The following is a 115,343-nucleotide window of genomic DNA, read 5'->3' on the forward strand; positions in this document are numbered from 1 at the left end:
GTCTAGCCAGTTGTGCAATGTCGACTTTCCCCAAAGCCTCTGTCGCTTCACTCGTTCCCAATTGAGTTTTATCCAGCGCTACTTCTTTCAAAACGGATTCTGCAATTTTATAGCTTTCCGGGTGAATCCCTGTTGTATCAAAAGGTTCTTTGGATTCTGGTATGCGCAGGAAGCCGATTGCTTGCTCATATGTTTTGGCACCTAATCTTGGAATCTTCTTTAAGTCTGTTCGCTTTTTGAATTTACCTGCTTCTCCCCTTGCTTTGACGATGTTTTCAGCTACAGTTTTTGAAAGCCCTGAAACATATTGCAAAAGTGAAGAAGAGGCGGTGTTGACATTGACACCTACCTGGTTTACTGCCGTTTCTACGACAAAGGACAAGGACTCCGACAGATTCTTTTTTGCCACGTCATGCTGATATTGCCCCACACCTATTGACTCGGGATCAATTTTGACGAGTTCTGACAGCGGATCTTGCAAACGACGTGCAATCGATACAGCGCTACGCTGTTCGACTTGGAGATCAGGGAACTCTTCCCTTGCTTGCGGTGACGCCGAATAGACACTGGCACCTGCCTCGTTTACTATCACGTAGGAAACTGGCTCTTCAGCTTCTTTAATTAGTTCGACAATGAATTTCTCGGTTTCTCTTGAAGCGGTTCCATTGCCGATTGCAATGATCGAAATCGGATATTTCTTCAATAAATCCATTATTACTTTTTTCGATGCCTCTTTTTGCGGTTTGGGCGGATGTGGATATATCACGGAGATATCATGAAGCTTACCCGTCTCATCTACGACCGCCAACTTACACCCTGTACGGAAAGCAGGGTCCACACCGAGAACTGTTCTGCCTTTTAAGGGAGCTTGCAGTAAAAGGCTCCGAAGATTTTCGGAAAACACATGAATCGCCTGCGCTTCGGCTTTTTCAGTCAACGCTGTTCGTACTTCCCTTTCAATAGAAGGAGCGATTAACCGCTTGAATGAATCTTCCAATGCGTTCTTTATATAAGATGCAGATGGCGAACCTGTTTGTTTGAGGTACGCCCGCTCCAGATCTCCGACAATCCGATCAGCCGGAAAACCTACACCGACACGCAGTACATCTTCCTTTTCTCCACGATTGATGGCAAGCACTCTGTGAGGAACAATTTTATTCAACGGTTCTTCGTAATCATAATAATTTTCGAAAACTTTCCGCTCATCTTCCGCACCTTTTTTCAAAGCAGCCGTCAAGCGTCCTGCAGACCACGTAGTTTTACGGATACGTTCCCGCATTGTGGCGTCTTCAGAAACTCTTTCCGCAATAATGAATTTAGCACCTTCAAGAGCATCTTCGATTGTGTGAACCTCTTTTTCCGTGTTCACGTACACAGCAGCTGACTTTTCGATACTACTGTTTGTTTGTTGCATCATCTCATCAGCCAGCGGTTCTAAACCGCTTTCGATAGCGATCATCGCCTTCGTTCGACGTTTTTGCTTGTATGGACGATATAAGTCTTCAATCCGCTGCAATACAGTCGCCCGCTCAATATCGGCCTTTAATTGATCGTTCAGCTTTCCTTGCTCTTCAATTAAACGAAGTACTTCCTCTTTTCGTTGTTCCAATGATTTTACATAGTGATAAGAGTCTTCAATCTCTTTTATCTGCACTTCATCTAATGAACCCGTCGCTTCTTTACGGTAACGCGCAATAAAAGGTACTGTGTTGCCTTCTTCCAATAGCGCGATAACACTTGCAGTTTGACGTTTGCCAATGCCTGCTCGGCTCGCAGTTGCTTCCATAAGATCTATCGACAATTCAACCACCCCTTCTTCTTTCCATATAATAGCATAGGTCGAATTCAGATTCCTGCCTTACCTATCTGATAAGTACATACAAAAAAACCCACTTCAAATTAATGAAGCAGGCTTGCCGCAATGAATGTCGCGTCATCATTCGAATCGATTGTACTTTCAATTTTCCTGTACAATTGATAGGGTGTGGTGTTCTCTTGTAAATACTTTTTAGGGCTACGCAAGCTCACGCCATCTGAATGTAAGAAAAATCGATCATTCTTATGATATGGATAGCGTTGCGTACGAAGTGATTGCGGACGTCCTGATAGGTAGCCCATGACAGGCAACGGATAAATCATCTGACCATTTGACTGTAGGATATATAGACGGATATTACCAACACAACTGTATTCCAAAGTTTGCTGGGTAAAATAAACTTTTACAATACCGACCGCTGCGCCACGTTTGTGGAACATTAATTTATTGCAACGTAGCAACAAATCGTCAGGTGATTCATGATGGTACTCTTCCAATACGTTCGGTATCACTTCGGCGGATTCCTTAGCGTCTGTTCCGCTTCCTAAACCGTCTGCGATTGCACAAATGAAATAATCCTCTTCTGAATGAATGTAGTATGCATCCCCAGAATCCTTATTTCCCTTTTTCGACTGTTGGTATATATATGCCTCTACATATTCATTCTCGAAAGTTTTCACTACTTCGCACCACCACTTGTTAGTATTACTTCTTGCAGTTTCTTAATTGCTTTCCTTTGCAGTCTAGATACATGCATTTGAGAGATATTCAGTAATTCCCCAGCTTCTTTCTGACTCATCTGGTCAATATATGTATACTGGATAATTTGGCGCTCACGTTCGCTCAATACACTTAATGCATCTAAGACCAGCATTCGTTGGTCTGTCTTTTCAAATCCACCGTCTGTTTCACCTATAATATCAAGCAGCGTAATTGTGCCGCCTTCTGAATCCGCATCCAGCGTATGGTCAATGGATAACGCTTGATAACTTCTGCCCATCTCCATTGCTTCCAATACAAGTTCTTCGTCAGTGTCAAGATACTCTGCTATTTCGTATACCATAGGCGAGCGTTGAAACTCTGTTGTCAACGTCTCAACAGCCGCTTTAATTTTAGGGCCCAATTCTTTTATACGTCGCGGTACATGGACAGCCCATGTCTTATCGCGAAGGAAACGCTTGATTTCGCCTATAATTGTTGGTACGGCAAATGCTTCGAAACTTCTTCCTTGCTCAGGATCATAGCGACGAATCGCACCTAATAACCCGAGCATACCTGCTTGCACGATGTCTTCGTGATGTGATTGGCCACGGGAATATTTCCGGGCAATCGAATGAACCAAACGCTCGTAATGCAAGACTAACTGCGTCTGGGCGTCGTCATCTTGTGTCTCTTGATATTCATGTATCCACTGAATTACTTGTTCCTTTGTCTCATTGTCACGAGAAGACCGTTGGTTTGACATGTCCTTCTCCTCGCTCTCTGCCCAAGTATTTGGTCATGAAGACGATGACACCCTCCCCATGATCAATTTTCACTTCATCCATTAATGCTTCCATCAAGTAAAGGCCTAATCCTCCTTCCCTTAATGGTGATTCCTCGTTCCAGTCTTGGTATGGACCAATCTTCTTCTTCGTTTCTTCAAAATCGAAGCTTCTGCCATGATCTGTCACGACAATTTCCAATCGGTCCTCATAGAGGGCACAGCCTAAAATCACTTCACCTACTTTCTCGTCATTGTAGGCGTGCTGCACTGCGTTCGTCACAGCTTCACTTGCAGCGATTTTCAAATCCTCGATCTCATCGTATGTAAATCCTAGACGGCTCGCCAAGCCTGAAATCGCCAATCGAGCTACCCCAACATATTGTGGTTTCGCCGGAACTTTCACTTCAATATAATCAAACGCTTGCATCATCTTCGCCACCTTCTATCTGTTCTATCTCCATAATTTCATTCAACCCTGTGATTTCGAATAATCGATAGAGGCGCTGATTCAATCCTTTGATCACCAATTTAGCGTTATGTGCTTTAATCTCTTTATAGAAGCCGACGAAAACGCCTAATCCTGTACTATCCATGTAATTGACCTCAGATAAGTCCAGCTCAACTTCCATTCCTTCTGCCTGCTCCAACTTTGCCAAATGTTCCTTCAACTTTGGTGCCGTATATATATCAATCTCACCAATAATCTTAAATTTATGAACTAAATCCTTGTCTACTTGCTCAACTTGTAAATTCATTTCGCCACCCCGATCGGTTTCTCTATTTTTCCAATTTATGTGCGTTGTCTTTCGATCTTTGCACACATCTTGTTATATACCCGCTTTCCAAACTTCAAAACATTTATTTTGTTTTTTTCAAAATAACCAGTGTAAAGTCGTCATGCAACTGGTAGTCTTGCATTCTAGAAAGTTCATTAAATAAATAGTCGACCATCGCTTGTGCATTTTCGGACTTCACCTGACACAGTAAGTTTTCGATAAAATCCATTTCAATGAATCCATTTTCTGTTCGCGTTTCACTTACACCATCTGTCATTATAACGACGAAATCATCCACTTCGAGCTTAGCTGTACGTTCCTCGTATTTTGCTTCTTCCTGAACACCAAGCAGAAGACCTTTGCTCTCCAACAGCCTAAATTCTTTTTCGGCTGCACAATAAAAAAGGGCTGGTTCATGTCCCGCTGAAGCATAACGAAACGTAGCGGTATCCGTGTCATACTTTCCATAGAACATGGAAACGAACATCGAATCAGAAATGCTTTTTTCAATCATTTTATTAATAAAACTGAGTACTTCAGACGGACTTCTCTTTTCGTAGCGCAAACTATCCATACCGAATTTCACCATGGACATATGCATAGCAGCAGACATCCCTTTGCCGATAATATCCGCCACAGCTAAGCACACTTCACTTGTAGTTTCATTCAAAAAGTATACATAGTCACCATTCATCTGTTTAGCAGGCTTCGAGATCCAGCCGATGTCCAAACCTTTTACCTCAGGAGTCGCTGTCTGTAACAGCGTATTCTGCATCCTTACCGCAATATCCATCTCCATTTGAATGGCTTCTTGCTTACGGATTAGACTTTGGTGTTCTTTCAAAGCTAGTCCATAATGGATCATCATTTCAATTAAAAAATCAAAAGAAATACTTACTGCCGGGGGAAGGTCCTCAATCAACTCTTCAATAGAGGTTTTGTGAAGGCTGATTACATCTTCAGGCGCAATTTTCTTTTCTATAAAATTGCGACTGAATTGCTGACCCAAATAAAGATCCTCTTCCCCTTGGGTGCGCAGAAAACTCTTCAGCATTTGTTTATACTGTTTACCTGTTTCCTGTGGCAATGTTCTTCAACTCCTAGTGCAACCATTTCGTCGCAGTAATGGTAGTACCAATACCTACTTCCGTCTCCACGCGAAAATCATCCATCAATCGCTTGACTCCAGGCATACCGGCACCCAGCCCTCCAGAAGTAGTAAATCCATCCTCCATCACTTTTTGCAAGTCAGTAATACCCGGTCCTTCGTCTGAAGCCGTAATAATCAATCCTGTTCGCTGACCTGCCCGGACAGGCTCAATTTTAATTACACCCTTTCCTGCATACAGATATATATTTCTCGCCAATTCGCTGATGGCAGTTGTAATTCTTGCTTGGTCCACCGTTCCAAAGCCAGTTTCCTTCGCCTCATTACGGCCAAGCTGCCTTGCTGCAACAATGTCCCATTCCGTATTGATCTCTATAGAAGACCCGTGCTCCATGGTCAGGCCTCCAATTCTCTAGTCAATTTCTCAAGCCCGTTTTCTAGATCTAATGCAGTCTTCACATTCTCCAAGCGTATACCAAGTTCAATAAGCGTGATGGCTACTGATGGTTGAATACCTGTGATGACCACTTTCGCTCCCATCAGACTGGTCATGTGAATCACATCACCGAGTACTTTCGCTATAAATGAATCAATGAAGTCAATTGGCGTCAGATCGATTACCACACCGCGGGCTGATGTCTTATGCAATTGATCCAATAAATCTTCTTGGAATTGCAAAGCGGTCTGATCATCTAACTCTACCTGAATAGATACGATTAATGTATCTTTTAACTTTAGAATCGGGATTCGCATCTTCATACTATTCCTCCTCCACTATCGTACGTCCTGTCATCTGCAACGCCTCTTGCATCCCTCGTCTCAGTGTGCTGGTCGTTGAAAAGTCCGTTAAGTTAATACCCAATGTTACGATAGTCTGAGCAATTTCAGGCCGGATACCGACCAACATACATTTCGCGCCGACAAGACGCACTGCATCTGCAGCCTGAATTATATGATGAGCCACCATTGTATCCACGACTGGCACGCCTGTAATATCAAGCAACACCACTTCGGCACGTTGTTTTACGACACCTTCCAACAAATTTTCCATAATCAGTTTGGCGCGCTCTGTATCGATCGTCCCTACTAACGGCATAACGGAGATTTTTTCAAATACTGGAATCAAGGAGGCTGATAATTCCTGCAAAGCAATTTTTTGCAGGCTATCTGTTTGTTCCCACTTCGTAGCGTATTCTTCAATAATACTCTCGCGCAATGGGTTGATCCAGCTCGAGAAAATGACCATCCCTTGACGTAGATTTAAATTTGTCAGAATGCCTGTTTCGAAAAATAAATCGTACACAACTGCAGAAAATGTATCAATCGCACGGTTAACGAATTTGATGGACCAACCAAAATGAATGATCTTCTCAGTGAACTCGTCCAATCTTTCTTTGTCCACTTTCTCTCGATGGGATAAATTGGAAGTCATTAATTTAGTAAATTCCCTGCTCGTCGTTTCTACAACACTCGCCGGCATCAAATCTAAAAATCGCTCACTGGAGTTATCTTTCATTTGCTCCACCCAGCGTTTGGTGATGGTATCTATATTGTCGGATATGCTTTGTTTCATTACTTCATTCATCGCCATTTGTTCCTCCCTATACCTTCAGTTATCTCTATTGTAACGAAAATTTGTACAAACTACATGTATTTTGCTGTTTTTTATTAAAGAACTATACAAAAAAACACTATAGCCTATTGGCAGTAGTGTTTTAGGGTAGCAGCCATCTTGTACTGCTTCTTTTTTAAAACTGTAGTTAGAATATGTATGCTAAAATTTAATGAGCCCGAAACTTACTTGCAATGACTCATCGACTTGTTTCATTAACGCATCGTCTAAATGTGTTATCTTGTCTGTGAGCCTCGACTTGTCGATTGTGCGGACTTGCTCGAGCAGGATGACTGAATCCCGCTCGAATCCATGCCGTGCCGCCGTTATTTCGACATGTGTCGGCAATTTTGCTTTTTGTATTTGTGCAGTAATGGCTGCCACGATTACTGTGGGACTAAACCGATTTCCGATGTCATTTTGTATGACCAAAACCGGTCGGGTCCCTCCCTGTTCAGAACCGACTACAGGTGACAAATCTGCAAAAAAGACGTCTCCACGTTTAATTGCCAACTTTTCATCCTCCGCTGACGCAACGTTCCACGGTATGCTGAGCTTCAAATTCCGCATATAAACACTCTGCCGCTATGTTTAGGTTAATCTGCGACATTTCAACATAACCTCTGATCATAGCTTCCCGCAATAAGGAAGCTTCACCATACTCCATATGTCTCTCTGTCGTCATATAAACGAAATCATCTTGCATCTGCTCCCGCTGAAAGATTGCGTCTTCATTTTGCTGCAGCAATCTTGTTGGGGCTATACTAATTATTTCTTTTTCGTTTTTATTCGTACGCAACTTGAGCACCTCCGACAAACCCATCCCTTATTTCTATATCAAATCTATCTTACCATCGAAATACTAATAAGAAAAGACATGGTTTGAACTCTTATGACAAGAAATGCAAATTTATTCAGTAGTTTGTCGAAATAAATGGCCATTGCTGCGAAAGTTGCATCGAATTGTACGAGAAATATTTTACTTATAAACCCTAGGAATACGCGCTGAAAATGTTACGGCTATTTCATAAGGGATGGTACCTAGCCGTCCCGCCCATTCTTCTATGGTGATCTCCTCATCTCCTTGCCTGCCGATTAATATTACTTTTTCACCTTCTGGATATTCGCGCGGGAGTTTAATCATACATTGATCCATGCAGATCGTGCCGACAATCGGGACACGCCTGCCTCCTATCAATACTTCTTGCCCTTTTAATGAACGTTTTAAACCATCTGCATAGCCGATTGGCAACGTGCCGATCCATTCATCTTCTTCTGTTTCATAGGTCCCGCCATAACTGATTTGTTCGCCGGCAGGCAACTTCTTCACATAAGCCAACTCGGTTTCAATCGACATTGCTTTTTCAAGCACAAACGGTAACTTTCTCTCAACGGCTGCGGATGGTGCGATACCGTACAGACTCACACCAAAGCGAACCGCATCTAGTGCATATTCAGGGAACATCAGTGTCGCAGCACTATTAGAAGCATGAACCAGGCGCGGCTTTTTCGGAAAACAGTCGACCAGTTGTGTAAATCGTTTAAATTGCAATCGAGTCGGCTCTGCATCCTTTTCATCCGCCCGGGCAAAATGAGTAAACGTTCCATCAATCGACAGGTGATCGGACTGATTAATCAACTCGGTCAGATTAGTCAACTCCGATTCAGTCCGTACCCCGATTCTACCCATTCCGCTATCAATTTTTACATGTACTTTGCATTTTTTATCGAATTGCGGTTGATCGTTAACTTGTTTCACCCATGCAGCGCTTGTAATAGTCAGCATAATACCTTGTTCTGCCGCCACTTTCGCAAATGAAATAGGTGAAGGCCCCATCACGAGAATGTCGACTGCATGATAATGTTTCCTGAGCGTGATTGCTTCATCGGGCGTAGCCACAGCCAGCATCTCGGCTCCGGCCTCCAGCGCAGCATTTGAAATCTGCACTGCGCCGTGACCATAGCCGTCCGACTTCACAACCGCGATCAATTTCGTTTTGTTCGGAAGATAAGAAATAACACGCTGTACATTATGCTTAACTGCTGTTGTATCAATAATCGCTCTCGTTGGCCGATAATCGGTCTCGTTGAACATCTCGCTTCACCTCATTGGATAGACTGTGTCTTGTTTAATTAATTATCTATCCGAACGCAGGATCAAGTCAATTGATTCAACCGCTGATTATTTCGCTTCTGTAACGGTCATGGAGTTCGCAACAGTGATCAATTCTTCTTTGCTCAATGTTTCAGAAGCGACAAAGAAGGACACTCCATTTACTTCCCAATGGATGGATTGGTCCGTTAACGCTGCCACAGCAAATCCTAAATCCACTGGATCTCCCTCTACTGAGACAGGCAGTTGGTTCATCGGCTTTTCTGCAGGTTCCTGAATAACCACAAATTCTTTCTCTCCGCTGAACGTCATCAAGATACGTTGACCATTTTCAGTCGCCACGCTCTTTTCATCCGTCGATCCTTCCCAATTCACTGCTGGGTAATAAGTTTGAAAGCCTGTTGTTTTCTCATCAGCATCGGCTTTTTCATCAGCGCCAGCTTCCTCATCATCAGATCCCGCTTGATCACTTTCCGCTTTTGGTTGCTCCATTTCGACCGCATAATCCGCAACCTTATGCTCTACACCCAAAGAAATTTTAGAGAACTTGATCGAAATCTTTTCCTCGCCCGTTTCGTCATGGATTGTTACATGAGTCGGCAAGAGTGTTTTCTTATCGATATGAATCTTTTGCGTAGGCAATAATTTTTTATGATTATTGCGAGTTTCCGTTTCAAAGACATACTCTTTTTCCTTTTCTTCCATTGTCGCCGCTTTATCAACCTTAATGTCTTCCGCTAGCGTACCAATCAAATATCCTTGGCTGTTTTGAGCAGGCCAGTCACTTTGAAATTTATAGGTTTTGCCCAAGGACGGTGTAATGACAAAGACACCTTCTTCATTACGGACTATCATTTGTGAATCTTCATTCCCCGATTGCGTGACATTCACTTTGTAAAATTCGGGCTTTGTATGCCATACCTCCACATCGTATACCCGAGGTTCTGCGCCCGTTTTAATTTCCATTGAGGCATTCAATTCATAGCCTTTCGTTTCGTTCCATTTATTGCTGAGCTTTTTCATCACATCTTCTTTAGAAGGTTTACCGCATCCCCCTAAGACTAGCAAGACTGCTACGACAACTAACAACAGAAATCGTTTCCGCATTCAATTCATCCTTTCTCCAATCAATTCGGGTAGCTTATCTTATGAGAGTGATGAATCGAATATGCGAGCTTGTTTCAAAGTTTTGGATTGTCACTTCAGTCTTCCATTAAAATTACTTGTGCTGCCGCAACAGTTTGTGTATGTGTGATGCTGATGAACCCTTTGACAGGCTGTCGACGGAAGTACAATGCGGGTCGGCCGCTTGGTTCCGCAATCACTTCGATATCTAGAAAACCGCAATCTTGACCTATGCCTGTGCCCCGCGCTTTGGAAAACGCCTCCTTTGCCGCGAAGCGACCCGCCAAATACTCCGTTTTCCTATGACCGCTCATTTTTTCATAGATTTGCAATTCAGATGAAGACAAAATACGTTCACGGAATTTAGAGTTACGTTTGTCCAAGCGCGCAACACGCTCTAATTCCACTATATCCAGTCCAATTCCTTGTATCAAAACAGACATCTCCTTTCCCATCAGTGTGATTTACAGGTATAATCAGTACAGAAGATTGAGGTGAAACTATGTTTATACGTACAGAAAACTTTTCGCAATATGTTCGCGCTTATCCTATCGTGACATTCTTATTGGCATTGAATATCGGGATTTTTATACTGACGTGGATTCCCGGCATCGGGAACCAACTCCTTCTGTTCGGTATCGGCGATAACTTTTTAATCGCTAATGGAGAATATTGGCGCCTGGTCACCCCGATGTTTTTACATGGCGGGTTGACGCATTTACTGTTCAATATGTTTTCTTTATTCATTTTCGGTCCTGAACTAGAGAAGATCGCAGGGAAGGCTCGTTTTATTACGATCTATATGTTGGCAGGCTTGTTCGGCGATGTCGCCACGTACTTCTTGCAATCAGGAGACTATCGTCACTTGGGAGCAAGCGGTGCGATTTTCGGAGTGTTCGGCGCGTTCGGTGCGCTCGTTTATTATACGAAGCACGTCTTCCCGCAATTGAAGCAAGTGATTTTGCCGATCATCGTTATAAGCGTTGTCATGACATTTGTCGGGACGAATATTAATGTCACTGCACATATCGCAGGATTGATCACCGGTTTCCTCATCGGACTCAGTTATTTCAATCCAAAGAATATCGTCAGTTGGAGAAAGAAGCGATAGATGAACAGAAAGCCAGACAAGCGATCTTGTCTGGCTTTTTCATTCTTTACTTTCCGTGGGATATTCATACCATAAAAGGAATTGCTCTGCTTGTTCTTGCGGCATGTGTCGGACCGCAGGAGCATCGACAGTCATGCCCGATTTGACATTGGCCGTGACAGTGGCCACCTTTCTTCTGCGGTGGAAGTAGTTTTGATCTACCTCCATTGATTGGATACGGTTCTTTTCCATAAACACGGTGTGTCGGCTTATGGACCGGAAGCGCATGGTCAACTGTTTGGGTAAGATTGAATAAGCTGCTGTCTTATATTGCCAGAGTCCGAGCCCCCACACGAATGGGAGCAACAATAACGATAATAAACCGTATGGGAATAAAAAGTACGAAGCGGCCGCCACGAGTACAAGCGTCAGGAAGAGCTTAAAGCGATAATAAAAACGTTTCCCCCGCGCATCCAGCACTTCCGTCGGCTCACCGAAATCCAAATTGGGAAACAACTCTTGCAGCGGCTCAATTATCCGATCACGTTTAGCCAATGGAAAAAGCTTGATACGCGCACCTTCCCCTACTCCCCCTGCACTGCTCAGAACGACGCTCGCATAACCAAATAACTGACGAAATGGATTCTCCACAATCGAGACATTTTGAACCCGATTCAGCGGAACCGTCACACGTTTTTTTTCGAGCAGTCCTCGCGTGATAACGAGATCATCTTTTTCCAATTTCACTTTAAAATCGTAATTCGCCAAGAAGGTCATCGCAACGGATAATAACCAAACCAGTATGAAACCTAGCAAAATCAGAATGCCGATCACAAACACGCCAAAACGAACGAATGATTCCAATTCGCCAAATAGCCAATCAAATGGGATGATCTCCTCGATTTGCGACAAAAATACGACGGCCCCCGATAAAATGACCCCAATTCCTCCCGACGTAGTTGCCAACATAAGCAAATCACCTGTTGTCATCGAAAAAACAGCGCGTACTGATCGTTCTGTTTCTTGCATAATTTCACGGTCTCCGTGAAGCAACAATTCTTCATTTTCATAACGACGAGGAACCGGCCCTATTATTTGAACTCGTTTCGCTCGCTGAATTTCCTGTTCAATTTGCTCGGCTGCGTCCTTCGTGATGGCGGTCAATTCCGCTTCTGCATCCTTGCCCGAAGCAGAACCCGCAGTTTCTACTTTCACTTTCACCAAATTAAATGGACGATGAAAAATCCCTTCCGTATAATCAAGGCTTTGTATACGGTCAAATGGAATATAGCGTTTTTTTCGCACGAACAAACCCGAAACCATCCGCAATTCCTGATCCTCAAACCAATAGTCAAAACGACGCCATTTGACGATACCCGCTACTAGTGTAGACACAAGTAGAATACCGAATAAAATTAGGGACCAATACTGAACGAACCAAGGTTGTGTAGACTCCCCTTTAAATCCGTTGGCAACGACCAAGATAACGAAAGGTGCGATCATATCTTTCAATGTTTTGACCGTTTCCACTACTGCCGTGATCCAATGCAATTTATAGCGTTGTTCAGACATCATCTTTCGCCACCCTTGCAAACGTGGAAATCCGATTGCGCAATTCATCCGCTTCCTCCGTCACCAAAGCGGGAATAGAATGGTTCGTTGCCGCGGTGGAGATGGTAATCGAAGCCAACCCATATTTACGCAAAATCGGTCCTTCCGCTGTATCCACATGTTGCACGCGAACCATTGGAATCAACGTCCGATTGACAATAAAAAGGCCATGTTGCAGCTCGATCTCTGCTTCACGCACTTCATAACGCCACCGTTCCCATCTAATTTTCGGGAATAGATAAATAGAGAAAAATGCATACAGCATGACAACCACTGCCGCTACTATACCTATCCAAATAGGCCATTCAAAGTAATACACGAGAAAACCGATGCCGATCGCGACGGCCATTAAAATTAAAGTTTGTATAATTCCATACAATCTCCAGACGGTCAGTCCTTTTCTTGAGATTTGATTTGCAGGTTGCTGTCTCAATCACATCTACTCCTTTCCACAATACCTACTATGTATACGAAATAAACTTGAAAACGTTTCATTCTGATTGATCATATCATAACATCTAAAAAAAAATCCGAACTGCTGGAAGCAAGTTCGGATTTTGAATACTCTATTTTTATCGTTCTGTACGGTTGCTGCGTGAACGGCTGTCTCTTCTGCCGCCGTCGCGTCCACCGCCACTGCTGCGTCGTGAACCACCAGTACCGCCGCTGAAGCTTCTGCTGCGTCCGCCTTGAGAACGTCCGCCGCCGCTACGGTTGCCTTTATAGCCACCACGGTTGCCGGATGAAGTTCTACGTGAAGGCAATGGGCGTTCTTCCGTAATAGTGACCGGTGTCTCATCTACATCTTTAGTCAACGAGCGAAGAGCTGCTGCCACAATGTCTTTTGCATCATACTGATCAAGCAATTGTGCTGCAAGTCCTGCGTAGTCTTCTAAATTATTTTGCTTAATTGTTTCTGATAAAGATTCAACCGCTATCTTCTTCTGTTCGAACAATGCTTCGTCAGATGTTGGCGGACGTAAAGGAGTCATACGCTTCTTAGTTGTTTCTTCAACTATACGAAGGTAGCCCATTTCACGTGGTGTGACGAAAGTAATCGCCATCCCGCTTTTACCTGCACGGCCTGTACGTCCGATCCGGTGAACATAGCTTTCTGGATCTTGTGGAATATCAAAGTTGTATACATGTGTTACACCTGAAATATCCAATCCACGTGCCGCTACGTCTGTTGCCACTAGAACATCAATTTTGTTATCTTTAAATTGACGCAAAACTGACATACGCTTTGCTTGTGTCAAGTCACCGTGGATTCCTTCTGCCAAGTATCCGCGGATGCTCAATGCATGTGCTAACTCATCGACACGACGCTTTGTACGACCAAAGACGATTGCAAGTTCTGGTTGGTGAACGTTTAACAATCTGGAAAGAACATCGAACTTCTCACGCTCATGTGCTTTAACGAAAAACTGTTCAATATTTTCGACAGTCATCTCTTTGGATTTAATCTTCACGATCTCAGGGTTTTTCATAAATGTTTCTGCGATTTTACGAATCGGAGCTGGCATAGTTGCTGAGAATAACAGCGTCTGACGCTCAGCCGGAACGCTCGCAAGAATCGTATTGATATCTTCGATGAATCCCATGTTCAACATTTCATCTGCTTCGTCCAATACAAGCGTTTGGACATTGTCTAGCTTCAATGTTTTACGGTTAATATGGTCCAAAATTCGTCCCGGTGTTCCGACTACGATGTTTGGATTGTTGCGTAGTGCACGGATTTGACGACCGATTTCTTGTCCGCCATAAACGGAAAGAACTTTCGCACGGCTGCCGTAGCCCACTTTGTAGATTTCTTCGGATACTTGGATTGCCAACTCACGCGTAGGTGCAATGACTAATGCTTGGACTGCCGGATTTTTCGGATCAAGTTTCTCGATGATCGGAATACCAAAAGCCGCTGTTTTCCCTGTACCTGTCTGAGCTTGACCGATTACGTCTCGGCCTTCCATACCAAATGTAATCGTACCTTCTTGGATCGGTGTTGCTTCTTCAAACCCCATGCGTAGCAAAGCGTTTTGTGTTGTTTCACTAATATTCAATTCTGAAAACTTCGTCAAAATATTCAATCTCCTTTGTTTCTTCATTTGACAATTGGTTACATTTGCAAATGAAAGCGCGGCAATTCGAGCCATGTACTTTGAAAGTTGGGAGCCTTTCCGATATATCCATCTGGCGTTTGAAATCTCTAATGGAAGGATTCCTGCGGATGCAGAGGGGGCATATCAATTACATCTAGCGTAATTGTGTCCAGATTTATTATGCAGCACAATGCGAAACCTGTGACATACAAGGAAAGCTCAGTCCTTGCCGAGCGGTTGGATCGGCAACTCATTGCTAGTTTGCCTAAGTGTCCACCGTTTTATTCAAAAAAAAGTACTCTTCACAAAACGGAAGAGTGCTGTTGTAAATGTATCCAATTCCTTTCATTAGTCTAACACGCATCACCCCGGACTGCAACGAATCAGCTTATGTTCCATTAATCAGTCTTCTGTCAAGAAGTTCAGCACCTTAGAAAACCACAAATCTCGGTCATCGCTATAGCAAATATGATGCTTTCCGCGTTCCGAATAAATCAATTTCTTATGCTCTGATCCAAGCTGTCTGAATAACACAGTAGCTGTGGAAGCAGGTACGATTCCGTCTTGTTCACCTTGTACGATGCAGACCGGCGTCCGCACCTTATGGTAATACGGTTTCACCAAACGGACGACACGCAAAAATTCAAGCGTCGCCCGCATCGGTGTATGTGTGAGTTTGTAATTGTACAAGTGGTAGAAAGAATCTGCGGGATAGCGACGCTGAATGGAAGATATCATCATGACATGTGCATCTTCCATCAATATCCGCGGACTTATGTATTTCGCTGCAGCGCTTAGCAACACAAGCTTTGCTATTGGATAACGCAAAGCCAAGTACATGGCGATTAAACCACCCATCGAGAAACCGATGACAATCACATGATCCACTTCTTTCTGCAACTTCTGTAACTCAAGCTCTGCCGCCATCATCCACGAAGCGGCAGAACCTTCTTGTAAACCGATTTCCAATTCATGTCCCGGTAAAACGGGAGACCTCACAATCCAATCGGTACGAGCATTCAAAAACTGCTTCAAGGGAGCGATTTCAAAAGGGCCTCCTGTAAATCCGTGAACAAAGAGCACGCCAGTCGTCACGGCGTTTCCTCTGCCAGGGCCTGGATGATTCGCTCTAACTCCATTCCTCTTGAACCCTTAAACAGCACGACTGTCTGTTCCGTCAATTTTGGTCTAAGTGCATCCGTAATCAGTTCGACATCATTCGCAGTCCACATGATTTCACCCGGAAAGTCCGTCAGCTGATCCGCCAGCCATTTCATCCGTCTGCCGAATAGTGCGATGCCTTGCAGATCAAGCTCGTTCAAATCATTTGCAAGCCCTTCGTGGTAGTCTTGCTCTTCTTCCCCAAGTTCCAGCATATCTCCAAGAACAAGCCATTTATCTCGACGAACGGATGTATCCTTAATAAAACGGAACGCCGCCCGCATAGAAGTAGGTGCTGCATTATATGCATCGTTAATCAGCAAGGAACCATTAATTCCTTCTACGGGTTGCATGCGCATATCAGTCAGTTCAGTCTGCTCCAATGCGTTTTTAATTTGCTCATCCGTTAGCCCGAGTTCATCGGCAATGAGTATCGCCGCCAACGTATTTTTCACTTGATGGGCACCATAAACAGGAATCGTGAATTGTCCTTGCAATTTACCCCGAACAGCAAAAGAACTGCCTTTGTCGGTAGACTCAATTTGTTCCGCTGTCAAATCCGCTCGTTCGTATCCGAATGACATACTGCGCACTGCAGGCTGACTCGCAATAAGGTTCTGCAACAACGGTTCGTCGCCGTCATAAAGCAGCAATCCGTCTTTCTTCAGCCCATCGATTATTTCAAACTTCGCTTTCGCAATTCCTTCACGAGAGCCAAGGTCTTGCATATGCGCTTCCCCAATATTGGTGATCACCGCGAAGTGAGGAGCCGCAAGCGTTGATAAGAAAGAGATTTCCCCGAACCCACTCATGCCCATTTCAAGTATGGCAACTTCGGTTTCCTCTTCGACCGACAATAACGTCAGTGGAAGACCTAACTCATTGTTGAAATTACCTTCCGTCTTCTTCACTTTGAAATACGGAGACAACACACCAGCTAATAAATCTTTTGTCGACGTTTTACCATTGGAACCTGTTACGCCGATAATCGTACAGTTTAACTCTTGCCGATAGCTGCGTGCAATTTGCTGTAGTGCCAGTTCTGCATCCTCGACAAATAAAAGTGGCAGGTGAGCAGGCGGGTTGGGTTCGTCTTTCAGCCAGATTGCGGCGACGGCGCCTTGTTCGATCGCACCTTCCACAAATTTGTGGCCATTCACCTGTTCCCCACGAAATGGTATAAACAAATCCCCGGCCTGGACTTGGCGGGAATCGATACATACGCCTGTTACAAGTTGTTGTGCAATATGCTGGCCATCCGCCTTCAACCACCGCTGTATTGTTGATAGATTTCGTTTCACGTTATATCCTCCGCTCAATCCATTGTGTAATGCAATTTCTGCTTTTCAGCATGGCGTTCAAATGCCAGCTCGATCAGTCGGTCGATCAGATCCGGATATGCAAGCCCGGATTTTTGCCAAAGCAATGGGAACATACTTGTCGGAGTAAAGCCCGGCAGAGTATTTACTTCATTGATCAACACTTCATCGTCTTGTGTCACGAAAAAATCTGCACGAACAAGCCCAGAACAATCGAGCACTTTGAATGCACGGAACGCCATGTCTTTCATATGCCGTGCCGTTGGATCAGAAATTTCAGCCGGTATTGATAATTCGGTGCTTTGATCCTGATACTTTGCTTCATAATCGTAAAACTCTGCGACCGGACGGATTTCACCTGCAACTGATACTTCCGGGTGATCGTTACCAAGTACCGCCATCTCGATTTCACGCGCTTGGATGCCTTGTTCTATAATGATTTTACGATCGAATCTCAGTGCCAGTTCGATTGCCAGTTGAAGTTCGTTTCGATCATCCGCCTTGCTGATCCCCACACTCGAACCAAGATTTGCCGGTTTAACAAACATCGGATAGGACAATTTCTGTTCTGCCTGGTCTAATAAAGCTGAGGCGTCCTCCTGCCATGCATTGCGAATGAAATGAATATATTCTACTTGAGCCAATCCGGCTTGAGCGAATAATTGTTTCATGACAACTTTATCCATGCCCGCTGATGAAGCAAGCACACCATTTCCTGCATATGGAATATTCAGCACTTCAAACAATCCCTGGACTGTACCGTCTTCCCCATTCGTTCCATGCAGAAGTGGAAGGATCACATCCGGCATATCCCCTTTTAAAAATTCCTCAATATGATCCGGTTGCGACACCCCTTCTTTTTTCAGACGCAACGTGTCGATTTCCGTGACCGGTCCTTCGAGCGGCTGACCTTTCAGCCATTCTCCTTGCAGCGTAATGTAAATCGGCAGTACTTCATATTTATTCAAATCCAGCGCCTGTGTAACTGCACGCGCTGTGGAAAGTGAAACTTCATGCTCCGCGGATTTCCCGCCATATACTAGCCCTAATCGTTTTTTCATACAATCTCCTCGCAATCCGTAGATTTCATTCATATAGTTTACCATGAAACGAGACTGTTCATGAACGGAAAACTAACGTTGGACATTCTTTTTACAAGTTATAGAAACCATTCATTTCACAAAGCGTCAATTAATAGGTGTACTTCTTAAAAACATTTACGATATAATAAGTGATTGTAATGAATATTGATAAAAGCTAGCAAAATGATGGCTATAGAAAAGGTGAGTTCGTAATTGAAACAAACAAACAGGCTAGGTGAACGATTCGACTGGACACTTGCCTTTATCATTATGTTATTCGGGGTTATTAGTTTAGTTGTCATTGGTTCTGCTCAAACTTCTGAGCAATATACTCAAAACTTTGTTATCAAACAAGTTACATGGTACGTTCTTGGATCGTTCATTGTCGCGATGGTAATGTACTTTGAACCAGATCAATATAAGAAAATTGCTTGGTATGTATATGGCTTCGGGATTTTCTTATTGCTATTCCTTATGCTTGCACCGGGCGGACCGGGTCAAATCGCAGAGATGCGCTATAGTGCGAAGCGCTGGCTTCACCTACCGGTTATCGGAACGATCCAGCCTGCCGAGTTTATCAAAACATTTTTCATTCTCGGGCTTGCACGGATGGTCAGCTCACATAATGAAAAAGTGTTGCATCGGACCTATCAATCAGATCTCAAGTTACTTGGTAAGATTGCACTCATGCTGGTCGTGCCATTGTTCTTCATCATGAAGCAGCCCGACTTAGGAACTTCTCTCGTTTTCGTCTCGATTACAGCTGCGGTCGTCATTGTGTCGGGTATTTCCTGGAAGTTGCTCGCTCCATTGTTTTCAATCGGAGCGGCACTGGCAGCAAGCGTGCTCTGGATGGCTATCTATGCGCAGGATTTCTTGGATAAAATCGGATTTTCCCCTTATCAATTCAAACGAGTGTACTCATGGCTTGATCCGTATTCCTATCCAACAGATGAGGGGTATAACTTGATCACGGCGATGACTGCTATCGGCTCTGGAGAGTTAACAGGGAAAGGCTTTCTTGGTCGTATTGTCTACATCCCTGAAAATCACACCGACTTTATTTTCAGCGTTATCGGTGAAGAATATGGATTTATCGGTGCTTGTGTCGTCATCACTTTATATTTTATTTTGATTTATCACTTAACCAAAGTGGCGCTTTCACTTCACGATCCATTCAGTGTCTATGTGTGTACAGGTATTATCGCCATGATCGCCTTTCACGTGTTCGAGAACATCGGCATGAATATTCAGCTGTTACCGATTACCGGTATACCTTTGCCTTTCATAAGCTATGGCGGTAGTTCCTTGTTCAGTAATATGCTGGCGATCGGTTTGATTTTCAGTATGAAATTCCATCATAGAACGTATATGTTCGCTTCAGACGATGAAGACTGATTATGCGTAAAAAAGAGACCTCCTTTCCTGACAGGTAGAAGTTGTGTAAACTGTACAGGAAAGGGGGAGTTTTTTATGCCAACATTACCAAATTGTCCAAAGTGTCAATCTGAATATACATACGAGGATGGAAACCTTCTCGTGTGTCCTGAATGCGCGCATGAGTGGACAGAGGAATCCATGGAAGAGTCTGATCACGAGAGCCTAGTAGTGAAAGATGCCAACGGAAATCTCCTGCAGGACGGAGACACGGTTAGCGTTATCAAGGATTTGAAGGTAAAAGGAAGTTCCACTGCACTGAAGATGGGGACAAAAGTGAAAAGCATTCGCCTGGTCGACGGCGACCATAACATCGACTGTAAAATCGATGGATTCGGCGCCATGCAGTTGAAGTCTGAATTCGTCAAGAAAATTTGAAGAATCCCTAATAAAAAGATCACCTCCGAGGATTCAGAGGTGATCTTTTTATCTTATTGCAAATTTAATTGGGTTGTACGGGCGGTGCTTGTACAGCAGGCGTCAGAGATTGAAGCATATCACTTCTCGATTTCGTCAACGTTGCGGAAACTCCAAGCTTTGCCAAGTTGGATATAATTTTCTTTATGTCCATTTCTTTAGCCATTCATCCCACCTCAACCTTCCTAGTTAATTATATAGACGCATTACCAGCTTATGAAGTTCTATTTTGATGATTAATTCTTATTATCCCTATTATACCACTGTGAAAGCATTTTAAATCTTTCATTTTTGTTACAGTTTCATTTATTTTGCAAGTATTTTGCATTGGAATATAAAATCTGAAGCAATGGAAAAACAGAACTTCTTCATTACTGATTGGTTGTAGATGTCATTTTAGTTCTCTCGATACTTGAACGCTATCCGCATTCATCGTACGATGTGAGAGAAACTAATTACTCAGAAAGCGGGTTACCTATGAAGAAAACGATTCTTTTATTGATGTCCGTCCAATTCTTTGTCTATTTGGGATTTGGCATTATTATTCCTATCTTACCCGAAGTCATCCTGGCTGAAGGCTATTCAGAAGTACATGTCGGAGGATTGCTGACCATTTACGCCCTATCCTCTTTTTTCACGGCTCCATTATGGGGTTCACTATCTGACCGGACAGGCAGAAAGAAGCTGATCATGATTGGATTGCTTGGTTTTAGCGCAAGCTTCTTCTTGTTCGCAGTATTCATGCACCATTTACCGCTATTATACGTTTCACGGATTATCGGCGGCATCTTTTCTGGAGCTCTTTATACAGCGGTCACCGGCTTTGTAGCGGACTTAACTACAGAGGAGAACCGTAATAAATATATGGGGCTTCTCGGTATGTCAATCGGACTTGGTTTTATTTTCGGCCCTGCAATTGGTGGGATACTTGGTGATATACAGTTGCAAATTCCTTTTCTTGCATCGGGCACGCTGACACTTTTATTAACCGTTTATGCGTCCATCATTCTAAAGGAACCCGACAGACATAATTCTGCAAACAAACGGGCGATCATACCAAAAGGAGCCTCTACACTTTGGACGTATCGAATTCGCTATTTATTCATCACTTCTTTCATCATAACTTTCTTATTGGCAGGCGTGGAGTCGACATTCCAGTTGTTCCAAATCGATAAAATTCAAATTACGCCTTTGCAGCTCGGTTATTTGTTTATGGTCAGCGGTTTGGTGGATGCCGCAATTCAAGGCGGAGTCGTGCGCAGAGTAAAAAATGGAACAGAGACTTCCTGGATTATCGTTGCGCAAATTGTCACGGCTATTGGTTTGGCACTCATTCCGTTTTCAATGAACTTAATTTGGGCAGGTTTTGCGATGAGTGTCTTCACAGCAGGAAATGCGCTTGTGCGGACTGTTCTTGTCTCACTGACAACCAAGGAAGCAGGAGGTATGTATGGAACGGCTGCCGGTCTGTCCTATTCCATGGATAATATGGGACGGATCATCGGCCCATTGTTATTCACTTGGATTTTCACGATGGAGGCAGGGAATATGTACTTTATTTCCGCCATATTAGCGATCCTTTCGATTGGGCTCGTGTGGATTTTCCGAAAATCTACTCGTTCTTTGAAAAACGTAACGGAAACAGCCGTTTCTTGAAAGGCTAGGCAGGACGTACTCTCTAGTAATCCTTTCTTTTCCTACTAACTCCGTTATACTATAGAAATAGTATATAAATCTACGGGAGGAAGAATATGACGCAAGTGATTAGTTTGATTATCACAGGCACTTTGATCATTAACATATTTTTAGCAATTGCTTTGATCTTTTTAGAGCGCAGAGATCCAACCAGTACATGGGCTTGGCTTCTCGTCCTATTTTTCGTGCCTATCGTCGGATTCATCATTTATTTGCTACTCGGCCGCCAACTACGTGAAAAACATTTATTCCGCTGGGAAGGCAGGAGTAAGATTGGGATTGAAAGGCTCATCGATTATCAACTTGAAGCGATAGAGGATGAATCCTTTGAATTTTTGAAGGCAGACACTGAGCAATACCATGATATGATCTATCTCCATCTTCGTAATAATCATTCTGTTCTTACGCAAGATAACGATGTGCACATCTTTACGGATGGCAATGAAAAGTTTGAATCACTGCTGGATGACTTAGAACATGCTAAAGATCATATTCACATTCAATATTATATTTTCCGTTTAGATGGGATTGGACAAAGAATTGTCGATGTCTTAATACGTAAAGCTAAAGCAGGCGTGAAAGTTAGGATGCTGTTTGACGATATCGGTTCACGAGACTTACACGTGAATCATTTGCATGAGCTGACAGAGAGCGGCGGCGAAGTAGCTGCATTCTTTCCTGCCATTCTCCCGCTCATCAATCCCCGATTGAACTATCGGAATCACCGAAAGCTTGTCATCATTGACGGTCGTGTCGGCTATATTGGTGGATTTAACGTAGGTGATGAATATTTAGGACTGAGTAAAAAATTCGGTTACTGGCGTGACACACATCTGCGGATGGAAGGCAGTGCAGTTCATCCACTACAGACACGCTTCATCTTAGATTGGAATCAAGCATCTGCCAAAACTCATATTCAGTATGACGAGAGATTCTTCCCAGCAATACCACGCAAAGGTACAGTCGGCGTACAAATCGTTTCCAGCGGACCAGATTCGCAATGGGAAGATATTAAAGATGGCTACTTAAAAATGATATTCCTTGCTAAAGAGTATATTTACATCCAAACACCTTATTTCATTCCGGATACAAGTGTACTCGATGCATTGCGCATCGCTTGTTTATCTGGCGTGGACGTTCGAATTATGATCCCCAATAAACCGGATCACATGTTTGTTTACTGGGCAACATACTCAAATATCGGTATTTTACTCAAGGCAGGAGCAAAAGTCTATATTTACGAAAATGGCTTCATTCATTCCAAAATGATCGTCGTGGATGATCAAGTATCCACCGTCGGCACGGCAAATATTGATGTGCGCAGCTTCCGGCTGAATTTCGAAGTGAATGCTTTCATCTACGATCGCGAAAAATCACATGAACTGGCAGAAATCTTCGAGCAGGACATCCAACTCTGTACGGAGCTAACATTTGAGGATTACTATAACCGACCACGATTCATCAAAGTGAAGGAATCTGTTTCACGTTTGCTATCCCCTATATTATGAGAAAAATAGCCGGCAAAGGATATGTTCATCCTTTGCCGGCTATTTCATTAGTGAACTCCTAAATACTCTTCCAGTGTTATATTCCGCTTAAATATTTGCTCCGCTTTTTCCTTGCCAACATACCGATAATGCCAAGATTCATGCATATATCCAGTGATCTCTTCTTTTCCTTCAGGATAGCGAAGGATAAAGCCATACTGATTAGCATTTGCACCCAACCATTTCGCGGCTTCCGTATCGCCAAATGAAGTGGATGCCCAATGTTTTTCATGGTTGACTTCACCGATATCGAACGCCAACCCTGTCTGGTGCTCGGAATAACCCGGTCGTGCACTATAGCGGTCAGCTGCCTCCCGCCCATCCCTTTCTACGTACCGATTATACAAAGTAACTTGATAGTCATAAGAACGGTATGTACTGAATGCCTGTAAATTGATACCTGAGGTTGCGGCGGCGGCTGCCATTTCATCAAAAGCAGCTCTCGCTTCCTTACTTTCACCAGGTGCGAAATCCTTCGGTAACGGATATTGCTTACTGGCAATTAAAACTCCCTTAATATATTTAGGTTCAGCAGGCAATTCCTGTCCTTCTATATACCCTATTGGATTAGAAGGCTTCTTCTGTGCCTGTTCCGATTGATCCTTTGATTCTCCTTCTTTGGGGTCTTCTACTGCGTTAGGCGCCTCTTTGACCTCTCTAAGAGGCGTTTCCTCAAGTTCGTTAGCTTTTTCTATTTCACTTTCCGTTGTTGCATCGTTATCTAGTTTGGGCTCGATTTCCTCAAACTCACTAGGCTGTTCAGTATTCCCTTGCAAGCTCTTAACCGCCCGTTCTACATTCCATCCATTCGCTCCGATCCAAACAACACTCCCTATTAAGAGAATAAATATCAGCCCTACTATCATATTCGTCCATTTAGTTGTTCGTTTACGTTTTTGAGTGGAAAATCTTCCTCTTTTTTTCATCCTACTTTACCCTGCTTTCTTTCTCTGAGTCGCCTATCAAACAAATCAATTACTATTCATCCTATACTCTTTTTATATAGTGTATCATCATTTTTCTTTTTAGTCTGTCTATGCTACCATTTAAAGAAATCTATCATGAGACTAATTGCGAGGTAATAAAATTGAATAATCAGCGCTGGCTCTCGATGAGTTTCTTTGCTTTTTTCTTTACATGGGGTGTTTTCTTGCCCTATTGGACTGGCTGGCTAACATCTACGAAAGGGCTTTCCGTTACGCAAGCGAGTATTATTATGGGAGCAGGCATGATTGCACGCTCATTCTCGACCTTTTTTCTATTTCCATATGCCATGCGACACATGTCTCTTCTACGCGTAATACGTTGGACTACACTGCTTTCTTTTCTGATTGCACTAGCTTACTTACCTGAAAGTCCATTTTTCATTCTGTTTGGACTGACCGTCTTATTTAGTGCAGTTTATCCGGTCATTTTACCCGGCGTTGAAAGCGGAGCTTCTTTACTCATGCAATCAGAGCAAATCCATTATGGAAAAAGCCGCTCTTTCGGTTCGATTGGCTATACCGTCGCCCTTTTACTAATAGGTATTGTGACGGCTGTTTGGGGTGAACACACCATCTTATACATGATGATTATCGGATTAGGCGCAGCCCTATGGTTCTTCTATCAAAACGCACCAGATGTCTTGCAGGCGCCGCCAACTTCTGCTTCGAACGAACAGAAAGGCCAATTACAAATTCTTTTTGCAAACAAACCTTTTCTCATTGTTCTATTCATCGCAATCTTATTGCAGGGAGCACACGCATCCTACTATAATTACGGATTCATTTTTCTGAATGACTTAGGCATCAACGGATTTTATATTGGGGTGATCCTCAATATTGCTGTTCTGTTTGAAATTTTGTTTTTTAGCCAAGCAGATCGTCTGTTTTCGGAAACCAAAACCTCTACAATATTTTTGGTTGCAGCTATCGGCTCCACAGTGCGATGGTTCTTGATCTTCCTATTTCCTATGACAAGTGTATTCGTTGCTACACAAGTACTGCATTCTGTTTCATTCGGCTTGGCGCATTTTGGGTTCATTCAATATATATCAAAAAGCTTGCCTCACAATTTAATCGCCTCTGCACAAGGTGTTTATGCAGCAGTTGCCATGAGTCTCAGCGTTGCAATTTTGACATTTCCCGCAGGTTATCTGTATGATCATACGCCTCGACTGGCATTCTTAAGCATGGCGGTCTGCTCTGTTGCCGCTTTCTTCTTAACTCTACGTTTCAAAGGAAGATTTATAGTCGAAAACAGCTAAGAGGAAAGGTCACTTCTTGAGAGCGCCTTTCCTCTTATTTTTATTCAGCAGAAGACTTCCATCGCCTATAGGAATTGAGATGAATGCGGTTTTATTTCTTGTTTAGCAGCTGTCATAACATCCATATATAGATCAGAGTTCCTATTGAGGCAGCCGCAAAGAACATCGACATCCACAACATCCATTTGGACTCACGTGCTAATCCCTGGTTTTTATACATGACCGCGCGTGATGCATTGGTTAATGTAAACATGATCAGCATGGACAAGATAGCGTACTCTAAATTTAATCGGATAATAAAATAAAGTGAGACGGCAGCAGAAGCCGCAATCGCCAAACCCATGATCCATTTCGCTTTCATACGACTCTCCCTTTCCACTTTCGGCATCAAAAAAAGCTGGTATACGCCAGCTTTTCATGTACCTTATTTTTCTTCAGCGACTGGAGTATCGGTATGTTTATAATAAAACTTACGTCCTAGATACGTCTGGAATATTAGAAGCAATCCACCGACTGCCCAATATAACGGAAGTGCCGCCATGACAGTATAAGAAATGAACATAATCATGATGGGCGACATGTATATGAATAACTTCATTTGTTTCTGCTGCTGCTCCGGCATCGTCCATAACGATACGCGTGCTTGTACAAAATACACTGCACCTGCAACAAGCATCATAATGATATCCGGTTCTCCAAGTTTAAACCATAAGAACTCATGATTTTTCACTTCAGGTGGTGCATAAAGTATTGCAAAGTATAAACCCATGATGATCGGCATCTGAATAATAAGCGGCAGACAACCCATATTCAATGGGTTCACTCCGTGTTTAGAGTATAAGCCCATCATTTCCTGCTGCAACTTCATTTGCTCTTCTTTATCATTTTTCTCTTTGGACTCTTTCATGCGCTTCTGGATATCTTCCATTTCAGGTCGTAATGCATCCATTTTAACTTTCATATCTTGCTGAGATTTATAGTTCTTCAGCATTAACGGCATTAAAATCAAACGGATTGCTACGGTTATAATGATAATCGCAATACCGTAATTCCCATCAAACATTTCACCAAGATAATGAAGCAGCCACTCCATCGGCCGGACAAATGTGCTGTAGAAAAGACCTGTTTTATTTTCTACTCCAGAACAACCGCTCAAAAACACAGCAGTAATAGCCAGTAAACTTACGAGCCCTATTCTTTTTTTCAATGATTTCACCTACGCTATCTCAAACTATAGAAAATTATACAGCAAACAGCGTAAGATTTACAGCGAATCATCTTTTTTTATTGTAAATTGAAAGTAATTTCCGTCTAAATCTTTACGGAAACGCCGCGGCGTTACTCCCGTGTACTTTTTAAAAACACGGGTAAAATAACTTTGATTGCAAAAATGAAATCTTTCTGCGATTTCAGCAATCTTTTGGTCGGTAAAGCGTAAATAATACTGTACTTCTTCTATCTTACGAATCGTAATAAATTCCACTAATGTGACGGATGTGTACTCACGGAATATACGAGAAAGATGGCTCGTGCTTACACTAAATCGTTTGGCGATCTCTTCAACAACAAGTTGTTTCTCTACGTTTTCGTCGATGTACTGAATTACCTCATTTACTGTTTCATGTAAGAGCGAAGGTTTTTCTTTTTCTTTCAGCACATAGCAAAAGAATTCGATTAACTCGTCTCCAATTTCTTTCGCATTATCCACCGTCAGGTTTTGTTCTATTAATTCAATACAAGTGCCACTGAATGTAAAAGCATTTTCTTCATTTAAAATAGCCCTCACTTGCAATTGTCGAGTTACAATCGCTGAGAGTACGATGAAATGATATTGAATGACTTTAATTGAAAACCCAGGGGTGTACAACGCTAAGATTTGTTGGATCTCTTTGAGTGTATCGCGGGCCTTATCTCTTTCTAGAGCAAAAATCTGTTGTAGCAATTCCTCTTCTAGGCGAAAGAATGTTTTTGCTTCTTGGGTGCTGTTTTCTTTTTCCGCTGCATTGATTAATTCGAGACTTGAGGCTACTATTCTTTTGTTAGTCATGAGTATCACTCCACTCATTCTCTCTATCTCAGATAGTTCATGACGAGATATTATATGTAAATCATTTTACCTTATTCTCCAAATTTATCTACAGTTTCTAGATTTACTGATATATATAGATCAAAGCGCCCCTTCGAAAGGGACGCTTTTAGCATGAATATGATTAATTAGATTTGGTCTCTTTCGCTGCTTCATTCGTGGACTTGTCTTTGTTGTAGAGTGGCTCATTGTCTGAGGTGTTTTTATTCTTCTTGTAAAGGCCGTCTTTTTCCGAGGATTTCTTGTCTGGATCTTGAACTTCCTGGTTGTAATAGTGAACACTAGTTTGCGCACCTTCTGATACCATATTGTTGTCACCAAAGTCTTCTGGATCGGAATGTCCGACCTTTTCATCGGTCTGATCTACCAGCTTGTTGTTATTCATGAACGAATCCATTTTTTCCTTTAATGTACCAACAGTCTCCATTGCTTTGTCACGATTTTCTTTTTTACTGAAATATGCATATGCACCTGCTGCTAAGGTTGCTAATAATAATCCATTCGATTTTTTACCCGCCATGTATACCATCCTCCGTCTTAATTAATTGTAGTGCTTGTCTACTTAATCCTTAATATACCCGAGCAACATATTTTCAAACGTACCGCAGGACAGTTAGTTACTTAGCATTGAAATTTCTGCGACTGGTGGTTGCCAAGCTTTTCAATCGTGAATGCTAGACCCCGATGTCGACTGCACGATGTTTGGCTGCTACAATCTCATTATATTAAAACTTCTACTCGAAAGGAACTCATGTGCGCTAACTAAGTTGCCAGAATAGTATATTTCATTTTCATGACATCGTAGTTTTGAGACGACTAATTTGATATACTATATGGAAAGAATGACAGGAGTGAGACCACTATGATCAGACAAATGACATTAGAAGATATTCGAGATGTTCAATATATCGCCCTCACTTCGTGGCGACATACGTTCCAAGATGATATTCCCAGTGAAGTCCTTGAGGAATTTATTAACCGCTCCTATTCCGAGTTAATGTTACGAAAACAACTAGAAAAGACGACTATCTTAATCGCAACAGACCTGCAAGGGCTTCCTGTAGGATACTTAAGCCATACTCCGATCGATGAAGATGGAGAGTGTGAAGTGACAGCTCTTCATGTACTCCCATCACACCTCGAGAGTGGCTATGAAGAATTATTACTCAATGCTGCGTTAGATTTATTACATTCCGCACAGCGAATCGATGTATATGTGGATGAACGTGCAAATGAACTTCAACACTTCTACGTAGATAACGGGTTTCTTCACGTGGAGTCTTTTCCTGAGCTATTTGAAGGGATTCCTGTTGAGACTATCCACTATTCGTTGCCGGTTAGGCAGCCTGTCTATATGTAAAAACCCTTTTCTTTAAAGAAAAGGGTTTTTTTATAGGTTTCCTCAGCTCATCCAATTCGTCTGACTGGCTTCAGATGCATCGTGTGACAGCTCAGGTACCAGTGGATCCTTTTTCGTGAAACAAAGGATTCCAGCAATATAGAGTAGAATCGATGGCAGAGAAATGATACCGCCAAATAATCCCGCTATGATAAATAAAACTCCAGCCGCTTTCGGATTGGCATTGTTCCAAATCTTTACGATCCCTATAATGTTCAGCACGAGACTGATGAAAGCTGCAATGACCAGAATCCAAATGAATACAGAAAATGACTCAACGAACCCCATTAACATATCGACTTCAGAAGGTGTCAACGTTCCATCACTAGCCATACCTAGACGAATTTCCTCTTGTACTTCTGGTTGAGAAAACCCCATTTTGAAAAATACTCCCACTAACACAGATCCTGCCAACCCAATAGTTGTCAAAATAGCCGCTATAATAGAAAGCACTCTTTCAGCCGTTCTGTTAATCATCTCCACATCATCCTCTTCTTCAAGTTTACTCCCCTTCCATTTATACGCTAGGGAAATGAAAAAGTTTCAAAAAAGCGATGTGGGTCATCTACTGAAAAGTTAAATGACATAGCAACATTTTTTACGCACTGTTAATTTCATTCCAAGCGATTGCAAAACTTAAGCCTTCACGTCGTTGTAGTCCTCACTACGGTCAAATGCATTCACTACGTAAGAACAAACCGCTTTCATCTTCAATCCTTTGTCGCGTGCATTTACCGCTGCTTGGTCGAGTAGCTTTTTAGCGATACCTTGACCGCGTAATGAATCATCTACAAAGGTATGTGTCATTGTCATGATGCCGTTTTCTTCTGTCCATTCGATCTCAGCTGTCACTTTACCATTGTCTTTATGCTGATAAGCGTATTTATGTCCGCCTAATTCCACAAGATCCAAATCCAACTTTTCAGGCAAATTCATATCTTTATTTCCAGTCATGCAAATCTCTCCTTTGTAGTTTCATCTCATACTCTTTAACCTACCACTATTGTAACTTAACTAAACAATGATTTGAGCGAATCTGCCATATTTCTGAAGAACTCTTTTACTTTCTCCCAGAAACTCGGATCGATATCTCCCAGTTTGTCTTTGATTTTAGACGCCATGTCGGTCAGCTGTTCATTTAGCTTTGAAAAATCGATATCCAGCTTTGAAATTCGATCCATGAGATCAATCAATAACTGACGGTCAGCATCACTTAATTGGATATTAAGCTTCTTCAGCTGTTCATTGACAATTTTCTCGACATCTTCTTTCGTTGCAGGCTTTTGCTCGGCAATTTGCTTTTTAATATCGGTCAGCAATTGAGCCACTTCATCTTTATCAACGCCTGCTTTTTCAGACAGCTTTGTCGCAAGATTCAATTCATCATTTGCTGTATCCGTACGTTCCGTGTCCAATACTTCCCCGGTCACTTCGTACGCCTTATAAATACCGACAAGCGCGGAATGGCCTGACACTTTTTTCGGAGACGCCACTTCAACGACTGCGTCCTCAATACCTGCTGTTAGCATTGCGGTAGCATACATGTCGGCAGTCACTTGTGTGATGTTATCTGGCGTCACGATATTAATGACGAGACCTTCGCCTTCTTCCTGCCTAGTGATCTTCGCAGAAGAATACATACGCGCGTTGCGGTCGCCGCCTGGTATATATTTAATTAAGTCATTACCGTCTACCGTCAATTCCTCAACTTCAGCTTCCCCCGCCACATTCAAATCCTTTTTGACGCTAGCCTTTTCGCTTTCGGATAAATTTGCACCATAGACGACAATCGGCACACCTAATTTTTCATTGATCACGTCATCTGCAAAAACAGCTGACGGCATGATGACGCCAACCATTAATATGATTGATAATAACAATGACAATCCTTTTTTCATACAATTTCTCCTCCTTGTTCTATACATATAGATACGATGAGGCAATTCAAAAAGTTGCGTCTGTCTTAAGACTTCAATGTAGTCCAGCCGTCCTGTTGCACGACTCGTCCTTCTTTCATCAATTTTCCAAGCGCGCGTTTAAATGAACCTTTACTCATTTGGAACATCTCATCAATCTCATCAGGAGACGATTTATCGGTAAATGGCATCTTGCCGCCTGCCTCTTCCAAGTAGGACATAATTTGTTCGCTATCTGTTTGCAGGCGATCCTGCTTCCTCGGCAATAATGAACCATTCAAGGTCCCGTCATCGCGTACCCCGATGATTCGAAGGTCCACTTCTTCACCTAATCGAGGTTCTTGCTGACGCTCTGTTTCATGAACGAAAATGCGGTACAAATCTTCCGTTAAGAAGAAAGATCCCACAGGCAGTAGTCGATAGGCTCTCGCTTTTAAATTCTGATTGTATAAATCTTCATCAGCAATTGTAAAATGCTCCTGCACACGTTCCTCGGTAACTAAGCGACCAAATAAATTTCCACCCGGATCGGTACGTAATGTCATGTATAATTGATCGCCTGGTTGCGGCCATAGCTTCTTTAACTGCGGAAAATCAGCACGGTTAACTAGTACTTCAAAAGATGAACCGATGTCCACGTAGGCACCTTCTTCTCTTTCAAGTCGAATGACTTTCGCCCAGCCAAATGTATCGACTGTGACAGTCGGCAGCTGTGCAGTTGCCGTTAATTCACCTCTTCGGTTGATATAGAGAAAAACTTCTACTTGCATGCCTTCCTCTAAGTCCGGTGCTTCCGAAAGATTCAAATAAATTTCTTCCCCGTCTGCATCCAGCACCCATCGAGATCCTTCCTTTCGAAGGATCTCAAGTTTTGCAAGCGTGCCTGATTGTAATTGCGTCATGAATGACCGTCCTTTCTAAAGTGCTCTTCTTTTTAATTTTTTTATAAACTCAGGATCTTGTTCCAATGTCTCCACTAAATCCGTGATGCGATCCATTGCATTCCAGCTGAGATGATGTTCAATTCCTTCGACATCCCCGTAGATGTTCTCTTCTTCCACCCCGATGATTCGAAGGAACTGTTCGAGTAGTTCATGACGACGCACAAGCTTTTTCCCAAAACGCAATCCTCGCTCAGTCAGGGCAAGACCACGATACCGTTCATAATGCACATACCCTTCCCGATCTAGTCGCTGCGCCATTTTCGTCACAGACGATGGAAGCACGGAAAGCGCCTCTGCCACATCTGACACACGCGCTTCCCCCCTTGCCTCCAATTGTAAATAAATTTGTTCAATGTAATCTTCCATACTTGGTGTAGCCAAGACATCGCCTCCTAGTTTAAATGCAAAGACACTTTAACTTCATGCCTCCAGCGGATGTCACAGATTTTTAAGGGAGCTTTTCGAGTGAGCTCAATAAATTTCTGAACACAACTATGCCTCGGCGCAATTGATATTCGTCTTAGAAGTTTAGGAATTAGTGGGTTGGGTAAATTAACTACACAACAAAGAAAAGAGGTGATGTAAAATGGCTCGTTTACTATGGCTTGTTATTGTAGTCTTAATAGCATTATGGGTAATCGGATTAGTTGCAAAGATCGGCGGCGGATTTATTCACCTTCTTCTTGTAGTGGCAGGAATCATCTTCATTCTTCAGTTACTCACCGGAAGACGATCGGTATAGTGAATAGTAAATCTCAATTAATGCTCGCTCTGCGTTCAGGTAATTCTTGCGTACAAACATGTATTTTGCAAGTCTTTTCCATTCGCGGAGGGAGCATTTTTACGTAGAATTCCTTCCAGTTCGAAACCTGCACGCATTGCTACTGCGAGTCCCTTACTGTGCTTCTCATCACAATGAAATTCCACCCGCTCTGCTTGCAATTCATCAAAGGCAAAAGCAACAATTTCTTTGACCGCTTCCGTCATATAACCTTGCCCCTCAAATTTCGTATCCAGCCAGTACTCCAATTCAAACTTACGAATCCGCCAATCAATATGATGTAATCCTGCACAGCCGATAAATTCGCCTGTATCTTTTAAAAACAAGTTGAAACATAAGTTCTTTCTGCTAATAAATTCAGCAACCGTTTGACGAACATGCTCCTCTGTTCTCTCAATTGTAAGATCGTGTTGTGCCCATTTTGTCCAGCGCCGCAAAGTCGGTATTGAACGTGAAACAGCACCCCATACATCCATTGCGTCATTCAACTCTGGCGCCCGAATCAGTAAGCGTGATGACTCGAACTGTTCTTTGAAATCCGGAATGCTTTTTTCGTAAAAGTCACGATCTTCCCAATGCACAGGGGTCGTTGTGCCTGCTATATAATCTTCCCGGGTCATCCCATAAGACACTGCGTCATAATAGGTATTCTCTTTAGGAAAAAACCAAGCTTTCCGCAAATGAGCTTCTTTGACGAAACCCGCACGCTCAAAGGCCTTACGCATCGCCGCATTATCGTGGCGGGTATGCCCTACTATACGATTTTTCTGTTCAGGCAGCTCGAACACGTACTGCGTCAGCTTCTTCAGCGCACGCGAACCATATCCATAACCTCTGAAACGATCCGCAATTCGCAAGTCAAACAACGGAACATCTTCTTGTAAATCATAGACTTTGACAATACCCACTTTTTCATCTTCATTATTCTCTATCCAGAACGTCTTCACGTCATCGGATGCATAGCCGCCTTCTTCTATCGACTTTTCCAATAACTCACGCCCGGGCTCGCTAATATCATGATATGGCCAGGAGTTCGTTGTCATAAACTGAATTAGTAAATCTTGTTCCTCTATCGTCCATTCTTGTAAGCGCATCAAAATTCCTCCATCATGCTCGCTCTTTAGCAAGCATCTCACTGCACAGTTCAATTACATCGTGTGTTGTTCCTCAATTGCATGTTCATACGCAATCTTCACCAAGTCAGCAACATGCTTATCTGCTAAAGCATAGTATACCATTTTTCCGCGTCTTTCCGATTTCGCCAATGAATGTTCACGCAAATACCGCAAGTGATGGGAAGCTGTAGCCGACGAAGATTGAATAACAGCTGCTACATCACAAACACACATTTCAGATTCCAATGTCAGGGAATATGCAATCCTCAGCCGCGTTTCATCGGCTAACGCTTTGAATATTTGTACCATTTCCCCTACATCCGGAAGCTCGTTTTGAATTTTCCGCACAACGTCCTCGTGTACGATCGTCACGTCACATGAATCTGTATTCGCCACATTTCCACCCCATTCCATAGACTGTAGATTATGGTCATTATATAGAACATACTAAGTAAAATCAATTTACTCAGATAGGAGTTTGATCATCCTATCCATTGGTTTTATCCTCATTCACTCCATGGATCTTCTCATACAGTTCATCTTCAGTTGATATGTCTGCCAATTTAACTTTGGAACGATATGCCGCCCGAATGATCACATGTCCAGCGACTGGTGCTGTCAAAAAAACAAAAGCTATCCCCAGCAATAACCGCACACTAATGAAATTTTCAGCGGCAAGGAAGTATACAAAAGCACCCGACAGAGTCAAAAGCACTGCGAGTGTTGAGCTCTTGGTCGCGGCATGTGATCGGGTATAGACATCCGGCAGCCGGATCAAGCCAAAAACACTGAGGATACTCGCGACAGCTCCGGTCAAAATCAACAATGCACCTGCAAATTCACCCATCTCGCTTACGCTCAACGATTTTCCCCCTCTCAATGAATTTAGAAAATGCGATCGTCCCGATGAACGAAAGAATACCGAGAATCAAAATAGCTTCCAAGAATGCTTTCGTATTCATCATGACTGACACGACAGCAATCGTCGCAATCAAGTTCACGCCAATCACATCTAGTGCCACGACCCGGTCCGGCAACGACGGACCTAAAATAATCCGAATGACCGCCACTAAAATAGTCAGCGCGAATAAAGTGACAGATATTGTCAGCATGCCTGTAATCATCGTGTCACCTCCATAATCGCCTTCTCAAAGTTCTTCAATTGCTTGATGAGACCTTCTCGAGATTCTTCTACGTCCATCGCGTGAATGTACAATTCATTTCCAGAGTGTGAAACCTCCATTACGACGGAACCTGGCGTCAGCGTGAGCAACATCGACAGCATCGTTACTTCTACATTACTCGTCAAAATCGTTTCATACTTAAAAATCCCCGGTCTAATCCGCAATGTTGGTCGCAAAATCTGAGAAATGACAACCACACTGGACTGAGTCAATTCCCGAATGAAGATGAGCAGGAGCTTACAAGCTGCGTACACTCTGCGTAAATAAAAATGCATGCCGAAAAAACGGCTCATAAAAAAGATGATGCCGATTCCGACTAAAAACCCCATAAAAAACGTTGTGAATTTCAATTCATCTTCATCTATCAGAGTCATCCATAAAAATGCGATGAATAAATTCAGCAATAGCTGGACTGGCATGCCGCTCTCCCCCTCTCTACTTCAAATCATTATCGAGAACTGCCCGAATATATTGTTCTGGATTCGCCAATGTATTAGCTGCATCTTGAATATATGGTGAAAGCAATTCCGCTCCGATTCCCATACCAACCACTAACATTGCAAGCAACACAAGCGGCAGTCCGAGCGCCTTCTTAAACGACACTTGGTCATCTTCACTGATCGTCGTTTCTCCCCAAAAGCTATTTAGGAAAATGCGAAGCAAAGAATACAGAACTCCAATACCGGATATGAACGCGACTGCCAACAACAGATAGGAACCTGTTTCAATCGCCCCTAAACCGATATACACCTTTCCAATAAAACCACTTAACGGCGGAATTCCTGCAACTGCTAACATCGTCAGGAAAAATAGCCAGCCCACCAGCGGATAATTCCGGATCAACCCGCTAATTTCATCGAACTTTGAGCGACCGGTCAAATGTACCACGGTACCCGCCAGTAAAAATAACAATGCTTTACTAGCCATATCGTGAACCAAATAATAACTGGCACCCTGAAATGCCGTAGTCGTCGAAATTGCAAGTCCTGTTAATACAAAGCCAACTGAAATGATGACATTATAGGAAACAATTTGTCGAATATCCCCGTAGGCAATGGCACCCAAACAACCACCGATCATCGTGACAACCGCTAATACGCCGATCATTTTAAAGACTAATGGATCGTGAATGAAAATAAGCGTAAACATCCGATATAACGCATAAATCCCAACCTTCGTAAGCAGAGCACCAAACAATGCAGCGACTGCTGTAGGAGGTGCAGCATACGACCCGGGGAGCCAGAAGTATAGGAGCAGTCCAGCTTTCAAACTGAATACTATTAAGAACACGATACTGATCAAAGTAAGCAATGGTCCTTGACCAGCTTCCGCGACACGAACCGCGATATGCGCCATATTCAAAGTGCCGACCGTGCCATACAGATATGCAATGCCCAGCAAGAAGAACCAAGATGCCAGCACATTGATCAGCACATAAGTAATACCTTCCTTCAGTTGCATCTTGCGTCCGCCTAAGGTAAGAAGAACATATGATGCCAGCAGCATGACTTCAAAACAGACAAATAGATTAAACAAATCACCCGTCAGAAAAGATCCGTTAACACCCGCCACTAAAAATAGAAAGAATGGATAAAAAAACATCTTTTCCGTTTCTATACCTGTCGTCACGAATGCATAGAGCAATATTATGCTCGATACAACACAAGCTGCCAAAACAAGTAACATCGCAAATGAATCACCTACAAATAATATGCCATGTGGCGGTAACCAATCCCCAAAATCCAATCGCATAATACCTGTACGGCGGATATATTCCAAACAATAAGCCGCAACACCGGCTGACAGCACCATCGTCAATAGGCTCAGCACACGCTGAACCCTAATATACGGCCTGAAAAGCACTAGGATTACACCCATCAATACAGGCAGAATCATAGGCAACACTAGTAAATTATTCATCTTGATGCCCTCGCAATTCAGGTCCTCGACCAGATTCCTGATAGACGCGGTATGCCAGCACTAATAAAAATGCCGTCACAGCGAAGCTAATGACAATCGCCGTTAAAATCAAAGCTTGCGGCAAAGCATCCGTATATTCTGCTGCTGTTTCATGAAGCAACGGCACATCCCCTTTCTTCAAACCGCCCATCGTTAGTAATAATAAATGAATGGCATGAGAAAGAATCGCCGTACCTAAAATAACTCGCAACATTTCTTTCGATAGAAGCAAATAAACACCGACCATCACCAACACACCAACCAGAAGGGTAATTAATGTTTCCATTACTCCACATCCTCACTGATTCCCAAAATAATCGTTACTACCACTCCAAGTACCGTCAGTGCGACGCCCGCTTCGAAAATCGTCATAGTTCCAAGTTCCGTCTCTCCGAAAACCGGTAGATCGAATTCTCTTGTCGACTGCGATAAAAAAGGAACACCAAACAATAAAGATAAAACGCCTGTCCCTACTGCCAATAAAACACCTAACGCAGCCACCCGCTTAAAATCGAATGGCGTGCCTCGGTGAACCGTCTCAATATCATATACAAGATAAAGCAAGACGAACGCAGAAGAGAGCACCAAACCGCCGATGAAGCCGCCACCTGGATTGTTGTGGCCAGATATAAACAGCTCCACGCCAAATGTTAAAATAATGAAGAATACAATTTTCGTTACGGTCTGCAGGATCACATCATTTTTCTTCAGGACGATCCACTCCCTTCTTGCGCCGCAGCTTCACTAACGAGAACACACCAAGTCCGGCGATAAACAGCACCAACACTTCCAGCATCGTATCAAACGCCCGGAAATCACCGAGGATGGTATTAACTACGTTCAGCCCTCCCGCAATGCGCGAAGCTGTTTCATAATAAATCGAGATAGTTGGATACAACGAATGACCTTGGACCAACAAAGCCACTACAGTGACAATGACTCCCGAAGCCGCTGCAATCAGCCAATTGCGCCATCTCATGGATACCGCTCTATGTTCCGCTCTCCACTCAGGTAAAAAGTAAAAGCACAGTAAGAACAACACAGTCGTAACTGTCTCCACAATAATTTGTGTCAAAGCCAAATCAGGTGCGCGGAATACGACAAATAAAATCGCTATGGAATACCCAAGCACACCGTTTAGAATTATGGCTGTAATTCGGGAGCGCGCAAACAAAACCGCCACGCTCGAACACATCATCACAAAAACGATGACGCCTTCATTCACTTCTATAGGTGCATCGTTTGAAAAATCAAAGACAAATTGCTGGAAACCAGCTAATCCGATTCCGATAAACGCAATGAAAATCAGCATGATATATGCGACATAATCACGCACTGAACCCGTCATATAGCCTCTCGTAACACGTGTCGCCACTCGTTCCATCCGTAAGAGTGTCCCATTATAGAAACGATCCAACGTCCATTGCAGAACTCCTAATCGATAGACGCCTTTCCAGTAACGTAAATAACGATAGAGCAAGGTTCCCACTATGATTACACCAAGCGTCATAAAGACCGGAGCCTTCCATCCATGCCAAACATGGATCTCAGGAACCAAGCCTTCCATATTCCCAAGATGCGGATACACCGCAAGCATGGCAGGTCCCAAAATATACGTCCCCAAAATATTCGGAAAGAAGAAAATCAAAAGTACCAAACTGCCTAGCACAATTGGCGCCACCAACATTTGGATGGGCGCTTCATGAGCAGGGCGCTGGCCGGGGAACGGTTCTGGCACCTTTCCCAAAAAGGACTGAAACACAATAACCATGCAATAGATGAACGTAAAGACACTGCCGACCCATGCAACGATGGGAAAGAGCAGAGCAAGTGAATCCATCGTCAATAAGTTGGCATTTTTCAGTGACAGCATGGCCTCAAAAAACAGCTCTTTACTTAAGAAACCATTGAAAGGAGGCAATCCTGCCATGGAAAAACTCCCGATCAACGCAATCGTAAACGTGATCGGCATAATTGTCGCCAAACCACCCAACCGTCTAATATTACGCGTCCCAAGCTGATGGTCTAAAATTCCGACAACCATGAACAGCGATCCCTTAAAGGTCGAGTGATTGACCAAATGAAATAATGCAGCAAATGTAGCCGCTGTAAATAGCGCCACGTGCGAGCTTTCTGAAGAAGCAAATGCAAGTGAGCCAACGCCGAGCAGGCTCATGATCATACCGAGCTGACTCACCGTTGAAAAGGCCAATAATGCCTTCAAATCGGTCTGTTTCACAGCATTGACAGACCCCCAAAGCATTGTCAACAGACCCACACATGAAACGATATAGAACCACACCGCATGACCCGCAAATACAGGTGTAAAGCGAGCAACGAGATAAATACCGGCTTTCACCATCGTGGCAGAATGCAAATACGCACTGACCGGAGTTGGTGCCTCCATGGCGTCAGGCAGCCAAATATGGAAAGGAAACTGTGCGGATTTTGTAAACGCACCCAGCAATACGAGCAGCATGGCAGGAATGAAAAGAGAATCTGCAGCGATGATATCGCGCATTCCGATCAATTCACGTAAACTGAATGTTCCGGTCATCGTGTATAGCATCAAAAACCCTGCCAGCATAAAAATACCGCCAGTCACGGTGATCAACATCGACTTTTTAGCGCCATATCTTGATTGCTTGCGGTGGAACCAGAATGCAATCAGCAAGAAAGAGGAAATACTTGTTAATTCCCAAAAAACATACAGAACGATCAGATTATCAGACAAAACTACCCCGAGCATCGCGCCCATGAACAGTAGTAAATATGTATAAAAGCGGCCAATCGCTTCTCGTTCAGAAAGATAAAATATTGAATAGAACACGACTAGACTACCGATTCCTGTAATCAACAAGGCAAAAATCATACTCAGCCCATCTAAATACGTCGAAAAATAGACATCCGCCGAAGGTATCCAAGGAAGGGTATATGTATAAGTTGCGCCATGTGAAAGCGAGGGAACTAAACGAAGAAGAAGTACGAATAAAAGCAAGGGAACAATGATTACAAACCAACCGATTTTCCTACCGGTCAAAAATTTATGTACAAATGGCACCAAACATGCTGCGATAAATGGAATAAAAATTGCCAGCAAGACGGTAATCAACCTTACACCTCCTAAAAAATTCTAACGTAAACATCGACTAACCACCCAACTCCTCTTGACTGAACCCCATACGTTATGCATAATGGGACTCTAAGCAAAGAGTATATTGTCTACTCGAAAGTATACACTACTTTACAGGAATTCGCATAGAAAGCGCAGTTGAAATGTTGTATGGTTGCTGAAGTATGCAACCAAATAGATAGGATGTATACAGTGGTAAACTAATTATTTTATCGAATATGAAGAGGTGAAGAGTCATTATGGGCAAAATGAAAAGCCGTATGGACGAGAGTATTCTCGTTTGTGTGTACTACGGTCCAAATGGTGAACGTCTCATTAAAAGAGGATATAAAATCGCAGCAATCATGGATTGTCCGCTGTACATCTTAACCGTCGATCCTGCACCACTGGATGACTTTGATGCGGAGAAATCGGAGTACATCGAACGCTGGCAAGAACTTGCTGAGGAGCTAGACGTGGAAGCGTTCATTATCCGAGACGATGAAACGCGACCCGCAGCCAAGGTCATTAAAGAAGTCGCACACCAATACGGCATCACACAAATCATCATCGGGCAAACAGCGCAAAGCCGTTGGGAAGAAATTACGAAAGGTTCCTTCATGAACGTACTGCTAAGAGAGATCCCATTCGTTGACTTCCATGTAGTCTCTGTAGATCGGGCGATCAAACATGAGGAGGAAGGGTCTTTTGAAAAAGGCGTGCGTGCCTACCTTGTTCAAGACGGTGATGGTTATCGCATTAATTTCACACTCTCCAAACGTGCACAATACGAAGGTATCTTCTTCAAAGAAATTGGAACAGATTTTAATAACGGCATTTTTAAATTCATGCAAAACAATAAAATTTGCCAAGTTCAAATTGAAGAGGACCAAGTGCTGGAAACGAGCAAGATTCAATGCAAAGTCTATGATTAATACTGACATCTGTGCATATCATTTTGAAAAAAAAGCAGCATCCCGACTTTCGGGATGCTGCTTCTTATCATTCAGAGAGCTCTTCTCCTACTATTTTTACTTCCATCTCCAGATCGATTCCAAATTTCTTTTTGACTTCTGCTCTCACCATTTCAATCGTCTGGATATAATCTGTTGCAGTTGCGTCTTTTTTATTAACGATAAACCCGGCATGTTTCGTAGAAACTTCTGCTCCGCCAAATCCTTTGCCTTGCAGCCCACTATCTTGAATCAATTTTCCTGCAAAATAGCCTGGCGGTCGCTTGAAAACACTGCCCGCCGAAGGATATTCAAGAGGCTGCTTAGATTCGCGCTGAAACGTAAGGTCTGCCACAGCCGCATCGATATCACATTGTACGCCAGGCGTCAATTGGAATTCAGCAGATAGTACATAGTAGCCTTTCGTTGTAATAATGCTTTTTCGATAACCAAGTTCCAGCTCTTCTTTGGATAGAATGAAGATCTTCCCCGTATCATCCATCAATGTAGCTTGTGTAATAATATCCTTGATCTCACCGCCGTATGCCCCGGCATTCATTGCCATTGCTCCGCCGATCGATCCTGGAATCCCACAAGCAAACTCCAAACCAGTCAAGCAAGCTTTTGCCGCTGCCTTGGATGCATCGATGATATGTGCCCCCGCTTCCGCAATTAGCGTACTTTCCTTAATCTGAATTTCATTAAGATTGGCCATGTACAGGACAATCCCACGAACACCGCCATCCCGTACAACCATATTCGATCCGTTACCCAATAATAAAATCGGAATGTTTCGTTCATATGCGTAGGTTACAACTGCTTGCACTTCTTCTATAGTTCCAGGTGCTACGACAACATCTGCTTTTCCACCTAGACGCGTTTTCGTGTATTTGTTTAGCGGTTCATCAAGCAATACCCAACCGTTCTTTATTTTCATTTGAAGGTCTTCAAACCAGCGATGTTTTGACATTCACATCCAGTCCTTTCACTTTACCTGTCTCCAAACAAGGAAACATTCTTATCACTCTATTAGTATGCTTCCAATCGGTCTTTTTGACAAGGTTTTTCATTTTGACTTTTATAGGCTTTTCCTTTACAGTTTACATAACTAAAGACCCACAAGGAGGAGAGAAAGTGAATAAATGGAAAGTTGATTCCACAGCATCCACTGTCGAATTTTCCGTTCCCCATATGATGGTATCGAGCGTGAAGGGCAAGTTTGAAGAGTTTTCAGGGGAAATCGAAGGAAATGCACTGGATTTGGCGAAGAGTTCTGTCCAGTTTGAAGTGGCTGTTCGTTCTATTCAGACAGACAATAAGGAGCGCGATGTGCATTTATGCTCACAAGACTTTTTTGACGCACAATCCTTTCCATATATGTCGTTTCTCTCTCGATCTATTTATCTAGAGAAGGATAATATGTATAGAATGACTGGAGATTTGACCATTAAACAGACTACGAAAAAGCTATTGTTTTGTGTTACACCTTTAGCGCCTGAAACATTTGATGCCCGCTATCTAGCTGAAGGCAAGATTAAGAGGAAAGAATTTGGCCTGACATGGAATAGGGCTATCGAAGCAGGCGGTGTCATGGTCGGCGATACAATTGATATTCAGCTGACCATTGCCGTAAAGAAAAAATGAAAATGCCTGAACAGATGAATACCAGTGCTCAGTCAGAAGCATTTGCTTTTTACTGAATTTAAACGAAGATCAAATTGCCCAGTCTACGCAATTTAGGGATTGAAGCGGAAGACGGTCGACTCCGGGAAAGCGTACCGTCTAGAGCGCAAATCCTCACGGATACCCCCCTGCCGCACTTACTCGACGAAAACTTGACCAGCTGTATTCGTATAACTTTTGCTTCACTTAAAATGGAAATCTCGATAATAACAATGTGAAATATCTCCAGATCATCTCATCTGGTAAGGTAACTCAATAATCTCGTACATTTAAAGAAGTAACAGCCGAAATGCCATACGAGCATTCCGACTGCTGCTTTTCTATCCTTATTTACACATCACACGAGTCATCATCACACTGGCCCCCGCTATCTTTTCCTAGCATCTGCAGAGTTGGTTTGATTCCTTCCTCTTCTGCAATCTTTTCGAGCGCCTCCACAAATGCTTCGATCGGCTGAGCACCGGAAATTGCATACTTCCGATTGATGACAAAGAACGGTACACCCTGTACGCCAATCTGACGTGCTTCTTCGATATCAGCTTGCACTTCATCTGCAAAATCATTACTGTGGAGCATTGCTTTCGTCAGCTCTGCATCGAGACCCGCTTCTTGTGCGATCGATACGAGTACTTCCTCTGTGTCGATACGTTCACCTTCCACAAAGTGACCATGCAACAAACGCTCGGTCACTTGCTCTTCCGCCCCATGCTGTCCAGCAAATTTCGCTAGACGATGTGCATCCTGCGTATTGGAAGTCTTCATTTTTTCCACTTGATAATGAAGCCCCACCGTTTTTGCTTGCTCTTCAACATTTTTCATCATATTTTCTGCTTCAGTCCTGCTGATGTTATACTTGTTTGCCAACCCTTCAAGTTGCGATTGGTCAGATGCTACAGGTGTATTCGGATCCAGCTGATAGGCCTTGTACTGCACCTCTGCTTTCTCCTCTAGCCCTGCTTGCTTCAGTGCCTGCTCCAAACGTCTCTTTCCGATATAGCAAAACGGACAAACATAATCGGACCATACTTCAATTTTCATTTATTCCGCCACCTTTCTACTATCAATTTTAGATTCAATAAAATTTGGGTACAATATAAATGCTTGAACTATTTGAATATAAAAGGACGGGTGTAAAAATGAATGAGTCACTATGGCTGGCAACCGCATATCCAAACGAAGAATATCCTGTGGTAGAGGATAATCTATCATGCGAGGTTTTGATCATCGGCGGAGGTTTAAGTGGGATTGCAAATGCCTATTTCTTAGCGTCACAAGGTAAAGATGTCATTTTATTGGAGAAAAACAGCATTTTACACGGAGCGACCGGGAACTCAACTGGTAAACTAACTGCGCAACATGACTTGGTATATGCCGATTTGATTGAGCAATTTGACTTGGAAAGCGCAAAGCTTTATTTCAATGCGAACGAAAGTGCTCTGCAATTCGCTCGTTCCATTGCAGATGCAAATGAACTGCAAACTGCACATTCCGCACTTTACTCACAAACTGCAAAAGGTACAGAACAATTAATGAGAGAGAAAAAAGCCTATGAGGAAATAGGAATTCCGTTCACATTAGCTGGCAAGACAACCGATTTACCTTTTCAGACTACAAACACATTAATCATCGAGAACGAAGCTCAAATACATCCAGTTCGTTTTGGACAAAAGTTAGCACAGCTTGCAACCAAGGCTGGTGCTCGATTATTTGAACATGCACAAGTTGCGGCACTCGATACAGACCGCCATTTCGTTAAGCTTTCTTCTTCCACAGAAATTCGTTACCGTCAGCTGATCATCTGTTCGCATTATCCGATTGAGGCACTTGAAGGTATGCAAATTCTCAAATTAGACGTCGATCGTTCTTATATAGCAGCGGCAAAAACAACCACCCCTTTCGCCCATCAATATATCGCCGTTGATAATCCGAAACGCTCAATACGCACAACAACCATTGACGGTCAATCGTATTTATTACTGGCCGCAGAATCTCATCATGCTGGGGCAGAAAAAGAAACGCAGATCCATTATGACCGCATTACAGAGGACCTAAAAACGAACTTGCAACATTCGGACATCATTTACAAATGGTCTGCGCAAGATCCGTCTACGCCAGATCTAGTGCCCTACGCCGGAGCTATTTCAGATGCATCGCCTGATGTCTTTATTAGTACTGGCTATCGAAAATGGGGGCTCTCCAACTCCATGGCCAGCGCTCAAATCATCTCGGACGCAATTGTCGGGCGACACAATCCTGCCAGCGAACTATACTCTCCTCGACGCACAGATTTTGGCGCATTATTCAGCAGGGCTCTTTTATTGACAGGGCGCACAGTGAAGGAATTTGCAGGCGGTCATATCGCACGCACGGACTCGCCTATTTGCACACATATGGGTTGCCGTACTCGCTGGAATAAAGGCGACCAAACATGGGATTGCCCTTGTCACGGCTCTCGTTTCCGTGCAGATGGTTCAGTACTCGAAGGTCCTGCCACTCAGCCTCTTGATTTAAGTTAAAAAAGACTGTCATGGAAACCGGATGAATTTCCGATTTCTAGACAGTCTTTTCATTAGGATAACGCTTCAGTTAATACTGGTACAATCTGTTTTTTGCGTGACACGATGCCTTTTAGCAATGCGGAGTTATTATCGAACGATACATTAAACGCGGAGCCTGCACGTTCTGCTTCTTTACCTAATGCAATGATGACAGAATCACTGTTAATGATATCCGTTACGACAAACAAGAATAAATCCAAGTTCTTTTGCTCAATCACTTGAAGAAGCAATTTTTCCAACTCTGCTTGACGCCCAAGAATATCTTGAAGGTCGACTGCATTCACTTGAGCAATCTCCATTTTGATATCGCCGAATGAAAATTCTTTTGCATCCAAGCTAACTAATTCTTGAATAGGCGTCGCACTCAAATCTGCACCGGCTTTTAGCATGGCTAGACCATACTCAGCAGCATTGATCTCGGCAATGGCAGCCAATTCATTAGCCGCTGCCTGATCTTGCTCTGTAAAAGTTGGTGATTTGAATAACAATGAATCAGAAACAATTGCCGATAGCATGAGTCCTGCGATTTCTTTCGGTATCTTGACTCCATGTTCCTTGAATAATTTGTTCAAAATTGTTGCCGTACAACCAACCGGCTCAGCCCGATAATATAGCGGATCATTTGTCTGGAAGTTTGCGATTCGGTGATGGTCAATGACTTCCAACACTTGTACTTCGTCCAAATCGTCTACACTCTGCTGCTTTTCATTATGATCGACCAAGATAACTTGCGATACTTCAGGCGATGCCTTTTCGATTAAACGAGGGGCTTCAAAACCAAATGTTTCAAGAGCATACGCAGTTTCTTTTGAAATATTTCCTAAACGCACTGCTTCTGCATCTACTCCCAATTGCTGCTTCAAGTACGCATATGAAATAGCAGATGCTATTGAATCTGTATCTGGGTTTTTATGCCCGATGACTAACACTTTTGACATTGTTAAATCCTCCTAATTCACTCTGTTTACTAACTTTATTTTACCACACTATTTAAGTTTGAGTAGTGGGAAATAATAAAGCATGAATTTCATCTTTATTATGAACGAAGTCTGCTATTGTATAACGGTCCAGCACAGCAAAATAGGCTTGTAATGCTTCATACAATACACCTTTCAGATGACAGGCCGATGATAGAACACACATATTTTTATTTGGATCAAAGCATTCAACCAAATGAAAATCATCCTCGGTTTTACGGACAAGTTCTCCGACATTGATATCATTAGGGTCTGTACAAAGGCGAATTCCTCCTCCGCGACCACGAATCGTTTCAATCAGCTGCAGCTTTCCTAATTCATGGACAATTTTTGTGAGGTGATTTTTAGAGATTTGATAAGCATCCGATATTTCCTGCACAGTGGAAAGTTCATCATGTTGCTTGGACGCTAGAAAAATCAGAACACGCAGCGAATAATCAGTGTACATAGTTAAACGCATAATATCACCACTTTCTGTTCTTTTTCCATTATAGCATTTTCATTCAAAAATTCCTTATTTACCGCCGCGAGTCAGATGAATAACAACGTTGATCCATTTAGGGTTTAAACTTGTCAGAACCGGCTATCATAAAAAGATAGCTTTTTTAGTGTATGGCGGTTTATTGAATGAACTGTGTCCATTTTTTGTATTCTATTTAAACCTGTATTTTATATATAGCTTTTAAGAAAAAAGTGTTTTATGATGGGTTTATCAAATACGGAAAGGTTGTGCATTACCATGTTAGATCAAAAAACAATCGATATTATTAAATCAACAGTACCAGTACTGGAGCAACACGGTAAAACGATTACAACAGTTTTCTACAGAAATATGTTTGAAGCACACCCAGAGTTACTCGACATTTTCAATCATGCAAACCAATCACAGGGACGTCAGCAAACGGCACTCGCTAATACAGTGTACGCAGCAGCTCAACACATTGACGACCTAGGAGCAATTCTTCCAGCAGTCGTGCAAATCGCACACAAGCATGTATCTTTAGGGATCTTGCCTGAGCATTATCCAATTGTAGGGGAGTATTTATTAGGTGCAATCAAAGAAGTACTAGGTGATGCAGCAACTCCTGAAATCATCGACGCATGGGCAGCAGCTTACGGAGTGATTGCAGATGCATTCATCGGATTGGAAGCAAAAATGTATGATGACAACGAATCTGCCGATGGCGGCTGGAGAGAATTCAAGGATTTCGAGATTGTCGATAAAGTAGAAGAAAGTGATGTTATCACTTCCTTTTATTTAAAACCAGTTGACGGCAAAAAGTTACCGTACTACTTGCCAGGACAATATATTACAATTCGCACTTCAATCCCAGGTGTGAAAAATGTCGTTAATCGTCAATATAGCTTGTCGCAAAAATCCAATGATGAGACATTCCGCATTTCCGTCAAACGTGAAGATTCACTGCAACCGAATGGCGTTGTTTCTTGCTACTTGCATAACGAAGCAGCCGTTGGCGATATCATCGAGGTAAGCGTACCTGCAGGAGACTTCTATCTAGAGCCGACAAAGACAACACCTGTAACATTGATCAGCGGCGGTGTAGGAATCACACCAATGAAAGCAATGTATCAAACAATTGCAGACGTCTCTCCTGAACGTGAAGTCGCATTCTTGCACTCTGCCCGTACACGCAGCCAACAAGCATTTGCTACTAAATTAGAGCAGTTGAACGCAAAATTACCGAACTCCAGCTACAAAGCCCTTTATTCAGAAGAGGGAGACGGCATGTTCACACGCGAATTCTTGCAGGAAAATGTCATCGAAGGCAGCGATGTCTATGTCTGTGGACCTACTGGTTTCATGGAATTCGTTATCCAACAGCTTTATGCAATCGGCGTACCAGAAGAAAAAGTACACTTCGAATTCTTCGGACCTGCTGTACAACTTGATTTAGCAACTGTTTGACCATACTAACAAACCCCGCGAATTTAATTCGCGGGGTCTTTCTTTGGCTTTTAGTTCATTTCTAACTGTGTTTCGCTTTATAATTTCTTAGGCATACGGATTGAAGCAAAAATCAGTGCTGCCACTAAAAACAGTCCTAAATAGCCGACAAGCGGATAAAAATTGCTGACCAAGTTCGTAAAACCGAAGAAGCTCAGCCCATAGCCGATTACTAATGAACCAGCTACGAAAACTTTAAACGTCTTCGTACCAGTTTCAATGAATCTCGCACCAAATGCATAGAACATACTGACCGCCGTATTGAAAATCATGCCGTACAACACAAGCGCCATGAATATCGCGAATATAGGCGAAATAGAATTGATAATCGCAAGCATTGGCAATTCTGTTCCCGCCACGTCATCTACCTTCGAGAATATTGCCAAGTGACTCAATAAAATCAAGATACCGAGACCAAGGCCCCCAACAAAACCGCCCCAAGCAGCTGTCTTCTCATTTTTTTCCGCGCCTCCCATCACAATGGACATAGATGCGCCCACTGCAATATTGAACGACACATAGTTGATTGCCGAAACAAACCAATTTGGTAATGTCGTCGGCACCGCTTTAGCTACAGGATCCAGAACCGCAAATGTTGTATCCATAGTCCATACACTATAGATCGATACACCAACAACTGTGATGATCAGAAATGGTGTAATACTGCCAATCACCGCAACCACTTTGTCGACATTCAATAAGATTGTTAAAAATACGAGCACAATCATCAGCAAACTGCCGACATAAGAAGGCAACCCAAATTGCTGATGTAAATTAGCTCCGGCGCCAGCCAGCATAACCACTCCAACGCCGAACAGTGTAAAGATAATAATGCCATCCACCACGACGCCTAAGTAACGCCCGCTAATTTTATAAATGACATCCTTGTGAGAATTCGTCTGCATCCGACTGCCAAGACGCGTCAATACCATCCCCAAATAAGCAAATAATACAGTACAGACGATAGCACCCAGGATCCCCCAGAATCCAAAACTCGTAAAATACGTCATAATTTCATTCCCGGAAGCAAAACCAGCCCCGACAATTATGCCGATGAAGGCACTTCCCATCTTTAATATGTCTCTCATAATTTCCCCTATTCTTCTCTGTCACGACAAGGCCGCGAGATGATCTTTACCCCCACTTCATTTCCTGTATTTCGAAACAAAAGGGTTGTCTTTTTCATAAAACCGCCAAGGATAATGGACAGCCTCACCTGAGTTTCCAATACCTACGCGCGGACCTGCTTCCACTTCTTTTTGCGGCAATCCTTCTGAAATATAAAGCGGTTTCTGTGCCCAATGATGACCGTAGTAGTCCATCGTGACCCCAAGTGCTTTTGACAGCTTACCCGGACCATTTGTCAGATCGGTCATTTTCTTAATGTGATTCCCACGTTTTTCTTGCATATGAACCAAACCTTCTACAGGCTCGCCTGCTCTCAGCAAAACGGCATGCGGAATCCCTACCTTTGCACCCACGACATTCATCAGCACGTGGGTGTGCATCTGGTATGTATACACTGATCCCGCTTCTCCAAACATAATTTCTGTACGCTTTGTTCGACGATTACCGAAGCTATGAGCCGCACGATCTTCGGGTCCGTGGTACGCTTCAGTCTCTACGATTCTAACAACCAGCAAGCCATCCGAACGCTCATGAACAATATGCTTTCCGACTAAGTTGCGTGCAAGTTCTAAGATAGGAGCTTCAAAAAAAGACGGATCGATCGGTTCATACATTGTAATCTTCTCCTTTCCACATATCAGGCCAAACCTTGACCCGCTGCGAACTCACGATAGAGGTCATGTGATTCCAATAATTCTTCATGCCGGCCTCGCCCCGTAATCTTGCCGTTCTCTAAAAACAACAGTTGATCGGCATGCAAAACCGTCGCCAAACGGTGCGCAATAATCAATGTAGTTCGGCCATTCATCAAATGCTGTAATGCCTCCTGCACATGAGTTTCGGACCCGCTGTCTAAGTTGGAAGTAGCTTCATCCAATAACAAGATTTCCGGGTTATGCAATAATGCACGGGCTATGGCAATCCGTTGGCGCTGGCCTCCTGACAGTTTCATACCGCGTTCCCCGACCAATGTCTCGAATTGATCCGGCATCTCTTCGATAAACGTGTAGGCATTGGCCGCCTTTGCTGCTTCGATAATCTTATCAATAGAGGGTCGCCGCTCTAAACCATAAGCAATATTATCTTGAATAGTGCCGCTCAATAATGGACTTTCTTGTGAAACATAACCAATTCGTCCACGCCACTCTGCTAGTGGTATGTCCTTTATAGGCACCGCGCCAAGTAAGATTTCTCCTGAATTCGGTAGATAGAAGCGTTCGACTAATGAAAAGATTGTTGTTTTCCCGCCACCGCTTGGGCCTACGAATGCAGTGACCGTCCCTCTACCCGCTGTAAATGAAATACCATTCACTACGTGTTTATCCGAATCATAAGAAAAGTGCACATCTGAAAACGTTAGTGCCCCTTCTGATTGCGGTGAAAATTTGCCCATTGCCGGCTCAGACTTCATTTGTAGAATTCCCTGGATGCGCTCTGTCGCTCCTACTGCTTTTTGAAACGAGGTAAAGAACTGTGCCATTTGGGCAAACGGCATGATGATTTGAAACAGTAAGAAAATAATGGCTACTAACGTTCCTGCAGACAAAGCACCTCTTGCAACTTGTGCTCCGCCGTAACCAAGGATCACTACTAAGATCCCCATCATCGTCAGCATCATGATGGGTGAGATGACGGCTTGAATCTTCGCTTCCTTTAACCCATACCGGAATAACGATTGAATTGCCGTCTTCCCTTTCCCTCCTTCTGTCGGCTCTGCCCGATACGCCTTTACTAACCGGATATCACCGAGCACACGACCTAAGTGCCCCGAAAACTTCGCCATTTCAGCTTGTGTCGCCTTCGCTACTTTATGCATCAACCGTCCTAATGGGATTAATATGACCATACTGACTGGCACACTAATCAGCATAATGATGGTCATTTTCCAATCCAGCACCAACAAAATGACAATGGCTCCGATAATGGAAATCATGCCGGAAATGAAAGATACTAGATGTTCAGACACTAACGATTTGAGCACAGTTGTATCTTGTGTAATCCGGCTCATCGTCTCCCCGGTTTCATTCTGATCGAAATATGGGATCGGCAAACGCAGAACCTTCTGCCATAATTGATTGCGTAGATCTGCCACTACCGTTTCTCCAATATAAGCAAGCATATAGTAGGAAAAGCCACCAGCAATTGCTTGGACAACGAATAAACCCAGCAAGAATACGCCTGTTTTCCAGTTCATCAGTTCGCTCGTGAAAGAGTCCACCAAATCTTTGGTGATCAAGGGAACGACCAACCCTGCTACTGTCTCGATAAGTGATAAAAGCAAGGCAAAGGCTGTAACTGCAACAGGCCAATGTAATGTCTTGATTAAACTTATGAAATTTTTCAATGATCCGGTTGCTTTTGCTTGATTGTTCATCACTCGCCTCTTTTCTATCTTATTCCAATGCGTTGTAATTTAGCCCTTGGATATATTCCCCAATGCGCAACCAATCCTCTTCTAAATCAGTTCGCAGGGACGGACGATAAAAGATGGATGCCGGGTGAAATGTCGGTAGAATGGTATACGAATGGTCTGTCCAGCTATAGCGCGTATCATTCAATGATTTTAGATACTGAACAGGCTGTGTCAATAGCTGACCGTGAAGTGTTGTTATTTTGGCATGCTTTCCGAGCAATCGTTGTAAACCAATATTACCAAGCGTAACGATGAGCTTCGGCTTAAGATTCGCCACTTCATAATCCAATACCGGTGCATGGGCAAGTTGTTCCTTTTGTGTTGGCGGACGATTGTATTTACGTTTCGTCAAGCTACCGTCACGTTCTTTCTTCGTTCCCCATTTATAAGGTCTACTGCGGAATGAACTTGTCATATAAACATCTTCTCGCGAAAGTCCTACCGAGGCAAGTGATTTCATCAGTTCGTCACCTGCTCTGCCGATGAATGGCACGCCATGTACGGCCTCATGTTCTCCAGGCGCTTCTCCGACCAGCAAGAGGGTCGGTGATTCAGGACCTTCACCTCGTACAAACCCTTCCACCTGAAAACCTTCACTGCGTTCAAGTGCAGTCTGTGCTATATCATCCGGAATACGAAACATCCTATCAACTCCCTTGTCACAATTATAGAGGTTCTTAGGCAGAATCAAAAATATTTACCATTGAAAAAGCCGCCCCCATTTATGTTAAATGGAAACGACTTAACCTATACTATGCTAACTCCGTTTGTTTTGTTTCTGTTCCGAGTAATACAACAGATAATACCCCCACCAGGATGGCGGCACAGAAGATACCGAATATGATACCGAACCCATAGCCTGCCGTCAGCAATGAACCGACAAGCAACGGACCGAAAATACCGCCAACTCGGCCAACAGCTGCTGCAACGCCTGATCCCGTTGCCCGTATTGCGGTTGGATATTGCTCAGGTGAATAAGCATACAATGCTCCCCACGCGCCTAAATTAAAGAACGATAAAAATGCGCCTGCAATCATTAATGTCGTTAGCGTATCCGCATTACCAAAAGCCAGCGCGCTAAGTGCCGTGCCGAATAAATAAGTGGCCAAGACAAACTTTCGTCCAGCTCGTTCGATCAGCCAGGCAGCGCTGAAGTAGCCAGGAAGCTGGGCCAGTGTCATAAGCAAAACATATCCAAAGCTTTTGATTAAACTAAAACCTTTTAATACCATGACGCTCGGCAGCCATAGGAACATTCCGTAATAGGAAAAGACAACAGCAAACCAAACGATCCAAAGCATAACGGTGCGCTTTCTATATGCCGGAGCCAACAATAGCTTCAGTTTTTGTCCAGTAGACTGTTCTGTTCTTCCTTCTTTTATAAACCTCTTTGAATCCGGCAAATTCCGTCGTAAATAAATTGCATAAAATGCCGGTAATGCTGTTATGATCAATGCAATCCGCCAACCATAACTCGGGATGACAAAGTACGCGATCAGCGCTGCAATCAGCCAACCTGCCGCCCAGAAACTTTCAAGCAATACGACAACACGCCCGCGCTCTTTCGCTGAAACACTTTCCGATACTAACGTAGACGCAACAGGAAGCTCACCGCCTAATCCTGCTCCCACTAAAAAACGCAGAATCAGAAACGCCCATAAAGAGGTGGTTAAGGCGGAAAATCCGCTAGCGACTGAAAATAAGATGAGCGTGATCATGAACACCTGTTTTCTCCCAATACGATCCGCAAGCAATCCAAAACCAAACGCTCCAACAGCCATACCGATTGAATTGATACTTCCGATCCAACCCATCTCTGAAGACGTCAGCTGCCAATCAACAGCGAGCGCTGCAATGATAAATGACAGGATGCCGACATCCATTGCATCAAACATCCACCCGGTACCCGCGATGCCAAGCAATTTATTACGTGAGATTTCCTTCGTTTTCACTAGTGCTCTACCTTTCTATTGTACAATCTTTAGGTGTCTTTACATATGTAATTATAGCACTTTATGAGGTAATTTGACTAGCGTAGTTTTACTTAAGAAAGAAGTATGAGCTAAGGTGGGTAATTTATGAGCGCAATTCAGCCTTTTATGTTCATCGCACGCAAAATCCATTACACCACTCCATAGAAAAACCCCGAAGGACTAAGTCCTTCGGGGTGGCATTTCTCTTTATAGTGCAGATTCGACTTCTTTGATCATTTCTTTAAATGATTGTAGCCCGCCGCCAGATAAGTACCAATATTCACCGTTTAGGTAAATCATTTTATCGTTTTTGAATGCGTTTGTTTTCTTCACTAGGTCGTTTTCAATGGAATCTTTTGCACTTCCATCGCCGATAGCTGCATCACGGTCGATGATGAATAGGATATCAGGGTTTGTTTCCAAGATATATTCAAACGTGATATTTTGTCCATGTGTAGATACTTCGATACCTTCATCTGCTGGTTTAAAACCGAACACATCGTGGATGATTCCAAAACGTGAGCTAGGACCATAAGCACTTACCTTACCTTCTGTTCCAAGGATGATCAATGCGTTGCTATCTAATTCTGCTGTTTTTGCTTTGATTCCTTCAATACTTGCGTCCACATCGTTCAACTCAGTTTTCATTTCATCTTCTTTATCGAAGATCGTTGCAATAGTTTCCATGTTTTCTTTAAATGAATCCATATAACGTGATGTATCCACACCCGTGAATATTGTCGGTGCGATTTCTGTAAACTGATCATACAAGTCTGATTGACGTCCAGAAATGAAGATGACATCTGGCTTTAATGCATGAATTGCTTCGAAATCCGGCTCTTTCAAGCTTCCTAAGTTTTCATACTTCTCATCTTCATATTTAGAAAGATATCCAGGTACGTTTGATTGTGGTAAACCTGCTACTTCCACTCCCAGTTCGTCTAGTGTATCCAATGTTCCGAAGTCAAAAACTACTACTTTTTCAGGATTCTTTTCAAGAGTTGTTTCACCAAGTTCGTGTTTGATTGTTACTTCATTGCTTTCTTCAGCAGGCTTATCTTCAGGAGCTGCGTTGTCAGCCGGCTTATCTTCTTCTTTCGTGCTGCCACAAGCAGCTAGTGCAAGCATTAAAACTAATGCAAACAGGGATAATGTAAGTTTTTTCATTGGTTTAAGTTCCTCACTTTTTTAAGAGTTAAAATAGACGCAAATACGGCAATTTTTCATTTGTTGTATCGGAATATCCATATCATAGATTTCCCGTAATGACTCCGAATTGATAATATCGTTCGTCGGACCGTCCTTGACGATCCTGCCTTCTTTTAATGCCACGATCCGATCGGAATAGACTGAAGCAAAGTTGATATCATGCAGTACAATTACGACAGTTTTTCCAAGATCATCAACCAGCTGACGTAAAATCTTCATGATTTGTACGGAATGTTTCATATCTAAGTTATTGAGTGGTTCATCCAATAAAATATAATCCGTATCTTGAGCGATTGTCATGGCAATGAAAGCACGCTGACGCTGGCCGCCTGACAATTCATCTAAATACGCTTCCTGCATATCCATCAAGCCCATATACTCCAATGCCTGATCTACCATCCGTTCATCCTCTTCGTGAAGACGGCCCTTACAGTGCGGGAAACGGCCGAATCCGACGAGTTCGCGGATGGTCAACTTGACATTCATGAAGTTCGATTGCTTCAAAATGGCTACACGTTTAGCAAAATCATTAGACTTCATATCTTTCACTTTACTTTTATCGAGCAGTACTTCACCGGTATCTGCATCCATTAATCGGCTTACCATCGACAGAAGAGTAGATTTACCAGCCCCGTTCGGTCCAATGAATGACGTGATTTTACCACGGTGTATATTCACATTGACCTTTTCGACGACTGCTTTTCTTCCATAAAACTTCGTTAGCTCACGAACCTGAATCATGAGGATCGACTCTCCTTTAATAGTAAATAGATAAAGTACACGCCACCGACAAAGTTAATGATCACGCTCAATGTAGTTGAGAAAGAGAAGACACGCTCCACGATCCATTGCCCACCGACCAGTGCTATCACACTCATAACAGATGCTCCTGCAATTAAGACAGAGTGTTTGAATGTGTTGAAGAATTGATACGATAGATTGGCCACAATGAGTCCAAAGAAAGTAATAGGACCGACCAACGCAGTCGATACGGCAATTAAGACAGCCGACAAAATCAGCATCAGCTTGACTACCGACTGATAGGATACACCTAAGTTAATGGCAGTATCACGACCTAATGACAGAACATCTAATTCATTGATATAGCGCCAACCAATAATTAGCGTAAGTATCAATATTCCAAATGCCCACCAAACTAGATCGCCGTTAATATTGTTGAAACTCGCAAACATTTTATCTTGCACTCGCATGAATTCATTCGGATCAATCATAACTTGCAGGAATGTCGAAATACTTCCAAAGAATGTACCGACGATGATGCCCACTAACAATAAGAAGTAAATAGGACGATTTCCCTTACCGAATAGAAAGTGATAAAGTGCTAAGGCAAACAAGACCATAGCCCCAACTGACAGCATAAAGTTGAACTGCTGATTAATCAGCACAAAATGGGTAGATCCAAAAAAGAATACAAGAACGGTCTGCAATAAGACATAAAGAGAGTCTAGCCCCATAATGCTTGGCGTCAAAATCCGGTTATGCGTAATCGTCTGGAAAATGACTGTAGAATACGCGACCGCAACGCCTGTCAGAATCATCGCAATGACTTTGATTGCCCTTCGAGGAAGTGCATAGTCATAGCTGCCGTTCAAACCTTGAAATAAATACAATCCACAAAACAATAGTGCAAATGCAGTCAAAATCAATAGTTTCGTTGAATTACGCATACGCTTTCCCCCTAAACAACAGGTAGAGGAAAATTCCGCTTCCGATGACACCGACCATTAAGCTGATCGAAATCTCGTATGGGAAAATGATGACTCTTCCTAAAATGTCGCAAACGAGAAGAAAGATTGCCCCAAGCAATGCAGTATGCGGTAAAGTTTTCTGCAGATGGTCACCTTTGAAAATCGATACGATATTCGGGATGATCAATCCGAGAAACGGTATCATACCGACCGTCAACACAACTGTTGTCGTAATAAGTGCAACTAAAATCAAGCCGATATTGACGATTCGTTTATACGCCAACCCTAAGTTTTTAGAAAAATCCTCACCCATTCCAGCCACCGTAAAACGATTCGCATATAAATATGTAATGATTAAGACAGGTATGCTAATATACAAAAGCTCATAGCGTCCTTTCATGATCATTGAAAAGTCACCTTGCAACCAAGCCGACATATTCTGGATTACGTTTGCCTTGAATGCAAAGAATGTAGTGATAGAAGAGAGGATGTTCCCAAACATCAAGCCGACAAGCGGAATGAAAATGGCATCTTTAAATTTAATACGGTCCAATATTTGCATAAATAAAAATGTACCTAGTAGCGCGAAGGCAAAGGAAACTGCCATCTTTTCAAATAATGTTGCATTTGTAAACATCAGCATGGACACTAGTATTCCAAGTCGTGTCGCATCCAGTGTTCCTGCTGTCGTAGGTGAGACGAACTTATTACGGCTTAACTGCTGCATAATCAGCCCGGCAATACTCATCCCCGCTCCAGCCAGCAAAATAGCTACTAACCGTGGTACTCGACTAATTAAAAAAATTTCTGTTTCTTCTGAGCGTAAATCCAATAAATCCGCTGGTGAAATTCGAATGGCTCCCACGAACAGCGAAAGAAATGACAATAGAATTACGGCTGTAATTAAATAACGTTTCTTCATGAAGAACTCCGATATCGAATATTTGAGCTTTCTCACTTAAATGAAAATGATTATCATTCGCTCACTACTTACATTAAACAATTTTGAAGATGATGTCAATACCTAATTGAAAATCATTATCAACAGATTGTGTCATTGAGCCGGAGGAATTGAATTGTAGCCAGCACCATGCAATACACCGTGATCGATACATGAAAAAGCTGCCTTCTATAATAGAAGACAGCTTTTCGTTTTGCTTATTGTTGTTGTTCCATTGCTTCGTTAATATCTACCGCACCGTCAATGACTTCTTTCGGCACTTTGATTTCATCGATTTCATTGATTTTCGAAATATCACCTTTTATTTTTTGCGCTACTTTCACTTGTTGGCCCTGTTCTTCCATTGTCAACACCATGTCCATGTCAAGATTCTTCGTGTAGAAGGTTTTCTTATCAATTGTGAATTCAAGGTCGATACTCTCAATCTCCATCTGAGAAATCATATCCAACTGGGCTTCGTCCATTCCTGCCGGCATATTTTCTTTCATCAAATCTTTCATCAGCCCGCTGAATTTTTCGCCCGATCCCTTCAAATGAAGTACATATTCATCATCTGTTTGCTCAAATTTGAAATCGTCGGCAAACTGCTCATAGAGTGAGTAATCTACTTGTGTATTTGCTGAACCTGCTACTTGGCCTGCTACTTCTTCATACATCTCGTTCGGAAGCTTCATCCAATCTCCTGACTCAGGATCTTTCATGAAGAACCCATCCTGCGTCATATACAGATCCATTGCCATTTCTTCGCCAGCCATTTCCATATTCATCGTTTGACGCATTGCAAGTGGTTCAAGAATCATATCCATGTCAATTGTAGAATTTACGACTTGCTCTTCTTCACCCATTTGCATGTTTTGTGTAATTTCCATATCGGCATGCATACTTTGCAGTGTTTCACTTGCAGCATTTGCCTTCTCCATTACTTCTTCGACAGTGAGGTCACTTTTCTCTATAACTTTATCTTCCTTGCCGGTTTCTGAATCTTCTTTTGGTGTAGCCGTTTGCCCACAAGCGCTTAACACTAATGCCAACACACTGGCAGCTAAGATCATTATCCACTTTTTCATTTGTCCATCTCTCCTCTTATATAATGACTTCACTTAGTTGTACGGTAGGAAAATAAAAAAGGTTCAAAAAAATGCTGATTTTTAATGAAACGAACCGTTTATACCAAATCTAACCAAAACACTCATGGGCAATTAAAACGAGCGCATTAGGTATTTATACTCTATTTCTTAGAAAAGGTTTAGAAAAAGCGAGAGCGGGCAAACTAGAATCATCCCACCCCCTTTCTCTTCTTATAAAGATAAAAGGATTTAGGCTGCATGCATTGCGCATGCAGCCCTTTTTTTGCTCTCTCGAGAAATCCTTATGTCTTATCGTAAATAGTGCGGTGCGAGAGGTTAATGGAGCGGCTGAGCGGATTTTTGGTTCGGTCGTATTGTTGTTTGGTTCGGTTTCACTATCGCATGGCGCGGTCCAACGTATGCTTCGCTCGGTTCTGGGCACTTTTGGCACGTTCTTTCAGTTTCCATCAATCCACTATGAACTTCGCTAATCGTTCACATTCACTTTCCGGCATTTCTACCGTAATCAACGTTCCTTCTTCTTCGTAATCAGTCTCTTTGATTGCTGCCGTCTCATTCAAATGTGAGACAATTTCTCCGCGATCATAAGGAATCAACAATTTGCACGTTATATATTGTCTGAATAAATTTTGCTCAATTAACTTTAACAACTCCGGTATTCCTTCATTTTTCCCGGCAGACATCCATATACTTTGTTCCTGTGTACGCGGATATGTAATCCCTGCCAAGTCAGCTTTATTGTAAACATTTACAGTTGGAATGCTCTCCACACCAATGTCTTCCAACGTTTCATTCGTCACGTCCATCATATGGCCATGCTCTTCATCTGAAACATCCACGACATGCAAAAGTAAATCTGCATTTTTCGCTTCCTCTAATGTAGAACGGAATGCTTGGACAAGATGGTGAGGTAGCTTTGATACAAATCCAACGGTATCAGTGAGGATGAATTCCTTCTTGTCGGGCAGTTTGATTTTTCTCACCGCTGTCTCTAGCGTCGCGAATAACATGTCTTTTTCGCTGACTTCCTTTGACTGGTCTGCATCCGTGTATTGTAACAGACGATTCATCAACGTCGACTTGCCGGCATTCGTGTAGCCGACAATCGAAACCACGGGAATGCCGCTGCGTACTCGTTGTTTCCGTTGGGTTTCACGTTGATCTTTCACATGCTCTAATTCGCGACGCAGCTTGGCAATCTGATCTTCAATTTTCCGGCGATCGAGCTCTAATTTCGTTTCTCCCGCTCCTTTGTTTTGCAAACCGCCGCCTGTGCCGCCACCTTGTCTGCTCAATGAAGCACGCAAACCGACTAGGCGTGGCAAAGTATACTGTAGCTGGGCTAATTCTACTTGCATTTGCGCTTCCCGATTTCTCGCTCGCCGCGCAAAGATGTCCAAGATGAGCATCGTTCGATCAATGATTTTGCACTCCAGCTCTTTTTCTAGATTGCGTAATTGCGATGGAGACAATTCATCATTGAAGATCAATAAATTTGCGCCAGTCTCTTCGTACACTTGACGAATCTCATCGATCTTTCCCTTACCTAAATAATGAGATGGGTTTCTTCGTTCTAAATTTTGAGTCACTTCACCGATTACCTTTACGTCAATTGCTTCTGCCAAGTTGCGCAGCTCTTCCATCGCATACTCGAAATGCAGATCTTTTTGTTCATGTACTCCGACGATTACTGCCTCTTCCACTAATACATCCATTCCTGTATCCTCCCCAACATCTTTTTACATAGTTTACCCTTCGTCCTGCTAACTAATCGTTATGTAACAAACGGACAGCTGCCAGGCGCTCAGGCGTACCTTATTTTTCCTGAAAACGAAACAGAACATCGCCTACTCGGATATCATTCTTATCCCCGACTTTTTGTGATAGTAAGACGGCCCATTCCCCTGTTTCTCTTAATGGGTCTTCAACATGAATGATACATTCTGTAATCTGTTGCTCTTTATGTGAAGAACGACGTGCTCCCTGCTTCTCCGGTTCTGCCCATTCAATGAAAAATGGATAGGGTAATTCACTCGTCGGAGTCTGTTCTATAAACAACATTTTCCAACGCAGGAACTGCCCTTCTTCAGTTCTTCTCGATGCAGAAAGGATATCAGTCGTCTGAAAACCTTTATTATCTAGCTCTTCTTTCCATATTTCCATCCGATCGACAGAAAAGCAAACCGTTGCCCAGCCGTCTCCGTATTGCTTGTCATGTAGGAACTGCGCAACAAGCGGTTGATCGACAGCTGCTTTCTCCGCCTTTTCTCTATCTTCAATTGTCAGCCATTCGATGTACGCGTTATTTGTATAGAGCAAGGCATTGGCCGTTCCCCATTTCTCATGACGCCCACCCATCACAGCGCCGTATCCTTTTCGGTTTTGCTCTTCAACTACATTCTTCAAGTTTTCATTGGTAAAGTAAACCACATGATCCAATTTCATTGAATATCACTCCTGACGCCATTGTTTCCTTATCATAACAAACCTCCACATCTAAAAACGTTTTTTCACCCTACAGCCTGTTTAATTATTTTGTCTATGTCTGCAAAGTTTTGTATGATGAAGTCAGAAGACCCGACACTATTTCCCGGGAAATTTAACTATTCGACAGGAGGAAATAATGATGAATCATAAAAAGTGGTTAGAGCATACAGTGGAAATGGCTACAGATAATGTTGTGAATGGCGGAGGTCCTTTTGCAGCAATCGTAGTAAAAAACGGTGAAATTATCGGATCTGGTACGAATCTCGTAGAGTCTACATGTGATCCATCCGCCCATGCAGAGTTACTGGCTATTAGGGAAGCGTGCACAAAATTACAAACTCTTGATCTATCTGACTGCGTATTATATGCAAGTGGGGAACCGTGCCCAATGTGTCTCGGCGCGTCATACTGGTCAGCTGTTGGTGAAATCATCTACGCCTGTAGTAAACAGGACGCATATATGGAAGTAGGATTCACGAACCCTGTCCAAGACTTCTTCCCCGATCAACAGCTACCACCAGAAAAGCGTTCTATTCCATTCATTCAGCAAAAAACAGATAATTCGACAAAGCCATTTATTGAATGGAAAAAGCGGCAATCCAAGTAAGTCTGAGAGTTTCCTGAAGTCTCCAAATAGTGTAGGATGAAGGAAGATATGCAGGAGGAAAAAAATCTCCTGCAGAAAAAATGCGGAGGGATCCTATGGTAATCGAATTATTAACGTCTCATGCTTCAGTTCGTCGATATAAGGATGAACCGATCACAAAGGAAACTGTAACAGAATTAGTCCGGGCAGGTCAGCATGCGGCCAGTTCACACTTTGTACAGGCTTGCTCTGTCATCTATGTAACAGATACCGAAAAGCGCGGACAATTAGCGGAGTTATCTAAAAACCGACGTCAGTTTTATACAGCGGGTGCAGTCCTCGTTTTTTGCATGGACTATAATCGTTTGTCGCATGCCGCTCGCTTGCACGACAGGGAAATCGACTTTTCCGTTGCTGAAAATGTCTTGGTTGGCGCAATTGATGTAGGCTTATTCGCACAAAATGTCGCGATTGCGGCCGAATCAAAAGGCTATGGCATCTGCTATATCGGTGGCGTTCGGAATGCAATCGAAGAGATTTCGGAAGTACTTGAATTGCCAAAAGGTGTCGTCCCTTTATTCGGCATGTCGATCGGTGTGCCGAATGAAGCAAATGGAGTTAAGCCGCGTCTTCCTGTAGAAGCTGTGTTTCATGAAAACAGCTATAATGAGGAGAAATACGCTACTATTTTGCCGGCATACGATGAAATTATTAAAGAATATTACGCAACTCGCGACTCCAATCAAAAGGAATCGACGTGGACAGAACAAATGGCGGACTTCCTAGAAAAGCCCCGCCGTCTGGATATCAAAACGTTTTTGGAGAAACAAGGCTTCCTATTTAAATAACCGAGAAAGACAGGAGTGTAAATGAATGTCAGTAGATGAAGTACTGGAACTACTGCAGAGACGGATGACGGATGGAACGTTCATTCGAGCTACCATTAGTCGTCCGCGTTTGAAGTCGAATGAAATTAAACGAATTAAGCTGAAGCCTCTCGAACTAAAAGGTGAATTTTATATACAATTTGAATATCAGCATGAGCGCATCCTTAAGCATGAGAATGTTGCCCTAGGGGAGATCAAACAGCCTTTGCGGCATGCTCTGGAGCATTATAAACAATTCCATATTGAATTAACGGATGAGACGATACAGATCCAACTTTCGAAGAAGATGAAGGTGTCTATCAAACGAATCTTTCTCGATACAGAGAAGACCGTTGACTATGCGCATAACCGCAAAAAGCATTATGCGCTGACAGAAGGCACTCCTTACCCGTTCCTCGTCCGGCTCGGCGTCCAAACACCAGAAGGGAAAGTAAAGAATCAGAAGCATGACAAGTTTCGGCAGATCAATCGTTTCGTTGAGTTGATTGATGATACACTTTCCTATTTGCCCAAAGACCGAACGATCCGCATTTTGGACTTCGGCTCCGGAAAATCATATTTGACGTTTGCGCTCTATCATTATCTGCGAATCGAAAAAGGTTTGGATATCCGTGTCACTGGGTTGGATTTGAAAAAGGAAGTAATAGAGGAATGTCAGGAGATTGCACGCGATTTACAGTACGATCAATTGGAATTCTTGGTTGGCGATATCAATGAATATGAAGGGGACACTGCAGTCGATATGGTCGTGACACTTCACGCATGTGATGTGGCGACGGATATGGCGCTCGCCAAGGCGGTCACATGGGGAGCATCCGTTATCCTGTCCGTTCCTTGCTGCCAGCATGAGTTGTTTTCCCAATTGGAAGCACCTGCACTGGATGTTATGTTGCAGCACGGCTTGGTGAAGGAACGGTTCGCCGCTTTAGCTACGGATTCGATCCGTGCAGAATTGCTTTCATTGGTCGGTTATGAAGCACAACTTGTAGAATTTATCGATATGGAGCATACTCCAAAAAACATTTTAATCCGAGCCTACCGTGATGGTCTGCGACCTGATCAAGCTCAGATTGATCGCTACGTTGCATTCCGTAACATGCTGCAAGCAAAACCATTTTTAGAAAAAGAATTAGAATCGTTGCTCAAATTTATTCCGAATGACAATAGCAGAGGCATTTAATAAAAATAAGGCCGTCAGCAGTACAAGAATAGTCGCAGCTGCCAAGTTAGCGTATTCGGCAAGCAATGATGAATCCATCGTCCAATAATAGATTTGCATCGGCAACACCGTGAACTTATCAAAGATACTCATCGGGATCGGCATTAGCAACGCTGGTATCCCGATGACTACTAGCGGTGCAGTTTCGCCTATCGCACGAGACAAAGCCAGAATGGATCCTGTCAAGATACTAGGCAACGCGACTGGTAACAAAACGGAACGAATGGTTTGCCATTTCGTAGCGCCTAATCCATAAGATGCTTCTCCAAGGAAAGCGGGAATCGCACGCAATGCTTCCTGACTGGACACGATTACAATTGGCAAGACTAGCAATGACATCGTCAATCCCCCAGCCAGCACAATATTTCCGAAATCGAGAGCCCGAACAAATATCGTCATTCCTAATATCCCATAGACAATAGAAGGAACCCCTGCTAAGTTCGCGATATTCGTTTGGATCAGCTCACGCATCTTCCCCTTCTTCGCGTACATCTCCAAATAAATGGCCGTTCCAACTCCTACGATTGTCGTAATTGGAATAACTACTGCCATTAGCCATAATGTCCCTAAAATTGCGCCTTTGATCCCTGCCTTTTCAGGCTGTGTAGAAAGGCGACCAGTAAGGAAATCTGCGTTCAACCATCCAATTCCTTGTTCGATCACACGATACAACAGCACGAAGAGCACCAGCAGTCCGAATAAGGAAGCCGACAGAAAAACAAATTTCGCGAGTTGATTGCTGATCATTCGACCTCGAAAACTTCTCATACTCACCACTTAGTACTCCTCCTTAAACTTCTTGGAAATATAACGTGCCAACATATTCATTACAAGCGTGAACACGAATAACGTCATAGCAACAGCATACAAACTATAATAGATTGTCGTGCCTGCAGAAGCATCGCCACCCGTCACCTCAACAATATAGGCGGTCATGGTTTGCATAGACTCCGTAACATCCAGTGTAAAGTTTTTCGAACTACCGCTCGCAATCGTGACAATCATTGTTTCTCCAATTGCTCGTGAAATTCCCAATACAATGGAGGCGATAATGCCCGAGAGTGCTGCTGGAATGACGACTTTACGAGTTACTTCGAGCTTGGTGGCACCTAAGCCAAATGCACCGTCGCGTAAAGAGTTTGGCACAGAACGCATGGCATCTTCTGATAAAGATGCAACCATTGGGATAATCATAATTCCCATGACAATCCCCGGACTTAATAAGTTGGTTGCTTGGAGACTCGGAATCCAGTCACGCAAGATTGGCGTTACGAAAGTGAAGGCAAAAAAACCATAGACAATTGTCGGAATCCCCGCAAGTAGTTCTAGGGCAGGCTTCAAAAACTTTCTCCATCTCGCAGAAGCGTACTCACTCAAATAGATCGCAGTCATTAAACCAAATGGAATCGCCACTGCCATCGCAATTAATGTGGAAAGAATGGTCCCTGTCAGGAGTGGCAAAACGCCGAATTGGGGAGTTTGACTTAATGGTTTTAAGACCGTCCCTGTGAAAAACTCTAATATGGAAACCCGTTGAAAAAAGCTAATTGTCTCGGATAATAAAACGATGACAATACCAATCGTTGTGACGATCGATAAAAATGTCAGCAAAAACAGGCCAATCGGGATCAATCGTTCGCGTGCCTTCCGACGTTGATGCCGTTCTGCTATCTGTCGGAAGTGGATGTCTTTTGAGTTTTCTTGCCTAGTAAGCATTTCTTCACTCCCTATATGTAATACGGGAGTGAGATAGGATATCTCCTCCCGCATCGTCCATCTTATTTAGACTCTTGTAACGTTCGTAAGTATTCTAAGTTCTCGATTGCTTCATTCTCAGGGATTGGAGCAAATCCAGTTTCTGCTGCGAATTTATTCATATTTTCTATTAAATAGTGTGTGAAATCCAACACTTGAGGTTTTTCCTTTGCGTGATCCACATTCAAATATGTGAATACAGGACGAGTGAAGGGTGCGTATGCCCCATCTTCCGCGATGGTATTCATGGCCGGTTCCACTGCACCCTTTCCAAAGTCTACACTGACTGCTTGCAGTTGATCTTCGTTGTTTACATAGTAACCGTAACCGAAGAATGCAATTCCGTTTTTATCTTCAGACACTAGATTGACTAATGTAGAGTACTCTTGCTGTAAATTGATATGGTCGCTCATATCTTGTTCTTCCAACACTTTTTCATAGAAGAATTCGTATGTTCCATGGTTTTCATTAGGTCCCATTGGCTTGATCTCTTCTGCTGGCCACTCTGGATTGATATCCGACCATTTCGTTACACCGCTATCCGCTACGAAAATACTGATTAATTGTTCTGGCGTCATTTCAGTTGCCCAGTCATTCTCCTTGTTGATGACAAACGTCAATCCATCTAGCGCTACTTTCAATTCTTTTACTTCCATGCCAAGTTTCTCTGCTTCTTCTTTCTCTTCATCTTTTATTGGGCGAGATGCATCGTTAAAGTCTGTACCGTTTTCTGTAAGGAACTTTTTGAAGCCTGCACCTGTTCCTGCACGACTGACTTCCACTGAGACGTCTTCTTGTTCATTGATCATGTATTCTTCGGCGATTTTTGCCATCAACGGATAAACCGTCCCTGATCCATCAATGACCACACTTCCTTCTAGCTTTTCTGGTTTATTTGCCTGCTCTTCATCTTGATTCGACTCGTTTGCGTCTGCGTTGCCGCACGCTGCCATCAATATAGCCGCAAATAACATTCCTACCCACCATACTGCCTTTTTCTTCTGCATGCTGATCGCCCTTTCCATTCGTTTAATCGTTTCTACAATTAAGACTATACTAGGCGAATGTAAAGCTAGTGTGGATCGTATGTAAAGGTTGTGTTAATTAGCGAAAAAAAAAGAAAAAGCAAGGAACGGGAGCGAAAAAACTCCATCCATTCCTTGCTTTTTCTCTTATTGTGGTAAATGTTCGATGATACTATCGACAGCTTGTTTGATATGTCGCGGCTCTGTCCCTAAGTTCAGGCGAATAAAGCCTCTGGATTTTTCACCGAACCATTCACCGTAATCGATCGCTAACTTACAAGTATCTTGTACAAATTCTTTAACGTCTTCTGGATCGATATAAGGGCGCAAGTCAATCCATAATAAATACGTTCCTTCCAGCGGACTGATAACCAATTTCGGCGCATACTCTGCAAATTGTTCCACTGCATAACGTTCATTCGATTTCACGACTGCACGTAAACCTTCCAGCCAATCCGCTCCGTGTCGGAATGCCGCTTCAGAAGCCGTCATACCAAGTAGATTTACTTCCGTCTGATTGACCGACTTTACAAATCGATCGAACTGTTCGCGCAACTCTTCATTCTCTATAATAATTTGTGAAGTCAAAAGCCCCGCCAAATTAAATGTCTTGGATGCTGCCGTTACCGTAACGATGCGTTCCGAGAACTTACCGTCCGCTACAATTGCAGATGGAAGATGCGTGTGATCATCAAATGTCATATCATGATGGATTTCATCAGAGACGATTAGGACGTTATGTTTATCACAAATCGACAACAATTTTTCTGCTTCCTCCGCAGTCCATACACGTCCAACCGGGTTATGCGGCGTACAATGAATGAACAACTTCACATCATTATCGATGATTTGCTTTTCAAAGTCTTCAAAGTCGATAGTGTACTTGCCACCAGTATTAATGAGCTCACTACTCACAAGTTTTCGTCCAGTGTCCTTCACCGCATTGCTGAACGGGTAATAAACTGGCGATAAAATAATGACTGCATCTTCAGGTTTCGTAAAGGCATTCACAAACCAGTAGAGTGCCGTCACCACACCTGTTGAAAAACGCATCCATTCTTTTTTCACTTCGTAACCATGACGTTCGCGCTCCCAGCCAATGAAGGCTTCGTAGTAAGAATCGGGTGCATATGTATAACCGAACACGCCATGGTCCACTTTTTCTTTAAGAGCTTCTACAACTTGCTCAGGTACTTTAAATTCCATATCCGCCACCCAAGCAGCCAGCAAATCGGCGTTACCAAATCGCTCCTCTAACTTATCCCACTTCAATGAATTTGTCCCTTTTCGTTCAATTGCATACCGGTCCAAAAACTCTTCCTTTTTCATATATAATCCTCCCAGTCGCTTTAATTTTCACACCTATCAGTCTACTCAGATTGTACCATACGTACCGTTTTGCTTCCTCTTTAGGCGCCGGAATTTTTTTCGGCATTTCCAAATCAAAGAAGATAATCAATAAATGACGAAAACCATTTGGTCTTCGTCACTTATTTCATGTTTTATACCTGCCGATCCGAATATATACTCATCGCATCTCGCATGAACACCGCGAGCCCTTCGCCAAACTGATCGATGTTTTGTGTGAAACGTTCATCCGCCACGTACATTTCCCCCAGTCCTTTAAAAGCAGCCAATGAATAACTGCCCATCTGGTTTAATAACATAAACCATTTCTCAATGGCTTCTTGTGCTTCATCAGAACCTGGCTCCAAGTGGCGCAGTTCGGCAAGTTTGAAATATATTCGATTCATCTTTTCTTGCATTTCCTCATTAAAGTTATGCTTTGTCTGACCTACCGCCTTCTCTCCCCATCTCGCCTTCGCTTCCTCTTCATATGGGTTCGTACGGAAATCAAACCCCTTAAACTTCTCTTCATTCGTCATTTTAGTTTCCCCTCTCTCTGATTGAATCGTTCGATCGATCGTAGCTAGCATGATCTCTAGTTGCGACTTTTTATCGAGCAACATATCACGCTGCAATTCCAACGCCGCCACACGTTCAAATTCTGGGCTTAACAGTAACTCTTTAATTCGCTTCAATGAAAATCCTAGTTCACGAAAGAACAGAATTTGCTGCAAATCGGCTAGATTTTCATTAGAATACAAACGATATCCTGCTTCCGTTACGTGATCAGGTCTGAGCAATCCAATATCATCGTAATGATGCAGTGTCCGGATGCTGACACCTGTCAGTTCAGCTACTTCCTTCACTTTCATCTGTTCCGCCTCCTTTCTATTCCTACTATAAATCCTAACGTAACGTGAGAGTCAACCAGTTATTTTAAACTATAATATGTAGTGAATAAGTCTTCCACTTTGAATGATTCAGATAAGTAAGTTAGTATAATGCTAGAGAGATGACTTTACATAGTGGAAGGAGAAATTTCATGTCCCAATCATTTAACGCACTTGTAGTAGACAAGCAGGAAGGACAATTTTCAGTACAGGTCCAACAACTTTCATTGGACGATCTGCCTGAAGGTGACGTGCTGATGCGCGTCCATTACTCGGGCATCAATTATAAAGACAGCCTCGCTTCAATACCTAACGGAAACATCGTGCAAAACTATCCGATGGTGCCTGGTATTGATTTAGCAGGGGTTGTAGTGTCTTCAACGGATGAACGATTCAAAGAGGGCGATGAAGTCATTGCAACGAGTTACGAAATCGGTGTGTCGCAATTCGGAGGGTACAGCGAATATGCGAGAGTCCAAGCGGATTGGGTCGTTCCACTTCCAGAAGGACTTTCATTAAAAGAAGCAATGATTATCGGGACAGCAGGCTTTACGGCGGCCTTGTCTGTTCAGCGTCTCGAAGAAAATCATGTATCGTCTGATAAAGGAAAAGTTCTGGTTACAGGGGCGACTGGCGGAGTCGGCAGCTTTGCGATTTCATTTTTATCAAAGCTTGGCTATGACGTGGAAGCAAGCACCGGCAAACAAGAAGAGCATGCGTACTTAAAGTCAATCGGTGCTAAATCGATTGTTTCGCGCGAAGAAGTCTATGACGGAAAAATTCGTGCACTCGGCAAACAGAAATGGGCTGCAGCGGTCGATCCGGTCGGCGGTGAGCCACTAGCTTCGTTATTGAGCCAAATTGAGTATGGCGGATCAGTAGCGGTGAGCGGTTTGACAGCAGGTACGAAAGTTCCAACGGCCGTGTTCCCATTCATCTTACGCGCGGTCAATCTGCTCGGCATCGATTCTGTCTATTGCCCAATGGATACACGTAAAAAAGTATGGGACCGTTTAGCAACAGATTTGAAGCTGCCGGACTTGGAACAGCTTGTGCAAAAGGAGATTTCATTGGACAAGTTGCCTGATGCACTGCCGGTTTTATTGCAAGGCGAAGCACGAGGTCGGATGATTGTGAAATTGTTGTAAGTTCAAAAAGAGCCATCCTCACACTTAAATGTGTACCGGATGGCTCAGTTTTGTATGTCACCGTTCTTTCTTCAATAAATAAATCGTTTCATTGTATTCACGCTCAATGTCAGCATTCTTTCGGTATGTTGCCAAACTGACGATATACGTCACGATCAGACAAACGATAAATCCTGGAACGATTTCATAAAGTGTATCAGAAAGGACTTTAAAACTGCCCCACACACCGACTGTAATTGCTCCAGTCACCATACCGCTCAACGCACCTTGAGCCGTAATTTTTCTCCAATAAAGAGATAAGAGGATCACCGGTCCAAATGCCCCTCCGAAACCTGCCCAAGCAAACGAAACTAGTTTTAAAACTGACTCTTTATTTGGCCATGCAAGAACTAACGCGACGAATGAAACGAATAGAACCGCTGCACGCCCTAAAAAGACATACTGCCGATCTGACGCATCCGACTTGAAGACTGCTTTGTACAAATCCTCTACCAACGCGGAAGATGTAACGATCAATTGGGATGAAATTGTACTCATGACCGCGGCCAATACCGCAGCCAGCATAATTCCTGCGATAAGAGGATGGAAAAAGATTTGACCTAGGACAATGAATACCGTTTCGCGATCCGCCAGCACAGCATCATTTTGCTGAAAATACGCTACTCCTACCAACGCGGTCGCGATGGCGCCAATCAAACTCAACAGCATCCAGCTAATTCCAATACGTCTAGCACTTTTCGTCTCTTTAACTGACTTTATCGCCATGAAACGCACAATAATATGCGGCTGACCAAAATAACCAAGCCCCCATGCGAGCGAGGATATAACTCCCAATACACTTACACCGGACACTAAACTAAACAGTGCCGGGTCTACTTGGCGTATACTTTCCACTGTTTCCGTAAAGCCCCCTGTGATGAAAACTCCTACTGAAGGCACTAGGATAAGCGCTAAAAACATAATCAGCCCTTGCACGAAATCAGTGTAGCTTACTGCCAAAAATCCGCCGAATAACGTATAGGCTATGACAACTGCGGATACGATCAACAACCCTGTATGATACTCTAAACCGAATGAACTGTGAAAGAACTTTCCCCCTGCTACCATTCCTGAAGAGACATAGAAGGTGAAAAATACTAAAATGATAATACCTGAAGCAACGCGCAGCAAGCGAGAGGTATCTTTCAATCGATTCTCCAAGAAACTTGGAATCGTAATTGAGTTATTTGAAACTTGTGTGTACACACGCAAACGCGGTGCCACCAAAAGCCAGTTTAAATAGGCTCCTATCGTCAATCCAATGGCAAGCCACGCCTCACCAAGACCGCTTAAGTAAATCGCACCCGGAAGACCCATCAACAGCCACCCCGACATATCGGAAGCACCAGCACTTAACGCCGTGACTGCGGGACCAAGTGAACGTCCGCCTAGCATATAATCCGTCAGATTGGATGTCCGTTTGAACGCGTACCAACCGATAAATAACATCGCTGCCATGTACAAAATAATCGAAATAAGCTGATACGTTTGTTCCGTCATACAATCTCCCTCCTTTTTCTAACCAACAAACCTATTTTACCTTATCCACAAGATACTTTGAACCGTAATTCCAATGTGCGTATATTGAAACAATTATTCCCGACAATATTCCCCGGGAAATGATTTCGTACGACAAATTCTTTGTCGATACAATCTTGTTAATTGTAGTTTCACAGTTAATCTTCTCCGTTCAAACTATTTTGAAACCTTCTTCACTTTCATAACGTATAAATACAAACAAAAGGAGGAGATTGTATGTTACACACGACAACAAATACTTTACAAGGAAGAACAATACAAACATATCATGGGATTGTATCAGGAGAGACGATTATGGGAGCGAATATTGTACGTGATATTTTTGCATCTGTCACAGATATCGTGGGCGGACGCAGCTCTGCCTACGAAGGCAAACTGACAGAAGCGCGTGAAACTGCTATTGAGGAGATGTCTGAAAAGGCTCGTCGTATGGGAGCGAATGCAGTGATTGGCGTGGATTTAGATTTTGAAATGGTGCGTGAAGGTATGATGATGTGTATTGCGACTGGAACTGCTGTTACGTATCGCGACGGGGAATAACCATCAAATAGTTTGCCGCTCTGGATAATTTATTGGAGGCGACACGTTGAGGAAAGTTGGTAAATTTATGATGATCATTGCTTTAACTTTGATTGCTAGTTTTTTAGTACTCATTGGTATCAGTCATGTGAATCACCAAGCAAAACTCAAAAAAGAGAACGAGAAATTTATTCCAACTGGCGTGTTGATAGAAGTGAACGATCATAACATACATGTGTATACGGAAGGTACCGGGAAAGAAACCTTGGTATTTTTATCGGGCAGCGGTACGAGTTCGCCGACGTTGGATTTCAAGTCACTGTATTCATTATTAAGCGATACACATCAAATTGCAGTTGTGGAAAGAGCCGGTTATGGATTCAGTGAAATAACGGATTCGCAACGTGATATAGATACGATTCTGTCTGAGACGAGAGAAGCTCTATTTCAGGCTGGAGCGGAGGGGCCTTTCATTTTATTGCCCCATTCTATGTCAGGAATTGAAGCATTGCATTGGGCACAGATCTATCCGGATGAAGTAAAAGCCATCATTGGTTTAGATATGGCCGTCCCCGGCGTGTACGAACAGATGAAAATCAATATGCCCCTAGTTCGATTAGGTAAGCTGGTTGCGGATATCGGTGCAACAAGATGGTTTCCTGCATTATCTCAAAGTGACGCGATGAGGTACGGGACATTGACGGAAGATGAGAAAGAACTATATGAGGTGACCTTCTACCGAAGGACCGCCACTCAAAATATGCTCAATGAAGTCATTGAAATTAAAGACAATGCGAAGCGTGTACAAGAAAGTTTGCCTGTTAATATTCCGATGCTGTTGTTTGTATCGAATGGGCAAGGTACTGGCTTGGATAAGAGTAATTGGGTCGGTTTTCAAAAAGATTTTGTTGCCGATCAAAGCAATAGTAAATTGATAGAATTAAACTGCTCTCACTACGTTCATAACATTGAATCTATACAAATAGCTGAGGATTCCACACGTTTTATCGAGATGATGAACAACCGGTAGGAATATAAAAAAGAGAGGTTCAATTGCCTCTCTTTTTCTCATCTCTGTTCTTTCGGATAAAGCTCCTGTAAAAACGTAACAGATTGCCGAATCAGATCTTTCAGCACTTCCACATCGATATCCAGCACTTTATTAATATAGACGCACGCCTTGCCGCTCGTATGCTTGCCGAAACTCTCTAGTAACTGTTCCCGTTCAGGATCACCTGTTGCAAAGTATAGGCTGATCTTGGCTTTACGCGGAGAAAACCCCACGAGTGGTGCTTCCCCTTCATGGCCCGTTTTATATACATAATGATAGGAGCCGAACCCGATAATGCTAGGTCCCCACATCTTCGCTTCATGACCCGTGGTTTCAGTAAATATATCAAACAAGCGGTACGCATCCTCTCGCTTTTTCAGATTCTCCACTCTCTCAATAAATTCAATTACACTATCGTCCGTTTCCTTCGTCTTCAACTCATACATGAGAATTCAGCCCCGTTCATCCCAAAATTTCTGCCACTCGGCCGACTTGTCCATCCTCTAACCGCACTTTAATCCCATGCGGGTGAAAGCTTGAATTAGTCAATATATCCTTAACGACCCCCTCCGTTTTCACACCGCTTCGCTGATCCTTTTTCAAGATGACTGCTACCTGCAGCCCTGGCTTGATGTCCGCTCGATTTTGTCCATTCATAAATTAAACCGCTCCTCTTTTTATTCAGTGTACCATAACCAATTCCCCTTATACTCGTATTGGTCTCTTACATGAGCTAGAAAATTTAACAGTAATGAAGGACCTTCACACGCCTCACTTTCAAGTACTTCTAATGAAGGAAGGTAAAATGCATGATACAATAAAGTCTATCAAACTAGGAGGGGATAAGTATGCGATTAACAGTATACCTAGCTGGGGAGATTCACACGTCATGGCGAGATGAGGTCAAGCAGCAGGCAGAAAAACTGCAGCTGCCGGTCGATTTCGTCGGTCCGATGGAAGTTCATGACCGCTCGGATAACGTCGGGGAAGAAATTTTAGGGGAACAGCCCGATCCAATTTTTAAAGATGCCGCTGCTTCAAGCTTCAACAACTTACGTACCGAAATCTTAATGAAGAAATCAGACATCGTTATTGCTTTATTCGGTGAGCAGTACAAGCAGTGGAATACCGCAATGGATGCGAGTGCAGCCGTTGCATACGGCAAACCACTCATTTTAATTCGTCAGAAAAACCATCATCACCCATTAAAAGAACTATCACGCAAAGCTCATCTAACGGTTGAATCTGTCGAACAAGCCGTCCGCGCTTTGCAGTATATTTTTGAATAAAACAGGGAAGCAACCACGACTGGTTGCTTCCCTGTTCATTTATTTTTAATAAGTTTTTATAAGCACCTCCTCACTCATCGCATCTTTACAAACTCTTAACACACCCTTCACACTCACTCAACACATCTCCTGTACAGTAAAGTTAACGAACAAATGGAGGTTTTCGACAGATGGTACTAAAAGAGCGGATTGAAGAACCGAAACTTCGCGTGATGAATAATGCAAACTGGAATAAGCCGGTGTATCAAGCAGATAAATTAAATCTTTGGTATGGAACGTCACATGCACTTAAAAATTTGGATATGACGATTCATGAAAAAGAAGTGACGGCGATTATCGGTCCTTCCGGATGCGGTAAATCCTCTTTTCTCAAGACGCTAAATCGGATGGTGGAACTGCAAGCAGAAGTCCATATTTCCGGCACATTGACATTCATGGAGGAAACCATTTTCTCTCCTGCACTGCCCGTTGAGCTATTGCGCACGAAGGTCGGTATGATTTTCCAAAAGCCAAATCCTTTTCCTAAATCTATTTTCGAAAACGTTGCATTCGGTCTGAAAATTCAAGGGATCCGTCAAAAGGATGTAGTAGAACATGTTGTAGAAGATAGCTTGCGTAAAGCAGCATTATGGGATGAAGTGAAAGACCGACTGCAAAAGCCTGCAATGAGTCTATCGGGTGGGCAGCAGCAACGTCTGTGCATAGCCCGCGCGTTAGCTGTTTCCCCTGAGGTGTTGCTGATGGATGAACCAACTTCTGCCTTGGATCCGATCTCTACTCATAAAGTCGAGGAACTCATCACTCAACTCAAACAGGAAGTAACGATTGTCATTGTGACGCATAATATGCAACAAGCTTCCCGTATTTCTGACCAGACTGCGTTTTTCTTAAATGGAGAAATGATTGAAATGAACTCCACTCCAATTATTTTTGAGCGTCCAACCGATTCATTGACGGACGATTATATCAACGGTCGCTTCGGTTGATTAATTGCGTATTTCTTCTGCAAATTCCAACTGCCCTTAAACTACTTCAGATGGTAGAATAGATGTATAGAAGCAGTCAGGAAGGGGCAGCCGAATGTCGCGTAAAAGAGGGATTCGCCAGCAATATATTAATGTATTTCTCGTATCATTGTTAATCGCAGTGATCGGCATGGGCAGTATGTATAAATACGTCAAAAATTCTTGGACAGATTTGGAAGAGGCACGTCAAGAATCCTTTGAAAAGGCTCAATTGGTAGAGCTTATTTCGAATTCTATCCAGGACTTATTTTTTCGTATCCGCGGGTATTATTCATTCCAAATAGAAGGTGAACTGAATGGTGCATTTCAGGCATTTCAGGATATCCATACCTATTCACGTCAATACAAATCACTTTCTCTTAATGCAGAAGAACAAAAGATGATTGGAGAAATCGATAACTTTCTAACAGAATATGAAAATGGGACGTTTCCAAAAGCTATCCAACTTGTTGCAGATAACGACTACGAGGGGTTGCGTGAACTTGCAAAAAACGGATCAAATTTATCCGTAAATCGCTTCATCGAATATGCTAATGAGTATAATCTAAATGCGCAAGAAGAACTTTCCCAGTCTTATGCTCAAACGAAAAAACAAACCAATGTTTTCTTTTTACTTATCACCTTACTCAGTTTCGCTTTTTTGCTTATTCCAATCTACATGGTTTGGAATGTAATAAATCGGGTAGTACGCCCAGTAGAAAAAATCACCTACGCAGCGGATCAATATGAAACCGAAGGCAAAATACTTTTCCAACCCATTACTAGAGAAGATGAAATAGGTGCTTTATCTCAAGCTATTCATAAGATGATGCAGCGCATCCAGACGAACGAACAGGAACTACTTGCTCAGAATGAAGAATTGATCTCTCAGCAGGATGAGCTGTTCAATCGACAGACAAAAATGGAATATGCCCTGTCTGAAGCACGCTTTTCGCGTGTTCGCTTGGAACGATATAACGGTCTCAGTCATTTACTATCGCTTTCATTGGATAAACAAGAAGTCTGTGATCAAACATCGGATTATCTCGACACAATCTATCAATCGGATCTCAGCTTCCTTTGGTTCCCAAAAAGTAATGTCTCTTCGCTGAAAGGCATGTCTGAAAAATTCTTTGAAGAGGTCAAACAAGAGCGGATGGAATACATAAAGCTTCGACTTGAAAAAGAGCCTTACTTCGTGATCAAACGGGAGGCGGATTATGAGAAAGGCGTTGCAGGAAATACGACGTTCGTTTATGATTTCGTGGCGGGTATCTACAATTCTGAAAACGAATTAAACGTTATCTCCATACTTTCTCGTATTGGTAAACCCTTCACTGAAGACGATCAAACAGACCTTTATGGATTGCTTAGAAGAATCGCGATCTCAGTGGATCGGATTGAACAATACGAATTGATCAGCCATGAACGTCAGCTTAATCAGAACATCCTAGACAATATTAATGAAGGAATTCAGTTTGTTTCCAGCACTGATGAAGACGATCAGTACAATGCCGCCCTATTCGAACTGCTGGGCATGGAGCATAAGAAATGGCCCAGAGACAAATGGACAGAATATTTCTTACAGCGAATCAGTGAGCCCGAACAATACAAAAAGTTTTTGAATGAAGCGCTTGATCCGGAAAATCAGGAATTCAGAAATTATTCCTATATTGTTTCGCTGCCATCCGCAGAATCACGCGTCATGAACGTCTACAGTGTACCGATCGTCATTCAAGGAGATAAAGTCGGTACCATCTTCGTGCATCGGGATATGACACACGAGCATGAAGTGGACCAAATGAAGACCGAACTGGTCTCTACAGTTAGTCACGAACTACGCACCCCATTGTCTAGTATTCTCGGTTTTTCCGAGTTGTTGCTGAATAAGGAAATGGACGAAAAACGAAAAAAACGTTATTTAGAAACTATTTATAATGAGGCTACACGCTTGACTGCACTGATCAATGATTTTCTGGATCTTCAACGCATGGAATCAGGCCGACTGGCTTACACGGTAGAAGAAATATCTTTAGTCGATCTTATGCGGCAAACAGTGGATAATTTAGAGACCCAATCCTCATTGCACAACATCAAGATCCAAGATATTACTTGTGCCTCTATGGTTGCTGCCGATCGAGATCGAATGATTCAGGTTTTCACGAATATACTTAGTAATGCCGTTAAATTTTCTCCAAACGGCGGTGATGTAAATGTGACATTATGGAATCAACAGGATTCAATCATCCTGTCGATTACAGACCAAGGTATCGGAATCCCTAAAGAAGACATCAGTCATCTTTTCGAGAAATTTTATCGATTCGATAATAGTTACAGCAGGAAAATAGGTGGTACAGGTCTTGGTCTGTCCATTTGCCAAGAAATCATAAAAGACCACAACGGGCGAATCTGGATAGAATCAGAAGAGAACGTAGGTACGACGGTATTTATTACTCTTCCCCTAAAACAGCAATTGCCAACGGGGCCTGTCAATTTAGACAAGCCACTTGTGAATGTAGTAGAAGACAACGTCAATATTGCATTGTTATTGGGAGAGGAATTGGCAAACAACGGATTTTCAGTGATCCATCATTCAACAGTGGACCAAGCGTTTAGTTGCATGCAAAGAATGCAGCCAGCCGCTGTCGTAGTAGATTTAAAATTAAGCGGCAATGAAAATGGCTGGGAGTTGATTAGAAAGATGAAAGAACAGAAGGAAACTGCTTCTATCCCAGTCATCATCTCTTCGTCTTTGGAAAAAGAGCCACAGCTGATGAAAGAATTTAAGATTGAACATTATCTAACAAAGCCATACTCACTTCAGGATCTATCTTCGACACTCATGGAAACTGTCCAGCGTGCAGACGGCAGGATTTTATACCCTGACAGCGAGTAAAAAATGAGCTGTTCGAGAAGTCATTTTGACTTTTCGGATGGCTTTTGTTTTGTATACGAAAGCTTTTTATTTATTCTAAGTATACGCATTGTTGCGGAAGGGGTAAGGTGGTCTGCTGCTCCCTTTTCCAGCCGTGCAAAAAAAGGCTGTCACTTCAAAGACAAAATATCTTCCAGCGACAGCCTTTTTTATGATATTGATTCAGAAAATCGAGTTCAGTAATTCAACCAGCTCATTCGGACTAAAAGGCTTGGGGACAAAATACGCAGCCCCTCTTTCTATGGCTGCCTCCTGATCTTCCCGCTGCGCTTTTGCTGTCAGCATGATCACAGTAGTGTCGAGCTGGAGCGGTTGTATACGCTCCAGTACTTCCAAACCCGTCATATGAGGCATCATATAATCCAGAAGAACGGCATCATACTGATTTTCTTGGATTTTCCGCAATCCTTCCAGCCCATCCTCTGCCTCGTCGACTTGAAATCCCGCGAATTCTAATGTATCTGTCAGCAGCATACGTAAAATTTCTTCATCATCTACAACCAACACTTTCTTCTCTGCATATGACATGGCGCGGTCTCCCTTCTATTCTCTCTTATCAAACAAACGATTGGCCAATTTTTCAATACGACCTAGTACGTCTGCCGGCTGAAACGGCTTGATAATATAGTCGTCCGCCCCTAACCATAGCGCTGCTTTAATATCGTTTGCACTCTTTCTTGCTGTCATCATTGAAACCGTCACATTTGTTTTGGCGTGGTCGCTTTTTAAACGGCTCAACACTTCTAGCCCATCCATTTTCGGCATAACACCATCCAACAACACTATAAAGTAGTCATCTGGCGTATACCAGTCATCTTCGAGAAAAGCCGGACCATCTGAATAGGTCTTTACAGTAAACTCAATATCAGGTGATTGCAATTCCAGCAAAGTTTGCTGAAGAATTTGCCGAATAAATGAGTCATCGTCTACAATAATGACCATCAACTTCCGCTTGACCATACGCTTTCGCTGATCATACAGGATGGTTCGGTTCCTGCCTGTCCGCTTTGCTTCATATAACGCTTGATCTGCGGCTGAAATTAGCTCTTCTGTATCACCCTGATAGTCAGCACTGCCAGCTGAAAATGTCACATTGAATGATTGGTCGCCTGAATTGAAGGAGAGTGGATTAAATTTATTGCGAATGCGCTCCACTACATGAACCGCCTCATCTGCTTGGAGATTAACGAACAATAAGGCAAATTCCTCTCCGCCATAACGGAAAACATAGTCACCCTCGCGTTTTTCATCATGGAGAATTTCACCGAATTTCCGTAATACATCGTCACCTGCTGGATGCCCATATAAATCATTCACTTGTTTAAAATGATCTAAGTCTACCATCACTAAAGAGAATGTTGTATCTGACTGATCTGCTTTTTTCGCAAAGTTATTAATGACTTCATCGAAATAGCGACGATTACCAATACCCGTCAGACTATCTGTAATAATACTGCTGCTAATTGCATGTTGTCGTTGCTGCCGATTAAACAAATAAGGGAAAAAAATGTCCATATCAAACGGCTTTGGAATAAAGTCCATAGCCCCTCTTCGATAACTCTCAATCTCGTTTTCTTTAGTAGCCTGCTCGCTAGTGAGAGCTACCATCGTATTTTTCTGTCTAGCCGTATCTGCAATTTGATCAAGAACTTCAAAACCTGACATATCCGGTAATTTTGTATCTACAAGTATTATACTCGGCCGCATGGAATAAAACTGCTCGATTCCCCGCTTGCCGTTCAATGAAATAATTACTTGGGCGCCCATTTTCTCAAGCAGTTCCTTTAAGTAAGAAACAAACTCTAAATCGTCATCAATAATTAAAATAAATGTTTCTTGATCTAATTGATTAATGTAGCAGTCCGGTAATTGGAATTCTTCTTTTTTGACAGCTTCAGAGCCATCAAAATGAGAACGAATACGATTTTTCAAGTTTTCCAATGATGACACAGGAATCTTCTGATCATTGGAAGAAGACAAGATTTCTAGCTGAGATGCACAAAAAAGAGACAACTGTTGTAATTCAATCGTTCCGGACGTTCCTTTAAGCTTATGGAGGAAGTAATACAATTCGCGCTCTGTTAAGCTACCTCTTGCTTCCCAATCCTTAAAGATGTTCTCCGTTCGTTGCGCCAACATATCCTGGTACTTTTTTTGGTTCATTTCCTTCCCCCCTCGTCCATCGGAAGCATTTCCCCATCGATTCATAATCAAGTTCCTTTTATCTATTTCCCTATATGAAAATGAAGCTGGAAACACGTATATGCCTGTTTCCAGCTTCATTGACGTTACTTATTCCAAACCCATTTCCTCTTTCACTACGAATGAAATCCGTTCCGCATATTCTGCGCATTGTTCTTCCGTCGTCGCTTCTACCATCACTCGTACGAGTGGCTCTGTACCTGATGGGCGTACAAGCACACGTCCTTGCCCAGCCATTTCCCGTTCGACTTCATTGATGACGCTGACGATACGGATGTTCTCCATAACCGCATGTTTATCGACCACTCGGATATTTACAAGTTTTTGGGGATATACTTTCATTTCACTGGCCAAATCGGATAGTTTTCTGCCTGTTTGCTGCATGATATTAACTAATTGTAATGCCGTGAGCAGACCATCGCCTGTCGTATTATAATCCATGAAGATGATGTGGCCCGATTGTTCTCCGCCTAAATTATAATGATTTTTGCGCATTTCTTCCACGACATATCGATCACCGACAGCCGTTTGTACACTTTTCATTCCGCACTCTTCCAACGCTTTATAAAACCCTAGATTACTCATCACAGTAGAAACGATCGTGTCCGCTTTCAAACGACCCTTGCTATGTAAGTATCGGCCTACAATAAACATGATTTGATCGCCATCTATAATATTTCCTTTTTCATCTACTGCGATGAGACGATCTCCATCTCCGTCAAATGCCAAACCGATATCTGCGTTCTTTTCAATAACCAAGCCTGCCAATGTCTCGGGATGCGTTGATCCAACACCGTCATTAATATTTAAGCCGTTCGGAGAAGCACCCATTGTTGTCAAATCGGCATCGAGATCAGCAAATACATGTGTCGCCAATACGGAAGTAGCTCCGTGTGCACAATCCAACGCAACGTGAATTCCTTCAAAGTCTTCATCCACAATTTGTTTTAAATACTGGATATATTTTTGTCCGCCTTCAAAGTACTCTGTTATCGTTCCTACCTGTCCACCAATTGGACGCGGTAACTTGTCTTCCTCTTCATTCAGCAGCTTTTCAAATTCTGCCTCTTGCGCGTCGGTCAATTTAAAACCGTCCTCGCCAAAAAACTTGATGCCGTTATCCTCTACAGGATTATGAGAAGCCGATATCATAACTCCAGCTTGTGCATTCATCACTCTTGTCAGATAGGCGACGCCAGGTGTACTGATAACGCCAAGTCTCATGACTTCCGCTCCTACTGACAATAATCCTGCGATCAAAGCATTTTCAAGCATAGCCCCAGAAATTCGAGTGTCTTTTCCCACAAGAATTTCTGCCTTTCCTTCTACATCTCTTGTGAGTAAATATCCGCCAATTCTACCTAGTTTAAACGCAAGTTCTGGTGTCAGTTCGGTATTTGCAATACCTCGGACTCCATCTGTACCAAAATACTGTGTCATTTTAAATTCTTCCTTTCGATCATATCCTAATTGGATCACTGGTATTACGAATCTCAAGCTTTCGTTTTTGCTTCGACAAGTTGTACGTCAAATACGGCACTTCGAACTGCCAATTTCCATGAAATTTCTTTAGGTGCCTCTACAAGTAAAGGCCCGGAGACTTCACCTTCCGCATTTACATTGGCTGCATCAATATATACCGCTATATCTGTTTGTTTCAATCGTTCGACAACGGCTTTATCCCCTGTTACTTGTAACGACACATTGCCGTTGGACGGTTGCTTAATAGAAGCAGTATAAATGGGATCAAGATTTCTGACTGATATTGGGATGTCCGTAATTTGCTGTGTTACTTGCGCAGTGGTCGGGGTGGTCGGGGGTGTCTCGGCTTCAGGTTCTTCCGTATCCCCCATTGTTACTTCTTCCTCCACCGATTCTTCGCTCTCATCAGACTTTGTTGAATCGCCAGATACTTTAACTTGTACTTTTATTTTATTCGGTGTCACTTTACTGACGCCTTCTGGCTTTTTAACATCCACTTCGAACTTACCAGATTTACTCACTTTCGAAAGATCGACCTCTACTGGTATTTCATTAATGGCCTCCACTGCACTTTTTGCACCGTATACACGAACCAATTCATCTACTGGTGTCAAGCTTTCAATTGTCAGCTCATCTGCCGCTTTTCCCTTCCGAATTAACTTTACCGGTACCTCACGACTGTATTCCTGTACATCCACCTTGACTGTCACTTCTTCTGGATCTAATAAAACAGACATTTTATTCAAGTCTCGGTCCAAAATACGAACCCGTGCCTTTTGCTCAAAAGACTTATTCAAATTGTTGTCGCCAGTTACCGACACTTTCACAAAACTGATGGCTTCCACAATACTCTTTGCACCTGTCACGCTAATAGTAGCCGGTTGAACTTCTATATTTTTCACTTCATAACCTTCCGCAAGTAATCTTGTATTCATTTCGGGATCTACGCGGAATGATTGTGTCACTTTCTCTTCAATATTGACATGCACGGTTGCGGGATCCAAACGAACGTCCAGCTTGTCGGATAAGTTCTCTGCTTGGATCCGTACAGTATGTTCTCCCAACGTCAAATTTTGCAAGTCCAACTTCAATGTGAAATCTTTCAGCACTTTTGTTGTCTGCACAATATTGGCAGGCCCTTCAATTGTTAAATTGACCATTTCCGGAACGCCTGTCACGACTAGGTTTTCTGTATCATAATATACCTCTACCGGAACATCTTGAATGAGAGCGACAACATCATTTGCTGTATTGCGGCTCGTTTGATCTTCGGCTTTTACTGTAAAAAACAGCATAATAGCCAAAAACAGAGCAATCAGACGCAGAGACCAGGGGCTGTCCATGAATTTATCCATTTTTTCTCTTCCCCCACTTCCATAGAGAAGTATCCGCTTGACCGACTTCGCTTCCAAACCATGAAATCCTTAATAACTTTTCAAATTCATCCATGTCTAAATGACGGTTGATATCCCCGTCCACCGTTAAGCTGACGGCACCCGTTTCCTCAGACACAATAATCGTTACGGCATCTGTCACTTCGCTGATGCCAAGCGCAGCACGGTGTCGCGTACCAAGTTCCTTCGAAATGAACGGGCTTTCAGATAACGGCAAGTAACAGGCTGCAGCGGCAATGCGATTTTTAGTTACGATAACCGCACCGTCATGCAACGGAGTATTCGGAATGAAAATGTTGATCAGCAATTCGGATGAAATATGCGAATTCATCGGGATACCCGTTTCAATATATTCGCTTAAACCCGTTTCTTTTTCAATTGTAATTAAAGCACCGATCCGGCGTTTAGCCATATAACTGACTGATTTGCTGAAGGCACTCACTAAACGGTCGCGTTCCTCTTCTTCCTGCATAGCAGTGCGTGCAAACAGTCGACCTCTCCCTAATTGCTCCAAAGCCCGGCGTAGTTCTGGCTGGAATATAATAATTGCGGCTAAGAAACCCCATCGGAGAACTTCTTCCATCATCCATTGAAGTGTCTTTAATCCCAGCCATTCGGTAAGGTAACGTCCGATCAAAATAACGAAAATACCCTTCAATAATTGGACGGCTTTCGTTCCTTTAATAATTGTAATTAATTTATATAGTACAAACCAAACAAGAAGCACATCCACAATATTTTTCAGAATTTCCATTGGTGCTAATGTTGTTACCTGCTCCAAAACCGGCATGTGCTTCCCCTACCTTTTACAAAAGTTCTTATTCATCTAGTATAGCATAATTTCCAGCTAACATGCCTATCTAAAGGGTGTCCTACTATTCGACAAACGACAAAAAAGTGATGCAAGAGCTTTGCTGCTCACATCACTTATCAAAACTATCAATAAAACTATTCGTTGTTCGATTTGTCATCTTTCGAAGAAGGAATAACCTCTTTCGCGACAGATTTTATTTTATACCAAAGCCAATCAAACACTTCATCGATCTCTTCACTCGACCCTGTAATGACAGCCGTTGAAGCCATGTATTTCGAACCGCGGATGACTGTAACATCGCCATCCACTTCGCCTTCAATTCGAAGATCACCATTTTTCACAACTAAATCACCCTTTACAACCTCGCCTGCGGGTACGATGACTGTTTCCCCTTCGACTATGATATTAGGCTGTTTTGTAAATGAAAATTGCTGTTCGTTTTCAAAGCTTGAGAAAAAAGATGCACTCATCAGAATAAGGAATAGTGCTGCTGCTGCCATCATCGGATGCTGCCGCAACCACTTTTTAGGTCCTTTTTGTTTGATGGGTTGCGGTAATCTCGCCATAACATTATTGGAAAATCCAGACGGCGCCTGTACTGTTGCTACATTCTCAAAGAGCGTCTCCGTCTGCTCTAATTCTTCCATCAACGCCTTGCAGTCTTCACAAGACTCCAAGTGTTTTGTTAAAATTTTTTCTTCTTCACTGCTAATTTCTCCATCTAAAAACGCATGCATATAATGGACAACATGTTTAGGACATTTTTCCATGAATCCAACCTCCTACATACTCCCCATTTGTTGCCGAAGTGCTTCTCGTCCGCGATGTACTCGCGTCTTGACTGTGCCTAGAGGCATCTCCAAAATGTCGGCGATTTCCTGCAACTGTAGGTCTTCCATATATCGTAAAATGATTATCGTACGGTATTTATCGGGCAGCCTGCTTACTTCATACTGAATACGGTCTTTCATTTCCATCTTTTCCACTTCTTCTTCTGGTAAACGCTGATCTGCAGCAATTTGCGAATACATATCTAAGCCTTCTGTTCCTGGTACCTGGGCATCCAAGTAATAATCCGGTTTTTTCTTACGGATTCGGTCAATGCATAAATTTGTAGCAATGCGATAGAGCCAGGTCGAAAACTTCCGCTTTTGATCAAACGTCTCCAAATTGACATAGGCACGTACGAATGCTTCCTGCGCTATGTCCTCTGCTTCTGCAGCGTTATTCAGCATACGGTAGCATACTTGATACAACCGATGTTGAAAATGAATGACAATTTCCTCAAAAGCATCTTGATTGCCATTCAACACTTCTTTAACTCGTTTTGTAATCAATTCATCCATTAGGCTTCACTCTCCGCTCCATGCGGCTGTCCCTCTATATACGTTAGAAACTTCATTTGGTTTCATTTTTTCTCCACTTTTTTGTGTCCTCTTCTACTTTATCATTTTTACACCGTAAAATGATAAAAAGTTTACAGCTAAAAAAGTGACGGAAGCCTTTATCGGCTTTCGTCACGTCTGATTACAATAATTTTTCACCGAATAACGAACCCATCAGGGCGACTGCGACGTCTGCAGTCTTATTGTATTCATCAAGCACAGGATTGACTTCAACGAATTCTGCCGAAGTGATGACTTTTGCATCTTCAAGTAACTCCATCGCCAAGTGGCTTTCACGGTACGTGATACCTCCTGGGACCGGCGTCCCTACGCCTGGCGTATAAAGAGGATCTAAGCCATCCAAGTCCAGAGATAAGTGAACACCATCAACTTGACGGGTTGAAAAGTATTCAAGGGTTTGCTGAATGACGGCAGACATGCCGTAGCGATCAATTTCATGCATAGTGAATACTTTTACGCCTTGTTCTTTAATTAATTTCCGTTCTCCCGGGTCTAATGCACGCGCACCGATAATGACAACGTTTCTCGGATCAATTTTCACACCATCCCGATGCACATTAACCAAGCGCTCATGTCCAAGACCCATGCTGACCGCAAGCGGCATTCCGTGTATGTTACCTGAAGGCGAGGTTTCACGTGTATTCATATCTGCATGTGCATCATACCAAATGACACCAAGGTTTTTGTAGTGATCCGCTAATCCTGCGAGTGTGCCAATCGCAATGCTGTGATCCCCGCCAAGTACTAAAGGAAAATGATTATCCGCTACGATATTCGAGACCGCTTCAGCCAACTTAACAGTTGCAGCCGTCACTTCTTCCAAGTTTTTCAGCCCAGCTTCAGAACTTGTTTTTTCATGTACAGCTGATATTACTATATTGCCTTGATCCATTACCTGATGGCCTAATGCACGTAACCGCTCCACAGCTCCCGCGTACCGCATCGCACTCGGTCCCATATCCACTCCACGTCTGCTCTGACCAAGATCTATAGGTACACCGATCATCGAAATATCCAGATTGCGCATAGCACTTCCCCCTTATATTACATTTTCTTGTTAATTTCAGAAGAATTATAGTTCGCTTTTTTTGCTTCCAATAAAGTGGTTGGACGACCAAAATAATAGCCCTGCCCTTCTCTACAACCTAAGTTGTAAAGCATCTTCGCTTGTTCATTTAATTCAATACCTTCAGCCACCACATTCAATCCTGCTGTATCCGCCAGTGTCACGATCGCTTTTACAATCGCCTGACTATTTTCATTTTCCAATATATCCCGCACAAATGCCATATCAATTTTCAATGTATCAGCAGGAAGTTCTTTAATATAGCTAAATGTACTATATCCTGTTCCGAAATCATCAATGGCCACCGTGATACCGATACTTCGAAGCTTTTGAATGGATTCTTTCATTCCTTCTGTATCCATAAACGAACTTTCCGTCAACTCCAATTCCAACATGTTAGCGGGAACTTGAAATTCCTCCAGAATACTCAATACCGAATCGGCAAAACCTTCTTCTTTCATCTGTACAGTCGAAACATTGACCGCGAACTTACAAAATTCACCGGCTTCGATCTCTGCAGCTGCTTGCTTACAAACCTCTCGTAAAATCCATTCACCAAGGGATACAATAATTTTCGTTTCTTCCGCAAGGGGAATAAATTTCATTGGAGGAATCACACCTAAATCTGGATGGTTCCATCGGACAAGCACTTCTACGCCAGTTAATTCACCAGTTCCTAAAAATACTTTGGGCTGATACTCCAAATAAAAATGCTGTTGCTGTATACTTTTCCGCATTTCATTTTCCAATAAAATTCTTTCCAATGACATTTTAGAGGTACCATGCTCATACATCTCACTGTCACTGCCACCTCGCGTCTTCACTTTTCCAAGCGCCAATGTCGCTTTCGTCACCAGTTCAGACGGTTGATTGGCATGTTCAGGATACATTGAGATACCACAACTAATAGATAACGAATACGTTTGTTGCCCCACCTGAATAGGTTGCTCCAAATACAACCGTATTTCTTCAGCATAATTGTAGATTTCTGTCTCGTCCGACAACCCCGTTACAATAAAAGCAAATTCGTCTCCAGCAATCCGTGCCAGCAAACTTTCCGGACCGGTTTTCTTTTTTAATCTTTCACCGACCATCGACAACAAGTAATCCCCCGCCTCATGACCTAAAAGATCGTTGGCGTAACGCAGACGGTCAATATTGATATGTACGAGCGCAAATACTTGCTTCCTAGTCTTTGCCCTTTCAAAAGCTAGAGCCAATTGCTCGCGGAATGAATTACGGTTCATCAAAGAAGTTAGCTGATCATTATAGACAAGATGTTTGATCTTTTCTTCAGATTTCACACGCTCTGTCACGTCATGCATGACGACCAATAGCTGGTCTTCGTAATCAATGGAGCCTCGCACTTCATTTAACTTGGCTTCCATGACATGCAAGCCACCCTTCACATCCAGCATGGAATATTCTAAACCGATAACCTTCCGATGAAACCCTTTGAATTGCGCAATCTTCCTTTCTACTTTTTGACGATCCTTTTTATAGAGAATGGAATATAACGTATCAGAATACAAGCTATCCAAAGAGTAGCCCAACAAATTTTCGAAAGAAGGAGACAAGTATTGAAACTTCCCATCGCGATCAATGATTGCAATGAAGTCTGAAGCATTGGTTGTAATAATTTCATAGAGCTCTGCGTTTTTTCGTATCTCTTCCTCCATCAACTTTCTAGCTGTTATATCATAACGGATGGATACGTACTGATAGGGTTTGCCTTTGTCATTCAAAAAAGGGACAATCGTTGTATCAACCCAATAATAGGACCCGTCTTTGGCTTGGTTTCGGATATCTCCTCTCCACGTCTTTCCACTTCCGATTGTCGCCCACATTTCCTTGAAGAAGGAAGCATCATGGTAATCAGAATTGACAATCCGTTGATTGGCTCCAATTAGTTCTTTTAATGGATACTTTGAGAGTTTTTCAAATTTTTCATTGGCGTATTGAATCGTTCCCCGAGGATCGGTAATGGAAACAATGGCGGCCTGTTCCAAAGTGTAGGCAATGTCACCAAGAAGTTTTTGCAATCCTTTTGAACTATTAGGTTTGATGAATTTCTCCATACCATTAAGAAACTCTTGCATATCTATATCACAATCCCTATGTTTATATATTTTTATTTATTCTACAAGAGAAAATGCCTATATGTATTATTAAATAGTATACACGATTAATCATTCTCTTCTATACCTATCACTTAAATTTAAACACAAAAAAACCCTTCATTATTTTAATAATAATAAGGATTCATTATGCATTATATTCTTTAATAAAAGTAAAATGGCTGGGGTAGCTGGATTCGAACCAACGAATGACGGAGTCAAAGTCCGTTGCCTTACCGCTTGGCTATACCCCAACGTGAAGCTGGTTACGTTCTTATTGAGTGTAAAATAAAACAAACATGGTGGTGGGGGACGGATTCGAACCGCCGAACCCGGAGGGAGCGGATTTACAGTCCGCCGCGTTTAGCCACTTCGCTACCCCACCGTGTTAAAATTACAATTTCTCGCTCAACTCGCTTCTTCAACGAGATATGACGCGCATTACTTAACTTGTTATAAAAATAATGGTGACCCCTACGGGATTCGAACCCGTGTTACCGCCGTGAAAGGGCGGTGTCTTAACCGCTTGACCAAGGGGCCATGAAAATAGCGTTCATGGAGCTTCCAGCCGGGCTCGAACCGGCGACCTCTTCCTTACCATGGAAGCACTCTACCTGCTGAGCTATGGAAGCATAGAAATGGCTCCGCAGGTAGGATTCGAACCTACGACCGATCGGTTAACAGCCGATTGCTCTACCACTGAGCTACTGCGGAAAAATAAAATAGTTAGTTACTATCTCTAACGACAAAAATCATTGTACCACACTTATTAAGTATGTGCAACAACTTTCTTTTAATACTTTAACCTTTTTTATTATATAGCGGCTCGGTCATATGCGTCAAGGCTTTTTCATATATTAATTTATACTTTTAAAAATAAGGAGATCTGTATGCTCAAAAAAATCATACTCCTTTTGACACTATGCTTTTTACTTATTTTATATTTGCCACAACTGATCAAACCATCCCCCGCTTTAACGACTGCTTTTCGTTTAACGGAAAACCCGACAGTCATCGTAAGAGGTTCCCAAGGTTCTGCTTTGACCATTAACATTTCATTTGGCGAGCAAGAAGTGAAGGATCTTTTGGAGCAGCTGACTCAACCATATCCGCTGCTGTTTGTTGACGTAGAATGGGCATCCCGCTTTCCAAACCTCGTCGAAGAGATGAAGAAGCGTTCTTTGCCTGTCGCATTGCTTGGGCAGGAAGGCAATAGGTATGAGGTCGATCGTGAATTATTTGAACAGCAATTGGATCAGTTTGAGACTTTTTTTGAAACAAGGCCATTATGGTTTCGCACTGTTGATGAGCAATTTCCACAGCCTCTGCTACATAAGTTAAACGAAGCAGAAATCAATGCGCTCGGTTCGACTGTTCATTGGAAAGAGGGTGCTTTGCCCAAAGCTGCAGCAGGTGATATCATTTCCATTCCTCACCATTTAGACGAACGAGCGCAGGTGGAGGATATAGAGCGTTTAATGGCGAGCCGACCGTTTCAATCTGTTGAAGATCTACTTTTTCAACCCAAAATTAAAACTAAAAAAATTCCAAAGTAAAAAACCGACAGCGGCATTCTGTCGGTTTTTTACATTTATTTAGCTTTTGATGATTTTTGCTTAGCTTTTTTTCGTTCATTACGACGCTTGTCCAATTTAGCCTTATCAATATCGGATTGCTTATTGTATTTAGGCAATACTAATAGTTGAAAAGCGTTCACTGCCAGCAAAGGAAACAGAAGGATGGTTACCCATTCGTCTTTATTTCCTGATGTGACCATTAGAGCTGGCAACCATTCAAGTGTTGTGATCACAATCATAAAGAATAGAGCGGAGATCAGTGCATGTTTTTTCGTCCACTGCGCTTTAAAGTATGCAGTTACCGCAGACACTATAACGAGTGTCAAAAGCAAGAAAATATACAAGAACGTTCTTCCTGTATCTTCCTTCGTTAACTGGAAGCGGAAAAAGACTAAATCAAACAACACAACTGCAATGATCAGGACTTGCACCCAGTTCCACAATGTCAGCGTGCGGAACAGATTGACGCCAAATTGGTGAACTGTTAAATAGGCGAAAAAACCCATCTGCGCAATAACACTCATCGTGAAGCCTAAAAAGATCATCCATAAAAAGGCACCAAGAAATTGCCAAATCTCACCTTCCTGTATATACCCAAAAAAGAAGTCCCAACGTACAATTAACCCGACAATGGCTGTGATACCTCCACCAATGGCCATAGCGCGCAAGAAAAATTTTACCCAATTTCGTATTGTCACAACACTGTTCCCCTTTTATCTTTATTCAACAGAAGACTCCCACCTCTATAGATGGCGAGATGAATGCAGTTTTATTTCCTCTTCAGCGGGTATTCAGACGCTCTCTGAAGAAAATAGTGCCTCCGGCAGAAGGTATCATGGATTTTAAAAGGAGTTAATCGAGCTAACTTGTATCAAAATCCAGACGCAATTATGCCATCGCTTAATTGTTTCATGTCTCACTTAGTGTATCAACGTTCGACAAAAAAATCTATTTCATTGAACGAATCATGCATATTCCCTCTAATATTGTGAACAATAAATGAAAATACAAGTGGAAGGTTGATCGGAATGAAAAAATTGGCAGGCATTTTCCTATTCCTTGTATTCCTAGCGGGTTGCAGCAACGGACAACAGTCAGGTCCGAGTTATGATGAAATGAAAAAAATGATGACGGATGCGATCCAAACGGAAGATGGAAAAAAAGCATTACGCAAATTGATGACAGATCCCGAATTTCGGGAGCTTTTAGTATTGGAACAACCAGAAGTGAAAGAAAGCATTGAGAATGTGCTGCTTTCAAAAGAGGGTGAACAGTTTTGGAAAACCGCATTTGAAGATCCGAAATTTACAGAGTCTATCGCCAAAAGTATGAAAAAGCAGCAAGCAGATATTATGAAGGATTTAATGGGAGATGCATCGTTTCAAAAGGAAATGGAAAAGTTTTTTGGACAGCCAGACATGATGAAGCAAATGGAGAAAGTCGTAAATTCCAGTAAAATGAAAAAAGAAATGGAAAAGGCAGTGGAAGACACGATCAACAGCCCTTTAATGCAAGCGAAATGGCAGCAACTGATCATGAAAGCAGGAAAAGGGACAACAGAAGAGGGCGGAAAAGATGAGAAAGGCGGGAAAGAAGAGAGTGGTGGCGGTGGAGCAGAAGAAAAAGCAGGTGAAGGAGGTCCATAAACCCCTCTCGCCTGCCAACTAATTATTTAGTATTTTTTTCAATCACGGTATCGGCAATTTGTAAATAAATCTGACCAATCGGATGGTCTTCCGCATACACAGAAGGAGCAAATTCCGTGTCGTTCCAATCAGGCTGACCCAGTGGTATTTGACCCAATAGCTCGGTGCGAAGCTCTTCTGACAGACGGACGCCGCCACCTTGTCCAAAGACATATTCCTTTTCCCCGGATGCTTTGGATTCGAACCACGCCATATTCTCGATAACGCCAAGCAATTCATGATCCGTCTGCAAAGCCATCGCACCTGCACGCGCAGCTACAAATGCAGCTGTAGGATGCGGTGTTGTGACAACGATTTCTTTAGATGCCGGAATCATTTGATGGATATCAAGCGCTACATCGCCTGTACCCGGCGGCAAATCAAGCAATAAGTAATCAAGCTCGCCCCACTCAACATCGCGGAAAAACTGATCCAGCACTTTACCAAGCATTGGGCCCCGCCATACAACTGGCGCATTATCTTCCACGAAAAAGCCCATTGAGATGACCTTAACACCAAATCGTTCTACCGGAATGATGCGCTCTTCTCTGACCTCAGGCATAGCCGTGATCCCCATCATGTCGGGAACGCTGAATCCATAAATATCCGCATCGATCAAACCAACTTTCTTACCGCGTCTTGCTAAAGCAACAGCCAAATTGACAGATACTGTCGACTTCCCAACCCCACCTTTACCGGACGCAATCGAAATGAATTCGATGTTGGATAGAGGAGATAAAATATCTTGGGTTTCTGCTTCTGTTACAGTTCCGCGGAATTGCTCGAGAACTTCTTTCGGCAGTTCTTCAAAACGAATTCCTACAGAGTCTGCCCCTGCCTCTTTCAAAACGTCCACTACTTTTGATTGAAGCGTCAATTGCTCACCGGTATTTACTTTTGCAATTGCTACTTTGACACTGACATGCTGCTTTTCAGGCTTAATCGTAACGCCTACAATACCATTTGTTTCTGCCAGTGTTCTATGTAAAAACGGATCTTCCAATGCGCCAATCAATTCACGGACTTGCTGTTCATTAATCACATTCGACACTCCTTACTGATATTATCCAATCTCCCCCCAGTATACCATAATCACTACTCTATCAACCGTCTTTTGACTCACTGTTCTTCTGCATGTTCATATTTCACAATTCCATCCACGATGGCGGCCGCCACCTTTTTCTGATAAGCCTTATCCGCCAATAAACCCCGTTCTTCCGGATTGGATAAAAATCCTGTTTCCACTAAAACGGCAGGGACCGGTACTTTCTTCAGCAAATAGACACCTGTAATTTTCATCGCTTCGCGTTCTGTATTTTTCAGCTGATCACGCAGTTCGTCTTGGATAGAAGTCGCCAACTGTTTTCCTGCCGGGTTGCCATCAGGATGGTAGAATACTTGCGCACCTCGCCAACGCTCTTCTGGAATCGCATTAACGTGAACGCTTATGAACATATCCGGCTTCGATTCGATCGCCATACTTTCCCGCAACTTCAAATCTGCGAATTTACGACTTCGATTTGAAGTGAATTTTTCAGATGGGGCATGTTCAGCAATCGCATCTCCATCTTTTTCCCTCGTCATTTTCACAGTCGCACCTTTTTTTTCAAGTAATTTCTTAACTTCATGGGAGATACTTAAGGTTACATCCTTTTCAATGACATCTTCCGCCGAAGCCCCCCCATCCTCACCGCCATGCCCCGGATCGATTAAAATTTTCACACCACCTAGCTCAGCGGGTGTGAAAAATCCGCGATCTGAAGCTTTCACTCCATACCATACACCTCCTATCGAAAAAAATAACAGCAAGCCTGCCGCAAGCCATTTTTTCATCTCTACACCGCCTTTTTCTTTCACTATACGCTTGGACCTTTCGGGTTATGTCTGCGGGTGAAGGAATTGTTCATTCTGAGAAATGGGTTTGGATCGAGGATGTCAACTTGGATGCGAGGAGACTTCGGTGCTTTCCTAAGCGGGTTGGGCTCAGTGTATAATGTATTTATAGCCAGGAAGCTCTTTCCCTACTGATCAATCGTGCAATTCAAATTAAAACACCGCCAAGAGATGTTCCTCTCGGCGGTGTCCTACTGATTTATTCTGTTTGCCCTTCCCAAGCTAGCATGCCGCCCGTCATGTTCGTCACATCAAAGCCTTCATCTGCCATAATTTCTTGTGCACGTCCACTTCTTCCGCCTGAACGACAGACTAGAATATAAGGCGTTGTTTGGTCCAAATCATGCATTTCAATAGGAAGATTGCCAAGTGCGATATGTGTGGCGCCCGGAATCATACCTTGTGCTACTTCGTCGTCTTCGCGGACATCAATAATATGCAGTTCTTTGCCGCTTTCCAGTTGCTCTTGTACTTCTCTTGCAGTTAATTCTTTCAATGTCATGAGTTACATCCTCCAAATTATCTGATTTACCTTCATTATATCGCCTGTGTAATGATTGTCTATCGAAACGGACTGATGATTTACTGCATCAACTCATTCGGCGTATGGCCCCGATTTTCCCAAAGTCTCGTTGTATTGGCAATATCGATAATCACTGGAATATAACGCTCAGCTTTTTCCATAGGTAACTTCAGCCGCCCAAGGAACTCTGACAGTTCTTTTGTGAAATCTCCACCGCTCATTTGCAGATCCAGCACAAGTTCTTCCACTTCTTCCTCAATATCGACCGAATCATCAAGATCCTCTAGCATCATCTTTTTCAGTTGCTCTTGCTGAGGGGTCCGCTGAAAATAAGATTGATCTGTAAACAAGAGAAATTCTTCTGGTTTCGGTACATAATAAGGTTTACCCGCGGCTGCTTGCTCCACTACTTCCTTTTCGTCAAATACATGAATGACTTCTGCCACAAATGCATCTGTATTGACATGAACAAAACGTTCTTCCAATTTCTTAATAACTGCTTGGTTATTCACAAAAGCAATCATGATGTTTAATGAAATCTTCTCTCCGTTATGTTCATTGTATATCTCCGTTGCTTTAGCAAACGGGATTACCCCATATAGGTTCGTACTGGCCGCAATATAGTCCAGCAACAATTCTTCATTATCGACTTTCATCAAAGCCACCCCTCATTCATTTGGTAGACATACTTGTCCGTCAATTGTAACAAAACTACGAACCGAATGCAGAGGCGTGAGTTTGATTGCATTCAGGAAAAATCCATCTCCTGAAGTTCAATATCGATCAGTTTGTTTGTTTTAATAGAATAAGTGACTTTGACAAACACCGCGAATTCTTTGTCACCTTCCCGCAGCCACAATCGAAACTTTTCAACAGTGGACTCTTTCCTCGACTCACTTCCGATATGCAAGTAATCCATAATATTTGCATGAGGATATTTCATTTGCGTCTCTTGAATCGCGATCCTAGACCATTTAGCATATGAAGGAATCGCTGATTGAGCAACGAGTTCAGTAGGCAGATAAGTGAACATTGAGACACTCGCCATTGAAATTCCAATTACCAAGCTTATTTTTCGAATGATGACGCACACCTCCTTTAGGATAGGATACGTCATTTGATAAGAATCATTCTGCTCGTTATTTCAATTTCTCCACACTCCCGTTTGAACGAATTCCTTCATACATCACGTCACCTAAATGCTTATCGCTATAATGGTAGTAGAAAAACACGTCATTGCCTACAGATCGATTGAATCCTATTTCTATACCGCCCGGAGAGTAAGCCTTTATTTTTTCGAAGTATTCGTCTTGATCCAAAACGAAATTCAAATACAATTTTTCACTTGGATTAAATTGCAAATCCAGTTCACCTATCTCATAAAACTCGTTTTCTTTATTGCCAACAAACTCTTCATCTGTGACAGTCCAGCCAAAAAAACCTTTAGATACAGCATAGATCTTAAATCCATCTTTAAAGGGTTTAATGGCCAACTCTTGTTTCTTGCTGATGGCATATCCTACTCCCACTTCGCCTTCTCGGCCTTCTAACGCAGCCCAGGCTGTCGAATTGACTATATACTCATCCCAAATGAAGGATTTGAATAACACAATGCCACAGACGACCAGTAATGCACTTACACTAAGTACATTTTTTCTTTCTTGTGGTTTGCGTTTAGTTTTCGGCATGGCAGTCACTCTCATTTCTCGTTATTCTATGTTCATTGTACAAGTTCTGTAAAAAAATGCATGCTTAATAGATACCTGATTACCAGTATAGGACCTCCCATTCACCAAAGTTTTGAGTTGGGTCATCTACGCTATACTCTGTCTTTTTGATTCGCAGATAAAGTCCAAGCCAATTTCATTCTAGACCTAGAAAACTCTACATAGGTATATATGTGAACACAAAAATTAAGACGTGAGGATGGGTGATTCAATGGATGGGAAGTCTCCAAAAGACCATAGGGAGAAAAATTTAAAAAATGAACAGCTAGATGAGTTCCGCGTACAAAACACAGGTAAACCACTGACGACCAATCAATCAAAAAAATTATCAAACGATCAGGAACAATTAAAGGCGGGTGACCGTGGTCCTTCACTACGTCAAGATTTTGAATTCTTTGAGAAGATGACTCATTTCGTCCATGAACCAATACCAGAAAGAAAAGTTCATGCTAGAGGTTACGGAGCCCATGGTGAATTTGAATGTTATCAGTCGATGAAACAATTCACAAAAGCTGGATTCTTACAGGAAGCAGGTAAAAAGACTTCTGTTTTCGTCCGATTTTCTACTGTGCAAGGGAGCAGAGGGTCTAAGGATACGGCAAGGGATTTACGCTGCAAAGGTGTGAAATTTTACACCGAAGAAGGAAATTATGATTTAACTACAATCGCTATGCCTGTATTGGTCAATCAGGACGCCATGAAGTTCCCTGATGTAATGCATGCATACCAACCTGAGCCACGTACCGGGATGCCGACAGCTGCTGGGGCGCATGATAATTTTTGGGATTACGTAGCAAATAACCAAGAAAGTTTTCACATGGTATTGTGGATCATGTCGGATCGAGGCATTCTAAGAAGTTATCGCATGATGGAATCATGGTCGATCAATACGTACTTATTTGTTAATGAACAAGGAGTAGCAACTTTTGTGAGATTTACTTGGAAGCCTGTGCTTGGTGTTCATTCCTTGCTTCAAGACGAGGCACAAAAAATTGGCGGGATTGATCCGGATTTTCATCGGCGAGATCTTAGAGAGGCGATTGACCGTGGTGCATACGCAGAATATGAATTAGGTGTCCAGCTGATTGCGATGGAAGATGAATTCAAATTTGATTTTGATGTCTTAGATCCATCAAAATTTTGGCCAGAAGAACTCGTCCCCGTTCAGCCAATTGGAAAGATGACATTAAACCGTAATGTGGATAATGAATTTGCGGAATTGGAGCAAGTGGCATTCAATCCCGCAAATGTCGTTCCGGGAATTGATTTCTCTAATGATCCCGTCCTGCAAGGAAGATTAATCGCTTATCAAAGTGCCCAATACCATCGTCTTGGCAGCGCAAACTTTCAGGACTTACCCATCAACCGGCCAATCTGTCCGTTCCATAATAATACAAGACAAGGCTTTATGAGGTATCGAATCGATGTAGATCAAGTAAACTATCATGAAAACTCATTAGCTGATAATACTCCATATACTACGCCGCCAGAAGAAGGAGGCTACGAATCCTACCCTAAAAAAATCGATGGGCACGCCATACGGGCACGAAGCAAATCGTTCGATGACTTCTTTACTCAGCCAAGAATTTTTTGGAATAGCCTGACCCCAGTTGAAAAACAGCATACGATTGAAGCGTTAAGCTATCAACTTGGAAAAGTGAAAAGTGAATCGGTCCGACAGCAAAACGTCGATATGATAGTAAATGTTGACCAAGAACTGGCTATGATCGTTGCGGATAATATAGGTGTTGATCGTCCAAACGGCACAAATGTCTCTACCTCAACTAGCTACCCTTCACTTAGTCAGGCCAATACACCAAGTTATGCTTATTCATTAAAGGTCGGAGTGTTGATCGGCAATGGTTTTAACAGTAATGAAGTAACCAACGTACTGAATACACTCGAAAAATATGGAGTGTTTGTCGACATCGTCAGTGAAAAACTTGGCACTGTCACAGGTACGGATGGTACGAAGCTCAAAGTAGATGATACATTCCTGACCACGAGCCCTTACTTGCTTGACTCGCTCTATGTCGTTGGCGGCAGCTCCAATAATCAGGCAAAATTTAATTCTGATGTTATGAATTTCATACAGGTCGCATACAAACATTATAAGCCGATCGGTATTGCTTCAACCGGACAGTCGCTTCTTCAAACCTCTGAAGAAAATAATTTAGCAGGTGTCGTTTTTGCGACTAACAACCAAAACTTCGGAGAGGAATTTGTTTCCGCTATCGCCCAGCAACGCTTTTGGAATAGAAAATAAAATCGTCGGGCAGGAAAGAGCAAAACAGAAAGCTTCTCTTTCTATTTTCCATTACTCAACTCGTTTTTTTGCGGAGATAGGAATAATTGCAAAAAGAAAAGACGCAGTCTGAGTTAGTATAATAACTCAGACTGCGCACTTCAATTCGTTATTCAAGATGCTCTGTCAATTTCTTTTGAACATCTTCTTCTATTTTTTTTACGCGTTCATCTTTTAGTTTGCGTCTCGGTTTTGGATGAAACCATTCGATCTCGCCGTTAATAAAAGTCCCTTTATACTCTTCACCTTGAATTTTTAACTTAAACATTTGAAGCGGTCGAGTTTGATTATTGCTTAGGGAACGTTCAATCTCAATAGCATCTACTTCATCCCTGATCCCATGTTCGGATAACAGTTCAAGAACTTCATCCTCTACAGCTTTTACTTCTTCTTCGCCGACATCTTGCTTGGGATGCGGATTAAGCCATTGGATCTCGCCATCATGATAGTCGCCTTTATAATTACGACCGTCTATGATGAGCTTAAACTGGATCCGCTCATACGGCCTGTCTTCAAAAACTTTTTCTACTTCAAAGTCGTCAACCACAGGAACACCTCCCAAAATAGTGTCAAGTTCATCAAAAAACTTTCCTCGCTAAATTCGTATTACTACAATTTCAATATTTTTCAATATTCCTTATTGACTAACGAATCCGTCTTTTTAATGAAAATTAAATCCAAGTATAAAACTGTGAAGGATAAATGTCAAACCAACCGATTATTTAGTAATACCGGTAAAAAATCTCTACCATCTTTGTAAAGAAGCTAAGTGTTCAAAAAGCAACGGTCCGTTTATATAGTGATACCCTAATTTCTATATTTTAAGCAATTGAGACGACGTTAGAAATACTTAGACTTTCTATACCAAGCATAAAAAGAACCGATTCCCCCTCTTCGTTCAAGGAAAAATCAGCCTTATGCTACTGCAATTCTATTTAATCGAATTCTCGACTCTACAATAAAGTAAAAGAAAATCTCAAACCCTCTATTTGTATTAAAAACTTTTCAACTCAACCACTCGGTGGCACAATCGTTGCATCAGCTTTTCTTCATGACTAACGATGATGATACCCATCTTTCTCTTTTTGGCGATTTCGAGAACAGCATGCCAAATCTGAGCTTGCGTAATGGCATCAAGCATTGTTGTCATTTCATCTGCAATTAAAAAATGTGGATTGGACCCCAACGCCCTTGCCACACAAAAGCGTTGTAATTCTCCTCCAGATAGCTCGTTAGGCCAACGAGTCAACCATTCCTGCTCAATTCCTAATAAATCTAGCAGTTCAGGGTTTGGCTTCTCCCCTTCACTCAAAACCTTTTCCATTTTCCAACGTGGATTGACTGCTTTTTCTGGATGCTGAAATATCAATTGTACAGGATGAAATCCCCTTGTAGGTACCGGCAAACCTTCAATGGTAATGCTTCCTTCCAGAGGCTTTTCATATCCCGCTAAAATCCGGCAAAAAGTTGTTTTACCACGTCCACTAGGTGCTGTAAGCCCAACAATTTCTCCTGGTTTTACAGTGAAATTGACGCCTTGAAACAGCCAAGGTCCATCGCCATAACGAAAACCGATATTTTTTGCTTCAAGTTGCATGGATGCACCTTACCCTTCCATTCCGAAGTTCGCGCATTTCCGGTTGTGCTAGTTCACATTCAGGGGTTGCTATAGGACAGCGTGGGGCAAATAAGCAACCGGATGGTAAATTATTTGGGCGGGGCTGCGAGCCTGGAATTGGTATAAATTCATTTTGTGGCAAGGCCCTCCATAACGCTTTGCTATAAGGATGCCGCAACGCTTCACCATCCCCATTAAAGTTCTCTACAGGGGCGATCTCCACGGTTGTACCTGCATAAAACACAGCAATTTTATCTGCAATCGTTAAAGCGGATTCAATATCATGTGTGATGAGCATAACCGCACATCCATTGTCTGCGAATTCCCTGAAGTTTTCTAACGCCTCTTTGATAACGACTGGATCGAGGCCTGGCGTGGGTTCATCCGCAATAATTACCTTTGCACCACTGACAATAGCTGTGGATAAAAGAGTTCTCCTTGCCATGCCTCCAGAAAGCTGAAATGGGTACATATTTTCAACGGCTGACTTCAAGCGAAGCCGTTCAAAAACTTTGCGTTGTGCCGCAACTGCATCTCCAACTTTTACAGAAGTGCGAACTTGATTCCCTACTCGCATCAATGGATCTAAATAGTTCACTGATTGTGGAATAAGTGCAATTTCTGTTCCGCGTAACGAAGCTTGCCGTGCAGCCGTAAGAATTTCTCCGTCATAGCTAATCGTTCCACTAATATTTGCGTTGTTTGGCAAGATTCCAAGAATGGCATGCGCAAGCAAGCTCTTCCCAGAACCACTGGCTCCCACAACTGCTAGTATTTCACCTTCTTCAAGCGTGACATTCAAACTTGAAATGACGTTTACATTTTTTTGTTTCAAACTCTCTGTATACTGATTAAAAGATATCGACAAATTTTCCACTTCAAGGATAGACATTCGCTACCTCCTTACCAACCAAATAGGACCACTTGCTTTTCATCATCCTACTCATCTTTATTTCTCATTAGCCCTTGTCGGGTCTATCAGCATACGGAAGTTCTCTCCAATCGTCTCGAAAGTCCGTACAATAATTAGTAAGCAAAGCCCTGGGAAAAAGGCGAGCCACCACATACCCGAAGACAAATACTTCATAGATTCTGATAGAATTATCCCAATAGCTGGCTCATGGGGTGATAATCCTAATCCTAAAAATGTGACTGCTGCTTCATGTAAGATCACATGGGGAAACATCAACATGAAACCAATTAAGAGTTGTGGAATCAAATGAGGAAAAATATGATGTACAGCAATCCACCAACTGGATTTTCCCATCTGTTGAGAAATCTGAACATATTCTGCTGAGCGGATTTGCATAACCTCTGCTCTAATGACTCGTGCAAGGCTTGGCCAATGAGTTAGCATAAGCCCTATAACAATGCCTTTAAATCCTCCGCCCAATGTAAAAGCAATCAAAATTAACGTTACAAGATGTGGAACACTTAGAAAGAGATCGATGAGCCATGTAATTAGACGATCGGCCATTTTCCCCATTGTTGCAGACACCATACCCAAGACAAGAGCAATTGACGTACTGCCAATTGCTCCAATCAACCCTACCCCCATACTTAAGGAAAGCCCCATAATCGTCCGGGTAAACATATCCCTACCCAGCCAATCTGTACCAAAAAGATGCTTAAGAGAGGGGGGCAAATTTCGTTCATTAAGATTCGTAGCAATTCTTTCTTGATCAAGCATTGCGCCACCTACTACAACACTTAGTAAGATAATTGTCGCAACAACGATTGTAAGAAGCGTCTTCTGTCTTCGATTCAGATAAAACCGTTTCACCTTTTCTTCCTTCGTTCCTATTTTGAGGCCTGGAATCATATTGTTCGACTCTCCCTCGTTCTCGGATCTACAACGTAGTAGATCATATCGGCAATTAGATTTCCTGCAAAAACAAAAATCGTACTAAATAGTACTAACCCTAATAAAAGAGGGACGTCTCCCCTTAAGCCTGCCTCTACTGTCGCTTGTCCAAGACCTGGATATGAAAATACTTGCTCAGCAAGCACCGCTCCACCAAACAGTTCACTAAAAGCGGCAAATTGTAAAGTGATTGCAGGCAAGGCAACATTACGCAAGCCGTGTCTCCAAAATAAGAGAAAGCCACGCTCACCTCTCGCCCTCGCAAACAACACATAATCACTCGCCAGGACATCTATCAGCTTCTGTCGCGTATGTAAGGCTACATTCGCAACTCCAAGAATGCTAAGTGTCATGGCTGGGAGGATAAGATGCTGTAATCGATCTGCTAATGTGACGTCTTCAGCAAGGACCCCTGTTGGAACACCTAATCCAATTGGGAACCACCCGAGCCACACCGCAAAAACAATCAGCATAAGAAGGCCCATCCAAAAAGTCGGAGTTGAGGCCAATGTATAACAATACCACTTTATAATCCGATCAATCCAAGTATCCTTTTTCATGGCCGACACAACGCCCATGACAAAACCGATAACTCCCGATAATATCCATGCGGTCAGCATCAGGACAAGCGAGTTCCAAAAGCGCTCTCCGATGATTTCAGACACCGGGCGGCGGAAAATCATTGAAGTTCCCAAGTCACCTGAAAGTAAAGCAGAAAGCCAACTAAAAAACTGCACCATTACAGGTTGATCAAGCCCCCAATACTCAGCAATCTTCTCTCGCTGTTCAGGACTTACCTTTAACATATCAGCACCAACATAAGCTTGAATCGGATCAATCGGGGAGTTCTTTATTAATAAAAAGGATATTAAGCAAATCGCAAATAATAAAGTAAGCATTCTTGAACCCTTCATCAACAGAAACTTACTTATCTTTACACCAATATTTTTGCGCACATTATTTACTCCATTTCCAGTCGGCAATGTTGTCTGTTGCCGGCCAACCATGTCCATGTACATGGATTCGTTGATCTCCGATATCAAGACCATCTTTCACCAAATACAAGTGATCGATGTTAACTAGCCATGCCCAAGCGGCATCCCCTTTTCCACTTAAACCGGTCGTACCGTCCCATTGGGCTTTTTTCCAAAACTCGATTGCCTCAGCTTCACTTTTCGCATGAAGGGCCTTCTTGAAGTATTCATCTACTTTGTCATTTTTATAGTAGCCTGTATTATAATACTCAATTCCAGCATTATCGCTGCCATAGATGTTGTATAATTCATGCGGGTCGTGACTTCCCCACCCCATAAGCACAGCCTCGGAATACATTTTCTTACCAATAATGTCCCAGCTTCCACCCTCTACTTTAATATTAATACCGAGTGGTTTCATCATATCTGCAACTGCAATGGCAAGAGACTGTCTGATTGTGTCATTTGCTAAATAGTAAAGACTAAATTCGGCTTTCAAAGAGCCATTATCAAGTACTCCATCTCCATCAGAATCTTTCCAACCCGCTTCTTCCAATACCTTACGCGCTCCGTCCAAATCACCATCTTCAATGACTGTATCTGGATTCCACCAAGGAAGCCCATCAACAGAAGTATAGGCAGGTGTTCCGTATCCTTCCAACACACCGTCAATTAACGCTTTCCGATCAACTGCCATATCAATTGCATGACGGATGGCTGGATCTGATGTTACGTCATTCCCGATTGGTAAACCATCTTCAGTGAAATCACCTGACTTCACGTAAGGAAATACGATTCCACGATTGTCCACAGTTTTAACTGTTTCAAGTTTCATGCCAGGTACTTCCTTATTACTAAACGCGGCTGGTATATAGGCAAGATCGACTGTTCCCGCTTGGGCAGCTGCATATGCAGCATCCTCATTTAAAAATACAAAAGTCAATTTGTTAAAATATGGTTTTTCTCCATAGTATTCTGGATTCTTTTTCACAATGATCTGTTGTCCCTTGTCCCACTGTACAAGTTGATAGGGGCCTGAACCAATCGGGTTCTCAGCATAGTCTTCACTGTATGCATGTTGTGGGACGATTCCCGTTGCCACTAGATTGTTTATAAATGTGGATTGCACTTCTTTTAATGTGAATTTCACGGTCGTATCATTAACTGCTTCGACTTTATCCAATACGTTCAAATCAACAACCGACCCACTATTGGCTGCTGTTTCAAATGTGAATACCACATCCCTAGCCGTTAGTGGTTTCCCATCAGAAAATTTGACATCATCGCGCAAATAAACAGTCCAAACTTTACCCTCTTCATCTACTTCATAACTTGTTGCAAGATCATTTACAATGTTTAGTTTGTCATCTCTTTTCAACAATGTACTTTGAAATAGCGGTGAACCATAACGTCCCCAACCGGTTGTCGGATCAAATCCTGTTGCCGGCTCAGAATCAAATGCAAGCACAAGCTCGCCCTTCGGCTTCCCCTCATTCTTCTTATTTTTATCATCCGATTTAGATGAAGAGCAGCCTGCTAACATAAGCGAAATAGATACAGTGGCTATTACGATGAGACTCAAGAATTTCTTTGTCATTTAGTACACTCCTTCTACACGTATTATTTATCTACAATCCTTCATAAAATTGCACATCTGCATTAGGGTTTTATAATTTCAGATCCTATCGAAACCGTAAAATATGATTGTGAACAATTAAATCTGCTCCACAGGAGCCACTGTGAAATTCCCATATGATACACCTTTCAAACTCGTCAGTTTATGACTTAGTTCCTGAATTTCTTTTGCTTTTCCTTTTACAACAATTAGTTCAAGGCAACTATCATGATTCAAATGGAAGTGTGTTGTCGCAAGGATTACATCGTGCACACTATGTTGAATCCTTGTCATCTCTTCAAGTAGATTGCGTTGATGATGGTCATAAAATAATAGTATACTTCCTGCAATTATCTGTTCTCCATCTTCCCATGCTTGCTGAATAATTGCCTCTCGAACAAGATCCCGAACCGCTTCCGAGCGATTTTCATATCCTTTTTTTTTAACTAAATCATCAAACCTCCTAAGTAAGCCCCCTTCCATTGAGATTCCAAATCTCTTTAACGTTGAGTCCTGCATACTGCAACCACCTCTTTTTATTACTATTTTTAACGCAGTAACACATTTATATAGAATCGTAACACGATGATACATAACTGACCATTACTTGGAAGTTTATGTTCTTCTAAATAACCCAATTTAAACCTTTTGTAGAAATCGAATTAAATTTACTTTCTAGGGAATCATTAACGATGTATAGCACGCAAAACTCAACTTTTCATTTACAACAACCAAACAAATAGTTGTCCATCATTGTGCTACTTTTCTTTTGTTACGTAACACCTACATGCCTACTAATGTACTCGCTATACACTTTATGTATGTCTCGATAATTGATAATTAATTGCGAATAATTGGGCATGCAATAAATAGAAATCCAACTGACCCATCTCACAATCTATAAAGTATAGAGTGTTCTGTTGAATAGAGACATAAATCGCAGTAAATCGCCCGACAACTCTTTTCGAATTGTCGGGCATTTTTCTAATACTTCCGTAAAAAACTTGGTTTCGTCTGATACCATTCGTCGCTGATTACATGATGGCAGGCAGAGATGATCCGCTCAATAACTTGTGTATAATTTGCCATTATTCGGATAGTAAAGCCCGGAACAGCAAGCTTGGATAATCCAAATGCAAAATCTCCAGCCTCTTTCTGAATCGTTTCATGCAGGCGATCCAATAAATCATCGTTCGTCTTTTCTCCAACGACAATAAACGAACCTAAATGTGTGTACCCTTCCATAAAACCTAACCCATTCATATGCTGAGATGCCGGATGAAGTTTAATATGATCAAAGACAACTAGTTCGTCTTCCATATATATTTCTGTTTTCAGACGAAGCATGTCGTAACTGAACTTTTCCCCTTCTGGCGACCAGCCAGGAGTCAATATATCGGAATACAGCAATGTCGCTCCTTTTTCCATATGTACAATATTTTTTTGATAGTATTTGGCATCTTTATATGCTATCAATGCATCCGGCAAATACTCCAGATAACTACCTTTTTTCATATGAAAGACCGACTCTTGATATACTTGTCTGGTTGGCGTTTTGTATACTTTTGTTGCCGACTGGGTCGTCAATGTCAGTTGCGCCTGTTCATCGAGTGTTATTTCCATGCGGTACCGGTCTCCGTCTAGATAGCCTCCGCCTGGATTCAATAAGTAGTAGCATGGATAACTATAATTATTCAAATAGACAGGGCGCATCACTTTAAACGCACCCTGAAAGTAGACACTTTTCGCCACGGAACGTCCTTGACGATTTTCCATGGCAAGGTCAAGAACGCCTGTCCATTCAGACATCTTGCCCTAGTCCCTTTAATAACGCATGTTTTTTTATCCAATCTACCACTTCAGCCAGTCCATCATCATCTTTTAAATTGGTGAAGAAGAATGGTTTGTTTCCGCGGAACACTTTTGTATCAGACTCCATTACTTCAAGACTCGCTCCAACATATGGCGCCAAATCTGTTTTATTAATTATAAACAAGTCAGATTTTATCATTCCCTGGCCGCCTTTGCGTGGGATTTTTTCCCCCTGCGCCACGTCGATTATATAGATGGAGAAATCCACAAGCTCTGGGCTGAATGTAGCTGCTAAGTTGTCGCCGCCGCTTTCTACAAAAATCAGTTCAACATCCGGATGCTTTTCCTTCAACTCATTAATCGCCGCAAAGTTCATTGACGCATCTTCTCGAATAGCCGTATGCGGACAACCACCTGTTTCTACACCGACGATGCGATCTTCCGGAAGGATGCCGTTTGCAACTAAAAACTTAGCATCTTCTTTCGTATAAATGTCATTCGTGATGACTGCCATACTCACTTCCCCGTTTAAAGCACGGGTGATTTTTTCAACTAACATCGTTTTACCGGCACCAACGGGTCCGCCAACACCTATTTTAATTGGTTCCATTCTAAGCACATCCTTATTCTCAATTAATTTCACGTTTTTCACGAGCTGAAAATACGTATCCCAACTCGCTCGTGCTGCATTTGTGAAAGTTCGAGCCCTGGTGATACGACTCCAAACTCTTCTTCATCTAACTTCATAATTTTATCTGTTGCCTGCTGAAGCTGTTGTTGAAATGCATAAATAATTTTCTGTCCTGCAGTTTGTCCGAGCGGGATTGCCCGCACAGCATTTTGTACGAGACTAACGACTGTCGAATACAAATAATATAAAATCGTCGTTTCCTTCTCTACTTGCAGATGATGCCCTACCATCGTAAAAACAATAGCGGGATGGCCAAAAGCTTGTTTATCACGTATTTTTCGCATGTAGGTGGACAACATCGGTATTTCATAAATTGATTGTGCAATATCCAACATACGGTCACCCATGCGCTGTGTACCATCGCGTGATTCCCGTGCCAAGTTCTGCACAGTCAAAATGCGATCCAATTCCCAAATATCTTCAAGTTCTTCCGCTTCAAGTGCATCATAAGCCAGCCTTACTGCCAAGCCGTCTGCATAAGCGAGCTGTTCATGCACATAAACGTTCAGCCATTCGGAAAATGATTTCGCATCTGTGACAATGTCTTTTTGAATATACGTTTCCAAGCCGAAAGAATGGCTAAAAGAGCCGGTTGGAAAATTGGAGTCGCACAGCTGAAACAAAGACAATGCGTGATTAGTCATGACTATGCCCGATATGACGGAATGCTTTTGCTACTTTTCGTTCTTCTCGCTTGAATGGAATGTCCATTTCTTGCAACAATTCCTCAACCAAATAATCATACTGAACAAGCATATCCTTATCCTCAAACTGAGCTGGCAAATGACGATTTCCAAGCTGATGAGCAATCGTTCCCATTTCAAGCATCGTACGTGGACTGATGACAATTAAATCATCGGAAAGTACGTCGATCAAAATTATATTTTTATCATCCATAAAGAGAATGTCGCCAGCTTCCAAATCACGCGGGTCTTTCAATCGGATGCCGATTTCACGTCCGTGATCTGTTTCTACACGTTGAATTCTTTTCATTAAATGCGCGCTCTCTAGATACACTTTCTCTTTATGTCGTTTTTCAAATTCGTTCGAGTCTAAATCTCTTACGTTCATTACGACTTCTTCTACAATCATTTTCTTCACCTCAAAATAAGAAATAGCGCTGCCCCATCGGCACAACGTCAATCGGATCGCATGTAATAGGTTTTCCATCGATTCTCACTTCGTACGTTTGCGGATCCACGTCAATATGAGGAGTAGCAGTATTCAATTTCATATCTTTTTTCGTAAGATCGCGCATATTGCGTACAGGAAGTACCACTTTTTCGAGTCCAAGCTTTTCTTTAATACCGTTATCGTATGCAACTTGGGAAACAAATGTAATAGAACTTTGCGACAATGCCTTTCCTAGCGTTGCATACATTGGTCGGTAAATCATTGGCTGTGGTGTCGGAATCGTCGCATTGGCATCTCCCATTAAGCTAAAGACCGCCATTCCATTTTTCAAAATCATTTCCGGTTTGACGCCAAAGAATTTCGGATCCCATAGTACAAGGTCGGCCATTTTTCCAACTTCAATTGAGCCAATATACTCGGAAATCCCGTGAGTAATTGCAGGGTTGATCGTATATTTGGCTATATAGCGTTTTACCCGATTATTATCCGAGTACTGACTATCCCCTTCCATAATTCCAAGCTGTTTTTTCATTTTATGGGCTACTTGCCATGTCCGAAGTGCAACTTCACCCACACGCCCCATCGCTTGCGAATCGGAGCTCGTCATGCTGAAGACACCCATATCTTGTAAGACATCTTCCGCCGCAATTGTCTCGTTGCGAATGCGTGAATCAGCAAATGCAATATCTTCTGGAACAGAAGGATTTAAGTTATGAGCAACCATCACCATGTCCAGATGCTCGTCAATCGTGTTGATTGTGTATGGCAATGTTGGATTTGTGGACGCCGGCAATACATTCATCATACCGGCGGATTTGATCAAGTCTGGCGCATGTCCGCCGCCTGCACCTTCTGTATGGTACATATGGATGACACGGCCGTTGATCGCCTTCATCGTATCTTCAAAAAATCCAGCTTCATTTAACGTATCTGCGTGAAGCGCAATTTGCACATCATATTCATCAGCAATCCGTAATGAATGATCAAGTACGGATGGGGTCGCACCCCAATCTTCATGGACTTTCAAACCGATCGCACCAGCGAGTATTTGCTCCGCTAAAGGTCCGCCGGCTGCTGCATGCCCTTTCCCTGTTAAACCGATATTGATTGGTTGCCCCTCTAAAGCCTTGAGCATCGAGTGAAGATGCCAGGCGCCCGGTGTAGCAGTCGTTGCTCTAGATCCATCGCCCGGTCCTGCCCCACCGCCAATCAATGTCGTCGTTCCAGCAGTGAGCGCAACATCAACTTGTCCTGGATTTATAAAATGCACGTGCGTATCAATCGCGCCTGCAGTAATAATTTTACCTTCCCCGGAAATAATTTCCGTGGATGCTCCGATAATAATGTCAACTTTGTCCTGCACGAGCGGGTTACCAGCTTTTCCAATACCAGAAATTTTACCGTCACGAATCGCTAAATCCGCTTTATAAATTCCCGTATAATCAAGGACAACGACATTTGTGATGACCGTATCGGGTACTCGTTCGTCTTCTTCGCGCGTAATGAACGGATGCTGTCCCATTCCATCACGAATGACTTTCCCGCCGCCAAATACAACTTCTTCGCCGTATTTTGTATGATCTTTTTCGATTTGAATGAACAAATCTGTATCTGCCAGGCGGATGGAGTCTCCTGTTGTCGGTCCGTACATTTGTGCATATTGCTCTCTATCCATTTTAAAACTCATTTAACATTCCCGCCTTCCAATGGTCCGTCCACTTCATTATGAAATCCGTAAACTTCTCTTTTTCCAGCATAGTCAATTAATTGCACTTCTTTTTCATCGCCTGGTTCAAAGCGGACAGCAGCGCCGGCTGGAATATTTAATCGTTTGCCGTATGTCTCTTCCCGTCTAAACCTCAGCGCACCATTTACCTCATAAAAATGATAATGAGAACCGACTTGTATTGGCCTGTCCCCTTCATTCACAACGTGAACACGTGTACTTTCTGCCCCTTCATTACAATTAATTGGTTCATCTTTTAAAATATACTCACCTGGGATCATCGCTTCGTCTCCTCTCCATTTCATTAGCAAGTTATCGGATGGGGTTATGCACAGTAACTAGTTTTGTACCATCCGGAAACGTTGCTTCCACTTGAATGTCGTCAATCATCTCGGGAATACCATCCATCACGTCTTCACGAGTTAATATCGTCGCTCCGTAAGCCATAAGATCTGCGACAGTTTTGCCATCTCTAGCGCCTTCCATCACCTCGTATGTAATAAGCGCCATTGCTTCTGGATGATTCAATTTAAGACCTCGTTCTTTACGTCTTCTGGCGACATCGGCAGCCACAACAATCATTAACTTGTCGATTTCACGCGGTAGTAATTGCATCGTTCAACCTCCTGAAATATATGATAGTTTGTAATAGAACTCTTCTCCCTAAATACACTTTAGCAAAAAGCATGAAATATTCCGAATAGTCCGCAAGGCGTTAATAGGCCATACTACTTCTATCGATAAACTTGAACTGTACCCTTTAAAAGCTCAATTCAGTCAATCTAAAGCAATTAAGTACAGAAAAATTCATTATAACGACAGTATCCCCTTAAGCAAGTTAGCGTAAACGTTGCCACGCTTTAACTTTTAGCTTTTAAAAGACTAATGAGCAGCCATGGAACAGCCGGCCTAGCCGTGAATACAAGTTCGAACTATAAATGTGTTGTAACAAAGTGTTTTATTTAATGGTTTGATCGCAAGTTGATTCGGTTGTGATTCATACATCCGGGAAGGATCGGTGAATCTCTTAGGTATTCGAAACAACTGGAATGGGGGGGATTGTGTCCATTTTCCTCGTCTTAAAAACATGGGAAAGCGGCTTGGAGTTACTGCTACTAATTTATTGTACAGCTTTGCGGCGAAGAATCAAGTGTTCCTGCTTATGAGGGAACCAGTCCGATCGACTACTTGCAGAAGTGGTAAGTAAGGCCGACAAAACAGGATGATCATTCATTTGAATATATACATTAAAAACCCCTCCCAATCATCTCGGGAAGGGCTGCAGAAAATCACTATTAATTTTTTGAGAATATCAAATTCACTTTAAACCTAAAGGAATGTCATACCTTGAAAACATTTTTTCTGACCTGCCCTCTATTGCTCCGAAGGGTTCTATGATGAATCGCTGTCTCATCACTAGCTATAAAATGAAGACCATTCATCCTATCGACCGTTCAATTTCATGGCCATTTTATTTTATAATAGAAGTTTTGTGACCCATCAAAATTTTACTCGTTGAAGCCTTAACGCGTTCAAAACGACAGACACTGAACTAAATGCCATAGCTGCTCCGGCTACCCAAGGGGCTAACAATCCGAGTGCAGCAACCGGAATACCGATTGTGTTATAGAAAAAAGCAAAGAATAGATTCTGTTTAATGTTGCGCATTGTTTTCCGGCTCATAATGATAGCGTCTGCAACGCTATTTAAGTCGCCGCGCATGAGGGTGATATCAGCTGCTTCGATTGCAATATCTGTTCCAGTACCAATCGCCATTCCGATATCCGCAAGCGCAAGTGCAGGAGCATCATTGATACCGTCTCCGACCATTGCCACTTTCTTTCCTTGCATCTGTAATTTCTTAATCTCATCGCTTTTCTGCTCTGGAAGGACTTCTGCGATGATATGGCTCAACCCGACTTGTCGTCCGATTGCTCCTGCAGTATGTTGGTTGTCACCCGTTAGCATAATGACATCCAACCCAAGTTCAAGCATTCTTTCAATTGCCTGTTTAGATGTTTTTTTCACAGTATCCGCAACTGCCACGACACCCGCAAGTTTCCCATCAATCGCGATGAGCATCGCTGTCTTTCCTTCTTTCTCCATGTTCTCCATTGTGGATTCCACATCTTGAAGAGCCACATCCCGGCTGTGCATTAACTTTCGTGTCCCGGCAAGCACTTGCTTTCCGGAGACTTTCGCTTCAATTCCATACCCTGGGAGCGTATTGAACCCTTCTGGTTCGATCAATTCGATTCCTTTTTCTTTGATTCCCATTACGATCGCTTGCGCCAATGGGTGTTCGGATTGATTCTCAGCTGATGCAACCAATTGAAGGACTTCCTCTTCTGCAAAGTCTTTCAACACGATGACATCTGTCAACGCTGGCTCGCCTTTCGTCACTGTACCTGTTTTATCCAATACCACTGTGTCAATGAAACGTGTGTTTTCAAGATGTTCTCCGCCTTTGAAAAGCATACCCATTTCAGCTGCTCTACCCGATCCAGCCATAATGGAGGTTGGTGTGGCCAACCCTAACGCACATGGACATGCAATGACCAATATGGAAATGGTCGGAATTAGTGAAGATCTGAAATCGCCAGGCGTTACGACAAAATACCAAATGAAGAATGTCAAAATCGCAATTCCAACGACTATAGGAACGAAGATGCCTGATATTTTATCCGCCAACCGTTGAATTTCCGCCTTTGAGCCTTGTGCTTCTTCAACGACTTTGACGATTTGAGATAATGCACTGTCTTTCCCAACTTTCGTCGCTTTGACCTGTAATGACCCGTTTTTATTGATCGTTGCACCAATGACCGAGTTTCCTGGCACTTTATCGACAGGGATACTTTCACCGGTGATCATTGATTCATCAATTGCCGATTGTCCAGAAATGATTTCTCCGTCGACAGGAATCTTTTCCCCCGGTTTGACGAGGATGATATCGCCAGCTACTACTTCTTCAATCGGCAGTTCTTTTTCAACGCCGTCTTTTAAGACACGTGCTGTTTTTGCTTGCAATCCTAGTAGTTTTTGAATGGCTTGGCTCGTTTTTCCTTTTGCCCTCACTTCGAATAACTTACCTAGGACGATTAGCGTAATAATGACGGCAGATGCTTCAAAATATAGTTCTGGTTCTCCGACACTGCCCCCATTCATCCATTCAAAAGACAAATATAAACTGTAGAAATAAGCTGCACTAGTACCTAATGCCACTAAAACATCCATATTGGCGCTTCTATTTCTTAAGGAAGTAAATGCCCCTTTATAGAATTGAGCACCGACGATAAATTGGACAGGCGTTGCCAAGATCAATTGCACCCAAGGATTCATTAAAAAAGTAGGCAAGTATAGAAAAGATAAAAACTCAAAGTGCGCTACCATTGTCCATAATAGCGGGAGTGTCAGGATTGCCGAAAATATGAATTTCCGGTATTGCTTTTTTATCTCCTGCTCCTTATGATCCAACTTTTCCTTGCCGTTAGATTTTGGAATCAATTCATAGCCCATTTTTTTCACAATTGCCATCATCTCGTTCGGACTTGTTTGACCACCATCATAATCTACAGTCAGTGCTTCAATCGCGAAATTGACAGTCGCCTTAGAAACACCATCCATTTTATTAATCCGTTTTTCTATTTTCGTCGCACAAGCAGCACATGTCATGCCCGAAATATCGAATTCAACTTTGTCTTGAATGATACCATAACCTAATTTTTCGATCCTTGACGTAAAATCATCAATATTTGTTTTTTCCGGATCGTAAACGATTGTCGAACTTTCCAAAGCAAAGTTGACATTCGCCTTTTCGACACCTTCTATTTTGGATAACCCTTTTTCAATCCGGTTTGCGCAAGCTGCACATGTCATCCCATTGATCTTTAAGGTTTTTTCCGTTGTTGCCATTTGTATCCCTCCGATACTTCGTGGGGGTATATAGTTTTGAAAAAAGAAGGATTATACGGTTGTCGTATAATCACTTCTACAGCCGCTTGTACCCCCACATGGTCTAAGCGGAAGACGGTTTATGCCTATTGTTTAAGCAACTTCATAGCCTTGGTCTTCAATCGTCTCTTTGATTTGATTTAAATTCGCTTCGTTATCATACTCAACTGTCACTTCTTTATTCGCAAGGTCCACTTTTACTGATGAAACACCGTTCAGTTCACCTACACTTGACTCAATTGAATTCACGCAATGTCCACAAGACATACCTTCTACTTTTAATACTTCTTTCATAATGAAAAACCTCCTGTTTTGTTGTTAATATCAGTACTCCATACTCTGTTCCAGTCTACAATGCTAAATGATTACTTAGTCATCGTTTTCATGACACTCATAAGCTCCTGAATAGCCGCTTCACCATCTTGCCCTTTAATGGCATTGACAACACAATGATGCGTATGGTCTTCCAGTAAAGCTAAGGATACTTTGTTCATTGCCGATTGAATCGCGCTTATCTGATGGAGAATATCCACACAATAACGGTCATTTTCAATCATTTGATGAACACCTCTTACCTGCCCTTCAATACGCTTTAAACGATTTAATAACTGCTGTTTATTCGGCTGTACAGTCTTCTTTGTTGTTTCTGACATACCATCACTCCTCAGAGTTTACTATATACCCCTTACCCCTATATTAACATGTGTTCCATGAGAGAGCAATGATATTGTTTTGTTCAATTACATCAATCACTATACTGCTACCAGTTTTTTAATCTCTTCTTCATTCCGTTCGAAACCGATCAGCACTTTCGGTTTGCTTCCAAATCCTATAAAAGACTTTTTCTTGAAAACGAAAGCCGGTACTACCCTCGAGCCACTTAACTTAATAAGTTCTTTCTCCCTTTCCGGTTCTATCGATAAATCATAGTCGATATATGGAATATTGTTTTTCAAAAGAAACGCTTTCGCTTCTTGGCAGTCCGAACATGTCGGTCTTGTATAAAGTTTTAATGTCTTACTCTCCATAGATCGTTACCTCCTATTATGAGAATCACTGTCAAGATCATTCATTTTATCTCTATGACATACGCATATACATAAACTTCGCCGTCAAATTGAAACTCTGCCCAAAGTTTGTATTTCCCTGCCTCTGTTAAAACTGTTTTGAATTGAGTTTTGTCATCAGATA

Annotated in this window: 123 protein-coding genes and 5 tRNA genes (2 of these 128 running past the window's edge); 24 read left to right on the forward strand and 104 right to left on the reverse strand. The window is 42.6% G+C overall.

The window, feature by feature from the left end; translation table 11 throughout:
• The 14 genes from MKY93_RS18040 to acpS form a co-directional block, all read right to left on the reverse strand.
• A protein-coding gene (locus MKY93_RS18040) for a Tex family protein (protein ID WP_340760609.1) crosses the window boundary here: on the reverse strand, positions 1 to 1,786 show its 5' portion. It extends 356 nt beyond the left edge of the window; only the first 1,786 of its 2,142 coding nucleotides appear in the window; the start codon lies at positions 1,784 to 1,786; the stop codon falls past the left edge of the window.
• Positions 1,787 to 1,899: 113 nt separating this feature from the next.
• Entirely contained in the window at positions 1,900 to 2,496 is a 597-nt protein-coding gene (locus tag MKY93_RS18045) for a PP2C family serine/threonine-protein phosphatase (RefSeq protein WP_340760610.1), read from the reverse strand.
• Positions 2,496 to 3,281 (reverse strand): RNA polymerase sigma factor SigB, encoded by a 786-nt coding sequence (gene sigB / locus MKY93_RS18050; protein ID WP_009498857.1) that lies wholly within the window; start codon positions 3,279 to 3,281, stop codon positions 2,496 to 2,498. Before sigB ends, MKY93_RS18045 begins: the two co-directional genes overlap by 1 nt.
• Entirely contained in the window at positions 3,256 to 3,729 is a 474-nt protein-coding gene (gene rsbW, locus MKY93_RS18055; RefSeq protein WP_040759889.1) for an anti-sigma B factor RsbW, read from the reverse strand. The genes sigB and rsbW overlap by 26 nt, the downstream gene beginning before the upstream one ends.
• Positions 3,716 to 4,057: an STAS domain-containing protein gene (locus tag MKY93_RS18060; RefSeq protein ID WP_040759890.1), complete on the reverse strand. Its 342-nt coding sequence runs from the start codon at positions 4,055 to 4,057 to the stop codon at positions 3,716 to 3,718. The genes rsbW and MKY93_RS18060 overlap by 14 nt, the downstream gene beginning before the upstream one ends.
• 103 nt (positions 4,058 to 4,160) lie before the next feature.
• Complete coding sequence (locus tag MKY93_RS18065) at positions 4,161 to 5,165, reverse strand: PP2C family protein-serine/threonine phosphatase (protein ID WP_340760611.1); 1,005 nt, start codon at positions 5,163 to 5,165, stop codon at positions 4,161 to 4,163.
• A 13-nt stretch (positions 5,166 to 5,178) separates the two neighbouring features.
• Positions 5,179 to 5,580 (reverse strand): anti-sigma regulatory factor, encoded by a 402-nt coding sequence (locus tag MKY93_RS18070; RefSeq protein ID WP_009498862.1) that lies wholly within the window; start codon positions 5,578 to 5,580, stop codon positions 5,179 to 5,181.
• Positions 5,581 to 5,582: 2 nt separating this feature from the next.
• Positions 5,583 to 5,945, reverse strand: coding sequence for an STAS domain-containing protein (locus MKY93_RS18075; protein ID WP_009498863.1), 363 nt, complete (start codon positions 5,943 to 5,945; stop codon positions 5,583 to 5,585).
• 1 nt (position 5,946) lies between these two features.
• The gene (locus tag MKY93_RS18080) at positions 5,947 to 6,771 is read right to left on the reverse strand and encodes an RsbT co-antagonist protein RsbRA (RefSeq protein WP_340760949.1); all 825 of its coding nucleotides are present in this window, start codon (positions 6,769 to 6,771) and stop codon (positions 5,947 to 5,949) included.
• Between the two features lie 189 nt (positions 6,772 to 6,960).
• Complete coding sequence (locus MKY93_RS18085; RefSeq protein ID WP_009498865.1) at positions 6,961 to 7,311, reverse strand: type II toxin-antitoxin system PemK/MazF family toxin; 351 nt, start codon at positions 7,309 to 7,311, stop codon at positions 6,961 to 6,963.
• 4 nt (positions 7,312 to 7,315) lie between these two features.
• Positions 7,316 to 7,621, reverse strand: a complete 306-nt coding sequence (locus tag MKY93_RS18090) for a hypothetical protein (RefSeq protein WP_009498866.1) — start codon at positions 7,619 to 7,621, stop codon at positions 7,316 to 7,318.
• A 156-nt stretch (positions 7,622 to 7,777) separates the two neighbouring features.
• On the reverse strand, positions 7,778 to 8,893 hold the full coding sequence (gene alr / locus MKY93_RS18095) for an alanine racemase (protein ID WP_340760612.1): 1,116 nt from the start codon (positions 8,891 to 8,893) through the stop codon (positions 7,778 to 7,780).
• Positions 8,894 to 8,980: 87 nt separating this feature from the next.
• Positions 8,981 to 10,018, reverse strand: coding sequence for a LolA family protein (locus MKY93_RS18100; protein WP_009498868.1), 1,038 nt, complete (start codon positions 10,016 to 10,018; stop codon positions 8,981 to 8,983).
• Positions 10,019 to 10,113: 95 nt separating this feature from the next.
• The gene (acpS, locus tag MKY93_RS18105) at positions 10,114 to 10,470 is read right to left on the reverse strand and encodes a holo-ACP synthase (RefSeq protein WP_078818254.1); all 357 of its coding nucleotides are present in this window, start codon (positions 10,468 to 10,470) and stop codon (positions 10,114 to 10,116) included.
• 68 nt (positions 10,471 to 10,538) lie between these two features.
• Between acpS and MKY93_RS18110 the strand changes: the two genes are divergently transcribed.
• The gene (locus MKY93_RS18110; protein ID WP_009498870.1) at positions 10,539 to 11,147 is read left to right on the forward strand and encodes a rhomboid family intramembrane serine protease; all 609 of its coding nucleotides are present in this window, start codon (positions 10,539 to 10,541) and stop codon (positions 11,145 to 11,147) included.
• 39 nt (positions 11,148 to 11,186) lie between these two features.
• On the opposite strand, the gene MKY93_RS18115 is transcribed toward MKY93_RS18110, so the two are convergent.
• The 6 genes from MKY93_RS18115 to MKY93_RS18140 form a co-directional block, all read right to left on the reverse strand.
• The gene (locus MKY93_RS18115; protein WP_340760613.1) at positions 11,187 to 12,698 is read right to left on the reverse strand and encodes a PH domain-containing protein; all 1,512 of its coding nucleotides are present in this window, start codon (positions 12,696 to 12,698) and stop codon (positions 11,187 to 11,189) included.
• Entirely contained in the window at positions 12,691 to 13,170 is a 480-nt protein-coding gene (locus tag MKY93_RS18120) for a PH domain-containing protein (protein ID WP_221836218.1), read from the reverse strand. The genes MKY93_RS18115 and MKY93_RS18120 overlap by 8 nt, the downstream gene beginning before the upstream one ends.
• 139 nt (positions 13,171 to 13,309) lie before the next feature.
• Positions 13,310 to 14,815, reverse strand: coding sequence for a DEAD/DEAH box helicase (locus MKY93_RS18125; RefSeq protein ID WP_040759893.1), 1,506 nt, complete (start codon positions 14,813 to 14,815; stop codon positions 13,310 to 13,312).
• Between the two features lie 423 nt (positions 14,816 to 15,238).
• A complete protein-coding gene (locus MKY93_RS18130) occupies positions 15,239 to 15,931 on the reverse strand; it encodes an alpha/beta hydrolase (RefSeq protein ID WP_340760614.1) in 693 nt (230 codons plus the stop codon).
• The gene (locus MKY93_RS18135; protein WP_340760615.1) at positions 15,928 to 17,298 is read right to left on the reverse strand and encodes a UDP-N-acetylmuramoyl-tripeptide--D-alanyl-D-alanine ligase; all 1,371 of its coding nucleotides are present in this window, start codon (positions 17,296 to 17,298) and stop codon (positions 15,928 to 15,930) included. The genes MKY93_RS18130 and MKY93_RS18135 overlap by 4 nt, the downstream gene beginning before the upstream one ends.
• Positions 17,299 to 17,312: 14 nt before the next feature.
• Entirely contained in the window at positions 17,313 to 18,377 is a 1,065-nt protein-coding gene (locus tag MKY93_RS18140) for a D-alanine--D-alanine ligase (protein ID WP_340760616.1), read from the reverse strand.
• Between the two features lie 234 nt (positions 18,378 to 18,611).
• Here MKY93_RS18140 and MKY93_RS18145 point away from each other — a divergent pair, with 234 nt between their 5' ends.
• Both MKY93_RS18145 and MKY93_RS18150 read left to right on the forward strand, forming a co-directional pair.
• Positions 18,612 to 19,796: an FtsW/RodA/SpoVE family cell cycle protein gene (locus MKY93_RS18145; protein ID WP_340760617.1), complete on the forward strand. Its 1,185-nt coding sequence runs from the start codon at positions 18,612 to 18,614 to the stop codon at positions 19,794 to 19,796.
• A gap of 75 nt (positions 19,797 to 19,871) precedes the next feature.
• Complete coding sequence (locus MKY93_RS18150) at positions 19,872 to 20,213, forward strand: zinc ribbon domain-containing protein YjdM (RefSeq protein WP_009498879.1); 342 nt, start codon at positions 19,872 to 19,874, stop codon at positions 20,211 to 20,213.
• 64 nt (positions 20,214 to 20,277) lie between these two features.
• Here the strand turns inward: MKY93_RS18150 and MKY93_RS18155 are convergent, their stop codons facing one another.
• Positions 20,278 to 20,418 (reverse strand): Lmo0850 family protein, encoded by a 141-nt coding sequence (locus tag MKY93_RS18155; RefSeq protein ID WP_009498880.1) that lies wholly within the window; start codon positions 20,416 to 20,418, stop codon positions 20,278 to 20,280.
• Between the two features lie 311 nt (positions 20,419 to 20,729).
• On the opposite strand from MKY93_RS18155, the gene MKY93_RS18160 reads away from it, so the two are divergent.
• Entirely contained in the window at positions 20,730 to 21,908 is a 1,179-nt protein-coding gene (locus MKY93_RS18160; protein WP_009498881.1) for an MFS transporter, read from the forward strand.
• Positions 21,909 to 22,003: 95 nt separating this feature from the next.
• A complete protein-coding gene (cls, locus tag MKY93_RS18165) occupies positions 22,004 to 23,455 on the forward strand; it encodes a cardiolipin synthase (RefSeq protein ID WP_078818259.1) in 1,452 nt (483 codons plus the stop codon).
• A gap of 47 nt (positions 23,456 to 23,502) precedes the next feature.
• Here cls and MKY93_RS18170 read toward each other — a convergent pair whose 3' ends face one another.
• A complete protein-coding gene (locus tag MKY93_RS18170) occupies positions 23,503 to 24,420 on the reverse strand; it encodes a M15 family metallopeptidase (RefSeq protein ID WP_340760618.1) in 918 nt (305 codons plus the stop codon).
• Positions 24,421 to 24,581: 161 nt separating this feature from the next.
• Between MKY93_RS18170 and MKY93_RS18175 the strand changes: the two genes are divergently transcribed.
• A complete protein-coding gene (locus MKY93_RS18175) occupies positions 24,582 to 25,742 on the forward strand; it encodes an MFS transporter (RefSeq protein ID WP_340760619.1) in 1,161 nt (386 codons plus the stop codon).
• A gap of 112 nt (positions 25,743 to 25,854) precedes the next feature.
• On the opposite strand, the gene MKY93_RS18180 is transcribed toward MKY93_RS18175, so the two are convergent.
• The 4 genes from MKY93_RS18180 to MKY93_RS18195 form a co-directional block, all read right to left on the reverse strand.
• Positions 25,855 to 26,103, reverse strand: coding sequence for a hypothetical protein (locus MKY93_RS18180; protein ID WP_340760620.1), 249 nt, complete (start codon positions 26,101 to 26,103; stop codon positions 25,855 to 25,857).
• Between the two features lie 63 nt (positions 26,104 to 26,166).
• Complete coding sequence (gene yidC / locus MKY93_RS18185; protein WP_078818263.1) at positions 26,167 to 26,949, reverse strand: membrane protein insertase YidC; 783 nt, start codon at positions 26,947 to 26,949, stop codon at positions 26,167 to 26,169.
• A gap of 57 nt (positions 26,950 to 27,006) precedes the next feature.
• Entirely contained in the window at positions 27,007 to 27,789 is a 783-nt protein-coding gene (locus MKY93_RS18190) for an AraC family transcriptional regulator (RefSeq protein ID WP_176132589.1), read from the reverse strand.
• A gap of 163 nt (positions 27,790 to 27,952) precedes the next feature.
• Positions 27,953 to 28,348: a hypothetical protein gene (locus MKY93_RS18195; RefSeq protein WP_245799530.1), complete on the reverse strand. Its 396-nt coding sequence runs from the start codon at positions 28,346 to 28,348 to the stop codon at positions 27,953 to 27,955.
• A 342-nt stretch (positions 28,349 to 28,690) separates the two neighbouring features.
• On the opposite strand from MKY93_RS18195, the gene MKY93_RS18200 reads away from it, so the two are divergent.
• Complete coding sequence (locus MKY93_RS18200) at positions 28,691 to 29,188, forward strand: GNAT family N-acetyltransferase (protein ID WP_340760621.1); 498 nt, start codon at positions 28,691 to 28,693, stop codon at positions 29,186 to 29,188.
• A gap of 42 nt (positions 29,189 to 29,230) precedes the next feature.
• On the opposite strand, the gene MKY93_RS18205 is transcribed toward MKY93_RS18200, so the two are convergent.
• The 5 genes from MKY93_RS18205 to mntR all read right to left on the reverse strand — a co-directional run bounded on the left by MKY93_RS18205 (position 29,231) and on the right by mntR (position 32,468).
• A complete protein-coding gene (locus MKY93_RS18205) occupies positions 29,231 to 29,704 on the reverse strand; it encodes a DUF4064 domain-containing protein (protein WP_340760622.1) in 474 nt (157 codons plus the stop codon).
• A gap of 159 nt (positions 29,705 to 29,863) precedes the next feature.
• Positions 29,864 to 30,181 (reverse strand): GNAT family N-acetyltransferase, encoded by a 318-nt coding sequence (locus tag MKY93_RS18210; protein ID WP_009498891.1) that lies wholly within the window; start codon positions 30,179 to 30,181, stop codon positions 29,864 to 29,866.
• Positions 30,182 to 30,237: 56 nt separating this feature from the next.
• Entirely contained in the window at positions 30,238 to 31,125 is an 888-nt protein-coding gene (locus tag MKY93_RS18215; protein ID WP_078818269.1) for a DUF1002 domain-containing protein, read from the reverse strand.
• 65 nt (positions 31,126 to 31,190) lie between these two features.
• On the reverse strand, positions 31,191 to 32,045 hold the full coding sequence (locus tag MKY93_RS18220) for a CvfB family protein (RefSeq protein ID WP_078818270.1): 855 nt from the start codon (positions 32,043 to 32,045) through the stop codon (positions 31,191 to 31,193).
• A 15-nt stretch (positions 32,046 to 32,060) separates the two neighbouring features.
• Positions 32,061 to 32,468 carry a transcriptional regulator MntR gene (gene mntR, locus MKY93_RS18225; protein WP_078818271.1) on the reverse strand — a complete coding sequence of 136 codons (408 nt, stop codon included), beginning with the start codon at positions 32,466 to 32,468 and terminating at the stop codon, positions 32,061 to 32,063.
• Between the two features lie 205 nt (positions 32,469 to 32,673).
• Between mntR and MKY93_RS18230 the strand changes: the two genes are divergently transcribed.
• Positions 32,674 to 32,829, forward strand: a complete 156-nt coding sequence (locus MKY93_RS18230) for a lmo0937 family membrane protein (RefSeq protein ID WP_139366021.1) — start codon at positions 32,674 to 32,676, stop codon at positions 32,827 to 32,829.
• A gap of 35 nt (positions 32,830 to 32,864) precedes the next feature.
• Here MKY93_RS18230 and MKY93_RS18235 read toward each other — a convergent pair whose 3' ends face one another.
• The 9 genes from MKY93_RS18235 to MKY93_RS18275 all read right to left on the reverse strand — a co-directional run bounded on the left by MKY93_RS18235 (position 32,865) and on the right by MKY93_RS18275 (position 40,238).
• Entirely contained in the window at positions 32,865 to 33,962 is a 1,098-nt protein-coding gene (locus MKY93_RS18235) for a GNAT family N-acetyltransferase (protein WP_340760623.1), read from the reverse strand.
• A gap of 54 nt (positions 33,963 to 34,016) precedes the next feature.
• On the reverse strand, positions 34,017 to 34,397 hold the full coding sequence (locus MKY93_RS18240) for an ArsR/SmtB family transcription factor (protein WP_009498897.1): 381 nt from the start codon (positions 34,395 to 34,397) through the stop codon (positions 34,017 to 34,019).
• 73 nt (positions 34,398 to 34,470) lie between these two features.
• Entirely contained in the window at positions 34,471 to 34,845 is a 375-nt protein-coding gene (locus MKY93_RS18245; protein ID WP_040759905.1) for a Na+/H+ antiporter subunit G, read from the reverse strand.
• Positions 34,823 to 35,107 carry a Na(+)/H(+) antiporter subunit F1 gene (locus MKY93_RS18250; protein ID WP_009498899.1) on the reverse strand — a complete coding sequence of 95 codons (285 nt, stop codon included), beginning with the start codon at positions 35,105 to 35,107 and terminating at the stop codon, positions 34,823 to 34,825. Before MKY93_RS18250 ends, MKY93_RS18245 begins: the two co-directional genes overlap by 23 nt.
• Positions 35,104 to 35,586 (reverse strand): Na+/H+ antiporter subunit E, encoded by a 483-nt coding sequence (locus MKY93_RS18255; RefSeq protein ID WP_340760624.1) that lies wholly within the window; start codon positions 35,584 to 35,586, stop codon positions 35,104 to 35,106. Before MKY93_RS18255 ends, MKY93_RS18250 begins: the two co-directional genes overlap by 4 nt.
• Positions 35,587 to 35,602: 16 nt before the next feature.
• Positions 35,603 to 37,087: a Na+/H+ antiporter subunit D gene (locus MKY93_RS18260; RefSeq protein WP_078818273.1), complete on the reverse strand. Its 1,485-nt coding sequence runs from the start codon at positions 37,085 to 37,087 to the stop codon at positions 35,603 to 35,605.
• Positions 37,080 to 37,412 (reverse strand): Na(+)/H(+) antiporter subunit C, encoded by a 333-nt coding sequence (locus MKY93_RS18265; RefSeq protein WP_009498902.1) that lies wholly within the window; start codon positions 37,410 to 37,412, stop codon positions 37,080 to 37,082. Before MKY93_RS18265 ends, MKY93_RS18260 begins: the two co-directional genes overlap by 8 nt.
• On the reverse strand, positions 37,412 to 37,837 hold the full coding sequence (locus MKY93_RS18270) for a Na(+)/H(+) antiporter subunit B (protein ID WP_078818274.1): 426 nt from the start codon (positions 37,835 to 37,837) through the stop codon (positions 37,412 to 37,414). The genes MKY93_RS18265 and MKY93_RS18270 overlap by 1 nt, the downstream gene beginning before the upstream one ends.
• Positions 37,824 to 40,238 carry a Na+/H+ antiporter subunit A gene (locus MKY93_RS18275; protein WP_340760625.1) on the reverse strand — a complete coding sequence of 805 codons (2,415 nt, stop codon included), beginning with the start codon at positions 40,236 to 40,238 and terminating at the stop codon, positions 37,824 to 37,826. Before MKY93_RS18275 ends, MKY93_RS18270 begins: the two co-directional genes overlap by 14 nt.
• Positions 40,239 to 40,498: 260 nt before the next feature.
• Here MKY93_RS18275 and MKY93_RS18280 point away from each other — a divergent pair, with 260 nt between their 5' ends.
• Entirely contained in the window at positions 40,499 to 41,173 is a 675-nt protein-coding gene (locus MKY93_RS18280; RefSeq protein ID WP_078818275.1) for a universal stress protein, read from the forward strand.
• Positions 41,174 to 41,240: 67 nt separating this feature from the next.
• Here the strand turns inward: MKY93_RS18280 and murB are convergent, their stop codons facing one another.
• Entirely contained in the window at positions 41,241 to 42,161 is a 921-nt protein-coding gene (murB, locus tag MKY93_RS18285; RefSeq protein ID WP_340760626.1) for a UDP-N-acetylmuramate dehydrogenase, read from the reverse strand.
• 164 nt (positions 42,162 to 42,325) lie between these two features.
• Here murB and MKY93_RS18290 point away from each other — a divergent pair, with 164 nt between their 5' ends.
• Complete coding sequence (locus tag MKY93_RS18290; RefSeq protein WP_340760627.1) at positions 42,326 to 42,835, forward strand: YceI family protein; 510 nt, start codon at positions 42,326 to 42,328, stop codon at positions 42,833 to 42,835.
• Between the two features lie 369 nt (positions 42,836 to 43,204).
• On the opposite strand, the gene MKY93_RS18295 is transcribed toward MKY93_RS18290, so the two are convergent.
• The gene (locus MKY93_RS18295; RefSeq protein WP_221836242.1) at positions 43,205 to 43,912 is read right to left on the reverse strand and encodes a DsbA family oxidoreductase; all 708 of its coding nucleotides are present in this window, start codon (positions 43,910 to 43,912) and stop codon (positions 43,205 to 43,207) included.
• Positions 43,913 to 44,010: 98 nt separating this feature from the next.
• On the opposite strand from MKY93_RS18295, the gene MKY93_RS18300 reads away from it, so the two are divergent.
• Complete coding sequence (locus tag MKY93_RS18300) at positions 44,011 to 45,390, forward strand: FAD-dependent oxidoreductase (RefSeq protein ID WP_340760628.1); 1,380 nt, start codon at positions 44,011 to 44,013, stop codon at positions 45,388 to 45,390.
• 53 nt (positions 45,391 to 45,443) lie between these two features.
• Here the strand turns inward: MKY93_RS18300 and MKY93_RS18305 are convergent, their stop codons facing one another.
• Both MKY93_RS18305 and MKY93_RS18310 read right to left on the reverse strand, forming a co-directional pair.
• Positions 45,444 to 46,370 carry a manganese-dependent inorganic pyrophosphatase gene (locus tag MKY93_RS18305; RefSeq protein WP_078818277.1) on the reverse strand — a complete coding sequence of 309 codons (927 nt, stop codon included), beginning with the start codon at positions 46,368 to 46,370 and terminating at the stop codon, positions 45,444 to 45,446.
• A gap of 52 nt (positions 46,371 to 46,422) precedes the next feature.
• On the reverse strand, positions 46,423 to 46,869 hold the full coding sequence (locus MKY93_RS18310; protein WP_078818278.1) for an RrF2 family transcriptional regulator: 447 nt from the start codon (positions 46,867 to 46,869) through the stop codon (positions 46,423 to 46,425).
• Between the two features lie 243 nt (positions 46,870 to 47,112).
• Between MKY93_RS18310 and hmpA the strand changes: the two genes are divergently transcribed.
• Complete coding sequence (hmpA, locus tag MKY93_RS18315; protein WP_340760629.1) at positions 47,113 to 48,336, forward strand: NO-inducible flavohemoprotein; 1,224 nt, start codon at positions 47,113 to 47,115, stop codon at positions 48,334 to 48,336.
• 77 nt (positions 48,337 to 48,413) lie between these two features.
• On the opposite strand, the gene MKY93_RS18320 is transcribed toward hmpA, so the two are convergent.
• The 12 genes from MKY93_RS18320 to MKY93_RS18375 all read right to left on the reverse strand — a co-directional run bounded on the left by MKY93_RS18320 (position 48,414) and on the right by MKY93_RS18375 (position 61,301).
• On the reverse strand, positions 48,414 to 49,463 hold the full coding sequence (locus MKY93_RS18320) for a YkvI family membrane protein (RefSeq protein WP_009498914.1): 1,050 nt from the start codon (positions 49,461 to 49,463) through the stop codon (positions 48,414 to 48,416).
• A gap of 57 nt (positions 49,464 to 49,520) precedes the next feature.
• Positions 49,521 to 50,117 (reverse strand): DNA-3-methyladenine glycosylase, encoded by a 597-nt coding sequence (locus tag MKY93_RS18325; protein WP_340760630.1) that lies wholly within the window; start codon positions 50,115 to 50,117, stop codon positions 49,521 to 49,523.
• 23 nt (positions 50,118 to 50,140) lie between these two features.
• A complete protein-coding gene (locus MKY93_RS18330; protein ID WP_009498916.1) occupies positions 50,141 to 51,877 on the reverse strand; it encodes an ABC transporter ATP-binding protein in 1,737 nt (578 codons plus the stop codon).
• A gap of 19 nt (positions 51,878 to 51,896) precedes the next feature.
• Positions 51,897 to 52,559 (reverse strand): uracil-DNA glycosylase, encoded by a 663-nt coding sequence (locus MKY93_RS18335; protein WP_340760631.1) that lies wholly within the window; start codon positions 52,557 to 52,559, stop codon positions 51,897 to 51,899.
• 109 nt (positions 52,560 to 52,668) lie between these two features.
• Positions 52,669 to 53,811, reverse strand: a complete 1,143-nt coding sequence (locus MKY93_RS18340; protein WP_340760950.1) for an MFS transporter — start codon at positions 53,809 to 53,811, stop codon at positions 52,669 to 52,671.
• Between the two features lie 285 nt (positions 53,812 to 54,096).
• A complete protein-coding gene (locus MKY93_RS18345; RefSeq protein WP_340760632.1) occupies positions 54,097 to 55,056 on the reverse strand; it encodes a siderophore ABC transporter substrate-binding protein in 960 nt (319 codons plus the stop codon).
• Positions 55,057 to 55,077: 21 nt separating this feature from the next.
• The gene (locus MKY93_RS18350) at positions 55,078 to 55,839 is read right to left on the reverse strand and encodes an iron ABC transporter ATP-binding protein (protein ID WP_009498920.1); all 762 of its coding nucleotides are present in this window, start codon (positions 55,837 to 55,839) and stop codon (positions 55,078 to 55,080) included.
• Positions 55,836 to 56,786, reverse strand: a complete 951-nt coding sequence (locus tag MKY93_RS18355; protein ID WP_009498921.1) for an iron chelate uptake ABC transporter family permease subunit — start codon at positions 56,784 to 56,786, stop codon at positions 55,836 to 55,838. The genes MKY93_RS18350 and MKY93_RS18355 overlap by 4 nt, the downstream gene beginning before the upstream one ends.
• On the reverse strand, positions 56,779 to 57,729 hold the full coding sequence (locus tag MKY93_RS18360; protein WP_078818286.1) for an ABC transporter permease: 951 nt from the start codon (positions 57,727 to 57,729) through the stop codon (positions 56,779 to 56,781). Before MKY93_RS18360 ends, MKY93_RS18355 begins: the two co-directional genes overlap by 8 nt.
• A gap of 236 nt (positions 57,730 to 57,965) precedes the next feature.
• The gene (locus MKY93_RS18365; RefSeq protein WP_078818287.1) at positions 57,966 to 58,835 is read right to left on the reverse strand and encodes a DUF6612 family protein; all 870 of its coding nucleotides are present in this window, start codon (positions 58,833 to 58,835) and stop codon (positions 57,966 to 57,968) included.
• 467 nt (positions 58,836 to 59,302) lie between these two features.
• Complete coding sequence (hflX, locus tag MKY93_RS18370) at positions 59,303 to 60,571, reverse strand: GTPase HflX (RefSeq protein ID WP_340760633.1); 1,269 nt, start codon at positions 60,569 to 60,571, stop codon at positions 59,303 to 59,305.
• A gap of 100 nt (positions 60,572 to 60,671) precedes the next feature.
• Positions 60,672 to 61,301, reverse strand: a complete 630-nt coding sequence (locus MKY93_RS18375) for a VOC family protein (RefSeq protein ID WP_340760634.1) — start codon at positions 61,299 to 61,301, stop codon at positions 60,672 to 60,674.
• A gap of 181 nt (positions 61,302 to 61,482) precedes the next feature.
• Here MKY93_RS18375 and MKY93_RS18380 point away from each other — a divergent pair, with 181 nt between their 5' ends.
• From MKY93_RS18380 to MKY93_RS18390, 3 genes are all read left to right on the forward strand, one after another.
• Entirely contained in the window at positions 61,483 to 61,950 is a 468-nt protein-coding gene (locus MKY93_RS18380; RefSeq protein ID WP_340760635.1) for a nucleoside deaminase, read from the forward strand.
• 95 nt (positions 61,951 to 62,045) lie between these two features.
• Positions 62,046 to 62,777: an oxygen-insensitive NADPH nitroreductase gene (gene nfsA / locus MKY93_RS18385; RefSeq protein WP_078818291.1), complete on the forward strand. Its 732-nt coding sequence runs from the start codon at positions 62,046 to 62,048 to the stop codon at positions 62,775 to 62,777.
• A gap of 25 nt (positions 62,778 to 62,802) precedes the next feature.
• Positions 62,803 to 63,996 carry a class I SAM-dependent methyltransferase gene (locus MKY93_RS18390; RefSeq protein ID WP_009498931.1) on the forward strand — a complete coding sequence of 398 codons (1,194 nt, stop codon included), beginning with the start codon at positions 62,803 to 62,805 and terminating at the stop codon, positions 63,994 to 63,996.
• Here MKY93_RS18390 and pstA read toward each other — a convergent pair.
• The 5 genes from pstA to MKY93_RS18415 form a co-directional block, all read right to left on the reverse strand.
• Entirely contained in the window at positions 63,946 to 64,803 is an 858-nt protein-coding gene (gene pstA, locus MKY93_RS18395; RefSeq protein ID WP_078818369.1) for a phosphate ABC transporter permease PstA, read from the reverse strand. The two genes, MKY93_RS18390 and pstA, sit on opposite strands and share 51 nt — an antisense overlap.
• Before the next feature lie 9 nt (positions 64,804 to 64,812).
• Positions 64,813 to 65,751 carry a phosphate ABC transporter permease subunit PstC gene (gene pstC / locus MKY93_RS18400; RefSeq protein WP_050804720.1) on the reverse strand — a complete coding sequence of 313 codons (939 nt, stop codon included), beginning with the start codon at positions 65,749 to 65,751 and terminating at the stop codon, positions 64,813 to 64,815.
• Positions 65,752 to 65,813: 62 nt separating this feature from the next.
• Positions 65,814 to 66,797, reverse strand: coding sequence for a PstS family phosphate ABC transporter substrate-binding protein (locus MKY93_RS18405; RefSeq protein WP_040759909.1), 984 nt, complete (start codon positions 66,795 to 66,797; stop codon positions 65,814 to 65,816).
• Positions 66,798 to 66,962: 165 nt separating this feature from the next.
• Positions 66,963 to 68,144 (reverse strand): MalY/PatB family protein, encoded by a 1,182-nt coding sequence (locus tag MKY93_RS18410; RefSeq protein ID WP_340760636.1) that lies wholly within the window; start codon positions 68,142 to 68,144, stop codon positions 66,963 to 66,965.
• 173 nt (positions 68,145 to 68,317) lie between these two features.
• Complete coding sequence (locus tag MKY93_RS18415) at positions 68,318 to 69,034, reverse strand: MerR family transcriptional regulator (protein ID WP_340760637.1); 717 nt, start codon at positions 69,032 to 69,034, stop codon at positions 68,318 to 68,320.
• 170 nt (positions 69,035 to 69,204) lie between these two features.
• Between MKY93_RS18415 and MKY93_RS18420 the strand changes: the two genes are divergently transcribed.
• Complete coding sequence (locus MKY93_RS18420) at positions 69,205 to 70,200, forward strand: NADPH:quinone oxidoreductase family protein (RefSeq protein WP_340760638.1); 996 nt, start codon at positions 69,205 to 69,207, stop codon at positions 70,198 to 70,200.
• Between the two features lie 57 nt (positions 70,201 to 70,257).
• Here MKY93_RS18420 and putP read toward each other — a convergent pair whose 3' ends face one another.
• A complete protein-coding gene (gene putP / locus MKY93_RS18425) occupies positions 70,258 to 71,739 on the reverse strand; it encodes a sodium/proline symporter PutP (RefSeq protein ID WP_009498939.1) in 1,482 nt (493 codons plus the stop codon).
• A gap of 255 nt (positions 71,740 to 71,994) precedes the next feature.
• On the opposite strand from putP, the gene MKY93_RS18430 reads away from it, so the two are divergent.
• On the forward strand, positions 71,995 to 72,318 hold the full coding sequence (locus MKY93_RS18430) for a YbjQ family protein (RefSeq protein WP_009498940.1): 324 nt from the start codon (positions 71,995 to 71,997) through the stop codon (positions 72,316 to 72,318).
• A gap of 46 nt (positions 72,319 to 72,364) precedes the next feature.
• Complete coding sequence (locus MKY93_RS18435; RefSeq protein WP_340760639.1) at positions 72,365 to 73,327, forward strand: alpha/beta fold hydrolase; 963 nt, start codon at positions 72,365 to 72,367, stop codon at positions 73,325 to 73,327.
• 38 nt (positions 73,328 to 73,365) lie between these two features.
• Here the strand turns inward: MKY93_RS18435 and MKY93_RS18440 are convergent, their stop codons facing one another.
• Positions 73,366 to 73,794, reverse strand: a complete 429-nt coding sequence (locus MKY93_RS18440) for a DUF1801 domain-containing protein (protein WP_340760640.1) — start codon at positions 73,792 to 73,794, stop codon at positions 73,366 to 73,368.
• A gap of 16 nt (positions 73,795 to 73,810) precedes the next feature.
• Positions 73,811 to 74,005: a YwbE family protein gene (locus MKY93_RS18445; RefSeq protein WP_009498944.1), complete on the reverse strand. Its 195-nt coding sequence runs from the start codon at positions 74,003 to 74,005 to the stop codon at positions 73,811 to 73,813.
• A 191-nt stretch (positions 74,006 to 74,196) separates the two neighbouring features.
• On the opposite strand from MKY93_RS18445, the gene MKY93_RS18450 reads away from it, so the two are divergent.
• From MKY93_RS18450 to MKY93_RS18460, 3 genes are all read left to right on the forward strand, one after another.
• The gene (locus tag MKY93_RS18450) at positions 74,197 to 74,637 is read left to right on the forward strand and encodes a YtoQ family protein (protein ID WP_078818297.1); all 441 of its coding nucleotides are present in this window, start codon (positions 74,197 to 74,199) and stop codon (positions 74,635 to 74,637) included.
• 170 nt (positions 74,638 to 74,807) lie between these two features.
• On the forward strand, positions 74,808 to 75,623 hold the full coding sequence (gene pstB / locus MKY93_RS18455; protein WP_445683499.1) for a phosphate ABC transporter ATP-binding protein PstB: 816 nt from the start codon (positions 74,808 to 74,810) through the stop codon (positions 75,621 to 75,623).
• Between the two features lie 94 nt (positions 75,624 to 75,717).
• Complete coding sequence (locus tag MKY93_RS18460; protein ID WP_340760641.1) at positions 75,718 to 78,537, forward strand: ATP-binding protein; 2,820 nt, start codon at positions 75,718 to 75,720, stop codon at positions 78,535 to 78,537.
• 201 nt (positions 78,538 to 78,738) lie between these two features.
• On the opposite strand, the gene MKY93_RS18465 is transcribed toward MKY93_RS18460, so the two are convergent.
• From MKY93_RS18465 to MKY93_RS18530, 14 genes are all read right to left on the reverse strand, one after another.
• Complete coding sequence (locus MKY93_RS18465) at positions 78,739 to 79,104, reverse strand: response regulator transcription factor (protein ID WP_009498948.1); 366 nt, start codon at positions 79,102 to 79,104, stop codon at positions 78,739 to 78,741.
• A gap of 15 nt (positions 79,105 to 79,119) precedes the next feature.
• Positions 79,120 to 80,739, reverse strand: a complete 1,620-nt coding sequence (locus tag MKY93_RS18470; protein WP_040759911.1) for a diguanylate cyclase — start codon at positions 80,737 to 80,739, stop codon at positions 79,120 to 79,122.
• Positions 80,740 to 80,868: 129 nt separating this feature from the next.
• Positions 80,869 to 82,218, reverse strand: coding sequence for a phosphoglucosamine mutase (glmM, locus tag MKY93_RS18475; RefSeq protein ID WP_040759912.1), 1,350 nt, complete (start codon positions 82,216 to 82,218; stop codon positions 80,869 to 80,871).
• Between the two features lie 53 nt (positions 82,219 to 82,271).
• Positions 82,272 to 83,615, reverse strand: a complete 1,344-nt coding sequence (locus MKY93_RS18480) for a CdaR family protein (protein ID WP_009498951.1) — start codon at positions 83,613 to 83,615, stop codon at positions 82,272 to 82,274.
• Positions 83,608 to 84,444: a diadenylate cyclase CdaA gene (gene cdaA, locus MKY93_RS18485; RefSeq protein WP_009498952.1), complete on the reverse strand. Its 837-nt coding sequence runs from the start codon at positions 84,442 to 84,444 to the stop codon at positions 83,608 to 83,610. Before cdaA ends, MKY93_RS18480 begins: the two co-directional genes overlap by 8 nt.
• 158 nt (positions 84,445 to 84,602) lie before the next feature.
• Positions 84,603 to 85,238 carry an anti-sigma factor gene (locus MKY93_RS18490; protein WP_340760642.1) on the reverse strand — a complete coding sequence of 212 codons (636 nt, stop codon included), beginning with the start codon at positions 85,236 to 85,238 and terminating at the stop codon, positions 84,603 to 84,605.
• Between the two features lie 12 nt (positions 85,239 to 85,250).
• Complete coding sequence (gene sigW / locus MKY93_RS18495) at positions 85,251 to 85,814, reverse strand: RNA polymerase sigma factor SigW (protein WP_009498954.1); 564 nt, start codon at positions 85,812 to 85,814, stop codon at positions 85,251 to 85,253.
• Positions 85,815 to 85,995: 181 nt separating this feature from the next.
• Entirely contained in the window at positions 85,996 to 86,901 is a 906-nt protein-coding gene (gene rocF / locus MKY93_RS18500; RefSeq protein WP_009498956.1) for an arginase, read from the reverse strand.
• A gap of 17 nt (positions 86,902 to 86,918) precedes the next feature.
• Positions 86,919 to 89,039 carry a sensor domain-containing protein gene (locus MKY93_RS18505; protein WP_340760643.1) on the reverse strand — a complete coding sequence of 707 codons (2,121 nt, stop codon included), beginning with the start codon at positions 89,037 to 89,039 and terminating at the stop codon, positions 86,919 to 86,921.
• Between the two features lie 197 nt (positions 89,040 to 89,236).
• Positions 89,237 to 89,311: transfer RNA gene (locus MKY93_RS18510), tRNA-Gln, on the reverse strand.
• Positions 89,312 to 89,357: 46 nt separating this feature from the next.
• A tRNA-Tyr gene (locus MKY93_RS18515) sits at positions 89,358 to 89,442 on the reverse strand.
• A gap of 80 nt (positions 89,443 to 89,522) precedes the next feature.
• Positions 89,523 to 89,597, reverse strand: a tRNA-Glu gene (locus MKY93_RS18520).
• 16 nt (positions 89,598 to 89,613) lie between these two features.
• A tRNA-Thr gene (locus MKY93_RS18525) sits at positions 89,614 to 89,689 on the reverse strand.
• 7 nt (positions 89,690 to 89,696) lie between these two features.
• Positions 89,697 to 89,771, reverse strand: a tRNA-Asn gene (locus MKY93_RS18530).
• 176 nt (positions 89,772 to 89,947) lie between these two features.
• On the opposite strand from MKY93_RS18530, the gene MKY93_RS18535 reads away from it, so the two are divergent.
• Positions 89,948 to 90,613: a hypothetical protein gene (locus tag MKY93_RS18535; RefSeq protein WP_078818302.1), complete on the forward strand. Its 666-nt coding sequence runs from the start codon at positions 89,948 to 89,950 to the stop codon at positions 90,611 to 90,613.
• A gap of 35 nt (positions 90,614 to 90,648) precedes the next feature.
• On the opposite strand, the gene MKY93_RS18540 is transcribed toward MKY93_RS18535, so the two are convergent.
• Positions 90,649 to 91,332: a KinB-signaling pathway activation protein gene (locus MKY93_RS18540; protein ID WP_040759914.1), complete on the reverse strand. Its 684-nt coding sequence runs from the start codon at positions 91,330 to 91,332 to the stop codon at positions 90,649 to 90,651.
• A gap of 330 nt (positions 91,333 to 91,662) precedes the next feature.
• On the opposite strand from MKY93_RS18540, the gene gerD reads away from it, so the two are divergent.
• Positions 91,663 to 92,280, forward strand: coding sequence for a spore germination lipoprotein GerD (gerD, locus tag MKY93_RS18545; RefSeq protein ID WP_009498962.1), 618 nt, complete (start codon positions 91,663 to 91,665; stop codon positions 92,278 to 92,280).
• A 22-nt stretch (positions 92,281 to 92,302) separates the two neighbouring features.
• On the opposite strand, the gene MKY93_RS18550 is transcribed toward gerD, so the two are convergent.
• The 6 genes from MKY93_RS18550 to MKY93_RS18575 form a co-directional block, all read right to left on the reverse strand.
• A complete protein-coding gene (locus MKY93_RS18550; RefSeq protein ID WP_078818304.1) occupies positions 92,303 to 93,361 on the reverse strand; it encodes an Mrp/NBP35 family ATP-binding protein in 1,059 nt (352 codons plus the stop codon).
• A 77-nt stretch (positions 93,362 to 93,438) separates the two neighbouring features.
• Entirely contained in the window at positions 93,439 to 94,152 is a 714-nt protein-coding gene (gene cwlD, locus MKY93_RS18555) for an N-acetylmuramoyl-L-alanine amidase CwlD (RefSeq protein WP_078818305.1), read from the reverse strand.
• A gap of 259 nt (positions 94,153 to 94,411) precedes the next feature.
• Positions 94,412 to 94,714, reverse strand: coding sequence for a rhodanese-like domain-containing protein (locus MKY93_RS18560; protein ID WP_340760644.1), 303 nt, complete (start codon positions 94,712 to 94,714; stop codon positions 94,412 to 94,414).
• 80 nt (positions 94,715 to 94,794) lie between these two features.
• Positions 94,795 to 95,391, reverse strand: a complete 597-nt coding sequence (locus MKY93_RS18565; RefSeq protein WP_340760645.1) for a hypothetical protein — start codon at positions 95,389 to 95,391, stop codon at positions 94,795 to 94,797.
• Between the two features lie 92 nt (positions 95,392 to 95,483).
• Entirely contained in the window at positions 95,484 to 95,801 is a 318-nt protein-coding gene (locus MKY93_RS18570) for a DUF3889 domain-containing protein (RefSeq protein WP_340760646.1), read from the reverse strand.
• A 73-nt stretch (positions 95,802 to 95,874) separates the two neighbouring features.
• Positions 95,875 to 96,423, reverse strand: a complete 549-nt coding sequence (locus tag MKY93_RS18575; protein WP_340760647.1) for a hypothetical protein — start codon at positions 96,421 to 96,423, stop codon at positions 95,875 to 95,877.
• A gap of 250 nt (positions 96,424 to 96,673) precedes the next feature.
• Here MKY93_RS18575 and MKY93_RS18580 point away from each other — a divergent pair, with 250 nt between their 5' ends.
• On the forward strand, positions 96,674 to 98,728 hold the full coding sequence (locus MKY93_RS18580) for a catalase (protein WP_340760648.1): 2,055 nt from the start codon (positions 96,674 to 96,676) through the stop codon (positions 98,726 to 98,728).
• 148 nt (positions 98,729 to 98,876) lie between these two features.
• Here MKY93_RS18580 and MKY93_RS18585 read toward each other — a convergent pair whose 3' ends face one another.
• The 19 genes from MKY93_RS18585 to MKY93_RS18675 form a co-directional block, all read right to left on the reverse strand.
• The gene (locus MKY93_RS18585; protein WP_139366024.1) at positions 98,877 to 99,314 is read right to left on the reverse strand and encodes a HicA family toxin-antitoxin system; all 438 of its coding nucleotides are present in this window, start codon (positions 99,312 to 99,314) and stop codon (positions 98,877 to 98,879) included.
• 447 nt (positions 99,315 to 99,761) lie between these two features.
• Entirely contained in the window at positions 99,762 to 100,364 is a 603-nt protein-coding gene (locus MKY93_RS18590; protein WP_340760649.1) for an ABC transporter ATP-binding protein, read from the reverse strand.
• Positions 100,354 to 101,277 (reverse strand): ABC transporter ATP-binding protein, encoded by a 924-nt coding sequence (locus tag MKY93_RS18595; protein WP_340760650.1) that lies wholly within the window; start codon positions 101,275 to 101,277, stop codon positions 100,354 to 100,356. Before MKY93_RS18595 ends, MKY93_RS18590 begins: the two co-directional genes overlap by 11 nt.
• Before the next feature lie 57 nt (positions 101,278 to 101,334).
• Positions 101,335 to 102,207 (reverse strand): ABC transporter permease, encoded by an 873-nt coding sequence (locus MKY93_RS18600; protein ID WP_221835349.1) that lies wholly within the window; start codon positions 102,205 to 102,207, stop codon positions 101,335 to 101,337.
• Complete coding sequence (locus MKY93_RS18605; protein ID WP_340760952.1) at positions 102,204 to 103,163, reverse strand: ABC transporter permease; 960 nt, start codon at positions 103,161 to 103,163, stop codon at positions 102,204 to 102,206. Before MKY93_RS18605 ends, MKY93_RS18600 begins: the two co-directional genes overlap by 4 nt.
• Before the next feature lie 43 nt (positions 103,164 to 103,206).
• Complete coding sequence (locus tag MKY93_RS18610) at positions 103,207 to 104,820, reverse strand: ABC transporter substrate-binding protein (RefSeq protein ID WP_340760651.1); 1,614 nt, start codon at positions 104,818 to 104,820, stop codon at positions 103,207 to 103,209.
• Positions 104,821 to 104,937: 117 nt separating this feature from the next.
• Positions 104,938 to 105,357, reverse strand: coding sequence for a nickel-responsive transcriptional regulator NikR (nikR, locus tag MKY93_RS18615; RefSeq protein ID WP_078818313.1), 420 nt, complete (start codon positions 105,355 to 105,357; stop codon positions 104,938 to 104,940).
• 465 nt (positions 105,358 to 105,822) lie between these two features.
• Positions 105,823 to 106,647, reverse strand: a complete 825-nt coding sequence (locus MKY93_RS18620) for an urease accessory protein UreD (RefSeq protein ID WP_340760652.1) — start codon at positions 106,645 to 106,647, stop codon at positions 105,823 to 105,825.
• A complete protein-coding gene (gene ureG, locus MKY93_RS18625) occupies positions 106,640 to 107,260 on the reverse strand; it encodes an urease accessory protein UreG (protein WP_340760653.1) in 621 nt (206 codons plus the stop codon). The genes MKY93_RS18620 and ureG overlap by 8 nt, the downstream gene beginning before the upstream one ends.
• Positions 107,261 to 107,298: 38 nt before the next feature.
• The gene (locus MKY93_RS18630) at positions 107,299 to 107,985 is read right to left on the reverse strand and encodes an urease accessory protein UreF (protein ID WP_078818316.1); all 687 of its coding nucleotides are present in this window, start codon (positions 107,983 to 107,985) and stop codon (positions 107,299 to 107,301) included.
• Positions 107,978 to 108,433, reverse strand: a complete 456-nt coding sequence (gene ureE, locus MKY93_RS18635; protein WP_078818317.1) for an urease accessory protein UreE — start codon at positions 108,431 to 108,433, stop codon at positions 107,978 to 107,980. Before ureE ends, MKY93_RS18630 begins: the two co-directional genes overlap by 8 nt.
• A gap of 10 nt (positions 108,434 to 108,443) precedes the next feature.
• On the reverse strand, positions 108,444 to 110,162 hold the full coding sequence (gene ureC, locus MKY93_RS18640) for an urease subunit alpha (RefSeq protein ID WP_078818318.1): 1,719 nt from the start codon (positions 110,160 to 110,162) through the stop codon (positions 108,444 to 108,446).
• Positions 110,159 to 110,482: an urease subunit beta gene (locus MKY93_RS18645; protein WP_078818319.1), complete on the reverse strand. Its 324-nt coding sequence runs from the start codon at positions 110,480 to 110,482 to the stop codon at positions 110,159 to 110,161. Before MKY93_RS18645 ends, ureC begins: the two co-directional genes overlap by 4 nt.
• Positions 110,483 to 110,513: 31 nt before the next feature.
• The gene (locus MKY93_RS18650) at positions 110,514 to 110,816 is read right to left on the reverse strand and encodes an urease subunit gamma (RefSeq protein ID WP_009498990.1); all 303 of its coding nucleotides are present in this window, start codon (positions 110,814 to 110,816) and stop codon (positions 110,514 to 110,516) included.
• Positions 110,817 to 111,701: 885 nt separating this feature from the next.
• On the reverse strand, positions 111,702 to 114,113 hold the full coding sequence (locus tag MKY93_RS18655; RefSeq protein WP_340760654.1) for a heavy metal translocating P-type ATPase: 2,412 nt from the start codon (positions 114,111 to 114,113) through the stop codon (positions 111,702 to 111,704).
• 132 nt (positions 114,114 to 114,245) lie between these two features.
• Positions 114,246 to 114,446 (reverse strand): copper chaperone CopZ, encoded by a 201-nt coding sequence (gene copZ, locus MKY93_RS18660; RefSeq protein WP_009498993.1) that lies wholly within the window; start codon positions 114,444 to 114,446, stop codon positions 114,246 to 114,248.
• Positions 114,447 to 114,517: 71 nt separating this feature from the next.
• Positions 114,518 to 114,805, reverse strand: a complete 288-nt coding sequence (locus MKY93_RS18665) for a metal-sensitive transcriptional regulator (RefSeq protein ID WP_041072599.1) — start codon at positions 114,803 to 114,805, stop codon at positions 114,518 to 114,520.
• Between the two features lie 99 nt (positions 114,806 to 114,904).
• Positions 114,905 to 115,180: a glutaredoxin family protein gene (locus tag MKY93_RS18670; protein ID WP_340760655.1), complete on the reverse strand. Its 276-nt coding sequence runs from the start codon at positions 115,178 to 115,180 to the stop codon at positions 114,905 to 114,907.
• 41 nt (positions 115,181 to 115,221) lie between these two features.
• Positions 115,222 to 115,343: the 3' end of a hypothetical protein gene (locus MKY93_RS18675; RefSeq protein ID WP_340760656.1), read on the reverse strand. Its footprint extends 562 nt past the window's final position; 122 of the gene's 684 nt are visible here — the last part of the coding sequence; its start codon lies off the right edge, out of view; the stop codon is at positions 115,222 to 115,224.

It is taken from the genome of Sporosarcina sp. FSL W7-1283 (genome assembly GCF_038003105.1).
Classification (GTDB): domain Bacteria; phylum Bacillota; class Bacilli; order Bacillales_A; family Planococcaceae; genus Sporosarcina; species Sporosarcina newyorkensis.

Bases quoted from the DNA above. Each gene is read 5' to 3' on its own strand.
- MKY93_RS18190 (WP_176132589.1), bottom strand. From the start codon at position 27,789: ATGACTAACAAAAGAATAGTAGCCTCAAGTCTCGAATTAATCAATGCA.
- MKY93_RS18080 (WP_340760949.1), bottom strand. From the start codon at position 6,771: ATGAATGAAGTAATGAAACAAAGCATATCCGACAATATAGATACCATC.
- MKY93_RS18310 (WP_078818278.1), bottom strand. From the start codon at position 46,869: ATGCGTTTAACTATGTACACTGATTATTCGCTGCGTGTTCTGATTTTT.
- MKY93_RS18100 (WP_009498868.1), bottom strand. From the start codon at position 10,018: ATGCGGAAACGATTTCTGTTGTTAGTTGTCGTAGCAGTCTTGCTAGTC.
- gerD (WP_009498962.1), top strand. From the start codon at position 91,663: ATGAAAAAATTGGCAGGCATTTTCCTATTCCTTGTATTCCTAGCGGGT.
- MKY93_RS18655 (WP_340760654.1), bottom strand. From the start codon at position 114,113: ATGGCAACAACGGAAAAAACCTTAAAGATCAATGGGATGACATGTGCA.
- MKY93_RS18480 (WP_009498951.1), bottom strand. From the start codon at position 83,615: ATGGATAAATTCATGGACAGCCCCTGGTCTCTGCGTCTGATTGCTCTG.
- MKY93_RS18320 (WP_009498914.1), bottom strand. From the start codon at position 49,463: ATGAGAGACATATTAAAGATGGGAAGTGCCTTCATCGGCATAATTGTC.
- MKY93_RS18060 (WP_040759890.1), bottom strand. From the start codon at position 4,057: ATGAATTTACAAGTTGAGCAAGTAGACAAGGATTTAGTTCATAAATTT.
- MKY93_RS18460 (WP_340760641.1), top strand. From the start codon at position 75,718: ATGTCGCGTAAAAGAGGGATTCGCCAGCAATATATTAATGTATTTCTC.
- ureE (WP_078818317.1), bottom strand. From the start codon at position 108,433: ATGATTGTAGAAGAAGTCGTAATGAACGTAAGAGATTTAGACTCGAAC.
- ureC (WP_078818318.1), bottom strand. From the start codon at position 110,162: ATGAGTTTTAAAATGGATAGAGAGCAATATGCACAAATGTACGGACCG.
- MKY93_RS18215 (WP_078818269.1), bottom strand. From the start codon at position 31,125: ATGAAAAAAGGATTGTCATTGTTATTATCAATCATATTAATGGTTGGC.
- MKY93_RS18345 (WP_340760632.1), bottom strand. From the start codon at position 55,056: ATGAAAAAACTTACATTATCCCTGTTTGCATTAGTTTTAATGCTTGCA.
- MKY93_RS18335 (WP_340760631.1), bottom strand. From the start codon at position 52,559: ATGTTTCGTATTCCGGATGATATAGCACAGACTGCACTTGAACGCAGT.
- MKY93_RS18380 (WP_340760635.1), top strand. From the start codon at position 61,483: ATGAATCATAAAAAGTGGTTAGAGCATACAGTGGAAATGGCTACAGAT.
- MKY93_RS18630 (WP_078818316.1), bottom strand. From the start codon at position 107,985: ATGACTAATCACGCATTGTCTTTGTTTCAGCTGTGCGACTCCAATTTT.
- MKY93_RS18650 (WP_009498990.1), bottom strand. From the start codon at position 110,816: ATGCAATTACTACCGCGTGAAATCGACAAGTTAATGATTGTTGTGGCT.
- MKY93_RS18560 (WP_340760644.1), bottom strand. From the start codon at position 94,714: ATGACATTGAAAGAATTAACTGCAAGAGAAGTACAAGAGCAACTGGAA.
- MKY93_RS18205 (WP_340760622.1), bottom strand. From the start codon at position 29,704: ATGATTAACAGAACGGCTGAAAGAGTGCTTTCTATTATAGCGGCTATT.
- MKY93_RS18260 (WP_078818273.1), bottom strand. From the start codon at position 37,087: ATGAATAATTTACTAGTGTTGCCTATGATTCTGCCTGTATTGATGGGT.
- cls (WP_078818259.1), top strand. From the start codon at position 22,004: ATGACGCAAGTGATTAGTTTGATTATCACAGGCACTTTGATCATTAAC.
- pstA (WP_078818369.1), bottom strand. From the start codon at position 64,803: ATGAGAAGTTTTCGAGGTCGAATGATCAGCAATCAACTCGCGAAATTT.
- sigB (WP_009498857.1), bottom strand. From the start codon at position 3,281: ATGTCAAACCAACGGTCTTCTCGTGACAATGAGACAAAGGAACAAGTA.
- cdaA (WP_009498952.1), bottom strand. From the start codon at position 84,444: ATGCCGGTTTTGGAGCAGGTAACAACATTAGCACCAATGGAAATTCTG.
- MKY93_RS18170 (WP_340760618.1), bottom strand. From the start codon at position 24,420: ATGAAAAAAAGAGGAAGATTTTCCACTCAAAAACGTAAACGAACAACT.
- MKY93_RS18470 (WP_040759911.1), bottom strand. From the start codon at position 80,739: ATGAACCAAAAAAAGTACCAGGATATGTTGGCGCAACGAACGGAGAAC.
- MKY93_RS18420 (WP_340760638.1), top strand. From the start codon at position 69,205: ATGTCCCAATCATTTAACGCACTTGTAGTAGACAAGCAGGAAGGACAA.
- MKY93_RS18295 (WP_221836242.1), bottom strand. From the start codon at position 43,912: ATGAAAATTGAAGTATGGTCCGATTATGTTTGTCCGTTTTGCTATATC.
- MKY93_RS18670 (WP_340760655.1), bottom strand. From the start codon at position 115,180: ATGGAGAGTAAGACATTAAAACTTTATACAAGACCGACATGTTCGGAC.
- MKY93_RS18325 (WP_340760630.1), bottom strand. From the start codon at position 50,117: ATGTATGAACCGATCGATCCGTCTTTTTTTGAAGCTCCTATCTTAGAA.
- MKY93_RS18240 (WP_009498897.1), bottom strand. From the start codon at position 34,397: ATGGAATGGGGTGGAAATGTGGCGAATACAGATTCATGTGACGTGACG.
- MKY93_RS18665 (WP_041072599.1), bottom strand. From the start codon at position 114,805: ATGTCAGAAACAACAAAGAAGACTGTACAGCCGAATAAACAGCAGTTA.
- MKY93_RS18375 (WP_340760634.1), bottom strand. From the start codon at position 61,301: ATGAAATTGGATCATGTGGTTTACTTTACCAATGAAAACTTGAAGAAT.
- MKY93_RS18355 (WP_009498921.1), bottom strand. From the start codon at position 56,786: ATGCGTAATTCAACGAAACTATTGATTTTGACTGCATTTGCACTATTG.
- rsbW (WP_040759889.1), bottom strand. From the start codon at position 3,729: ATGCAAGCGTTTGATTATATTGAAGTGAAAGTTCCGGCGAAACCACAA.
- hmpA (WP_340760629.1), top strand. From the start codon at position 47,113: ATGGGTTTATCAAATACGGAAAGGTTGTGCATTACCATGTTAGATCAA.
- alr (WP_340760612.1), bottom strand. From the start codon at position 8,893: ATGTTCAACGAGACCGATTATCGGCCAACGAGAGCGATTATTGATACA.
- MKY93_RS18195 (WP_245799530.1), bottom strand. From the start codon at position 28,348: ATGGCGGGTAAAAAATCGAATGGATTATTATTAGCAACCTTAGCAGCA.
- glmM (WP_040759912.1), bottom strand. From the start codon at position 82,218: ATGACACAGTATTTTGGTACAGATGGAGTCCGAGGTATTGCAAATACC.
- MKY93_RS18595 (WP_340760650.1), bottom strand. From the start codon at position 101,277: ATGTCTATCCTTGAAGTGGAAAATTTGTCGATATCTTTTAATCAGTAT.
- MKY93_RS18605 (WP_340760952.1), bottom strand. From the start codon at position 103,163: ATGAAGGGTTCAAGAATGCTTACTTTATTATTTGCGATTTGCTTAATA.
- ureG (WP_340760653.1), bottom strand. From the start codon at position 107,260: ATGGAACCAATTAAAATAGGTGTTGGCGGACCCGTTGGTGCCGGTAAA.
- MKY93_RS18230 (WP_139366021.1), top strand. From the start codon at position 32,674: ATGGCTCGTTTACTATGGCTTGTTATTGTAGTCTTAATAGCATTATGG.
- MKY93_RS18600 (WP_221835349.1), bottom strand. From the start codon at position 102,207: ATGATTCCAGGCCTCAAAATAGGAACGAAGGAAGAAAAGGTGAAACGG.
- MKY93_RS18070 (WP_009498862.1), bottom strand. From the start codon at position 5,580: ATGGAGCACGGGTCTTCTATAGAGATCAATACGGAATGGGACATTGTT.
- MKY93_RS18160 (WP_009498881.1), top strand. From the start codon at position 20,730: ATGAAGAAAACGATTCTTTTATTGATGTCCGTCCAATTCTTTGTCTAT.
- nikR (WP_078818313.1), bottom strand. From the start codon at position 105,357: ATGCAGGACTCAACGTTAAAGAGATTTGGAATCTCAATGGAAGGGGGC.
- MKY93_RS18580 (WP_340760648.1), top strand. From the start codon at position 96,674: ATGGATGGGAAGTCTCCAAAAGACCATAGGGAGAAAAATTTAAAAAAT.
- MKY93_RS18410 (WP_340760636.1), bottom strand. From the start codon at position 68,144: ATGAAAAAGGAAGAGTTTTTGGACCGGTATGCAATTGAACGAAAAGGG.
- MKY93_RS18180 (WP_340760620.1), bottom strand. From the start codon at position 26,103: ATGAAAGCGAAATGGATCATGGGTTTGGCGATTGCGGCTTCTGCTGCC.
- sigW (WP_009498954.1), bottom strand. From the start codon at position 85,814: ATGGATGAATTGATTACAAAACGAGTTAAAGAAGTGTTGAATGGCAAT.
- MKY93_RS18535 (WP_078818302.1), top strand. From the start codon at position 89,948: ATGCTCAAAAAAATCATACTCCTTTTGACACTATGCTTTTTACTTATT.
- copZ (WP_009498993.1), bottom strand. From the start codon at position 114,446: ATGAAAGAAGTATTAAAAGTAGAAGGTATGTCTTGTGGACATTGCGTG.
- MKY93_RS18235 (WP_340760623.1), bottom strand. From the start codon at position 33,962: ATGCGCTTACAAGAATGGACGATAGAGGAACAAGATTTACTAATTCAG.
- MKY93_RS18115 (WP_340760613.1), bottom strand. From the start codon at position 12,698: ATGTCTGAACAACGCTATAAATTGCATTGGATCACGGCAGTAGTGGAA.
- MKY93_RS18140 (WP_340760616.1), bottom strand. From the start codon at position 18,377: ATGAAAAAACGATTAGGGCTAGTATATGGCGGGAAATCCGCGGAGCAT.
- MKY93_RS18505 (WP_340760643.1), bottom strand. From the start codon at position 89,039: ATGCAAGAGTTTCTTAATGGTATGGAGAAATTCATCAAACCTAATAGT.
- MKY93_RS18575 (WP_340760647.1), bottom strand. From the start codon at position 96,423: ATGCCGAAAACTAAACGCAAACCACAAGAAAGAAAAAATGTACTTAGT.
- MKY93_RS18365 (WP_078818287.1), bottom strand. From the start codon at position 58,835: ATGAAAAAGTGGATAATGATCTTAGCTGCCAGTGTGTTGGCATTAGTG.
- MKY93_RS18610 (WP_340760651.1), bottom strand. From the start codon at position 104,820: ATGACAAAGAAATTCTTGAGTCTCATCGTAATAGCCACTGTATCTATT.
- MKY93_RS18440 (WP_340760640.1), bottom strand. From the start codon at position 73,794: ATGTATGAGTTGAAGACGAAGGAAACGGACGATAGTGTAATTGAATTT.
- MKY93_RS18210 (WP_009498891.1), bottom strand. From the start codon at position 30,181: ATGACTGGAAATAAAGATATGAATTTGCCTGAAAAGTTGGATTTGGAT.
- hflX (WP_340760633.1), bottom strand. From the start codon at position 60,571: ATGGATGTATTAGTGGAAGAGGCAGTAATCGTCGGAGTACATGAACAA.
- MKY93_RS18300 (WP_340760628.1), top strand. From the start codon at position 44,011: ATGAATGAGTCACTATGGCTGGCAACCGCATATCCAAACGAAGAATAT.
- MKY93_RS18360 (WP_078818286.1), bottom strand. From the start codon at position 57,729: ATGAAGAAACGTTATTTAATTACAGCCGTAATTCTATTGTCATTTCTT.
- MKY93_RS18565 (WP_340760645.1), bottom strand. From the start codon at position 95,391: ATGAAAGTCGATAATGAAGAATTGTTGCTGGACTATATTGCGGCCAGT.
- MKY93_RS18255 (WP_340760624.1), bottom strand. From the start codon at position 35,586: ATGCCAGTCCAGCTATTGCTGAATTTATTCATCGCATTTTTATGGATG.
- pstB (WP_445683499.1), top strand. From the start codon at position 74,808: ATGGTACTAAAAGAGCGGATTGAAGAACCGAAACTTCGCGTGATGAAT.
- MKY93_RS18075 (WP_009498863.1), bottom strand. From the start codon at position 5,945: ATGAAGATGCGAATCCCGATTCTAAAGTTAAAAGATACATTAATCGTA.
- cwlD (WP_078818305.1), bottom strand. From the start codon at position 94,152: ATGAAAAAATGGCTTGCGGCAGGCTTGCTGTTATTTTTTTCGATAGGA.
- MKY93_RS18280 (WP_078818275.1), top strand. From the start codon at position 40,499: ATGGGCAAAATGAAAAGCCGTATGGACGAGAGTATTCTCGTTTGTGTG.
- MKY93_RS18265 (WP_009498902.1), bottom strand. From the start codon at position 37,412: ATGGAAACATTAATTACCCTTCTGGTTGGTGTGTTGGTGATGGTCGGT.
- MKY93_RS18620 (WP_340760652.1), bottom strand. From the start codon at position 106,647: ATGTCTGAATGGACAGGCGTTCTTGACCTTGCCATGGAAAATCGTCAA.
- MKY93_RS18590 (WP_340760649.1), bottom strand. From the start codon at position 100,364: ATGCAACTTGAAGCAAAAAATATCGGTTTTCGTTATGGCGATGGACCT.
- MKY93_RS18445 (WP_009498944.1), bottom strand. From the start codon at position 74,005: ATGAATGGACAAAATCGAGCGGACATCAAGCCAGGGCTGCAGGTAGCA.
- nfsA (WP_078818291.1), top strand. From the start codon at position 62,046: ATGGTAATCGAATTATTAACGTCTCATGCTTCAGTTCGTCGATATAAG.
- putP (WP_009498939.1), bottom strand. From the start codon at position 71,739: ATGACGGAACAAACGTATCAGCTTATTTCGATTATTTTGTACATGGCA.
- MKY93_RS18405 (WP_040759909.1), bottom strand. From the start codon at position 66,797: ATGCAGAAGAAAAAGGCAGTATGGTGGGTAGGAATGTTATTTGCGGCT.
- MKY93_RS18220 (WP_078818270.1), bottom strand. From the start codon at position 32,045: ATGACGCAATTACAATCAGGCACGCTTGCAAAACTTGAGATCCTTCGA.
- pstC (WP_050804720.1), bottom strand. From the start codon at position 65,751: ATGCTTACTAGGCAAGAAAACTCAAAAGACATCCACTTCCGACAGATA.
- MKY93_RS18305 (WP_078818277.1), bottom strand. From the start codon at position 46,370: ATGTCAAAAGTGTTAGTCATCGGGCATAAAAACCCAGATACAGATTCA.
- MKY93_RS18390 (WP_009498931.1), top strand. From the start codon at position 62,803: ATGTCAGTAGATGAAGTACTGGAACTACTGCAGAGACGGATGACGGAT.
- MKY93_RS18415 (WP_340760637.1), bottom strand. From the start codon at position 69,034: ATGAAAGTGAAGGAAGTAGCTGAACTGACAGGTGTCAGCATCCGGACA.
- MKY93_RS18250 (WP_009498899.1), bottom strand. From the start codon at position 35,107: ATGATTACAGGCATGCTGACAATATCTGTCACTTTATTCGCGCTGACT.
- MKY93_RS18330 (WP_009498916.1), bottom strand. From the start codon at position 51,877: ATGAACAATCAAGCAAAAGCAACCGGATCATTGAAAAATTTCATAAGT.
- MKY93_RS18340 (WP_340760950.1), bottom strand. From the start codon at position 53,811: ATGTTTGATGCAATGGATGTCGGCATCCTGTCATTTATCATTGCAGCG.
- MKY93_RS18465 (WP_009498948.1), bottom strand. From the start codon at position 79,104: ATGTCATATGCAGAGAAGAAAGTGTTGGTTGTAGATGATGAAGAAATT.
- MKY93_RS18645 (WP_078818319.1), bottom strand. From the start codon at position 110,482: ATGATCCCAGGTGAGTATATTTTAAAAGATGAACCAATTAATTGTAAT.
- MKY93_RS18430 (WP_009498940.1), top strand. From the start codon at position 71,995: ATGTTACACACGACAACAAATACTTTACAAGGAAGAACAATACAAACA.
- MKY93_RS18450 (WP_078818297.1), top strand. From the start codon at position 74,197: ATGCGATTAACAGTATACCTAGCTGGGGAGATTCACACGTCATGGCGA.
- rocF (WP_009498956.1), bottom strand. From the start codon at position 86,901: ATGCGCAATCTGGATATTTCGATGATCGGTGTACCTATAGATCTTGGT.
- MKY93_RS18155 (WP_009498880.1), bottom strand. From the start codon at position 20,418: ATGGCTAAAGAAATGGACATAAAGAAAATTATATCCAACTTGGCAAAG.
- MKY93_RS18110 (WP_009498870.1), top strand. From the start codon at position 10,539: ATGTTTATACGTACAGAAAACTTTTCGCAATATGTTCGCGCTTATCCT.
- MKY93_RS18090 (WP_009498866.1), bottom strand. From the start codon at position 7,621: ATGGGTTTGTCGGAGGTGCTCAAGTTGCGTACGAATAAAAACGAAAAA.
- MKY93_RS18150 (WP_009498879.1), top strand. From the start codon at position 19,872: ATGCCAACATTACCAAATTGTCCAAAGTGTCAATCTGAATATACATAC.
- MKY93_RS18490 (WP_340760642.1), bottom strand. From the start codon at position 85,238: ATGGAAAAATGTCCTAAACATGTTGTCCATTATATGCATGCGTTTTTA.
- murB (WP_340760626.1), bottom strand. From the start codon at position 42,161: ATGTCAAAACATCGCTGGTTTGAAGACCTTCAAATGAAAATAAAGAAC.
- MKY93_RS18200 (WP_340760621.1), top strand. From the start codon at position 28,691: ATGATCAGACAAATGACATTAGAAGATATTCGAGATGTTCAATATATC.
- MKY93_RS18350 (WP_009498920.1), bottom strand. From the start codon at position 55,839: ATGATTCAGGTTCGTGAGCTAACGAAGTTTTATGGAAGAAAAGCAGTC.